The organism is Banduia mediterranea, assembly GCF_031846245.1.
Lineage (GTDB): Bacteria > Pseudomonadota > Gammaproteobacteria > Nevskiales > Nevskiaceae > Banduia > Banduia mediterranea.
Genome location: NZ_JAVRIC010000006.1, coordinates 1 through 110715, shown reverse-complemented (window position 1 = coordinate 110715; position 110715 = coordinate 1). Strand labels below are relative to the sequence as shown.

The following is a 110715-nucleotide window of genomic DNA, read 5'->3' as shown; positions in this document are numbered from 1 at the left end:
GGCAATTGTCGCCTCGTCGCCAGCGACCGGAGTGCAAGACAGCAGGCAGTGTCGCGTTCAAACTCCGCCAGCATCCGCCAGTAAGGGCGGTATCTGGGCCGCTGCCGCAAACATGAATCCATCTTTGCTGGCATTGAGACTGCGGAAATTTCCCGCCCACTCGTAAACGTTGCCAAGCCATTGACGATACCAGCCAACAAGATCGACAGTGATGACTCGCTGTGGGAGTTTGTGGACGACTACCGATTCATAGAGTTGCTCAAGCAGAATCAATTCCACCTCATCCCTTTCGTCCGGATCGGTTATCTGCAGTTTGTTGGCAAGCACGCGACCATCTGAGTCCAGTTCCGCTGAACTTTGTGCGCCGTCAGCCGCGTATCGGTTGCTCATTACCGGGCGCGCGCGTTTATCACTCAGGTCTGCGTGCCGCCCACCGTCATCGCGTCGATCTTGAGGGTGGGCTGGCCCACGCCGACCGGTACGCTCTGGCCGTCCTTGCCGCAGACGCCGATACCGGGATCGAGTGCGAGATCGTTGCCGACCATGCTGACGCGCCCCAGGGCGTCCGGGCCGTTGCCGATCAGGGTGACGCCCTTGACCGGGCGTGTGACCTTGCCGTTTTCGATCAAATAGGCCTCGCTGGCGGCGAACACGAAATTGCCGGAGGTGATGTCGACCTGACCGCCGTTGAAGCCGACGGCGTAGATCCCCTTTTCGACACTGGCGATGATGTCGGCCGGATCGGATTCCCCGGCGGTGAGATAGGTATTGGTCATGCGCGGCATCGGCAGGTGCGCGTAGGACTCGCGGCGGCCGTTACCGGTGGCCGCCATACCCATCAGGCGGGCGTTGGTCTTGTCCTGGATGTAGCCGCGCAGGATGCCTTTTTCGATCAGGACGTTGCGCTGCGTCGGCGTGCCCTCGTCATCCACGCTGAGCGAGCCGCGGCGGCCGGGAATCGAGCCTTCGTCGACCACGGTGCAAAGTTCGGACGCGACCTTCTGGCCGATCTTGCCGCTGTACGCCGAGCTGCCCTTGCGGTTGAAATCCCCTTCCAGACCATGCCCGACCGCCTCGTGCAGCAGCACGCCGGGCCAGCCGGGGCCGAGCACCACGGTCTGCGTGCCCGCAGGGGCCGCCACCGCTTCGAGCTTGACCAGGGCGACGCGCACCGATTCGCGCGCATAGTCCTCGGGGCTGCCGGATTCCAGAAACACTTCGTAGCCGTGGCGACCGCCGCCGCCGGACGAGCCTTGCTCGCGCTTGCCGCCGGATTCCACGACGACACTGACGTTGAGCCGGCACAGCGGACGCACGTCCGCAGCCAGAGTGCCATCGCTGGCGGCGATCAGGATAATTTCATAGGTGCCGGACAAGGAGGCGATGACCTGGGAGACGCGCGGGTCGGCGCTGCGCGCGGCGGCATCGCAGCGGCGCAACAGCGACAGCTTGTCTTCCACCGGCAGACTATCCAGCGGGCTCGCGCCGACGTACAGCGGCGCGACGCTGCGCGCGCTCCAGGCCTGCACGCCGCCCTGCTGGCCCTGGCGCACGATGGCGCGCGCATTGCTGGCGGCATCGATCAGGGCCGGGGCGACGATCTCGTCCGAATACGCGAACCCGGTCTTTTCGCCGGACTGGGCTCGCAGACCCACGCCACGTTCCACATGGTGATTGCCGGTGCGGATGATGCCGTCTTCCAGCACCCAGGATTCGGCGCGCATGTCCTGGAAATAGAGGTCGGCCGCGTCGATACCGGGGCGCATCAGTGCGTCCAGTGTGCGTTCGAGGTCGGCGAGATCCAGCCCGCCCGGCGCCAGCAGCGCGGAGCGGGCCCGGTCCAGGGAATTCTCAGGTGCGGTCATAGACGATTCGGCGATGGGTCAGCACCGGGAAGGTGCGACGCAGATTGAAGAGTTGTTCGCGGCGCAGTGTGGCGGTGACGATACCCACCCCTTCGGCACGCTCGGCGATGACGGTGCCCCAGGGGTCGATAATGCAGCTGTGACCGTAGGTCTTGCGCCCGCCCGGATGCTGGCCGTGCTGGTTCGGCGCGATGATGAAGCACTGGTTCTCAATGGCGCGGGCGCGCAGCAAGGGCTCCCAATGGGCTTCGCCGGTGCGCTGGGTGAAAGCCGAGGGGACCACGATGATTTCCGCCAGATCACGCGACAGGCGGCGATACAACTCGGGATAGCGCAGGTCGTAGCACACGGTCATGCCGACGCGGCCGGCCGGCGTGTCCTGCGTAACGAAGCGGATGTCGCCCTGCTCGATGGTGGCGGATTCGCGGTAGCGATCCACGCCGTCTTCGCGGGCGACCTCCACGTCGAACAGGTGCACCTTGTCATAGTGCGCCGCCAGCTTGCCTTCCGGGCTGTACATGAGGCTGGCCGCCCAGACCTTGTCCTTGCGTTCGGGGACGGCCATCGGCAACGTTCCTCCGACGATCCACAGGCCGAGGCGCCGCGCCTGCGTCGCCAGAAAGCTCTGGATGGCGCCTTCGCCCTGCGGTTCCGCAACGGAGAGTTTGTCGGTTTCCTTGGCGCCCATGAACGCGAAGTTCTCGGGCAGCACGGCGAGTACCGCCTTGGCGCGTGCCGCGTCTTCGAGCAGACCTCGCGCCTGCGCGAGGTTTTCGGCGACATCGGCACCGGTGCGCATCTGCAGCGCGGCGACTACGGGATTGGCTGTGCTCATGGGTTCTTCAGTCGGGTCCAGTTGTCTGATTTGCAAGTGGCGTTTCGGGCCAGCGCCCTCATTCTCCGCCGTCGATGCGATTCACCTGCGGATTGTCCCAGCTCCCGGTGAGGCGATAGCTGAGCTGGCTGGCCTGATCCAGCGGCTTGTCGAGCAGTTCCTGCGCCAGCAGTGCGATCACGGCCGCCGCAGGGCCACCCAGCAAGGCCGCTCCCAGCGTAACCCCGCCTGACACATCGGGAAACAAGGTTACCCGCTGATCATAGTCGCGAGCGGCCAGGCCGATATCGCCACGCATCTCGATCCGCACCGAGGGCGCTTCGATATCAAGGTCCGAAGTATGCGCCACGCCGTCGCCGAGATCGAAATTGCCGTCGATGCGATCGAAGGCCAGACCCTTGCCGACCACATCTCCGAAGTTGAGCGTGAGGCGGCGCGGCAGCGCGTAGAAACTGAACAGGCCGAGCACGCGCCCGGCGCCGGGTTCAACAGTGCGCATGCGACCGCGCTCGGCCTGCAGCGAGACCGTGCCGCGGGCCTGCGCCAGGCTCAGACCCTCGCCCGCCGAATCCCATGAGAGCTGCCCCTTGATGTTCGCCTGGCGGGCTTCGAGATTGGCCGCGTAGCCGAAAGCGGTCAGCGCGTCGGCGATCTGCGAACTCTTGATGTCAAAACCCAGGCCGGCCTGTGAAGTGTCGCCGGCACGGGTCCACTGGCCCTGCACCTGCGCCTGCAGAACCGGCGCATCGCTGCTGAACCGGTCGACCTTCTGGCCTTCCGGCAGGCGCGAGGTCTGCAAGACGACATGACCCAGGCTGATCCGGTTGAACGTGAGTGCGGCAACATCGACATCGAAGGTGGGGATCGTGGTGGGATCGAGCGGCTCGTGGTCGCGCGTGAAGTCCGGCGTCGGTGATTCGTCGACGCGCGCCTCGTCATCACTTTCGGTGCCCTCATCGGGCGTGCTGGTCACCACCAGGTGATCGAAGCGGGCCGTCATCACGCCTTGCTGATCGCTCGGATAGTTCAGGCTGCCGCTGGCCTGTTCGCTATCAAACTGCAACGCCCAGCCCTCGTCGTCGTGCAGGGCCCGTACCTGGGCATCCCGCACCCGGAAACTGCCGAAACGGATCGCAGCGACCGCCACGTCCAGTCGCGGATCGGGAATCGGCATGTCGCCATCGCCGGGTTCGTAGATCTGACCCCAGCCGCGAACATCGACGGAATCGACGCGCCCACCGACGAAGATTCCGGGCTCCGGCGTCTGTGGCGGCGCACCCCCAAACCAGATCTGCAAATAGTCCAGACGGTTCTTGGACTGCGCCAGCGTGGCCGACAGCAGATCGAAACCCGGATCTTCGCGCACGGCGGCAACGCGGCCGCGAACGCTCAGCAACTCGGCAAGCTGGGCCTCGAAAAGCACGCCTTCGCTGTCGTCCGGGCTCAGCGAGATCGTCAGTGGACCGGACTCGCCGGCGGGGCGATACAAGGGTTCCGGCAACTCGATCGTGGTGCCTTCCAGGCCGGAGCGCAGGACGAAAGGCTGGGTTTGCTCGACGCCCAGCCGGGTGCCGCCGCTCCAGTGAGAGCGACCACGAATCCTCGAACGTATCCACGGCGGCACGCGTTCCAGCAACACCGACTCGGCGCCCAGATCGAATTCGACCGACAGTTCGGTGACGCCCGGCTCGGCCGGCGCCAGCGCGGCACTCAGCGCGATGTCCATCCAACGGCCGTGCAGGTCCTGCGCGCTGACGCCCGCGTTGTCGAACCGAACCTGCCCCTGAATCCCGGTGATGTCCTCGGGCAGACCGGTGACGCGCATCCGGCCCTCGTTGATGTCGATGGTGCCGGCCACTTCGGGTTCGGCACCGGCATCCAGTGGTACCTGCAGGCCCAGGCCGACCACGGTCGGACCGGCAGCATCGGTCTTGTCGAGCAGCGCCGACAGCCGCTCGCGCAGCGGCGTGCTGTCCAGCACCTGGTAGAAGCGTGCCGCATCACCGCTGATGCGTCCGTCGATCACCAGCCGGCGTTCGGAGAAATCCTCGATACGCGCGCTCAGCTCTTCGAGCTTGAGGCCGCGCAGGCTGCCGCGATCGCTTTTCACATTCAGGCCATTGCCGCGGAACGCGAGCGTGGCCTCCAGACCGTCTGCCGTCGGCCAGTCCGGCAGAAACGCGAGCTGGCCGCCGGCCACCTGCAGGTCCAGTTGGAAGCCCTCGGGAACCCGCTTCTGGCCGATGTCCGAAAACGGCAGGTCCAGACGCAGTTCGCCGTCGACCACGCGACCGCCGCGAATCGCGCGATCCAGCCAGTCGCGCAGGCTGGCATGCCATGCGATCGGCACCAGAGACTTCATCGGAACCACGTCATCGGTCTGCAGCGAGGTACGCAGTTTCAGCCGGGGCGTGGCGCGCTTTCCAGCGCTGGCGCCCGGCAACAGCAGCTCGCCTTCGCCGGCACCGGCCGCAGTCATCAACTGCCAGCTCAGCCCGTCCAGACCGATGCGCCAGCCACCATCGGCCGTTTGCGTCCAGTCGAGGCGGCCGCTCAGGGAATCGATCGTGATCGGATCGGCGAACAGGCTGGGCCAGGCGAACTCGGCCGGCGCAGGCTGCAGCTGCAGGCGCCCGCCGCTGTCATCGCCGCTGAGACCGCCGGTGAGCCCGACGAAACGGCGCTCGCCGTCATCGACACCGGCGGCGGCCACCTCGGCGCGATAGCGATAGCGCGGCGCGCCATCGCCCAGCGACAGGTTCATGACCAAGGAACGCAGATCGCCACGCAAACCGGCCAGGCGATCGGCGCCCCTGTCCTTGTGCAGCACGGCGAACAGGGGCGCAAGGTCGTCGAGCCGTACGAAGCCGAGATCGGCACGCCACTCGGTTTGCGCCCCATTGACGCTGCGGCTGAGCCGCCCGCGCGTGACCGGCCAGGGGCCATTGGGCCCGCGCAGACGCAGGGACTGCAGGTCCAGCCCCCAGGTTTCGGGTCCTCGTTGCCACTGGCCCTCAAGGTGGATATCCGACAGTTCGGCGCCGCTGCCATCGGCGCTGCGCGTTTCCAGGGACTCGAGATCGAGCGCGGCGCTCAACTGATCGAATCCGCCCCGCTGGCTGGTGGACCCGCTGAAGCTGAGCACCGGCGCGCCGACCGCCAGGCCGGCGCCGTCCTTGATCCAAGGTCGCAGCACATCACCCAGCTGGAGGTCGCCGGCACTGGCCTCGGCGTCGAACTGCCATTGCGCCGGACGATTCAAGGCACCATCGAGATGAAGCTGGACTTGCAGATCGCGGCCGATGTCGGCCGGCATCTGCATCCGCAGCAGCAGATCGCTGGCGGTTTCGCCGATCTGCAGATCGGCTTCGCGCAGTTCGAAGCCACGCGGGCTCTGGCCGAACCACTGCTCGTTGCTGACCTCGACCACGCATCCCGCCAGGCGCACGCGCTTGAATCGCGCAAGCTCGTCGAGCAGCTTCTGCACTTCGACGCCGCCACTGCCCCGACTTTCGAGGCCGGACACGATCCAATGGCCGTCCGGCTGACGCTCCACAGCCAGTTGCAGGCCCGTAAGCGACAGATAGCGCGGTGTCACATCGCCATGCAGCAGACGCCACAGGCTGGTTCCGATCACCATCTCGCCAATGCGGACCGCCGGCTGTTCCGGATCGGCAGCGCTCATCACCACCAGGCGGTCGAGATCCAGCACCGGCGACAGCCCGCGCCAATAAAGATTCATTTCGCCGATGCGAATGTCGTAACCGGTGATCTCGCCGATCTTGCGTTCCAGGTCGTCGCGATAGCCCGGCAGCAGCAGCACCGCACCGCGGAACAGACCGGTGACGACGGCGGCGAGCACGATCAGGCCGGCGACCGTGCTGATCGTCCAGGTCCAGAGCCGGCGGCGGCTTTGCTTCACGGAGCGCTACCGGTTCCCGAACGCGGTCCGTTTTCGCACATTCCCGCGTCGTACGACATTCACAGGGGTACCACGTCAAAGTTGTCCTGCAGGTACAGGCTTTCTGCCTGCAGGCGGATCGGGCGTCCGAGGCTGGCTTCGAGCTCCGCCAGACCTACGGTCTGCTCTTCCATCAGCCGCGTCACGATCTTGGGCGCGGCGATCACCAGAAACGCCTTGGCCTCGAACTGCCGGGCCGAGCGCTGGATTTCACGGAATACCTCATGGCACACCGTTTCCACGGTCTTGACGTAGCCGCGCCCTTCGCAGGCTGGGCAGGGTTCGCACAGGATGTGCCCCAACGATTCGCGCGTGCGCTTGCGCGTCATCTCGACCAGCCCCAGCGGCGACACCGGGCACACCTGGTTGCGGGCTGGATCGCGCGCCAGTCCCTTCTCCAGTGCACGCATCACCTGAACGCGGTGATCCTCGTTCTTCATGTCGATGAAGTCGATGATGATGATGCCGCCGAGATTGCGCAGCCGCAGCTGGCGCGCGATCGCCTGGGCGGCTTCGAGATTGGTCTTGAGGATGGTCTCGTCGAGATTGCGATGTCCGGTGAAGGCTCCGGTATTGACGTCGATCGTGGTCATCGCTTCGGTCTGGTCGACCACCAGATGACCGCCGGACTTGAGTTCCACGCGCCGATCCAGTGCGCGATTGAGATCATCCTCGACACCGTACAGGTCGAAGATCGGGGCCGCACCATCGTAGTGTTCGACCAACGAGGCCGCGTCGGGCACGAACCGCTCCGCGAAGGCGCGGACACGCCCGCATTCCTCGAAACTGTCGATGCGTACGCGGTCCACGTCGGTGCCGAGCAGATCGCGCAGGATGCGCATCGACAGCGGCAGATCGCCGTGAACCAGCTCACCGGACCTGGCACTGCGCGCCTGTTCGCTGATCGACCGCCACAGCTTGACCAGAAACTGCATGTCCTGCGCCAGCGCCTCGGGCGAGGCGCCCTCGCCGACCGTCCGAACGATCACGCCGTAATCCGGCGCCAGCTCCGCGAGCAGATCGGTCATGACGCTTTTCAGGCGTTCGCGCTCGGTCTCGTCTTCGATCCGAGCGGACACGCCGACGTGCCTGTCGAACGGCAGCAGCACCAGATAGCGCGACGGCACCGAGGGCAGCGTGGTCAGCCGCGCGCCCTTGGTGCCCAACGGATCCTTGAGCACCTGCACCAGCACGTCCTGGCCTTCGTGCAGCAACTGATTCACCGGCGGCGGCGCGCGCGATTCGCCGTTTTCGCCACTGCCGGACTGCACCATGTCACCGACGTGCAGAAACGCCGTGCGAGCCAGCCCGATTTCCACGAACGCGGCCTGCATGCCCGGCAGGACACGGTTGACGCGTCCCTTGTAGATGTTGCCGACCACGCCCTGGCGCGAGGCGCGCTGCACGTAGGCTTCCTGCACGATGCCGCCATCGACCAGCGCGACGCGAGTCTCCTGGGGCCCGATGTTGACGAGGATTTCGGTACTCACGGCGAATTCGGGGGCGTAGTCGGAGGCTGAGCGGTAAGGGTCAGGGCATCCAGCAGCGCGGCGGTCTCGAACAGCGGCAGACCCACCACGCCACTGTAGCTGCCCTTGATCGAGCGTATCCAACGCGCGGCATAGCCCTGAATCGCATAGGCACCGGCCTTGCCGAGCGGTTCGCCGGTTTCGGCATAGGCCATCGCCGCTGCCTCGGAAATCGGACCGAACTCGACGGTGGTGACGGACAGCGCGGTGCGCAGCTCGCCGCCGTGCACAATCGCGACGGCGCTGCACACCTGATGCTCGCGCGCCGACAGCCGCAGCAGCATTTGCGCGGCGTGCCCGGCATCTTGCGGTTTGCCGAGAATCTCGCCGTCGACCGAGACATCGGTATCCGCCCCCAGCACCACCGATTCGGCGCCGGCACGAATGGCGCCGGCGCGCGCCTTGGCGGCGGCGACGGACACCGCGTACTCGATCGGAGGCTGGCCCGGGCGCGGCACTTCCGGAACATCCACGTCGAGAACGGCAAAGTCCACGCCGAGCTGGCGCAACAACGCCTGTCGGCGTGGCGACTTGGATGCGAGTAGGACTTTGGTCATGACGTCATCGGGCGGCGCACGGCGCGTCGCAGCGTTCACGACAGCGTAACAAGTTGCGAAGACGCGTGCCGCGTGACGCCGACCTACCCTCGCCCGCTTGCGGAAGAGCGGTGGGTGAGGGGGAACGGCCATGCCGCAGGCCGATTCATTCTGCGGAGTGCCGCTTGGCGGCATGGCCGTTACAAGCAGGACATGACTACGGCTCGCCCCAGATTTCCTCAAGGCGCTGATCGCGTCCGCAGTTCCAGCGGTAGAACTTGTAGCGAACCGGGTTTTTCTTGTAGTAATCCTGGTGATGGTCCTCCGCCTCGTAGAACGGCCCGGCCTGGCTGATCTCGGTTTCGATGCGTTCGAAACGACCACTGGCCTGCAGCGCCTTGAGACTGTCCTCGGCGATCTGCTTCTGCTCGGCGTCCTCATAGAAGATCGCGCTGCGGTACTGACGACCGTGATCGCAGAACTGCTGATCCTTGACCGTGGGGTCGATGGTCCGCCAGAAATGCTGCACCAGTTCCGAATAGCGGATTTCGTCGGGGTGATAGCTCACACGCACCGCCTCGGCGTGCCCGGTTGCACCGGCGCTCACCTGCTTGTAATCCGGATTCCTGACGTCACCGCCAATGTAACCGGACACTGCCTCGACCACGCCATCGAGCTTCTCGAAGTCCGACTCCGTGCACCAAAAGCAGCCGCCGGCAAAGATCGCGGTCGCTGTCGCCTCCTTGGCGATGCCCGGCACCGCCATCAGCGTCATTGCCAGGCTCGCCAGGGCAATGCCGGCGAAGCGGCGCGCCCGGCCCGGGCGCAGGTTCATGAGCGCAGGTCCGGCAGCGTCTCGCCGTCCGGCACGAACTGCAAGGCCAGACCGTTGTTGCAGTAACGCAGCCCGGTAGGTTTGGGGCCGTCTTCGAACACGTGACCCTGATGCCCACCACAGCGCGCGCAGTGGTATTCGGTGCGCGGCCACACCAGCCTGAAATCGCGCTTGGTGTCCACCGCATCCGGCAGCGTGTCGTAGAAGCTGGGCCAACCGGTGCCGCTTTCGAACTTGAAGCGGGCGTCGAACAGCGGCAGATAGCAGGCGGCGCAGATGAAGGTGCCGTCACGCTTTTCCTTGTTCAGCGGGCTGGTGCCGGCGCGCTCGGTGGCTTCCTTGAAAAGTACCTCGTAACGCTCGGGCTCAAGCAGCTGTTTCCACTCGGCCTTGGGTTTGTCTATGGGCGTCATGTCGCCGGTCCTCCGGGTTGCGGCTTGGGAAGTGTCGTCAGCGCGGGCCGGGGCAATACCGACGATAAAGCCCGCGCCGAGGACTCCCAGGAAATTTCTGCGATCCATGATGCGTCCTCTTCGGGTTTCAAGTACACCTACGCATTAGAACCGTATGCGGACGCAGTGTTGCGGTCCATGCGTCCGTGGTTTTGTGTCGGCGCTACCAATCGTGTGGACGACGAATCACTGCCGCCAGGCGGCGAACGCCAGACAGGTCCAGCCGGCAATCATCGCCAGACCGCCGAATGGCGTGACCGCACCGAGCACGCGAATACCGGACAGCGCAAGCGCGTAAAGACTGCCTGAGAAGACCACGATTCCGGCAATGAACAGGCAGGCCGCCACGCTCAGCAAGGTCGACGGGCGCTGTGCGGCAAACAGCCCCACGGCCAGCAGCGCGAACACATGATAGAACTGATATTCGACGCCGGTACGCCAGATTGCGAGCATGTCCGGCTCCAAGCGCGTGCGCAGGGCATGGGCGCCGAAGGCGCCGACGATGACCGCCAGCGCACCGAGCGCGGCGGCCAGCGTCAATATCGTGCGTGGACTCATGCGACCACCTTGCTTTCGCTGGAGACGACTTCGAAGCTGATCCCGGCACGCTGCAGGCGAACGATCAGCGCATCCCCCATCGCAGCGGCCGTGGTGAGCTGACCCGCGCGTTCGGGAAGCTCGTCGAACGCGAGGCACAAGGCCGATTCGGCGAGCATTTTCGAAGTTTCGCCATAACCGGGATCGCCGCCGCGCACGTCCACCACGACGCGCGTCTTCGCCGCGTCCTTGGCTTCGCCAAAAAAGCGCACGCGAAACCAGCCTTGGGCGCGCTGCTCGGGCGAAGGGCCGTCTCCGGATTTTCGCTTGGACAGCAGCCAGTCGCGGCTCGGTCCGAACTGCGCGGCGACGAACAATGCGCCCGCCCCACCGATCAGCGCAGCGACGGAGTGCAGTTTCTTGACCTGCACGAAATGCGCGTAGCGAAAGTCCGGCCCGTAGCTGTCCAGCGCACGCGCCGATCGCTTCACAATCTGCGGGTCCACGGACGGAAACGGTACCACCCAGGTATCGAGTTCGTGATTGAACTGCACGCCGCCGCCAGCATCGCCGACACGGCGTCTGGACTCGGGATCGTGCTCACGCGCCACACGCGCCTGCCGTACCTTGGAATAGTCGCGCATGCGCGAGAAGGCATGAATCGCCGAATGATAGGTGCCGCTGGAGAAGGTGCCGCCGGCGCGCACGTAGCCGCGCACCGTCAGTGGCACATCTGGCGGCAATTGCTGCACGGTGTAATAGGCGCCGAGGTCATGCGGAATGCTGTCGAATCCGCAGCAGTGCACCAGCCGCGCGCCGGACTTGAGCGCGGTGTCCTGGTAGCGCAGCCACATGGTGTCGACGAATTCCGGTTCGCCGGTAAGGTCCACATAGTCGGTCCCGGCTTCGGCGCAGGCCGCCACCAGGGTTTCGCCGTAGAGGATGTACGGGCCCACCGTGGTGATGATCACGCGCGCCGATTCGGCCAGCGCGCGCATGCCGTCCGCATCGCCGATGTCGGCATCCAGCAGCGGCAGCTCGGCGCACAAGGGATCGATCGCCGCCAGCGATTCGCGCACCGCGGCCAGCTTGGCCGGATTGCGCCCCGCCAGCGCCCAGCGCAGGTCCTTGCCGCCCTCGCGCGCCAGGTATTCGGCCGTGAGGCGGCCGGTGAATCCGGTGGCACCGAACAGGATGATGTCGTAGTCGCGGTTGGCGTTCTTCATGTTTGAGTTCCTTCAAAGCAGTCCGTCGAGGCGCGGCAGACGCAGGATGCAGTGCACCGCCTCGTCCACCGTCAGCCGGCTGGTATCGATCGAGGCCTGCGGACTCAGTGGCGCCTCGTACGGATCGTCGACGCCGGTGAAGCCCTTGATCTCGCCGCGTCGCGCGCGTCGATAGAGTCCCTTGGGGTCGCGCGCCTCGCAGACCTGCGGCGGCGTCGACATGTGAATTTCGTAGAAATGGCCCACCCGACGCACACGCTCGCGGGCGTCCTCGCGGGCGCCGCGATAAGGCGCGATCACTGCACAGATGCAGATGCCGCCGTGACGTGTGACTTCGGTGGCAACATAGCCGATCCGGCGCACATTCAGTTCGCGATCGGCGCGGGTGAAGGTCAAGCCGGACGACAGCATTTCACGCACCACATCGCCGTCGAGTATCGTCGAACTGCGTACGCATTCGCGCTCGAGATGCTTCTGCAACGCTGCCGCCACAGTGGACTTGCCGGCACCCGGCAATCCGGTCAGGAACAGGGTGAAACCCGATGCAGGCATAAATGCAGAACCGTATCAGTAGGTAGTCGACCGATTATCGCAGTGCGCGGCAATGCGTGTCGGAAGCCCCGACCCGCTCAGTTGAGAAAACCGCGCTGACCGTTCTGCACGTCCGTCACCCGCCCATTCTCCAGCGTGACCTCGCGTTGCAGGTAACTGGAGCCGAAATCGTAAAGCCAGCGCTCGCGATAAACCTGCCGCACGGTCCAGTCACGCGGGCCGCCTGGATAGGCGTGGTGATAGCGATGCTCGCGTGACGGGGCCAGCAACAGCGTCGCCGCCTGCGCATCCGGCTCGCCGCAGCGCGCGAGCAGACGGTATTTGGACACGCCCTCGACGATTTCGGCAGGTTGGCAGTTGGCGCCTCGGCGCGTCGAGAAACCGTAGCCGTCGCTGTCGATGCGGCTCAGGCGACCGTTCGAGAAATGAAGAATCCGCAGCAATTGGTTGGCGCCGAAGTTGTAGGTCCACTCCTCATCGTCGGCAACGATCCGACCCCGCACTTGATAGCTCCAGACGTCGCGATAGTCCGGCTCGCCGCAGACCGCCTCGACTTCGAGCGCACGCGCGCCAGTGGAGACGATGCGCGAGCCGCAACGCAGGCTGTCTGCGGCCATCGTCGGCGCTGGCAGCGCCACGACCAGACACAGGGCCGCCAGCCCCAGGAAATACCGGTTCGGGCATGGAATGGGAACGGCTCCCCGGGCGACATCTTGCAAGCGACCTTGAACCGGTAGACTTTCGCGAAACTTAACCGCGCTTTCGCGGTCACTGATGCATCCTCGACGAAGCACGAACATGACTCCTTTCTCGCGCCTGCTCGGCGCACTGACCATTGCCATGCTGGCGCTGCCCTGCGCGCCGGCCCTGGCAGCGCCGGTACTTCTCGACCATATCGAAGCCGAACTGGTCTCCGAGGTCAATGCGGCCCATGCTGGAGCCGAGGGCGGTTCGGAGTTCTGGGTGGCGCTGCGGCTGCGGCCCGATGCCGAATGGCACACCTACTGGCGCAACCCCGGTGACTCCGGCCTGGCAACGCGTCTGCAATGGACCTTGCCGGAGGGCGTGTCCGCCGGGGAGATTCACTGGCCCTATCCGCACCGCGAAGCGCTCGGCGAGCTGACCAACTACGGTTACAGCGGCGAAACCCTGCACCTGGTGCCGATCCGGCTGCCGGCGGACTGGCCGGCCGGCAAGCCGGTGGAACTTCAGGCCCGCGCCAGCTGGCTGGTGTGCCGCGACATCTGCATCCCCGGCGATACCGAACTGTCGCTGGAAGTGCCAACACATTCGGACGCCAATACACCCGATCCGATCTGGGCATCGTTCTTCGTGCAGTCCCGCGCTCAGTTGCCGGTCGACGTGGACTGGCCCGCCCGGTTCACGGTGAGCGGCCCTGACATCTCGGTCGCCGTGGACGGCATCACCGTCGCCGCCGACACCGAGGTCGATTTCTTTCCGTTCGCCAACGACTTGGTCAACCACGCGGCACCGCAACGCTTTGCCCGCGATGGCGGCGACACCCTGCGCTGGAGCCAGACGCTCAGCGATTATTTCGTCGAGGCGCCGCAACCGATCGAAGGCGTGCTGGTGATCCACGATGGCGAACCGGCCCACGCATATCGCATCCGTGCCACACCGGGCAGCGTTGCGCCGGTCGAGGCCGCGATCAACGGCCACAGTGCAGCAGGCGAGGCGGTGCCCGACGGCACGGACGCAAGACCGATCGATGCCAGCACCCTGGGCCTTTTCACCGGCCTGGTTTTCGCGTTTCTCGGCGGCCTGGTCCTGAACCTGATGCCCTGCGTATTCCCGGTGCTGTCGATCAAGGCGGTTTCGCTGCTCGAATCAGATGAGGATCGTGGCGGACATCTACGCCACTCGCTGGCCTATACCGGGGGCGTCCTGATCTGCTTCGCGATACTGGCCGGCGTACTGCTCGGACTGCGTGGCGGCGGTGATGCCGTCGGCTGGGGGTTTCAGCTCCAGCAACCGCTGTTCGTCGCGGCACTGGCCTACCTGTTCTTCGCAATGGCGCTGTCGTTGTCGGGCCTCGTCCACTTCGGGACGCGCTGGATGGGCGTGGGTCAGTCCCTGACCACGCGTGGCGGCCTGCGCGGCTCGTTCTTCACCGGCGTGCTGGCGGTGGTGGTGGCCAGCCCCTGCTCGGCACCCTTCATGGGCGTGGCACTGGGCTACGCCTTGACGCAGCCACCGGCGATGGCGCTGACCGTCTTCCTGGCGCTGGGCCTGGGCCTGGCCTCGCCGTTCCTGCTGATCGGACTGGTGCCGGCACTCGCGCGCCTGCTGCCGCGTCCCGGCGCATGGATGGAGTCGTTCAAGCAGTTCATGGCCTTTCCGCTGTATCTGACGGTGGTCTGGCTGCTGTGGGTTCTCGGTGGATTGACCGACCGCAGCGGCATGGCGCTGGCCGGAATCGGTTTGGTGCTGGTCGCCTTCGTCGCATGGCTGTGGCATCGGCCCGGACCGATGGCGCTGGTATTCAAACTGGCCGCGGCCGCTGGTGCCATCGCGGTGCTCGCGCATCCGCTGGTGCGCACGGTGTCGCCACCGTCCCAGGCCGGCGCCGAGCAGCACGCCGAATGGCAGGCCTATTCCCCGGAGCGGCTCAGCGCCGCCCGCGATTCCGGTCAGACCGTGTTCGTGAATTTCACCGCGGACTGGTGCATCACCTGCAAGGTCAATGAACGGGTGGCGCTGTCCAGCAGTCGCGTCAAACAGGCCTTCGCCAGCGACGCGGTGGTTTATCTCAAAGGGGACTGGACACGGTCCGATCCTCTGATCACCGAGATGCTGGAACGCTACGGCCGCAGCGGCGTGCCGCTGTACCTGCTGTTCCGCAACGGTGGCGAAGCCGAAGTGCTGCCGCAGCTGCTGAGCCCCGACATCATCATCGATTCACTGCAAGCCGGTGCAGCCTCGTCCTGAGTCCGCACATTTTTTGGAGCCGGATCATGTACAGCATCAATCAGACGCTCCGCTTAGTCCTGGCAGCCGTGATTCTGAGCGCGAGCGGCGCCGCCCAGGCCGTCGCCGATGTCGGCGCGGCCGCCCCGGATTTCTCGCTGCCGGACAGCAATGGCACGAGCCGCAGCCTTTCCGGTTTCGAAGGCCGGTATGTGGTACTGGAATGGACCAACGACGGCTGCCCGTTCGTTCGCAAACACTACGGCAGCGGCAACATTCAGTCCCTGCAGAAGGAATACACCGCCAAGGATGTCGCCTGGCTGTCGATCATCTCCTCCGCCCCCGGCGAACAAGGCCATGTCGGCGGTGCCGAGGCCAATGCGCTGACCGTGGAACGTGAGGCCGCACCGACTGCGGTGCTGCTCGATCCTGGCGGCAATGTCGGTCGCGAATACGGCGCCAAGACCACGCCACACATGTACGTCATCGATCCCAAGGGCACGCTGATCTACGCCGGCGGCATCGACAGCATCCCATCCGCCAATCCGCAGGACATCGAAAAGGCGACGCCCTACGTCAAGCTGGCGCTGGACGAGGCAATGGCCGGCAAGCCAGTCAGCCAGGCACAGACGCGACCGTATGGCTGTTCGGTAAAATACTGAGAGGATCGGCCGAACCCGAACTCCGGTAGGCAACGACGGGTCGGTGCAGGTTCAGCTGGCAGGGATAGGCTTGGAGGAGAGTCTTCCCTGCTTCGATAACGACAACCGGAGGCACAGGCATGCTCCGTTTACGGATTCCGCGTCATTACCTCGACGCACAAGGGCTGTCGCTGTTCGCGCCGGCCCGGCCGTCCGCCCGCGCCCCGAAACAGCGAGGCGCTCCCGAACTCGGGGTCAACCTGCTGATCGCGCCGACAGACGCCGCCAGTGATGATGGGCGCCCGGTGCGGCATGTCTCGGCGATGGTGACTCGCGGTGCTCAGGCCGTGACGCCGCGCTCGATCCACATCGACGCGCGCAGGCTGTCGCCGTCTCCGGGTGCCGGCTTCGAGATTCCGGCCGAGCCGCTGGCGGCGGAAATGCTCGGACAGCCGGTCACGCGCTATGGCACCGAAATGCCGTTCGCGCCGGGGCTTTATCACATGGACATTGCCATCGACGACGAAGTGGAAGCGCAGTTCGTGGCCGAGATTCGCTGAGGGTTCCAGAGCGCACCCACAAAAAACGCCGGCTTGACGCCGGCGTTTTTTTCATCCATCCAGGCGCCACAGCTTCATACTGATTGAAGCCGCAACAATCTGACGCGTTTGCGCTGCGTGCGCAGGGACTCTTCCAGATGCGCCAGACGACGGCGGACTTCGCTGTTCTCCCAGGTATCCGCGATCTGTTTGCGCGCCGCCTCGAAGCGATCGGTCTGCAGCGAACGCCATTCGCCCATGATCGCACCGAAGGCTTCGACCTCATGTTGCAACAGGGTCTGCAGCGCCTGCAGACGGGTCGGATGGTGGTTGCAGCCTTCAAGGTCCAGCCGGGCTTCGGCGAACTGTCGCTCCAGCATGGCGCGCTGTACCAGGAATTCCGGCACGCGCTTGAGGTTCCAGGCCAGCCCCAGCGTCGAACAGCCGTAGATCAGCCATTTCGTGGGATCGAACTGCCACCAGCGAATGCCGTTGCGGTAGTCCCATTGAAACAGGTGGTGATAGTTGTGATAGCCCTCGCCGAAGGTCACCAGCGAGATCAGGTCGTTGTCACGCGCCGAATTCTCGATGGTGTACGGCCGGCGGCCCCACCAGTGCGCGGCGGAATTGATGAAGAACGTGAAGTGATGGTTCAGCACGATGCGCAGCAGGCCGCCCAACAGCAGGAAGCCCCAGGCATCGCCGAAGGCGGCACCGACCAGCAGTGGCATGCCGATGTTCATGAACAGGGCCAGACCAAGGTAGTGCTTGTGCTGGAATGCGAGCAAAGGATCCTTTTCGAGATCCCGCACATTCGACAGGTCCAGCTCGGCGCTGGGATAGTCACGCAGCATCCAGCCCATGTGCGCGAACCAGAAGCCGCGCCGGATCGAATACGGATCAAGGTCGACGTGGTCCACGTTCTTGTGGTGCACGCGGTGCAGCGATGCCCAGATCAGGGTGCTGTTCTGCAGCGACATTGCTCCGAACAGCATCAGCGGCAGGCGCACCAGCCAGTGGGCTTCGTAAGCGCGGTGTGACCACAGGCGGTGATAACCGGCGGTGATCGACATACCGGTGGCGCCCATGAAAAAGGCGGCGCCGATCCAGGCGGCCAGGCTGAAATCATGTGTCAGCGCGTACCACGGCAGCAGCGTCAGCACGAGGCCATGGGTCAGGCCGAACATTATGATGGCGGGCCAGTTCAGAGGGCTGTTGGCGAAGCCCCGTACCACATCAGTCATCAGGATTCTCGATAGACACAATAGAGACAGTGCGCGATGGCAGCGCGTTGGTCATGCCGGGTGGCGCGCCCCCCCGGCCTGATTTAGGCCGATACTGGGAAGAGTAGCCGAGTCTGCGTCCCGGCAAAAGCTTCCGCATGTGACAAATGTGACAAATGCGAGAGCTGTGCGCAGCTGCGGGAGTAGAGCTCGCCTTAGAATGCGCACCATCGATTTGGTTCCCTGCGCCGGCTCGATACCGGCGCGACATCTCAGTTCGGAGTCCTACATGCGAATTCTTCATACCATGCTGCGCGTGGGCGATCTCGATCGCTCGATCGCGTTCTACCAGGATGTACTCGGCATGCAGTTGCGCAGCCGCAAGGATTTTCCGGGTGGTGAATTCACCCTGGCGTTCCTGGGCTTCGAGTCGGACCCGAACGGTGCCGAAATCGAACTGACGTATAACTGGGGTCAGCGCGATTATCAGCTTGGCGACGCCTACGGCCACATCGCCGTCTCGGTGGATGATGCAGCCACAGCCTGCGACCGGGTTCGGGCGCGCGGCGGCAAGGTCACGCGTGAAGCGGGGCCGATGAAACACGGCAGCACCGTGATCGCCTTCGTCGAGGATCCGGACGGCTACAAGATCGAGTTCATCCAGGGCGCGTAGCGCTTACAGGGCAACGAAGGTGCGCGACACGTCGCTGACGAGCCCCTGCTCCAGAAGCTGCTTGATCGCCAGTTCGACCGCGCCGTAGGTTCCCGACAACAGGCTGGTATCGCCGAGCGATTGCTCACGTACGCCCGGCAGTACCGGCAGTTCGCCCTGCGTGCGGCAGATCGCCAGTGCGCGCAATTCGGGCGCATCGATTGGAAAGGTACGAACGCCATGGACGTGATGCAGCCGTCTCAGCACCTGCTCGACCATGCGGCACTGCCGCACGGTGCCGCGAAATGCGACGAGAATGCGTGGCAAAGAGTGGCTGGTGTCGGCCACCAGCGCCTTGATCGACAGGCCGCGATGCGCGAACACCGCGGCGATCGAGTGGACCACGCCGGGCCGTTCGGCGACCTCGCACAGATACACCACATCCTGCAGCGACACGGCCTCGCTCATTTGAGCCACTCCTTGAGCTGCTGCTGAATGATGCGCGCCGAACCGAACAGATCCGAACGCTCCTGATCATTCAGTTCCAGGTCAGTGACCTGGGACCAGCCGCGCAGATCGCAGACCACGGGCACGCCGAGCACACCAGCCGGACCGTCCCAGTCGTCCTCGGCCAAGCGGACCTGAGCCGGGATCACGCTCTGCCCGCCGCCGAGCAACTGTTCGCACAATTCAGCGGTGACCGCGGCGGTAGAGATCGCGGTCTTGGCGGTGGAGATATGCGTCACCAGCGGCAACAGCACGGCGCGCAGGTCCGGCGCCATGGCTTCGGCGTAACGGAAGGCGGCCTCTACCTCGCCGGCACCGACGAGTTCCTTCAGGTGCATCTTCTCGCGCGTCAGTGCAATCGCAAAATCGCCGGGCGCACGGCCGCCGATCAGGCGCTCCCGCACCACGCCGACCTCGGCTTCGTCGTAAGCATAGATCCACAACTTGCTGAGGATCGGCACCAGCGCGTCGCCGTGCTCGCCGAGCATGTAGGCCGAGATGCGTTGACGCCGCACACCCAGATCGGCGGCGATTTCGCGGCGCAGACGCATGCTGTCCTGATAGGCGCCCATGCCGATCACGCGCGCCGCGCCGAGATGGCGCGCGAACACCTCCACCCCGAGTTCCACCGGATTGGTCACCATCACCACCAGTTCCTGACCATGGCCGCGTTGCGCCAGCACGCTGGCGTAGCTTTGCACGACCTCGGCATTGATCCGCGCAAGCTCCAGGCGACTGACCATCTGACGCCCGGAAGTCGGCGCGGTGGCGCCGGCCGTGAACAGGATGAGGTCGGCGGCGACTTCCTCGGGGGCCAGGGCGACATCGATTTCCGGCGTGATTTCGGCATAGGCGTCGTACAAATCGGCGCGCAGCCCGAACAGGGCCTGGGCCGAGGCGCCGCCACGCCGGCCGACCAGTTGCAGGCGCTGGCGCGGCGACAGCAGCTTGCGCGCCACGATCTGGACCGCCAGGGCGCGACCGACGTCGCCATTGGCGCCGATGATTGCGATATCCATTCAGATCCTTGCGAAACCGCAGCGGCGTGAAATGGCAGAGCGAGCAAGAACGGGGCCACTGCGCCGCCCACGGCGTCCACCCACATCAGGCATTTGGGGAACATCGCCGATTGATCGCGGTTTCATGCAGTGTTTGGAAAAAATCAGCTTTTGACTTCCAAGAAATTATTGTATGTGCATGATTTTACTGGAATTAAGTATGGCCCGCCGCTTGCAGTATTGCTGGCGCGGCCCCTCGCGGACCTTACCGCAAACACGGCATGCTGGCGGGCGATGATCCCGACGAACTCACGCTCGATTCCGAACGGTATGCCGCGCTGCGTACCGCGCTCGATGCTCATTTCGGTCATGACCACCTGGCACCGGGAACCCTCGACGGCGAGGATGACACGCAGTTGCAAGCCCGCATCGAGGAAATCGTCGCAGCACTCGGGCGCTCTCTCGGCCACGGTGTGGCCGATCTGGTGGTGGCCGCGCTGTTCGACACGGACGACGTGGAGGCCCGCGCCGCACATGTCGAATCGGAAGTCGAAACCCGCATCGAGTCGCGCGCCGAGCGCCTTGAACAAGGTGCCGATGCGCTGTGCGGCGAGGTGGAGGTGCTGGACCGATTGGAACAGCGGATCGGCCACTTCGACGCGCTGCGCCCGAATGGGTTTTCGATCTGAGGGCCTTGCCACTGCGTACCCATCGCCGGCGTCGACGGATACACTCGGCGCTGTGCAAAAAAGTCTGGAGGACGCATGCCCATAGCTTCCATGGAGGAGCCGATTGCCGCGCCGTCACTGGCCTTGCTGTTGCTGGAGCTGCGGGTGTTCATGGAATTGCCGCGCTTCGTCGCCACCAGCCTGTCCGTGGAGAATCTGCCACGTGGCAAAGGGCAGCCGATCATGATTGTTCCCGGCTTCGGCGCCAGCGACCTGAACACGGCACCGCTGCGCTTGGCGCTGCGACGCCTGGGCTACTCGGTATTCGGCTGGAACCAGGGCGTCAACGTGGGCATGCGCCCCCGCGTGAAGCAGGCTCTCACGGCCGAGCTGCGCGAACTGCGCGATCACTACGAGGACAAGACCACTCTGATCGGCTGGAGCCTGGGTGGCGTCTTCGCGCGCGAAATGGCCCGCCATCAGCCGGAATGCGTGCGTCGCGTCATCACCCTGGGCAGTCCCATCAACGGCGATCCGGAAGCGAACAACCTCAACACCCTGTTCCGCCTGGCCAATCTCGGCAAGCCGCTCAAGACCGATCTTGAAGGCTTTCGCCGACGCGTCGTCGCGCCACCGGTGCCATGCGTGGCCATCCACACCAAGACGGACGGCCTCGTCGCCTGGCAGTGCTCACTTGAGGAGCCGGCCGAGAACACGCGCAACATCGAGGTTCATGGCAGCCACATGGGACTGCTCTATAACGCCCAGGCCCTGGCCGCCATCGCCGGCGTGCTTGCGGAAGCCTCCTCGGACTCAGCCGAATAGTCCGTAACGCCATTGCGGCCAATCGCTCGTACCACCCTCCTGCACGTCCTTGAGCGCCGCGCAGAGTCTGGACACGCACGCGTCCTGCGCTGAAAAACGGATGCATCGCGTGGAATCCCCGATTTCATCGATGGCGACGATGCGCGCGGCCGTGCCGCAACCGAATGCCCCGCCTAGTTCGCCGCGCTGCTGCGCGATCGCCAGATCGTCAAGACTGATTTCACATTCGACGGCATCGAGTCTCGCCCGGCGCGCCATCTGCAACAGGCTGTCGCGCGTGATGCCGGCCAGAATGCAACCGTCCAGGGGCGGCGTCAGCAGACGCGAACCGATGCGCACGAACAGATTCATACTGCCGGCTTCGCCGAGCCGAGTGTGCGTCGCCGCGTCCAGCCATACGACGTCGTCATAAGCTTTCGCCTGCGCATGCATCAGGCCGGCCAGTCCGGCGGCATAGTTGGCGCCGGTCTTGGCCGCGCCCAACCCGCCGACGGCAGCGCGGATCAGATGCGGCTCCGCCCAGAGCCTGAGCCGCTTCATCGCCGGATCGGAACAGGCACTGACGACCACGCTGTAGCGGTGCCGCTGCGCGCGCCGCAGGCCCAGGAATTCCTCGTCTGCGTGAATCGTGGGCCGAAGGTACAGCGAGCCCCGTCCGTACGGCGGCAACAGCTTGCGATGCGCGTCCACGGCCATGGCGCAGCTTTCGACAAAAAGAGCTTCATCGACCGCCGGCAGTCCGAGCCGCGCGGCACTGGCCGCGAAGCGGTGCGCGTGCGCCTGCGGGCGGAACAGATGCACCCCCCCGTCGGCGCCGCGGTAGGCCTTGAGCCCTTCGAACACCGACAGCCCGTACTGCACGCCTGCGCTGGCGACCGGCACGCACAAGGCCTGGCGCGGCAGCAGGCCTGGCGCGGACCATCGCGCGCCATCGTGTTCGGCAAGCACCAGATGCGCGCCCAGATAACGGCCGAAGCCCAAATCCTCCGGCTGCGGAAGTTCGCTCGTCTCGCCAGGGTTGCCATCATTCGTCGGCGCCCCCGGCTCGGTCCCGTAAGCACTCATGATTCAGCCTCCCAACATGGGGTTTCGACGACTTCGGTATTGCCGGCGCCGGGCGCCACCATCGGCAATACCATTTCCTCGACCGCGACCGGTGCCCGTATCAGCTGCGGGCCGGGTGCACGCAGGGCAGCGATCAGGCCTTTGCGGGCGTGGGCGGCATTGGCGGCGACGCCGAGATCACAGGCGGAGACCCCGAAACCTTCGGCAATCGCGCAGAAATCGGCGGGTCGCGCGTAGTGTGCACCGGCGTGGCGGGATTCGTAGAACAGACGCTGCTGCTGGTGCACCAAGCCCAGCGCCGCGTTGTCGAGCACCACGACCTTCACGTCCAGGCCGAGTTCGGCGAGCGTGCCCAGTTCCTGGATGTTCATCAGCAGACTGCCATCGCCGGTAAAGCAGACCACCGGGGCGTCCGGCCTCGCCAGCGCGGCGCCGATCGCGGCCGGCAGGCCGAAGCCCATGGTTCCGAGCCCACCCGAGCTGAGCCAGCGATCCGCACGCGTGAACGGGTAGCTCTGCGCGACCCACATCTGGTGCTGGCCCACGTCGGTGGTGATCGCGGCCTGCGGCCCGACGACATCGGCCACCGCACGAATCAGGCCGTACGGACGCCGCACATCGTCGAGCCCCGGCAGCGGCAAGGGATAGGCACGTCGCAGTTCACCGACGCGCGCCAGCCATTCCGGGCGCAGCGCCGGCGTCACCGCTTCGGCCAACGCACGCAGGGCGACGCCGGCATCGGCGTGAATCGCCAGTTCAGGGCGTCGCAGCTTACCGAGTTCACGCGGGTCGGCGTCGATATGGATCACCCGCGCCCTGGCACAGAAACGGTCGAGCCGACCGGTCGCTCGATCATCGAAGCGGGCGCCGATCGCGATCAGCAGATCGCATTCATCCAGCACCAGATTGGTATAGCGCGCGCCGTGCATGCCGAGCATGCCCAAGGCCAGCGGATGATCCGGCGGCAGGCTGCCGAGCGCCATCAGCGTGGCGGTGGTCGGCAGCCCCGCCCGCTCGGCCAGGGCCTGCGCGGCGGCCTGGGCCCGCGCCTGGGTGACGCCGCCGCCGAGGTACAACACCGGACGCTGCGCTGCCGCGATCATTCGCACCGCATGCTCGATGGCGAGCCCATCGATGCCTGCCACCGGCTGCGGGGCAGCGGCATCCGGCCAGTCGGCAAGCTCGATCGACTCGGCCTGCACGTCCTTGGGCACGTCGAGCACCACCGGTCCCGGACGTCCGCTTTCCGCGAGACGGAACGCCTCGACCAGCAGGTCCGGCAGATCGGCGCTGTTGCGCACCTCAAAGCAGGCCTTGGTGATCGATTCGACGATGCGGCCGGTCGGCATCTCCTGGAAGGCATCCGTACCGATCAGGGCGCGCGGCACCTGCCCGGTGATGCACACCAGCGGAATCGAATCGGCCTTGGCATCGGCCAGCGCAGTGACCAGGTTGGTCATGCCCGGGCCGGAGGTGGCGAAGCACACGCCGGCCCGGCCGGAGATGCGGGCCAGGCCCTGGGCGACGAAGGCCGCCCCTTGCTCGTGCCGTGCCAGTACGTGACGCAGCCGGGAATCAGCCAGCGCGCGATACAACGGCAGTACGGTCCCACCGGGAATGCCGACGACGACGCCAGTGCCGCGCCGTTCGAGAAAGCCGATGATCAGTTCTGCGCCTGTGAGTCTCATTGCCGGTTCCTTGCGAAGAAACCGCCGGACGTTCAACCGGTACGGGCGACAACAAAAAACCCCCGCCGGCATTTGCGCCGGCGGGGGTTTTGATGAGCGTGCTCGTCCCCTAGGGCGCGTCGATAACGACGACCGCTACGAGTACGACGACGAGCTGCTGCATCGGATTCATAAATATGGTTTTTGCCTGGGTGCTGCGAAATTCTGGCGAAATCCGACCGTGGTCAGATTTCGATCACAGCGAATTCTAAGCGGGCCGCTACATTCGGACAAGTCACCCGCCGGCCCCGTCCATGCACGATTCAGTCATCGGGCGGTAGCATCACGCCATGCGGCGACAATATGCCGCCCGGACCACAGGGACTTTCGGCAGTGCAAAAACTTCTCAAGACCTTTCTCAGTGGTCTGATCGCCGTGCTGCCGATCATGATCACGATCGCCGTGGTGTTCTGGCTGGTCGGCATGATCGAATCCATGCTCGGCGAAATCCTGCGACTGATTCTGCCCACCGGCGCCTACTGGCGCGGCATGGGTCTGTTCGTGGGCCTGTTGCTGGTGCTCGCCGTCGGATTCCTGATGCGGGCGTTCTTCTTCCGTGAGTTCGTCAAATGGTTCGAACACTGGTTCGAACGCATTCCGCTGATCAAGACGGTCTATGGCGCCGTGCGCGATCTGACCGGCCTGTTCTCCAAGACCGGTCAACAGCAGTTCGACAAGGTCGTGATGGTGCAATGGCCGGGCCTGCCGATGAAGCTGCTGGGCTTCGTCACGATCGAGGATTTTTCCTCGCTGCAGTTTCCACACAGCGAGGAAGACGAAGTGGCGGTCTACATGCCGATGAGCTACCAGATCGGTGGCTATACGGCGTTCATTCCACGGCGCTGCCTGATGCGCGTCGACATGAGCTTCGAAGACGCAATGCGCTTCGTGGTCACCGCCGGCATGTCGCGATCGCCGGATTCCAGATCGAAGGCAGCACCACCCGACGAACGCGTTTGAAACGGCGCCAATTTGGCTGAACCGGTTCTGGCCTTGGCGCGCGACTTCCAGCATGCTGTCTGCATGAACGACGATATCGGTCGCATCTTCTGCATCGGACGCAACTACGCCGCGCACATCGAAGAACTCGGCAATTCGCCGGACTCCGGCTGCGTGGTGTTCATGAAACCGGTTTCGGCGCTGGTCGCGCCTGGCGAGCCGATTCGCCTGCCGCGCGGGCGCGGCGAAACCCATCACGAGGCCGAATTGGTGGTGTCGGTCACCGGCGGTGGCTTCGACGTTCCGGTAGAGTCGGCTTACGAGTGGATCGCAGGCATCACGCTGGGCCTGGACCTTACGCTGCGCGACCTGCAAAGGGAGCTGAAGAAGAGCGGCCAGCCTTGGGAACTGGCCAAGTCATTCGACGGCTCGGCCCCACTCGGCAACTTTCGCCCGTACAACAACCAGGACCTGCAGAACCTGCAGTTCGAATGCAGGGTCAATCGCGAAGTGCGCCAGCGCGGCGATACCTCGCTGATGCTGTATCCGGTATTCCGACTGATCAACATCCTGTCGCAGTCCTGGGCACTGCAGCCCGGCGATGTGATCTTCACCGGCACCCCGGCCGGCGTAGGTCCGCTCAAGCCGGGCGATACCGTCGAGCTTTCCAGCCCGCAGCTGGGCCCGTACCGCTGGACCTGCGAATAGGCCGTTATGCGGCAGCTTTCGAGCTGACCGGCGCCGGGACGGCATCGGCGACACGCGACTCGATCAGTGGTGTCCGCACCCGCCCGAGACATTCGACGTACGGATCGGCCCAGACCTCGGCCGGCGTGATGTAGTTCTTCATCGACCAAGCGAATTGATCACCGGCCCGGACGAAGCAGTACTCCGCAGCGGGCGCCCACACAGGCAGCGGGCGCCCACACAGTGTATCGAGCCACTCAGCGCAGGCTGTGACCGAATACCCGACGGCGACGCAGTGCCAGCAGGGCCGCCAGACCGGCCAGCGTGACCAGGCCGAAGGCACCGCCATCACCACCGCCGCCGTTGTCCACCGGCGGAGGCGCCGGTGCGGCTGCGACGGTCAGCGTTGTGGTCGCGGTGCTGCTGGCGCCTTCCTCGTCTGTCACGCTCAGGCTGAAACCATAGGTTCCGGCCGAGGCCGCCACGAATGTCGGCATGGCCGCCGAGGCGTCCGACAGCGTCACCTCGGGGCCATCAGTCTGAGTCCAGGCATAGACGAAGGCCTCGTCGTCGGGATCGCTCGAACCACTGCCATCCAGCGTGACGGTGTCGCCGACTTCGAAGCCCTCACCGACCACCGCAGCGACAGCCACCGGCGCGGCGTTGACGTTGAGGATCGTGACCACGACCTCATCCGCGTGCTCGCTGGTGCCGTCGCTCACCGTCAGAACAAACGTGAGCGGCGTGTCGGCCGTGACGGCCGGTGCGACAAAACTGGCGTCCTCGGAATCGGTGTCGATCAGCCCGGCGGTCGGTCCGCCGGTCTGCGTCCAGGCGTAGCTCAGTTCGTCACCGTCCGGATCGGTGCCATCACCGTCCAGCGTGATTGTCGCCTGCGTTGCCTTGTTGACAGGCCCAGCCCTGCCCGCCGCCGCTACGCTTGCGCGTTCCGGCGCCGAGAAGTCTTCGGGCGCGATCGCAGTGGGCGGCGACTCGACGTTGAGCACGGTCACGGTCATTTCACCGGTACCGCTCAGGCCACTGCGGTCAGTCGCAGTCAGCAGGAACGTCATCGGTGTGTCGAGATCGACCTGCGGTGCCACGAAGCTCGCCGTATTCGAAGCGGCACCGTCCAGCTCAACCGTGGGGCCGCCGGTTTGCGACCAGGCATAGCTGAGCCCCGCGGTTCCGTCCGGATCGGTAGCCGTTCCCGTGATCGAGATCATCGCCTGCGAACTGGCCCCGTCCGCGCGCTCCGGTGCCGAGAAGCTTTCGACCAGGACAGTCGGCGGCGTCTCCACATTGGTCACGGTCGCCGTGACCGAATCCGAGGACTGCAGGCTGCCGTCGTTCACCGTCAGCGCGAACGTCAGCTCCACATCGTCGTCGAGCTCCGGCGCCACAAAACTAGCCGTCGCCTGGTTCGCCCCGTTCAGGCTCACCGTCGGGCCAGCGGTCTGCACCCACTTGAAGCTGATCGGCTGCCCCTCGTCCAGATCATTGACCGAACCGGCCAGCGTGATCCTTGCCTGTTCGGCACTGCCGTCCGAACGTTCCGGCGCAGAGAAATCCGCCGGCGCTACGGCATACGGCGCGCGGTTCACGCAGACACCGTCATCCGGCAGCACTTCGAGGAACGGCGCTGCGGAGGCCCCGATCACGCCGACGTTGTCGACCAACCAGCCGAAGGCGCCGACACCAGCGTCAGTTAGCTGGCGGAAACGCAGCCGCACGCTGGTCGCGACCAGGGCGGTGCCGAAATCGATCTCGACATGCTCGGCCGTTTCGACGTCATTGATCTCGCCAACGAAAGCCGGTCGGCTGGGGCTGCGAAGGGTTCCATTGTAGCCGTCACCCTGGGTGACCACGGCGCCGGCATCGAATACATCGGTCCAGGCACCACCATTGACGCTGATTTCGATCACGCCACCGTCGTAGCCACGCACTGTGGTGCCACTCTGGTTGAGTTCGAAAGCGTAGTAATGATCGAACCCGATGCCGAAGCTGCCGTCTCCGACCATAATCGGTGGCGTGACCAGTGAAGCGTCGCTGGTCGTCCCGTTGTCGGGAATGTAGTACATCGCACTGCCGAAACTGTCGACGAAGTCATCCGTCAGCGTCCAGTCGCTGCCACCACCGGTGAAGATTGTGCTCCAATCGCGCTCACTCGCCGTCGGCTGTTCGAAATCGTCCAGCGTACGGGTCCGGGTCAAGTCGATATCGACCTGCATCTGGAAGCTGAGGCTGTCCGGAAGGATCGTGACACCGTCATCCGGATTCGGGTCGGCCAAGGTCAAGATGATGGTCTTGAATTCGCCGCTATCGGACGTCATCAGCTTGAGCGGCACCGAACCCGAGGTGGTCTCGCCCAATTCCGCCGGTGGGAAGCTGATCTGGTCGCCGTCGTAGAACGAAATGCCGGGGGCCGACACGGTCGCCGTGACGCCCTCGCTCAGATCGACATTGCCGTCGGTGCTCAGGGTCACCCAGAGCGTGCCGGCTTCATCCTGATCCAGCAGATCGTCGGTATCACAGTAGCCGTAGACACCGTCCTCCTCGCTCATGTCCAGGCTGGTGCCCTCAATCGCCAGCGTGTTGCCGAGCGCAATGAAACTCTCGACCACACCACTATTGGTATCGTCGCCACGATCGGGCGCCACCGCGCCGACACCCATACCACGCCTGGCGAAGGCGATTGCGAGCGTTTCGAAATCCGCCTCGGACGTGGCCGCCGCCACGGCCAGAATGCCGTCGCGCGCTTCCAGGAATGTCGGTGCGTTCGGGGTCATCTTGAGTCCGCCGATCACGTAGTCCTTCATCAGCTCCTGCGCGTCGACGTAGCTGTAGCGTCCAGAGTTGAGCAGGCCTGCGTAGCCTTCCCACAGCACGTTCGTCCAGATTTCCCCGCTGTTGTGGACCTCGGCATTACTGGCACCGTCGGCCCCGAACGCCAAGGGCGCGGTAACAGGCAATGGCACACCGTCTTCGATGTGCTTGAACGTCAGCGGGTTGTAGCTGAAATCAGTCGAATACGGGGCGCGACGGATGCCGAAGTACGGATCGTCCACCACATAGCTCGCCATGCCGTAGACGCCTGCGTAACCGAGATTGGACGGCACCGCCAGATCGGAGTCGCGCACCGTCAGAATCATCGCGCTGAAGTCGCTCCAGCCCTCGCCCATTCCGCGGCCCTGGGCGTTGCTCAGGCCGGAGGCATTGCCCACAAGTCGGTTGCTGACGTAGTGGAACCACTCATGTCCGACGATCTGGAAATCAATCGTGCCGTCGATCATGGGGCTCAGCTCGCGCACCATCAGCGCGGTTACCGGACCATCAACGAGCGCCGAGCGAATCGCGGTTCCGGCCGTCAGCGTTGTCAGCATCGCCGGTATGCGGATCGTCCGGGCCGGACCGCCGCCCATCGCGATGGGCGGCTCATCGATATTGTCCACGATCAGGGCCGCCACGGCGCCAGCGGCTTGGGCGTTCTGCACTTTCTCAGTGAACGCACACAGGCCTCGGTCGATCACCGCGATCTTGCCTTTCAACTGGGCTGCGTTGACGGCTGCCTCGCAGCCGTCGGTTTCGGTGCCCAGCGCCCCGGAATCGGGGTCCTCGCCGATGGTGTCGTCGTCGAAAACGACAAGCTGATTCTGGACCGCGAAATCCACCGGGCCGAAATTGGCGACCTGAAACGGAAACTCGCCGAGCGCAGGCGAAAGCACCTCGAACGTGCCTTTGAGCAGACCGCTCCACAGGAACATCTGCATGCGCGGATTGCCGCCGTCGGCCGGCGTCGACATGTTGGCGTTATTGGTACCCGAATAGTCCTGGCCTTCCGCCAGGATCGGATCGCCCTCGATGCCACCACGACCGTAGTTGCTGAGCTGGGCGTTTCCGGCGACTTCATCGAAGCCGTTGCCATACCACCAGTCATGCAGCCAATTGTTGACGTAGAACAGATTGACGGCGGCCCCGGCCTGCGCCTCCAAATCATCTGGGTCAGCATCGGCGATAATGGCGTAGTCGAAATCTCCGTTTTCGGTCAGCGCCGCACGAAAGTCGTTGCTGTCCGCGGTAAAGCCGTCCGGCGATGAGCGGTCGATGTAGGCGTCCACGTTGTTGCCACGGGTTTCGACCGCCGAAGGCGACAACCAGGGGTCACCACTGGCAATCGGTCCGGATTGCAGGGTCACCAGCGCAGCCTCGGCCGGAACGCGCTCCGGCTTCACATCGGGATCAGGAATCGCAAGCGGGGCGCGCTCATTTCCGAGCGGACCGTCAAACGGACGATACAGCCCATCGGTGTCCGCGAATACACGATAGGAGAAGGCTGCATCCTCCATCAGGTTCTTGCGGAACAGTACGGCACCATCGACCGCACTGATCACATAGCTGTACGCGTCCTGATTGTGGCCGTCGCCGACCTCACCGAACAGTTCCAGATACCACGCCGGAATCAGCTCGTCGTTGACCGCGTAATAGACCTTGCGAACGCGGACCGGGCGCGTGAACCGATAGTCGGCGCCGTTGGCCAATTGCGGCGTGAACAACTCGTAGCCATTGACCATGCCGCCGGAAACCGGCACGCCTGCCAACTGCAGGCGGCCATCACTGAGATCCGCCAAAGCGGGCGCGACCACATCGGCCGCCGCCATCGCAAACGCCGCAGGTGCACTCTTGGGCATCGACGCGAAATAGCCAGCCACCGCCACCGGACTGTAGTCGCCGCGCATCGCCACGGCGAGATTGCGCGCAAAGACCTCGACACCGTTGTAGCGCTGCCCGAATCGGGCGATGACTGCACCACGCCCCATATCCTGCGCATCGTTCAAAACCGCTGCATCCAACATGCTGCGGTCGACGGCCAGATCCGCCGCGACGTGACGCAGAGCATCGCGCGCCGCATATTCGGCACGGTCGGACGCCTCGATCAAACCGATGCCCGCCGGAACGCGGCTCTCCTGAGACGTGAGCCACAGAAAGCTGGCCCGCGCATTGCGCGGTTCGAAACTGGACTGATAGCCGAGACGCTTGCGCAGCTGGACACGCTCATGACGTGCCTGGGTGTGCACTGAATCGAAAGTGCCGCCGAACGTCCCCACACGAGGCGCAGTGTCTAGCCAGGCATCGTAGTTGGGCTTGGACGTTGCAGCGGACGCGGCACCAGCCGAAAACAGGACACAGGCCCCGGCTGTCAGGAATTTACGCATTCGACGCTCACTCTCGAGATTGTCATCGTTGCCCGCATGGGCGTTTCTCGACCGGCAACATCGGCGCACGCCCTACTGTGGAGCGACGCGATTTCGGTTGCTGATCCCCCAGCTCGAGTGTCGGTTCCCGGGCGGGAACCTTCCCCCTTATCAATACAATGCCGTGTAAGCACGCAATCCGTATGCCCGACGTCGCGCGCATTTGTAAGAAAATATCTCATGAACACCGGTGCGCTGGTGAAGCAAGCCGAGGCGGAAAGCGCCGCGAACCCTACCGCATGACGTGAATCACGCGCCGCGTGATGCCACCTGCCCTCGCCCGCCTGCGGGAGAGGGGGCCGTTCGCGAATGCGAGCGGTCGGTGAGGGGAACAGCCATGCCGCAGGCGATTCATTGTGCGAGGTGCCGCTCGCGGCATGGCCGTCAGACGCGCTTGAAACGCTCTTCGGCCAGCAGATCCGCGATGGCGCCGGTGGCGCCACTTTCGAGCTCGGCACGCTCGAAAATCGTGCGCAGGGTGTCGCCGATCCGGTCGAGGTGCTGTCGGACCGTATCCCAGCGATAAGCCTCGCCTTCGTAGTAGATGTCGATGATGCCGCCAGCGTTGATGACGTAGTCCGGCGCGTAAAGAACACCGCGCGCCTTCAGTTCCGCATCATGCGCAGGGCGCGCCAGCTGATTGTTGGCGGCGCCCGCGACGATGCGGGGCCTGAGCTGCGGAATCGTGGTGTCGTTGAGAATCGCGCCCAGCGCGCAAGGAGCAAACACCTCGGCATCGACGGCATGGATCTCGTCCATGCCGACCGATACCGCTCCGAATTCATCGATGCAGCGCTGCACATGCGGCGCGTGGAGGTCGGTGACGGTGAGGCGCGCCCCGGCTTCGTGCAGATGTCGCGCCAGACGATAGCCGACGTTGCCGACACCTTGGATCGCGACGTGCAGGTCTGCCAGATCGTCGCGACCGAGGCGATGGCGAACCGCCGCCTTGAGTCCGACGAATACACCGTAGGCCGTGGCCGGGGACGGATCGCCGGTACGGCCTTCGGCCTGTGCACGCGCATCGGCAAGCCCGCCGACATAACGGGTAACGCCCGCCATTTCATGGATGTCCGCGACGCTGGTGCCGGAATCCTCGGCAATGTAGTACCGCCCGGCGAGCGACTCCACGAACTGCCCCATCGCGCGCATCATCTGCGGTGTCTTGTCACGACGCGGATCACCGATGATCACGCTCTTGCCGCCGCCTTGCGGCAGATTGGCCAGCGCCGCCTTGTAGGTCATGCCACGAGACAGCCGCAGCACGTCGGTGATCGCCTCGGCCTCCGAGGCATAGGGCCACATCCGGCAGCCGCCCAGGGCCTTGCCGAGATTGCTGTTGTGAACCGCGATGATCGCAGACAAGCCGCTCCTCTCGTCGCGGTGGAAGGCCACCAGTTCATGTCCGTCGAATTCGGGATGCGTGAAGATCGCCATGTGGGTATGCCGTCGCGAAGGCTGTGCAGAAAGCCGCGCAGTTTATCCCGAACCCCTGCGTCACACCGTGTTTTCGGGCAGCTTTGACCGCGCTCGGATGCGGCGTAATGGCATAATGGACAAACCGCATCCGCAATGTCCGGGAGATTCCCCCATGTCAGACCCTGGCTCCATCGTCATCACCTCCGTCGCGCGCACGCCCATGGGCGGCATGCTCGGGGAATTGGCCCCGTTGAGCGCGCCGCAACTGGGCGCGAGCGCGATTCGAGCGGCCGTAGAACGGTCCGGATTGAAGCCGGAGGCCATCGAAGAAGTGATCTTCGGCTGCTGCCTGATCGCAGGCCTGGGACAGGCGCCCGCGCGCCAGGCTGCGCGCGGCGCCGGTCTTCCGGACAGCGCCGGCGCCACGCAGATCAGCAAGATGTGCGGTTCGGGGCTCAAGGCCGTGATGCTGTCGCATGACCTGATCAAGGCCGGCACGGCCGGGGTGATGGTGGCCGGCGGCATGGAAAGCATGAGCAACGCCCCGTATCTGCTGGCGCGTGCCCGTGCCGGCTATCGCTACGGCCACAACACCGTCTACGACCACATGGCATTGGACGGACTCGAAGACGCCTATCAGAGGCACACGCCGATGGGCGTGTTCGCCGAACGTGCCGTTGAACGCTACGAGTACACCCGCGAGGATCAGGACGCCTTCGCGATCGAGTCCCTGCGCCGCGCCCTGGCCGCCAATCAGGACGGTAGCTTCGATTTCGAGACCACCCCGGTTGAGGTGCCCGGCCGAGGCGGATCGACCACGATCCGTCACGACGAGCAACCCGGCAAGGCGCGCCCGGACAAGATCCCGCTGCTCAAGCCGGCGTTCGAAAAGGGGGGCACCGTCACCGCCGCCAATGCCAGTTCGATCTCGGACGGCGCCGCAGCCGTGGTGCTGATGAGCCAGTCGGAATCCGAAAAGCGCGGTATTGCGCCGCTCGCACGGATCGTCGGCCACGCCTCGCATGCGCGTCTGCCTTCGGAATTCACGATCGCGCCGGTGTACGCGATCAGCGCCCTGCTGGAGCGGATCGGCTGGACCGTCGGCGATGTCGACCTGTGGGAGATCAACGAGGCGTTCGCAGTGGTCACGATGGCAGCGATGAAGGAGCACGAATTGCCGCACGACATCGTCAACATCCACGGCGGCGCCTGCGCGCTGGGCCATCCGATCGGCGCCAGTGGCGCGCGCATCCTGACCACGCTGATCGGCGCGTTGCGCAAGACCGGCGGCCGCCGCGGTATCGCCTCGCTGTGCATCGGTGGCGGCGAAGCGGTCGCAGTCGCGATCGAGATGTACTGAAAAGCCTGCGCCCGTCCGAAGCCGCGCCATCGGGTACTCAGCGCGGCAGCACGATGTTCAGGGCGTCGATCAGCCGATCGACGTCGGCCGCGCTGGTGTAGTGCACGAACGACAGTCTCAGCACGCCGGGATCGGGCGCAAGACCCATCGCTTCGAGCAGACGCACCGAATAGAAGTGTCCGGCGCCGGCCATGATTCCGCGTTCGGCGAGCTTGGCGACCACATCGGCCGGCGAACCGCTGGTCACCTGAAGCGCCACGGTCGCTGCGCGCCGCGCCGCATCCGCCGGCCCGAGCAGGCGCAGTGCCGGGCGATCCTTCACCGCATCCAGCAGTTTCTGCAGCAGTGGCCGTTCGGCAGCCCTCAGCAAGGCCCGAATGCGCGGTGCGCGGTGCGCGGGGTCGGCCGAGGGATAATGGTGCGCATCCAGCGCGTCGAAATACTCGGCGACACCGGCCGCCGCCGCGACCTGCGCATGATCGGGCCCTGCCGGCACCATGCGTCTGCGAGGCTGCTGGGCGTTGAAGTAGTGGCCTTCATTGCCGAGCCAGTCCAGGAACGCCGGGCGCAGCGCCATCAGCCCCTGATGCGGACCGAAGGTCTTGTACATCGACAACAGATAGGCGTCGGCATCCAGCTCCGCAAGATCCGCAAAACCATGACCGGCATAGGACACGGCGTCGACCACGGTCCACACACCGGCAGCGCGGGCCTGCGCCACGATCGCCCGCACCGGATTGATCTCGGCCACGATGTTCGAGCAATGCGGAAACGCCAGCAGCCGCGTGCGCGGCGTGATCAGCGTCGCCAGCACCGCAGGGTCCAGGCGGCCGCTGCGCGGGTCCACGTTCCAATCGCGGACCACCACACCGTCATCAGACAGTTGCCGCCAGACACCGCCATTGGCTTCATGGTCCTGCTGGCTGACGATGATCTCGTCACCGCGTCGCAGGCGCTTGCGCGCAGCCTGAGCCAGCACGTAGGTGTTCTGCGAGGTCGACGGGCCGAAGTGCAGCCAGTCGGGCGGCACGCCGAGATACGGTGCGAGCCGTTCGTAGGCCTGATCCATCCACTGCCCCGCCTCACGGGACGCTGCGTAGCCGCCATGCGGCTGAACCTTCAAGCGCCGGTAGTACTCGCCAAGGCGATCGATCACCTGGCGGCAGGCGTAGGAGCCACCGGCATTCTCGAAGAAGGCGGAGCCTGCGAGGCTGGGTTCGGCGAACGCGGGGAATTGCGTACGCACGAATTCGATATCAAGTTCGGTCGACATGAGGATTCGGGGGCTGTTCCTTCATGGGGGCTGAAATGAAGCGTTGCGCGGGCCGCAGGCTGTACACATCGATCGGCGATGGCAAGCGCCACGATGCATGGTCGCTGGCGACGACGGCCGACTCGAAGCGCATGCCCAGCTTGCGCGCAACGGCCCGGGATGCGGTGTTTTCGCGATCGATCGCAGCGAACACAAGGGCTGGCGCAAGCGTTCGAAGGCATCGCGACAGACCGCCACGGCGGCCTCGATCGCGTAGCCACGGCGCCAGTGGGCCGGCGACACCCACCTCGCCAGATCGAGGCGCGCCACACGGTCCAAAGCTTGCATTCCGGCGACGCCGATCAGCTCGCCGGTGTCGACCTGCAGCATCGCGCCGATACAGGTTCCGGTGTGCGCAAGACTGCGTTGCTGGCGCGACAGAAAGTGCTCGCTGAGCGCCTCGCTCATCGGCTGCCCGCCGTTGATGAAGCGCATCATTTGCAGATTTTCGGATCGGAGACCAGGCGGGAAAAGCCGGCGCGATCATCCTTGCTCCAGGCACGAATCAGCAGCCGCTCGGTCCGTAATTCAAATGCATTCATGGCGGGTACACGATAGCCTGCCCGTACTCTCTGCGCCGCACCGTGCGACGGTCCGCCGGTATTCAGCTTGCCTGATCTACAGTGACCGTCGACTTCTCGATGCGATCTTGAGGAACGGACCATGAAAAAACTGATCATGGCTTTCGCCATCGTCGGTGTGGCGACCAGCGCCTTCGCCGCCAAGGTGGCCGGTGTGGACATCAAGGACACGGCCAGCGTGGACGGCACCGAACTTGTACTCAACGGTGCAGGCCTGCGCAAGAAGTACATCATCGCCGACGTCTATGTCGCAGCCCTTTACCTACCCCGGAAAACCAGCGACGCCGCAGCGGTGATCGATGCCCAGGAACCGCGCCGCGTCACGCTGGTGATGAAGCGCAGCCTCAGCGCCGACACCCTCATGGGTGCGTTTCACGAAGGGGTCGAAAAGAACCTCAGCGAGGATGAGCTGACCGCGCTGCAACCCAAGCTCGAAGAACTCGATAGCCTGTTCCGTGAGGTGGGCTCGGTGGAGGAAGGTGACGAACTCAAGCTCGATTTCGCCGCCGATGGCAGCACCGGCATTGTCTTCGAGGACCGCAAGCTTGACGCGGTTCAGGGGGCTGATCTGTCCTCCGCGCTGCTGAAGATCTGGTTGGGTGAACATCCGGTCCAGGCCGATCTGAAGAAGGCGATGCTCAAAGGCTGAACCGCAACCAACACCTGCCGCGGGGCCGCCGTTCCGACGAGCGGCCTTTTTTTTGGCCACACATGCGCATGGCACCCTTATTGCTGGCCAAGGAATGTCAAACCCCATGGAACGCAGATGGCCATACTGACGATCAGTTTCCTCGGCGTGCCGGAGTCCGAACGCTCGGCGATCGTCTCGGCCGTCAACATCGCGGCCCACGCCCTGACAGCCGAACTCGAATGGACGACCGCCGCCGCCGACATCAGCATCGTCGACGTCGTCACCGGGCATTGGCCAGAGGACGAGCGTGCGGTGATCCGCTACACCAGCAACCGCACGTGCTGCAGCGATGCCGATTTCTCGCGGCCGATCCGCCCTACAGCCCTGATGGACGCGCTCAGGGCTGCGGTCGGCCGGGCCCAGTCGCGCCTTCATGTCGAAAAATCCAAGGCCCGCCGCGACGCAGCGGCCACCGCCTGGTATCGGGGTGCTCCGGCGGAACAGAGCCGGACCGACGAAGCCAAGGCAAAGACCGCGTCCCGCCATGTGATCTACCGCGGCAACCGTCTCGGCGGGTGAATCGCCTTAACGTGAATCACGCGCGGCGTGATGCCGAGCTACCCTCGCCCGCCTGCGGGAGAGGGGGGCCGCTCGTGAATGCGAGCGGTGGGTGAGGGCAACGGCCATGCCGCAGCAGATTCATACTGCGGGGTGCCGCTTGGCGGCATGGCCGTTAGCGCGGCGTCAAAAAAGCAAACCGCTCGGCCGCCCGTGGCGCTTTCAGCGTGGCCATATCGATCACGAATCGATATTTTATGCAGCGGCCGCCCGGTAGCCGAGGCTTTCGAACAGAAAGTCCACCACCTGCATATTGCTGAAAGCCGCGAAACGGCGGTTGGGGCCGGCGTCCTGCAAGCTGTCATGCAGGATGCCGCCAAGCAGGGAGTGCGTCATCTTGGCACAGAGTTTGGGCGGCAGATCAGGGCGGATCTGGCCGCGCGCCTGTCCGCAAGTGAACAGCTGCTCGATCTCCTGATGCTTGGAATCGAACTCGTTGTCCAGAATTTCCGTGAACTCGCGCATCTCGTCCACGTATTCGCAGCGGTGATAGATGATGTCCAGCACCTTGCGCGCATGCGGATCGCGCAGCAGATCGCCGACGATGTATCGCAAGAAGTTGCGTAAAGCGCCGATCGGATCGTCCACCGCCGCTCTCTGCATCTGTTCACGATGAATCGCAATCGTCGCGTCCATGCGCCGGCACATCGCGAGCAATAGCTCGCGCTTGTTGGCGAAGTGCCAGTAGACCGCGCCGCGCGTACAACCGGCCCTGCGTGCCACCTCTTCAAGGCTGCTGCGCGACACTCCCTTTTCGCGAAAGACGTCTTCGGCCGCGTCGAGTATCGATTCGCGAGTCTGAATCGCCTCTTCTTTCGTTCGCCTGGCCATACGAGCCTACGTCCCCTCCGAGCTGAGGCGCTAATTCCGCCAAAAAACCTTTTCCGGACACGCCCCCCAGGGCCATCGGAATTTCCTGCACAACGCAAGAGATAAGCGCTGATACTCTAGTTGATTGACTTGCCTGTTTACAAACATCCGCGAATGTTTGTAAATTAGCGGCCTGGTCAATTTCCCTGCGCACGGCGTCCCATTGTTCGTCCGCGAGCTTGGCCTGTTTTGTTCCCACTTTTTCGCCCCGGACCGATCTATCGCCATGGCCACGCTTTCGCGCCTTTATTGCCTGTCATTCGCGGCCAGCCTGGGCTTGCTGCTTGCCGCCTGCGGTACGGGGGAGGAGCATGCTCCTCCCCCGCCGGCAAAAGTCGGCATCGTCACGGTGAAAGCCGGGCCGGTGCCGATCATCAACGAACTGCCGGGCCGCCTGTCGCCGACGCGCGTCGCCCAGGTGCGGGCGCGGGTGTCCGGCATCGTGCTGGAACGCAAGTTCGAAGAGGGCAGCGAGGTCAAGGCCGATCAGGTGTTGTTCCAGATCGATCCGGCGCCGCTGCGAGCCGCCTACAACAACGCCAGGGCGGCCCTGGCGCAGGCCCAGGCCGATGCCTTCCAGGCGCAGGCGCTGGCCAAGCGCTACGCAACGCTGATCGACTCCAATGCCGTCAGCCGGCAGGAATACGACGATGCGGTCGCCGCGCAGAAACAGACTCAGGCGCAAGTGGATGCGGCCCGGGCCAATCTCGACACTGCACGCATCAATCTGGACTACGCTTCGGTCAAGGCGCCCATTTCCGGCCGTATCGGCCGCGCGCTGGTCACCGAAGGCGCGCTGGTCGGCGAAGGCGAAGCCACGCTGCTGGCCACCATCCGCCAGCTCGACCCGATCTATGCGGACTTCACCCAGTCCGCCGCGGACCTCAACGACCTGCGCCGTCGCTTCGAGGCCGGCAAGATCAAGCGCGTGGGCCGCGAGGCGGCGCAGGTGCGCCTGGTCACCGACCACGGCGAGGAATACCCGCATGGCGGCAAGCTGCTGTTCTCCGATGTCAGCGTGGATCCCGATACCGCCCAGGTGTCGCTGCGCGGCCTGTTCCCCAATCCGGACGGGGAACTGCTGCCGGGCGCCTATGTTCGCGTCCGCATCGAGCAGGCGGTCTCCGAAAACGCGATCACCGTCCCGCAGCAGGCGATTCAGCGCAACAGCGCCGGCCAGGCCCTGGTGAGCCTGGTGGTGCCGGCCGGCGGCGACGGAAAACCGGGCTACAAGGCCGAGCAAATCGTGGTCGAACTCGGCAATACCGTGGGCGATCGCTGGATCGTGGAGCAAGGTCTCAAGCAGGGCGACAAGCTCATCGTCGAAGGCCTCCAGCACGCCAAGCCGGGCTCCGCAGTCGCGCCCCGGCCCTGGCAACCGGAAACCCCGATCAAACCCGGTGAATCCCCGAAAGGCGCAACACCACCCAACGCCAAGAACGACGACTCGAAGCAGTGATCGTGCACCTGCCATTCGCTGTACGGCAGCCCCCCGACACGCGCGGAAACTGAAGCCGAGAACCGACCCATGCCCAATTTTTTCATCGATCGCCCGATCTTCGCCTGGGTGGTGGCCCTGTTCATCATCCTGTTCGGCGTGCTCGCGATTCCCAAGCTGCCGGTGGCGCAGTATCCGGAAGTCGCGCCGCCGAGCATCGAGATCACCGCACTGTACCCCGGCGCCTCGGCCGAGCAGCTCGACCAGAGTGTGACCAGCCTGGTGGAACAGGAGCTCAACGGCGCGGTCGGCATGATCTACTACTCGTCCACGAGTTCGTCCTCGGGCCGCGCCGTGATCACCGCCACCTTCAAGTCGGGCACCGATCCGGACCTGGCGCAGGTCGAGGTTCAGAACCGTATCAGCCGGGTGGAATCGCGCCTGCCGCAACAGGTGCTCGAACAGGGCCTGCAGGTGGAGAAGGCCAACGCCGGCTTTCTCATGGTCGGTGCACTGTTGTCGGACAACCCGAACTACGAGTACATCGCGCTCGGCGACTATGTCACTCGCAATGTCATCAACGAGGTGCGGCGCGTTCCCGGCGTCGGCAAGGCACAGCTGTTCGCGCCGGAACGCGCGCTGCGGGTGTGGATCGACCCGGCCAGGCTGACTGGCCTGGAGCTGACGCCAGCGGATGTCTACAACGCGATTTCCGCGCAGAACGCGCAGGTTTCCGCCGGTACGCTCGGCGACAAACCGTCCACGCCGACACAGCAGATCACCGCCACCGTCACCGTCAAGGGCCAGCTTTCGACACCGGAGGAGTTCGGCAAGATCATCCTGCGCAGCACCCAGGACGGTTCGATCGTGCGGCTGCGCGATGTTGCGCGGGTAGAGGTCGGCGCCCAGACCTATCAGTTCAATTCCTGGGTCAACGGCAAGGACGCGGCGGCTTTCGGCGTGCAGCTCGCACCCGGCGCCAATGCGCTGGCCACGGCCAAGGCGGTGCGTGCCAAACTCGACGAGCTGTCGAAGTACTTCCCGCCCGGCGTCTACGCCGAGGTGCCTCACGACACCTCGCCGTTCATCGAGATCTCCATCGAAAAGGTGCTGCACACGCTGGTGGAGGCGATGGTGCTGGTATTCCTGGTGATGTACCTGTTCTTGCAGAACTTCCGCTACACGCTGATTCCGACCATCGTGGTACCGATCGCGCTGCTGGGCATGATCAGCGTGCTGATGGTGCTGGGCTTTTCGATCAACGTGCTGACCATGTTCGGCATGGTGCTGGCCATCGGCATCCTGGTGGACGACGCGATCATCGTCGTGGAAAACACCGAACGCATCATGGTCGATGGCGAGCAGACGCCGCGCGCCGCCGCGCGCAAGGCCATGCAGCAGATTACCGGCGCGGTGGTCGGCATCACCCTGGTGCTGACGGCGGTGTTCCTGCCGCTGGCCTTCATGTCCGGCTCGGTCGGCGTGATCTACCGGCAGTTCTCGGTGTCGATGGCCGTGTCCATCATGTTTTCGGGCTTTCTGGCGCTGTCGCTGACACCGGCGCTGTGCGCCACCCTGCTCAAGCCGGCGACTCACGGCAGCGACCACGTCCGCGACATCCGCCGCGGTCCGATGGGTATCGTTGACCGCTTCTTCAACGGGTTCAATCGCAGTTTCGAGCGCACCACGCTGCACTACGAGAAAGGCGTGGCGCGGGCCATCACCCGGCCGTGGCGCTTCATGGCGGTATTCGCGGTCATCGTCGCGATGACGGGCTTCCTGTTCCTGCGCCTACCGGGCTCATTTCTTCCGGTCGAGGACCAGGGAACGGTACTCGTGGATATCCAGCTGCCACCAAACGCCAGCGCCAACCGTACCGAAGCGGTATCGCGACAGGTGGAGAACTACTACCTGGGGCCACCGGAGATGCGCGAAAAGATTGCCCGGGCCCGCGCCGACGGCGACGAGGCGCGCGTCGAGGCGCTGCGCAGCCAGCTCACGCCGACCCAGCAGGCCATCGGCAGGCAAGTCATGATCAGCGGCTTCAGCTTCTCCGGCACCGGCCCCAATGCTGCGATTTCCTTCGTGAAGCTGCTCGACTGGTCGGAACGTGACGACGAGCAATCGGCGACGGCGATCGCCGCTCGCGGCATCGACGATCTGCTGATGAATTCGGAGATCAAGGGCGCCCAGGTGCTGTCGATCGTGCCGCCGGCGATTCAGGGGATGGGCACCAGCAGCGGTTTCGAGTTCCGTTTGCAGGATCGTTCCGGCCAGGGCTACGCCGCGCTCAAGCAGGCCAGCGAGACCCTGATGGCCAATGCCCAGCGCAGCGGCAAGATCAACCCGAGAACGCTGCGCGTGACCGCCCTGCCCGACTCGGCCCAGCTCGAAGTGCAGATCGATCGCGATGCGGCGAGCGCCCTGGGGGTGTCCTTCGGCGACATCAACCAGACGCTGTCCTTCGCCCTGGGCTCGGCCATCATCAACGACTTCCCCAACGAAGGCCGCATGCAGCGGGTGGTGATTCAGGCGGAATCGGACTGGCGCATGTCACCCGAGGACATCCTGCGCCTGGACGTGGGCAACAGCCGTGGCGACATGGTGCCGATGTCCGCCTTCGCCACCACGAAATGGACGTTCGGACCGGTCCTCATGACCCGCTACAACGGCTACCCGTCCATCAATATTTCCGGTGAGGGCCTGCCGGGTGTCAGCAGTGGCGAAGCCATGGACACCATGGAACGGCTCGCCGGTACGCTCAGCGTCGGCTACGGCTTCGAGTGGACCGGTCAATCGCTGCAGGAAAAGCAATCCGGCGCACAGGCACCGATGCTGCTCGGCCTGTCGGTGCTGGTCGTGTTCCTGGTGCTGGCCGCCCTCTACGAAAGCTGGGCGATCCCGTTGTCGGTGATCCTGGTGGTGCCGCTGGGCGTGCTCGGCGCGGTGGTTGCCGTGACCCTGACCGGCATGCCCAACGACGTGTTCTTCAAGGTCGGCCTGGTCACCATCATCGGCCTGTCGGCCAAGAACGCGATCCTGATCGTGGAGTTCGCCAAGGACTTGCACGCCGAAGGCCGCAGCGTGTACGACTCCACCGTGGAGGCTGCACGCCTGCGCTTCCGGCCGATCCTGATGACCTCGCTGGCCTTCGGCTTCGGTGTACTGCCGCTGGCGATCGCAAGCGGCGCCAGCTCGGCGAGCCAGCGCGCCGTCGGCGTCGGCGTGCTCGGCGGCATCATCGCCGCCACGGTACTGGCGATCTTCCTGGTGCCGGTGTTCTTCGTCGCCGTCAACAAGATCTTCGGGGCCAAGCCAAACGATCCGGATGCAAACCCGCAGCTGGCGGCACAGGAGCCCCGTTCATGAGCCCCAACGCACCCACAGTGTCGCTGCGCCGCGTGCTCGCCGCGACCGCCATCGCCCTGCTCGCGGGCTGTTCCATGGCACCGAGATACGAACGCCCGCAGGCGCCGATTGCGGGCAGCTATATCGAAACGGAGACCGCGGAATCCGGCGATGGCGCCGTCGCCGCTGCCGGCGATCGCCGTGCCTCCGAGATTCCATGGCAGCAATTCTTCGGCGACGCGCGCCTGCGTGGCCTGATGGACATCGCACTGGACAACAATCGCGATCTGCGTCAGGCGATTCTGAATGTGGAGGCGGCGCGCGCGCAGTTTCGTATTCAGCGTGCCGATCGCCTGCCCACGGTTAATGCCGATGCCCAGGGCACGCGCCAGCGCGTTCCGGACGGCACCGCGTCCAGCACCGGCGCGACTACCGGTGGCGGTGGGATCTACGAACAGTACTCGGTCGGGCTCGGCGTCTCCGCCTACGAACTCGATCTGTTCGGCCGCGTGCGCAGCCTGCGCGATGCTGCGCTGGCCGAATACCTGGCAACCGAACAGGCTCGTCGCGGCGCGCAGATTTCGCTGATCGCCGCCGTCGCCACGGCCTACCTCAACGAACGCTCGGCGGCCGAGCGGATGGACATCGTCCTCGGCACGCTGGACACGCGCGCCGAAAGCCTGCACCTGGCGCAGCTGCGCTTCGACGCCGGCGTTGGCTCCGAACTGGAACTGCGGGAGGCCCAGACGCTGCATGCCACGGCGCGCGCGCAACTCGCCGCGGCGAAGCGCGAGCAAGCTCAGGCGCGCAATTCACTGACGCTGCTGATCGGCCAGCCGATCCCCGAGGACCGTCTGCCACCGCCGTTGCCCCTGGGGCAGCAGGCGCTGATCGCGGACGTCCCTGCCGGGCTGCCGTCCGAGCTGATCGAGCGACGTCCCGACATCCTCGCCGCCGAACAGTCCCTGCGCGCGGCCAATGCCAGCATCGGTGCGGCGCGCGCCGCATTCTTCCCGCGCATCAGCCTGACCGGCAGCTACGGCACAAGCAGCAGCGAATTCGATGGACTGTTCGACTCGGGCACCGAGTCATGGTCGTTCATGCCGCAGATCACGCTGCCGATCTTCGATGCCGGCCGCAATCGCGCCAATCTCGACCTTGCGCGCCTACGCGAAAACATCGCCGTGGCGGAATACGAAAAGGCCATCCAGACGGCCTTCCGCGAGGTTGCGGACGGTCTGGCTGCACGATCCACGCTGGACGAAGAGCTGGCCGCCCAGGCCGACTTGCTCGAAGCCACGCAGCGACGCATGGAACTCAGCGAACTTCGCTACCGCAGCGGCGTCGACAGCAGCCTGCAACGCCTCGATGCGCAACGCGCACTGTTCGAGGCGCAGCAGTCGATGCTGCAAACCCGCCTGCTGCGCCTGACCAGTCTGGTCGACCTGTACCGCGCGCTCGGGGGCGGCTGGCTCGCCGACGAGCAAACCGAGGAAGCAGGCGAAGTCGCCGATCCGTCCTAGCTGCGAAGCCAGTAAAGCGCACCGAGCAGCGCCAGGCTGACGCCGCACAACCAGACCGTTCCCGGCAGGAAGTAGGGCGCCAGCATCAAGGCCACGCCGACCACCAGCGGCGGCGCCATCGCCTGCTTCTTGCCGTACAGAAACGCGGCCAGGCCGATCGAGCTGAAGACGATCGACGCGAACAGGTAGGCGGGGCTGGGCATGCGCGAGAACTCCGTGGAAGCCACTGTTCGGGTCAGCACGCGAGGTGGACGCTTGTGCTCCCCGCTGACTATCGTGGCGTCCCCATTCTGGAGAGCCCCCCGATGCGCTACAACACCCTGTCCGTGGATGTCGACGACACCGGCATCGCCACATTGCAACTGAATCGGCCCGGGCAACTCAACGCCTTCACGGTCGAGATGGCCAACGAGCTCGTCGACTTCTTCACTGGCGTCAACGCGCGCGACGATATTCGCGCGATCGTGGTCACCGGCAGCGGCCGGGCGTTTTGCGCCGGAATGGACCTGTCGGTCGAAGGCAATGTCTTCGGCCTCGATGAAACGCTGCAGCCCACGCTCGCCGACATGCGCGAGCGCCTCGACGATCCTGCCATCTTCAAGGGCGTGCGCGACACCGGCGGCCGCGTCACGCTCTCGATCTTCGATTGCAACAAGCCTGTCATTGCGGCGATCAACGGCGCGGCGGTCGGCATCGGCGCCACCATGACGCTGGCCATGGACTTCCGGCTGGCCTCGGACAAGGCCCGCATCGGCTTCGTGTTCGGCCGGCTCGGCATCGTGCCGGAAGCCTGTTCGAGCTGGTTCCTGCCGCGTATCGTCGGGCTCAGCCAGGCCCTGGAATGGACCTACAGCGCGGACATTCTCGACGCCCAGACGGCACTCGATGGCGGTCTGCTCAAGGCCGTGCTGCCGCCCGAACAACTGCTCGACGAAGCCTGCGCGCTGGCGCGTCGCATCACCCAGAACCGTTCTCCGGTCGCGGTCGCGCTGACGCGTCAGATGATGATGCGCAACTCGGCGCAGCCGCATCCGCTGGAAGCGCATCGCGTGGATTCCCTGGCAGTGTTCTACACCAGCACCCGTGACGGCAAGGAAGGCGTGCAGGCGTTTCGCGAGAAGCGACCGCCGCAATTCAGCCCGAGCACCGAGCTGCCGCCGTTCTGCGAGGAGTGGCTGGGTCGTCCGGATTGACCTGCGGGCAGACGCGCCGCGTTTGACGCGGCGGCGATGCCTGCGCGATAAGTGAATCCCCTCCAACAATAATGGCAACCGGCAAGGGAGTCTGAACATGGCAAGCTTCACTCAACGCATGCTTGGCGCGGCCAAGCTCGATGTACCCACGTTCGAAGAGGTGGAAGCCGATACCGGCGCGACCGCCCAGGCGCTGGGCGTGGTCGTGATCGTGGCCATCGCGTCCGGGATCGGCGCGCTCGCGGTCGGCGGCATCGGCCTGCTGATCATGACGGTGCTGATCTCGATTCTCGGCTGGGCGGTCTGGGCCGGCCTGGTGTGGCTGATCGGCACCAAACTGCTGCCGGAAGCCCAGACCAGCTCGGATTGGGGCGAAATCGCGCGCACCACCGGCTTCGCGCAGAGTCCGGGCGTGTTGCTGGTCCTGACCGCGATTCCATCCCTGGGCGGTCTGATCGGGCTCGTGGTCAGCATCTGGATGCTGGTGGCGATGATCGTCGGCGTGCGCCAGGCCCTGGACTACACGCAGACCTGGCGTGCCGTGGTCGTGGTGCTGATCGGCTTTGTCGTCAACATCGTGCTGCACGTCCTGCTCGGTCTCGGCTTGGCGTCCTGAGCCACCAATCCGGACCTCGCGCGACCGCCGTTCGCAGTGCTGCTGCGGTCGCGCGATGCTTTCCGACTCGTTCGCGCCCTCCCGTGTCCGACGCCACGCTCGTCATCACCCGTTCGGTCTCGGTCTCGCTGAGCGAGATCGAATGGACCGCGATCCGCGCCCAGGGCGCGGGCGGACAGCACGTCAACACCACCTCCAGCGCGGTACAGCTGCGCTTCGACATCCCGGCCTCCAGCCTGCCGGATGCGGTCAAGCAACGGCTGCTGGACCGCCCGGATCGGCGCCTGTCGCAGGACGGCGTGCTGATCATCAAGGCACAGACCGAGCGCAGCCAGGAACGCAATCGCCAGCACGCTCTGGAACGGCTGCGCCTGATCCTCGAAGCGGCCACGCGCGTTCCGCGCGTGCGCAAGGCGACGCGGCCCAGCGCCAATGCCAGGCGCAAGCGCGTGGACGAAAAAACCCGGCGCGGTCGGACCAAGCGGCTGCGCAGCAGCACGGACGATTAAACGAGCGCGGCACATCCACAGCGCCGGAAGCGAAGCCGCGTTTGCGTATGATTCGCACGACATGTCCGTACTCTCGACAGCACCCTCCGGCGCGCTCCGGCTCGGCGATCGCCTGCTTATGGAGTTGGTGTGCCTGCGCGAAGAAAACGCCGGCCATCCACCCCACACGCCCGACGCCGATGCCCGCGCGATCGCGGCCGGCGGCGACTTCGCGCAGCGGCTCGCCACCCGCGCCCAGGCCCTGCCCGGGTCGGACGCACGCCTGCGCGCGCTGCGCCGTCTGCGCCGCAGCGCGCTGGCGCTGGTCGGCATCGTCCTCACGCTCAGCGGCATCGCCGGCATCGCCGCCGCCAGCACCACGCTGGGCAGCCGCCAGCCGGTCAGTCTGCCGCTGCTGGTCTGTGTGCTGGTGGGTTTCAATCTGCTGAGCCTGCTGCTGTGGTTGGCGATACAACCCTGGTCCAGCCGCGCCGCACCGGGTCTCGGCCGACTGATCAGGCAACTGTGGACCCGCTGGGAACGACACGCCCTCGCGAGTTCCGGGCCCGCCGAGCCAGCCGACAGCAGTGCGCTGGACGCCATTCGCCTGCTGGCGGGCGGCAGCAGCGGTCGCTGGCTGCTGGGCGCCGTCGTGCATGCCGCCTGGCTTGCGTTTTCTGTGTGCGCGCTGTTGACACTGGCGGTGCTGCTCTCGGTCCGCGCCTACGAGTTAGCCTGGGAAACCACTCTGCTGAGCCCGCAGGCACTGGCGCAATGGGCGCGCTGGATGTCGCTGGGCCCGGCGCTGCTCGGTGCCACCGGCCCCGAAACCCTGCCCGTGGACGGGGCTCTGGACAGCGGTGCCCGCGAAGCCTGGGCCGTATGGCTGCTCGCCGCCCTGGTGGTCTATGGCGTGCTGCCGCGACTGCTGGCGCTGCTGGCCTGCGTGGCGCTGGCAATGCGCGCGCTGTCGAACATCGGCCGTGACCTGACGCGACCCGGCTATGCGCGCCTGCGCACACGTCTGCTGCCGGATCACGTCGGTCTCGGCGTCGTCGATCCGGCGTCGGAGCGCCCCTCGGCGCCGCGTCGGCGTGTGCCAGGCCGTGCCGCGCATGGACGAGGCCGCCTCGCACTCGGGCTCGAATGGGCGCCGGACGATGTCGATGCGATCGAGTCGCAGTGGCAGTGCCACTGGCTCGGCATGGCCGACAGCGCGGAGCAAGGCCGCCAATTGTTGGATCAACTCGCACAAGCCCGAACCGGCCGGCTGATCTTTGTGGCACGCGCCACCGCCACACCGGACCGCGGCAACGAGCGCTTCGCGGTCGAGGCGATCGACGCGGCGCAGGTTCCGGCGATTCTGGTGCTCGCGGCCTTCGAACGCCTGCAGGCACGCGGCAACGAAGCCACGCAACGCCGCCTCGACGAATGGCAGGCCTTTGCCACGCGCGCGGGCATGGATCGCGTGCTGCCCTGGTGCGCCGACGCGACAGGCGCCCTGCCCGCCTTGTCCGAGGACGGGATCAGCGCATGATCCGCAGCGATGCCCTGTCACTGGCCGTGGTCGGCCACACCAACACCGGCAAGACCTCGCTGCTGCGCACGCTGACGCGCGACAGCCGCTTCGGCGAGGTCTCGGACCGGGCCGCGACCACGCGCGACGTGCAGGGCGCGGCGCTGCTTGCCGACGGCAAGGCGCTGGTCGCGCTCTACGACACGCCGGGGCTGGAAGACGCCAGCGCGCTGTCGGACTTCCTCGACACCGTGCCGGGCCGCCATGCCGACCCGGTGGCGCGCATCGAAGTCTTTCTGGCCGGCGATCACGACCAGGGCCGTTTCGAGCAGGAAGCCAAGGTGCTGCGCCAGCTGTTGCGCAGCGAGGCGGCACTGTACGTCATCGACGCACGCGAACCGGTGCTCGCCAAGCATCGGGACGAACTGCGGGTACTGGCCGAATGTGGCCGGCCGCTGCTGCCGGTGCTCAACTTCACGGCGAGCGTGGACGCCGACCCCGGGCAATGGCGCAGCCAGCTGGCGCGCATGGGTCTGCATGTGATCGCCAGCTTCGACACCGTGCTGTTCGATTTCGAGGCCGAACATGAGATTTTCGAGAAGCTGGGCGTACTTCTGGAATCTCGCAGGTCCCAGCTGGAGCACCTCGGCGCCTCACGCGACGAGGATCGAAATGCCCTGATCCTGGCAGCAAGCCGCAGCGTCGCCGAACTGTTGGTCAATGTCGCCGGCCTGCGTCTCAGCGTGCCGTCGGACGGCGACGAACCCGCCGCCCGAGCGCGCTTGCAGGAGCGCGTGCGTGCTGCGGAACAAATTTGCGTCGACACGCTGCTGGGCCTGTTCCGCTTCGAACTGAACGCCTACGAACCGCCGCAATTGCCCTTGCAGCAGGGCCGCTGGCAGCTCGACCCCTTCGACCCCGAGGCGATGCGCATCCTCGGGGTGCGCACCGGTTCGGCGGCGGCCGCCGGCGGCATGGCGGGTCTCACCGTCGATGCCTTCACCGGCGGCCTGAGCCTGGGCGCGGCCGCCCTGATCGGAGCCGGGCTGGGCGCGGTCTGGGGCGCCTCGGGTCCGTTGGGCCGGGAAATCTCGGATCGCCTGCGCGGACATCACACGCTCGTGATCGAGGCCGGCACGCTGGCCGTGCTGGCCGGCCGGCAGACACAGCTGCTGCGCGCCCTGCTGCGCCGCGGCCACGCGGCCCAGGAGCAGCTGCGGACCGGCAGCGCCGCCGGCTGGCCGTCGCCGACGGTTGCCCGACAGGTGCTGCGTGCGCGCGCACATCCCGAATGGTCGGCGCTCAACAACGCTGCGGAAGAGGCCTTGCCGGAGGCCGTGCTCCGGCCGCTGGCGCTGGCGATCGCGCAAGCGCTGGACGGCGGCGCTGAGGCGGCATCCGAGCCCGTCGGAATTCAGTAGCAATTCAGCGCCGAAAGGCTTGAATCGAAGCATCTCGCAGCTTGATTCGCGTCCGCCCCGAAGCGGTTCGGACGCAGGGACGGCTACGCCTCATGGACCGGTATCACCCAAGGACGACGACGATGAAAACCACCTTCTTTCTGCATGCCTGTGGTCCGCAGGGCACGCTCAAGACGCTGGCGCGCTGCTTCTCGATGTCCGATGCGCGCGACAAATTGCGGCGGCACGAGGTCCCCAAGGGCGTTCGTCGCTGGATCGGCGAATACCGCTCCGGCCGGCTCGTGGCCTCGCACGAGCTCTGAGCAGCAACCGTCCACGAGCCGGCTTTCGGACCCAGGTTTCAGAATCAGTGCTGCGGGTGGCCCCCCCGGAGACCGCAGCACCGGTGGATCGGGCGAACGAGTTCCATGGGGCGCCTCCTCCGTTAGCGTGAATCACGCGCGGCGTGATGCCGACCGACCCTCGCCCGCTCGCGAATGCGAGCGGTGGTTGAGGGCTACGGCCATGCCGCAGGCGATTCATTGTGCAGGGTGCTGCTTGCGGCATGGGCGTTAGCCGTGGCGCAAGCTCGGGCCGCGCCGAATCGAGTCCAGTCGGGTGCGGCTGCGAGATCGCCAAAGCTGGCAAGGCAGCCGCCGTGCATCACAGCTTGCGTGCCGGGCTGCGAACCGGCCCTGAATATCGGCGCCGGATCATTGGATTCAGTCCAGAAACGCCGAGGCGACCAGCTCGTAAGAGCGCAGACGCGCCACCGGATCGTGCAGATTGCTGACGATCATGACTTCATCGGCTGCGCAGGCCGTCGCCATGGACTCGATCGCCGCGCGCACCTGCGGCGGCGTGCCAACGATGGTGCGCTGGCGGTACTCGGCCACGGCCTCGCGTTCGAAATCGGTATAGGCATGGGCGGCCGCTTCCTCGGGGCTCGGCAGCGGCAGGAACTCACCGCGGCGAATACGCAGCCACGCCAGGTCCATCGTCGAGGCCTGGCGCTCGGCCTCGGCTTCGGTCTCGGCGCAAACCACCGCCACGCCCAGAATCGCGTGCGGCCGCGCAAATGCCTCGGACGGCTGGAATGAGGACTTGTAGGCCTGGAACGCCGGCGCCGCCGGTGTCGGACTGAAATGGCTGGCGAAGCTGTAGCCCATGCCGGCGGCGCCGGCCATGCGCGCACTGGCGCCGCTGGAGCCCAGAATCCAGATCGGCGGCAGCGGTACGTCGTCCGGCATCGCGCGAATCTTCCTGAAAGGATGGCCCTCCGGAAATCCGCCGTGGCAATAGGCCCACATCTCGGACAGCAGCGCCGGAAACTGTTCGCCTTCGAAGGCGCGCAAGGCGCGGCTCGCGGCCGGCTCCGAGCCGGGCGCGCGGCCCAGGCCGAGGTCGATGCGGCCCGGATGCAGGCCGGCCAGCGTACGAAAGGTCTCGGCCACCTTCAGCGGCGAATGGTTCGGCAGCATGATGCCGCCGGAGCCCACGTGGATGTGGCGGGTGGCCGCAGCGACATGCGCGATCAGGATTTCCGGTGCGGCGCTGGCCACACTGGGCATGCTGTGGTGCTCGGCGAACCAGTGCCGGACGTAGCCCAGGGACTCCGCCAGACGCGCCAGATCCACCGTGCGACGCAGGGACTCGGATGCAGTGGAGCCCGACGGCACGGGCGCCAGATCGAGCACGGACAGGGGAATGGACATGGGACTCCTAGACAAGGCGATGGCCTCATTATCCGCCTTCATGGCTTCGAACCCACGTCCGGATCCGAATGGCAGATATCGTCATGGTCCGGACACGGTGGGCATGCCATTAATGGCGTCCGGGATCCTATAACCTCCGAATAACCATGTACGTGCTTTCGCCCCGCCTCCGTCACCACGGCGCAGCCGCACTTTTGCTGAGCCTGGTCGCGATGCCGGCACTCGCCCAGGACGTGCAGACCGAGGACGGTGAACCGGACTCGACGCGTCCGACCAACAATCGCGCGCCGGTGCAACTCGAAGAAATCGTCGTCACCGCGCAGAAGAAGGTCCAGAACCTCCAGGACGTTCCGGTCTCGGTCGGCGTGGTCGATACCCAGGCCATGCGCGATGCCGGCAGCTTCGACGCCGGCGATCTCGAAAACCGCGTCGCCAACGTGGAGATCGACATCGATCCGCAGGCGCCGGTGATCGGCATCCGCGGGTTCGCGACGGAAACCGACAATGTCGGATTCGATCCCTCGGTGGGCCTGTCGGTGGACTACGTGGCGCTCGGCCGACCGGAATTCGTGGCCGACGGGCTGTTCGATCTGGAACGCATCGAAGTGCTGCGTGGTAGCCAGGGCACCTTGTTCGGCAAGAACACGATCGCCGGCGTGATCAATTTTCTCAGCGCCGAACCGTCCCCGTATTTTTCGGGCGATGTGCTGGCCAGCATCGGCGATCCGGACCAGAAGCGCGTCGAGGCCGGCGTCAGCGTGCCGCTCGGAGACTGGCTGTCGGCGCGCCTGTCCGGCCTGTACTGGGACCGCGACGGCGAGGTCGACAACACCACGCTCAATCGCACCGAAGGCAATCTCGAACAGCGCGCCGGCCGCCTCAAGCTGATGGCGACGCCGGGCTCCGGCTGGACCCTCGGCCTGTCCGCGCAGTACTCGGACACCAGCGTGGATTACCCGCCGTGGCAGTTGTTCGACGCGGCGCCGGCGGCGCTGGCCTATTCGCGCGAATACGATCCGCAGACCGAGGACGATCCGCTCGATACGCAGACCGCGATGAACGTGCCGGGCTACGTCGAACGCACCTCCGACCTGTCTCGCGCCCTGATCGAATACGATCACGGCGCGGTGCTCGGCCTGCAAGGATTGACCAGCACCGCCGTGATCGGCCACGCCGCCTTCGATCTCGCCACGATCATCGACATCGACGTGAGCCCCGCCGATTTGATCATCACCGACTTCCGCAACGACTTCAGCCAGGACTCGATCGAACTGCGCACGGCCGGCGAGGCGGGCTCCCTGTTCGGCCTGGGCGGGCATGTCGAGTTCGTCACCGGCGTCTACGGCTATCGTTCGGACCTTGAAAGCCACCTCGACACGATCGCCGGTGACAACCTGGTCGGCTTTGCCCTGAGCGCCGCCGGGTTCGATGCGCTCGGACTCGGCGACATTCCCGGCACCGGCCTGATCGCCAGCCTGCTCGATGCCCTGCAACCGCTGCCGGGCATCCCGATCAACGATCAATTGCTGCGCGGCTTCGAGCAGGACAGCGAGAGCCATGCGGTGTTCGGGCAGATGACCTGGCATCTCGGCGAACGCCTGGCCACCATCGTCGGCCTGCGCTACGGCGTGGAGGACAAAGATGCGGATTTCGACGTGCAGACGGTGGGACCGGGGCTGGTCGGCCTGGTGGTCGGCGCCGATACCTTCACGACCTCCCTGAACCGACACGAAACCGACTTCTCGCCGAAGCTGGGGTTGCAGTACGAGTGGTCCGACGACTTCATGAGCTTCCTCACCTGGACGCGCGGCTTCAAGGGCGGCGGCTTCAACGCCACCGCCGAATCCGCGGACAATCTGGAATTCGAACCGGAGCGCGCCAGTTCGTTCGAAGCCGGCTTCAAGAGCCGCTGGTTCGACCGTTCGCTGACCTTCAACCTCACCGCCTACCGCACCGAAGTCGAGGACCTGCAGGTGGTCGACTTCGTGAACGTCTCCTATGAGGTCAACAACGCGGCCGAGGCGATCCTGCAAGGCGTGGAGATCGAGGCCAACTGGCGCCCGTCGATCGCCTGGTTCTCGCTGGCGACTTCCATGGCCTACGGCAAGGCCGAGTACGACAGCTATCCCAATGCGCCCGCCGCCGAGGACGGCAACGACAGCTGCGGCATTCCGGACGGAGACGGCCGCCAGGACCTGAGCGGCTGCACCCTGCCGAACGCCCCGAAGTTCACGGCCGCGCTGTCACCCTTGTTCACGCTGCCGATCGGCGAAACCTACGCGCTGCGCTGGGGCGTGGACCTGAGCTATCGCGGCGAACAGTATTCGGCCTCCGACCTCGACGCGCACAGCCGCCAGGGCGGCTACACCCTGATCGGTTCGCGCCTGGTGTTCGGCCCCAGCGACGAACGCTGGGCCATCATCGTGGCCGGCACCAACCTCAGCGACAAACGCGCCAAGGATCTGGTATTCGACAACAGCGTGTACGCGGACACCTACGTGTCCCAGCAGATTCCGCTGCGCAGCCTGGTGGCCTCATTCCGCGCCAGCTGGTAGCGACGAATGCCGCGGCTAACGCAGGAATTGGGTCCGCTTTTCAAGCTGGAAGATGGACTCGCCGATCTCTTCCAGCCTTGCTGACAACAGTGCCTGGGCGTCGTAGAGGCCGCGATTGTAGAAGTACGAACCGATTTCGGAGGTAAAGAAATCCAGCAGGAATTCGGCATCGAAGCCGCCGATCGACTGCTGCATTTCCTCCTCGAAATAGCCTTGAATCCGCGCCACGATCAAGGCCTTTTCTTCCTTGGAGAACTTGATTTCGCTCATCGGCAATGACCGCCCGCCTGCCGCTCAGTAAATCAGTTTGATGCCTGCATAGACCGTGCGTCCCGGTCCCGGCTCGTAGTAGCGGCCGAAGCTGGCGTTGATGCGCAGATTGTCGTAGTACTCGCGATCGAACAGATTGTCGACACCGGCGTAGGGCTCGATGCGCAGATCGCTCAGCGGCAGGCTAGCGGCGACACGCAGATTGCTCAGCGCCACGCCGTTTGCGCGCTGGGTATTGGCATCGTCCGCCTCGTAATGATCGTAGGCGACCACGTTGACACGCGCACTCCAGATTCCGTGCGCCCAGGCCAATTCGGCGAAGCCCTGATGACGCGGCAGGCCGGGCACGGTGTTGCCGGCGTAGTCGACACCGTCCAGCGTGTATTCGTCGAAGCGGTTGCGCGACCAGGTATAGGCAAGACTGAGCTGCCAGGCGCTCGACAGACGCCAGTCCAGCGAGGCCTCGACGCCATCGCGACTCGAACGACCGGCGTTGCGGTAATAGGTACGTCCGGACTGGCCCTCGATTTCGTAGGACAGCAGTTCGTCGTCGAGTTCGATGTTGTACAGCGCCAGCTCGTAACGGAATGCGCCGCCGCGGCCCTTGAACCCGAGTTCGCGATTGAGCGCATGCGCGGCTTGGAGATCGCGATTGAAGCCACCGCCGTCCGGGTTGGCCAGTTCATTGATCGTCGGTGATTCGAAGGAATCGCTGAGACGCAGATAGAGACGGTGCTGGCTGGCAATCGCGTACTCGAGTCCGCCCGCCAGGCTCCATTCGTGCAGCGTGCGGCTACCGCCATCATCGCCGTCCGACTCGAAACGGTCGTCGACCGCCAGCTTGAGTCGGTCGTAACGGACACCGGCACTGACGCTGAATCCGCCGCCCAGCTCGACCTCGCCTTCGCCAAACAAACCGGCGCCGTCGGCCTTCTCGCGCTGATGCAGGGTCTCGGCACCGCGCAGACCGCCCTCGCCGTTGTCATAGCGATGCCGGTCGTCGCGCTGCGCTTCCAGGTCCAGCCCCACACTCCATTGCTGCGCCAGGCCGAACCATTGGCTACGCCGCATGTATTGCGCGCCGGCACCACCGAAATCACGGTCGAACGCGCTTTGGCCACCGCTGCTGAACGGCAGGCGATTGGCGAATTCCCGCTGGCCGGCGTACAGCCAGAGCCGATAGCTGTCCTGTTCCGACAGCGGCGCATCCCAGGCGGCCGACACCCGCTGCTGCCGGATCGTCTCGCCGGCGTCGTAGAGCAGGTTATTGGGTGCGGCCTGACTGCGATCGGCCTGGACTTCACCGGCATTGAGCCCACCGGGATCGAGGCTTTCGTTGTCGATCGCGTTGAGATTGAGACGCAAGCTTCCCGCCGCTCCCTGATAGCTCAGCTTGCCGCTGAAGGCATCGGATTCGCCGCGCCCCTGCGCACGCGGGCCATCGCTGCGCAAGCGACTGTAGGCGCCCAGTCCGCTCCAGTTGCCGGCCGTGCCGCCGGCGCTGGCACGCTGGCTGCGATAGCCGAGTTCACCGCCGGACAGGTCGAGACTGGCCCCAAAATCGGGCGGCGGTTCGCGCGTCGTCAGCGCCAGCACACCGCCGGCAGCATTGCCATACAGCGTGGACGCCGGACCGCGGATGACTTCCACGCGATCGACCAGCGACAGATCGAAACCATCGAGTTCGGTCTGTCCATCCGGCAGGGTCAGCGGTACACCGTCGACCAGCACGCGGATACCGCGCACACCGAAGCTGGCGCGCGCGCCGAAGCCGCGAATCGAAAGGCGCAGGCCCTGCGAGAAGTTGTACTGGTTCTGTGCGAACACGCCGGGCACGCGCTGCAGCGATTCGGCCAGGCTCAAGGCGCGATCCGCCGTCAGGTCCGCGGCACCGACCGAGGTGATCGCGGTGCCTGCATCCAGCCAGTCACTGTCGACGCGCTGGGCGTGGACCTCCACTGGCGCCAGTTCGAGCGGTGGGGAAGCGGTCTGCGCGTAGGCCGACGAGACCGAAAGCACCACCAGCAATGCCGAACGCTCAGCGAGCGCCCGCCGCGATTTTCTGATTTCCATGAATCTCCCAGGACGCACCGAAACGTGTCATGCCCTCGACACGCATCAAGATCGCGCGGCATTACAGCGGATACCTCGACCGATGTCCATTCGCGCTTTGGGAGCGTTGCCGCGACTGGCGGCGTGATTTACCGCGCGGCGTAGGGCATCAGCAACCTCTCGCACCACGATCGCGCGCTGGTATCTCAAGCTCGGCGGCATCTACGGCGGTGCCGGCTGGCATCCGCTGCTGCGCATGACCGACCTCAACCGCCGCAAGGCGCGCGTCGATGCAGCGCATCCTCGCGCTGGCTTTCGAGCGTGTGCTCGTCGCCCATGGCGACAACATCGAGCACGACGCGCATCGCGTGATCCGCGAGGGCTTGCGCGGATTACCGAACAGCATCGAGCCAGCTCGGCGATCACGCTCGGTCTTCGAGCCGGTGAGGCCTTGCATCTGGCGGTTGCCCACAATCAGGGCGCCGAGCGTCTGTACACCCTGGACCGGCGACTGATCGCCGCCGCGCGCAAGCTCAAGTTCAGGGTGGCGAGCCCGATCTGATGCATCCCGCGAGCATGGCCCGCCCTACGGGAAAGCCCGATTGGTAGGGCGGCCCATGGTCGCCGGGATAGTTCGCGCCTCCGACTAACGGCCATGCCGCAAGCAGCACCCTGCACAATGAATCGCCTGCGGCATGGCCGTTAAGCTTGAAACCAGGCTTAGACGGGGCTTGCCGGCCGGCCGCTGAACGGCAGGCGGGACGCCGGCTACCGTTCAGGCCGCCAGTTCCTCGCGCATCAGATTGAGCAGACCACCGCACAGGATCATTGCGATCTGCCGCTCGCTGAGAGCGTGTTCGAGCGCATAGTCCTGGTCACGCGTGTGGTTGTGCAGTGTCAGACGGGTCTCACCGCTTTCGAGTGCCTCGCGCACGCCCTCTAGGTGAAGCTCGTCGCCCTGCTGCAGCGTGTCGTAGTCCTGCGGGTCTGCGAATTGCAGTGGCAGGATTCCGAAGTTGCAGAGGTTCTGCCAGTGAATGCGTGCGAAACCCTTGGCCAGCACGGCGCGCACACCAAGATAGCGCGGCGCCAGGGCCGCATGTTCGCGACTCGAACCCTGACCGTAGTTGTCGCCACCAATCAGGAACGAGGCCGCACCGCGATCCCGCGCTTCCTCGGCGCGTTTCGGGAAACTGCCGTCCACGGCGGCGAAGACGAACCGGCTGATCGCCGGGATGTTGCTGCGAAACGGCAGCACGCGGGATCCCGCCGGCATGATTTCGTCGGTCGACACGTCATCACCAAGCTTGAGCAGCGCCGGACCCCGCAGGGCATCCGGCAGGGCTTCGGCGTCCGGCAGCGGCACGATGTTCGGGCCCATTTCAAGGTCGGAACCGGCATCCTGATCCTCCGGTTCGATCACGCCCAGCGTGCTCAGGCACAGGCGTTCCGGTTCAAAGACTTTGGGATATGGCCTGTCCAGCGTCCGCGGGTCGGTGATTGTTCCGCTCAGCGCCGACGCCGCCGCCGTTTCGGGACTGCACAGGTAGACCTGGTCTTCCTCGGTACCGGACCGGCCCGGAAAATTGCGCGGCACGGTACGCAGGCTGATACGCCCCGACGCCGGCGCCTGACCCATGCCGATGCAACCGTTGCAGCCGGTCTGGTGCAGGCGCGCACCCGCGTGAATCAGGGTGTTGAGCAGACCCATTTCGGACAGATTTTCGAGAATCTGCCGGCTCGCCGGATTGATATCGAACGAGACGCGGTCGTGGACCGAGCGGCCGTCCACGATCATCGCCGCCACGGCGAGATCGCGCAGTCCCGGATTCGCGGACGAACCGATGTAGCACTGGTAGACCTCGCGGCCGGCCACCTCCGCCACCGGCACCACCTTGCCGGGGCTGCTCGGCAAGGCGATCAGCGGTTCGAGCGTGGACAGGTCGATCTCGTCGTGCTCGTCGTAGTCGGCATTCTCGTCCGCCGCCAAGGCCTCGAACTGATCTTCGCGACCCTGGCTCGCCAGAAACCGTCGTACCGCCTCGTCCGCCGGAAACACCGTGGCGGTCGCCCCGAGTTCGGCGCCCATGTTGGCGATCACATGGCGGTCCATCGCGCCGAGATGGGCCAGACCCGGTCCGTGGTACTCGATGATGCGGCCAATGCCGCCGTCCACATCGTGGCGGCGCAGCATCTCCAGAATCACGTCCTTGGCGCTAACCCAGTCCGGCAAGCGGCCACTGAGCCTCACGCCCATGATCTTCGGCATCTTCAGGTAGAACGGCCTGCCGGCCATTGCCAGCGCGACTTCGAGACCGCCGGCGCCGATCGCCAGCATGCCCATGGAACCGGCCGCACAGCTGTGGCTGTCCGAACCCAGCAGCGTACGGCCGGGTCGACCGAAACGCTCCATGTGCACGGCGTGACTGACGCCGGTGCCGGGGCGACTGAACCACACGCCGAAGCGCCGGCAGGCACTGCGCAGAAACAGATGATCATCCGGATTCTTGAAGTCGGCCTGCAGCAGGTTGTGATCGACGTACTGCGCCGAAACCTCGGTGCGCACGCGTCCCACCTTCATCGCCTCGAATTCCTGCATCACCAGTGTGCCGGTGGCATCCTGCGTCAGGGTCTGGTCGATCCTGATCGCGATGCTTTGGCCGGCATTCGTCTCACCTTCGACGAGATGGGATTCGATGAGCTTGCGGGCGAGATTGAGCTTGGACATGGAAGGCTCTCCAGGGTGCCCGCTGCATGAGACACCCGAGGCTATGAATCCGCCGTGAATTTCGCTGAGGCCTGGCGTCGGCGCGGCCGCCAGATCATCAGGGGATGTGCGAAAACGGCACCCAGCACGATGGCGAGCCCGCCGTAGAACGCCAGCCCCAATTCGTGCTGCTCACCGAACAGCAGCATCGCCAGCACGATGGCGTACAAGGGTTCCAGGTTGACCGCGAGCTGTGCGCCGAAGGCCGACAGCTGGCGCAGGGCCACCAGCGACAAGGTGAATGGCAACAGCGTGCAGCCCAGTGAGAGCACCAGCAGAAGACCGAAGTCGCGTGCGTCCGGAACGATGAACGAGGGCCCCGGCGCCAGCGGCGCCAGCAGCGTCAGAAACAGCGCGCCACCGGTCAGTTCGATCGCGGTGACGACCACGGCATCGGCCTGCATCACATAGCGTTTGTTGAGTGCGCCGAACATCGCGTCAAGCAGGGCCGAGAGCGCGCCGACCAGCACGCCCAGGCGCATGTCGGCGGTCACGCCGCCTACCAGCAGGGCCACGCCGGGCACCACGGCGATTCCGAGCAGAACCTCGCGCGCATCGAAGCGCCGCCGAGCCACCCAGGGTTCGATCAAGGCCAGGAGCACCGGCGCCAGCGCGATGCAGGTGACCCCCACCGAGGCATTGGAAAGCTTGATCGCGGCGTAGAAGGTCAGCCAGTGCAGCGACACCACCGCGCCGATGCCGGCGTAAATCGCGATCAGGCGCACAGGCATCGCCGCCAGCCCGCGCCAGACCCGTGGCCACAGCGCCAATGCCGCGACCACGATCCACATGCGCCACCACACCAGGGACAGCGCCGGCAGGCTGATCAGCTTGCCCAGGATCGCGGTGAATCCCCACAGCACGACGCAGATGTGGATCTGAAACTGTGCGCGTGCGTGGGGACTCATGTAACGGCTGCGGTCGATCAGGCGCGCAGCTTGCCGACTCTGGCCGGATTTGGGAATGATTCAGCCGACGTGACGCACCGGCCGCCCCGCGATGGCCGCGACGATCGGGATCAGGCGAACCCGCTCGACCGGCTTTGCCACGTGCCCCTGATAGCCTTCGAGCAGCGCCCTGGCGCGGTCGAGGTCGCGCACGTAGGCGGTGACGGCAATAGCCGGCACCATGCCGCCGGCCTCGGCCGTGCGAGAACGGATCTGGCGAATCAGGGCATAGCCGTCCTCGCCCGGCATGCTGATGTCGCTGAGCAGCACGCGCGGCGGTGCGGTATCGAACTGCGAAAGCGCCTCGGCCACCGAGGCCGCCAGACGTACCCGCGCGCCACTGTCTTCGAGCATGCGTTTCAGGACTGCGCGCGCGTCGGCCTCGTCGTCCACGACCAGCACGTCCAGGCCTTCAAGCAGGGTCGTCGGGCTGAGCTCGGAGCCGATGGCTTCGGCGGGCTCGGATGGCCGCGCCACCAATCCCAGTTCGTATTCGAAGGCAGTCAGGTCACGCGGCAGCACCACCCGGAAGCAGGCGCCGTGACCCAGGCCCTCACTCTCGGCGACGATGCGGCCGCCATGCAGTTCGACGATCTGCTTGGCGATCGACAGCCCCAGGCCAAGCCCCCCGTAACGGCGCGTGGTGGAACCATCGGCCTGACGGAAGCGATCGAAGATGAACGGCAGCGCCGAACGCGGAATGCCGTCGCCACTGTCTTCCACAGTGATTTCGGCCGTGGCGCTGTGGGTCACGGTTCTCACCTGCACACGACCGCCCGGCGGAGTGAACTTGATGGCGTTGCTGACCAGATTCCAGAAAACCTGCTTGAGTCGCGTGGCGTCTCCGGAAACCCAGCACACGGTCTGGTCGAAGTCGGTCTCGATCCGCAGTGCCTTGTCGTGAGCCGAGGGGTGCAGGGCTACGATGCATTCGGTCAGCAGTCGAGCCACATCAAGCTGCTCGTGCACCAGTTGCAACTTGCCGGAGATGACGCGGCTCATGTCCAGCATGTCGTTGATGATGGCGTTTTGCGCCCGGGCGTTGCGCTCGATGGTCTCCAGACCTTCGCGCAGTTCGCCCTCCGCCCCCATCCCCAGAATCTGAGCCCAGCCGGTGATGGCGTTGAGGGGCGTACGCAGCTCGTGGCTCAGCATCGCCAGAAAATCGTCCTTCATGCGACTGGCGCGCTCGGCCTCGGCACGCGCCGAACGTTCCGATTCGAGCAGGTATTCGCGCTCCTGCTCCACCCGCTTGCGCTGCGAGATGTCCATGGTGACACCATCGAACCGGGTCGGCTCGCCGTTGTCATCGCGGTAGCCGCGGCCGATGGCGCGCAGCCAGCGAAAGCGACCATCCGGCGCGACGGTCCGGTATTCGATGTCGTAATTCTCGCCTCGGTAAACCGCCGCGTTCACGGCCTCGCGCGCAGCTTCGCGGTCATCCGGATGCAGACGCGCATAGAACAGGTCGAAATCGACTTCTGCGTCCGGTGCCAGCCAGAAGTGTTCCTTGCACTTGGCGTTCCAGACGATCCGTCCCATCGGCATCGGACAGTAGAACGTGCCCAATTCCGCCGCATCCACAGCCAGTCCGAGGCGTTCCTCGCTTTTGAGGTACTCGCTCTGAATCCGCTTCTGCTCGCTGATATCGCGTGACACCACCAGCAGGTGAGCCGGCAGCGCGTCCGAGGCCGGCAACAGCGATACCGTGACGTCCCACCACGCCGGCGGCCGTTCACCAACACTGCGCAGCGCTTCGAAACCTGCGGTTTCGCCGCGACGGGCGCGCTCCAAGGCGGAGGCGGCGCATTCACGCTCCTTCGGCGCCCACAAGTGGGTCCAGTCCTGGCCCAGCAGCGCCGAGGCCTGATCCACGCCGAGCGCGCGGCAGGCTGATTGGTTGATCAGCACCAGCCGTCCCTGAAGGTCGAGCACCTTGATAGGGTCGCGATGGCCCGCGATCAGGCGATGGGCGATGGCGCTGACATAGGGTGCATCTCCGCGCACGTCGGCGGGCGACGTGGGCGACGGCGCCACATCCCCGGTCCGGTCCGACAGCTGGCCCGAGCTATCCACGCTGCGACTCACGTTTCCGCCCCCGTGGCTGCTTCTGCAACCGCATCCTGTACTGTGCTTCGGCCTCAAGGCATGCGACATTCCATGCCTGTCGGCTGACGTTAGCGAAAGTCACGGCCCGCGTCGACAAAAAAGCACGGCTGCCCGCGCCAGTGCACAATGACACTTCGTCGTACGCTGGCGCACGACAGGTGTCGCCTCCGCGCGCTCGCCCGCGTTCCAGCCTTTACCTGAACCGCCACGCCTGCACCCAATGAACAAGGAAACGCTGCCGCCGCAACCGCAACCGCCGGTGGACTACGACTGCTGCGGCGGCGGTTGTGCCGACTGCGAGCTGACGCTGTATCTGCGTCGGCTATCCGAATGGCAGCGCTTGCACGGCAATCGACCGGAACCCGCCGCATGAAGCTGATCGAAGTGGTCGCCAGCCAACGCAGCCTGCCGACCGTGCAAGCGATCGCGGACAAATACAAGGCTTACGATTTCCGTACCGGACCGATTGGTGAAGACGACATGCGCGCGATGCGCATTCTCACCCGCGACGACAAGGTGCAGGCAGTGCTCGACGCGCTGCAGTCGATCCTCGGCGCACAGCCTAGCGCGCGCGTGCTGGTGATTCCCGTCGATCTCACGATTCCGCAGCCGGACGAGGATTCCGCCACGATGGCGCGTGAAGCGCTCTATAACATGGTGGAGCGCAATGCGCGCCTCGACGGCAACTATCTGCTGCTGGTACTGCTGTCGACGATCGTGGCGGCAATCGGTCTGGTCGAGGACAGCGCCGCCGTGGTCATCGGCGCCATGGTCATCGCCCCGCTGCTGGGTCCGAACCTGGCGCTCGGTCTGGGCACCGCGCTCGGTGACCTCGAACTGATGCGCAAGGCGGTGCTGACCACCCTGGCGGGCGTGGCGCTGGCGGTGGCCCTGTCATTGCTGCTGGGTCTGCTGTGGCCATTCACGGCGGATGCGCACGAGTTGCTGTCACGCACCGACGTCGGCATGGAGTCGCTGGCCCTGGCCCTGGCTTCCGGTGCTGCGGCGGCGCTGTCGCTGACCACCGGCCTGCCCAGCGTGCTGGTGGGCGTAATGGTCGCCGTGGCGCTGTTGCCGCCGGCTGCCGCGCTGGGCCTGATGCTCGGTCACGGCGAAATCCGGCTCGCCACCGGCGCCGGGCTGTTGCTCGCGGTCAATATCGTCAGCATCAACCTGGCGTGCAAACTGGTGTTCCTGCTCAAGGGCATTCGTCCGCGCGACTGGTGGGGCAAGGAAAAGGCGAAACGCGCGATGTGGATCTATCTGCTGGTCTGGCTGTTCACGCTGCTGGTGCTCGGCGTGATCATCGTTCAGCGCGACGCATTGCCGGCGTGAATCGGGTCGTGACGCAGCGATCCACGTAGACAGGCGTACCGGTAGGTGAATTCGGCGCCGAACAGGAAGATCTGCGCCGAGTAGTAGACCCACACGATCAGCACCACGAAAGCCCCGGCCGCGCCATAGGACGAGGACACGGCGGCGCTGCCGATATACAGGCCGATCAGATACTTGCCGATCGAGAACAGCAGCGACGTCACGGCCGCGCCGGTCCAGACGTCGCCCCATGCGTTGTTCACGCTGGGCAGCAGTTTGTAGATCATGCCGAACAGCAGGGTCACGATACCGAAGGAAACAGCGAAGTTGAGCAACTGGATCGGCGCCTGCCAGCCGCCGATGCGATCCTGCCAGAATGTGCCGATCGCGGTGATGACTGCAGTCATCACCAGCGACACCGTCAGCAGGAATCCCACGCCCAGAATCACACCGAAGGACAGCATGCGCCGCCGCACATAGCCAGTGACGCCACCAATCATCGGCACCTTCCAGATACGGTCGAGATTGGCCTGCAACTCCATGAACACCGTGGTGGCACCGATCATCAGAGTCGCCACGCCGATCAGCACCGAAATCAGGCCGCGCCCGGGATCGTGCGCACTACTGAGCGCGGCCTGGATCGCGGCACCGCCGTTTTCGCCCACCAGCTCCGTAAGCTGGTCGATCAGCGCGCCGCGGGCCGCCTCCTCACCAAAGAACAGACCGGCCACGCTGATCACGATCAGCAGCAGTGGCGCCAGCGACAGCACCGTGTAGAACGCGATGGCCGCACCCATGCTGGAGGCACGGTCCTGCGACCAGCCGATCGCGGCAGCCTTGATCAGGCCGAACAGCTCACGCCCGTTCATCGATATCCGCTTGCGGCAAATGGACGATTCACTTTGCGCCGATCAAGACAATGCCGCGTCCACCTGAGAAAACGCGGCATCGTCACTTCGACCTTTACGCGACGGCAGGGCCGTACTCAATGAGGCTTGTAACCGCCGCTCGCCTCGCCCCCCAGCGCGGTCCTCGCCTGCTCGGCGGCGGCACCCGCGGCGCCGCGCAGACCCTCGGCGCTGAGACCGCGCCGGTCCAGATCGTCCATCACCGTGTCGTAGGTGTCCCGCGCGGCGGACTTGGCACGTTCGTACTGACTCTGGGCAGCATCGCGCGCGCGCGATTGCAAGGCGGCGCTGTGCGAACCCAGCAGCCGCTCCTCACTGCGCGAGCGCGGCAGGGCCAAGCCCAGCGCGGTTCCGGCCGCCAGGCCGACACCAAGCAATATCAATGGCTGTTCGTCAGTGGCGTAGGACCAGCCACGCTGTGCCCCGCGACGCGCGGCACCGGCCCATTCTCCACTGCGGTCGGCGATGCCGCTGGCGACACGAGCGGTCGAATCACGGGCCTCCCCGAGTTTCTCCCGCGCCTGGACCAGGGTTTCGCTGAGCTTCTCACCGGCTTGCTCGCCGGCCTCGTAGAGCCGTTCGTCGACATCCTTGTCGTCGATCCCGGGCGCAGCGGCGCCGTTGCTGCAGGCGTCCAGACGAACGTCCGGATAGGTGGCGTTCGAATCCTGCGCCAGACGCCCCGCGGCATCCTCGGTGGTGTCGCTGCGGCTGCGCAGTCGACTGGCGACCAGCCAGCCCAGACCGGCACCGACCAGCAGAAACGGCACCGGGTGATCCCGGACCGTGCGTCCCACGCCGCGTGCCATTTCGGGCGCACCGGAATCCTTGGCGAAGCGGACCGCGCGGTCCGCGAGCTGCCTGGGCGAGGCCTTGTCCTTCAATTCGTGCAGCGTGTCGGACAGCTTCTCACGCGTATCCTCGATCCGGCGTTCGATCTGGGCGGTATCCGATGAATTGGCCGTGTTGTAAGGGGTTTGTTTGTTCATGCTCATCTCTCCTTGACGACCGCGACATCGCGGCGCAGTTGTTCGATGGTGCGTTTCGGGGTGATACGGATCGCACGGACTTCGCGCAGACCCTTCAACAGAATCAGGACGCCAAATACCAAGGACACAGCGGCGACCAGCAGCGAACTCCAGGGCTCCGGAATGCCCGCCATGGTCAGCAGCAGGATTGCGGTGTCGAGCAGCAGCAGCACGGCGATACCGCAGAGCACCACGCCGGCCAGAATGATCGCCAGGGCGCCGCCGATCGCGGCGATCCGGTCGCTGGTTTCCGATCGGGCCAGATCGAGTTCCTGGCGAAACAGCAGACTCGCCTGGACGATCAGGTCCGACAGCAGATCAACGATGGGACGGGGCTCACGCATCACTCTAGGGCTCAGACGCGCGCGCCGGTTCCGCTCTTGAGAAACCGTGCAGCCAGGAATCCGATGGTGGCCGCTCCGATCAAGCTCGCCGTCGGATACCGCCGGACCGCTTGATTGAGCTCCGCGTAGAGTTCCATCGGCTCACGGCGACGCAGTTCGGCGGCGAGATGCTCGATACGCTGCGCCGCTTGCTGACTGTAGTCGGCCACCGCCGGAACGGAACTGCCGATATCCTCACCGGAGCGCTGTACCAGCCCGGCAACGCTATCGAGCCGTTCGGACCCACGCACGCTCTGCTCGCGGGCGAAGGTCAGAACCTGTTCCTGAGTCAGCTTCAACAGATCCCGCGCCAGGCCCCGCCACGGTGAACCGCCGCTGTCGTTGCTGGCTCCTTGCGCGTCGCCGCCCGGCGCGCCGGAATCGGTCGCAGCGCCATTGCTGGCATGGGGTGGCCTGCTGTCGGGGGCGTCTTCGGGGCTCATTCCGAACTCGGTTGCAGTGCTCATCGGGCTCTCCTCATGCAGGGAGGTGACAGTCATCAATTGCGTCCTCCTGTTCCGACAGTGGCGTATCGCCAATGCGGTGCTTCGCCTGACACTGTTGATGTCCAAGTGCGAATGCTTGGAAAGCACCCTATCGAATCAGTGGCGAACGCGGCCTGAATGACCGTTTTTGCTCGGATCCCGGCGGCCGCAGCCGGTACCATCGGACAGGATCCGAGAGATCGCCGCATCCGCTCCACTCAAGCACAAGGAAATCGATGATGCGCACCGAAAGTGATCAGGCTTGATGGGCGACAAGGCGAAGCCTCCATCCCCTGGACGCCCTTTCGCATGCCGGTGGCGATGACATGCTCGATTCGCTGAGCCCGAACCGCCTCGGTCTGGCGGTCCTGAGCCTGTTCCTGCTGTTCGCCGCGCTGTTGCTGTTGGCACGTCTGAGCGTACTTGCGCTGAATCCGCTGCTGCGCGGGCTCGACCGGATTCGTCTGGCGATCATCCGGCTGGCAGCGAATCGCGGCGGCCTCTCGGCGCGCGCACTGCTGCCGCTGCTCGACCGGGATCAGCGCGAACTTGCGGCGCTGCTGGTGGCCAGCCTGATCCTGCTGGTATGCGGCATGGCGTTCTTCGAAATCGCCGAATCCGTGGTCGAAGGCGAGACCATGCTGCACCTCGACCGCAGCGTCTGGAGCGCACTCCAGTCACTGCACAGCGAGCCCGTGGACCGTTTGATGGTGGTCCTGACAGGGCTCGGCGGCGCCATCGTCACCGTACCTCTGGCCTTGAGCATCTCGGCCTGGCTGGCGTGGCGCCGACAATGGGCGGTGATCGCCTACTGGCTCGCCGCCGCGCTGGCCGCACGGGCTTCAGTGGTATTGCTGAAATGGGCACTTTCGCGTGATCGCCCCGGCAATATCTACGAAGGTTTCGACCGCTACTCGTTTCCCAGCGGTCACGCCGCCGGCAGCGCAGTGATGTATGGATTCCTGACGGTACTGCTTGCCTGGCAACGCCCCTGGAACCTGCGCTTGCCGCTGTTCGCGGGTGCCAGCGTGCTGATCTGCATGGTCGGATTCTCGCGCCTGTACCTGGGCGTGCACTGGCTGTCCGACGTGGTGGCCGGTTACGCGCTGGGCCTGGCCTGGGTGGCGCTGTTCAGTGCCGCATTCATCCGCTTTCATGGCACGACAAGGCTCAAGGCACGGGCGCTCGCCGGCGTGGCGCTGTTGAGCGTCACGCTGGCGAGTGTCTGGAATGCGTATTTCCATCTGGATGAGACGCTGGATCGCTATCGCGAAGCACGCGCCAGCGCCACGCTCGGCGAGCTGCCGCCGCTGTCGTCCGAGGACGAAGCGGATGATGACGACGAAGCCGAGGAGGAGGACGAAGGTTGAGTGGCGCTCAGGCCAAGGCCACGCCGACCAGCGCCAGCACGAACAGTATCGGACCGGCGCCGTACAGATAGCGCCTGATCAGTGCGCGCGCCTGATCGCGACTCATCGGCTGCGCCGGCACGGCATCAAGCCGACGCGCATCCTTCGCCGCCTGCCGATGACGCACGATCTTGATCAGCAACAAGGCGCCGACGGCCAGCACCGCGGCCAGCACCGGATAGGCCACCGCCCAGTAAACCTGCTGGACACTCATGCTCGCAGACGCCGGCTTACTCGATCACGCCGCAGGCGATGCGCGAACCGCCGCCGCCCAGCTTCTCGGGGTGGTCGGAGAAGTTGTCACCGCCTTCGTGGATCATCAGCGCGTGGCCTTCAAGATCGGCCATCTCCAGGCGTGGCGCGAGCACAGGCTGTACCGCCGCGCCATCGGCCGTGACGTACAGAGCTGGCAGATCGCCGAGGTGGCCTTCGCCCCAAGGCAGGCCGTGCATGCCGGTTTCCTCGGGGTCGTAATGACTGCCGGCGGACGCGGCGGCGGTCATCTTGCCGTCCTTGCTCGCCGGCGCGCAGCTCGCCCCTTCGTGCAGGTGGAAGCCGTGCAGGCCGGGCGGCAAGCCGCCAAGCTTGGGCGTCAGCACCACACCGTATTCCGTGTCGCCGAGTGTGACGGCGCCCAGCGATTTGCCGACACCCTCGGCGCTGACGCTGTGCATCACCACGCTGGATTCGGCATGGGCGGCGCCGCACAGCATCAGGCTGGCGAGAGCGCAGGCATTGAGAATTCTGCTGTTCATGTCGCTGTCTCCGGTTGGGTTGGATGGGGACCTGGACCGTGTTTCAAGCGTCGGCGTGCGCACTCCAAGACAAGGGCGTGCGTTCGAGCAGTTGCACGCAGAAGCGTCGATCCCGATCGAACCAGCGACGCGTCGCATGCAGCTTGGCGCGTGCGGCCATACCTTCGACGTCGTCCAGCGAATACTTGGTGCTGTATTCGACCAGCATCGCCTCGCCCTTGAGGAAGCTGACGTCCTGGCCTGACACGCGCACCGCCTGATCAAAGCGGCTGATGATCCGGGTTTCGATGCGTCCGGCCTCGGGGTTGTAGCGCGCCTGGTGCTCGAAGCGATCGAGTTTGAAGTCGCCTTCGAGCTCCCGGTTGATCCGGGCCAGCAGGTTGAGCGTGAATTCGGCGGTGACGCCGGCAGCGTCGTTGTAGGCCGCCTCCATGCTGCCGATGTCCTTCTTGAGATCCAGTCCGACCAGTGCCGCGCCATACGGACCCATGCTCAGACGCATCCCGTGCAGCAAGGCGTCGGCCTCCGATGTCGCGAAATTGCCGAGGGTCGAACCGGGGAAATAGATCACGGTGCGTCGCGGCTCACGTGCGGGACGCGGCAGACACAGCGCCTGCGTGAAATCGGCGCAAACCGGTTGCATCTGCACCTGCGGAAAGTCCTCACGCAGCTGCGCCACGCTGTCGTCGAGCGCGCTTTGCGAAATCTCGATCGGGACGTAGCACACCGGATTGCGCAAGGCTTCGAGCAACAGGCGGGTCTTGAGGCCGGCGCCACTGCCGAATTCGATCAGGCGCACGTCAGGACCCAGCGCCGCGGCCATCGAAGCGGCCTGGTCGCGCATGATCTCGAGTTCGGTGCGCGTCAGATAGTACTCGGGCTGATCGCAGATCTTCTCGAACAAGGCCGAGCCTTCGGCATCATAGAAGTACTTCGACGGCAGGCGCTTGGGGCGCCCCGAAAGCCCACGAATCACTTCGCTGGCAAAGTCGTCGTCCGGCAGGCTGAACTGCCTGAAATCGGTTTCCCTGAGTCTTGTCGCTTGCACAGCTCGGTTCATGCGCAGGCTCTCCTTGTTTCCACTGCTTCTTTAGGACTAGGCATCCTTGGCGAGACGGAACCCCATGAACTGCCAGCGATCAGGGGGATAGAAAAAGTTGCGGTAGCTGGCGCGCAGATGGCCCACCGGCGTGACGCAGGAGCCGCCACGCAGCACCCATTGCCCGCACATGAACTTGCCGTTGTATTCGCCGAGCGCGCCCGGCAGCGGCTTGTAGCCGGGATAGTTGACGTAGGGGCTTGAGGTCCACTCCCAGACATCGCCGAACAACTGCAGCAGGCCTTCGTCACGTTGCGCCGGCTGGGGGTGCAAAAACCCGGCATCGGCGAAATTGGCGGCCCGCAATTGCGCATCGACATCGACGCGGGTTTCGGTCAGGTGTTCCCACTCGGACTCGCGCGGCAGGCGTGCGCCGGCCCAGCGTGCATACGCATCCGCCTCGTAATAGCTGACATGACAGACCGGCGCATACGGGTCGATCTCGCGCCGGCCGGCCAAGGTGAATTCGGTTTCCGCCTGGGCATCCCAGTACATTGGCCCGGCCCAGGCTTCGGCCTGCGCCCTGGCCCAGCCTTCGGACATCCACAGGCTTGGCGTGCGGTAGCCTCCGTCGCGAATGAAGTCGCGAAACTCGTCGTTGGTGACCGGCCGATCGGCCATTTCGTAGGGATGCAGCAGCGTGCGATGACGCGGCGTTTCGCAATCGAACGCGAATCCCTCGCCGTGATGTCCGATTTCGACGATACCCGCGCTGCCGCGCACGAAGCGCATCGGCAAGGCGTGGCCGGGCAATCCGAACGGCGCCTCACGCTGATAGGAAGGCTCCAGCGGATTGACCGAAAAGACATGCTTGATGTCGGTCAACATCAGCTCCTGGTGCTGCTGTTCGTGATGCAGCCCCAGGTTGATCAGCGCTGCCAGCTCGGGATCGGAAGCGGCCCGATCCAACACGGGCGCCATATCGTCATCGACGCGATGGCGGTATTCGATCACCTCGGCCAGTGTCGGCCGCGACAGCAGTCCGCGCTGCACGCGGTTGTGCCGAGGCCCCACCGATTCGTAGTAGGAGTTGAACAGAAACTGCCAGCCCGGCCGCAAGGGCTCGTAGCCACATTGCGAGGACAGCAGGAATTGCTCGAAGAACCAGCTGCTGTGTGCCAGATGCCACTTTGTCGGACTGACATCCGGCATCGATTGCACCACGGTGTCTTCCGCCGACAGGGGCGCAATCAATTTGAGACTGCGGTCGCGCACGAAGCGGTAGGCTTCGACGATGTCGCTTTGGGCTGTGCAGATCGTATCTAGCATTGTTCCCTATCGGCGATGCGCGACGAACATCTGAATTCAGATCGTCTTCTGGTATGGAGGCGGAACCTCGCACCACGTTAATCGGGTTCCTGGCTGGACCGCCAGTGTGCGTCGCCGATCATGAACTGCGAATGAAACCTCCGCCCTCCGATTGGAGTCCTTTGATCCAGCAAAAACAACACGCTGGCAACACCCTGGGCTGGCAACACGCTGGCGATTTCCTGCTGACAGGTTCCGACACGGCACCGGCGCTCAGAATTCTGCCGGATCGTCGTCCTGAGGCCGGGTCGGCGGATCGTCCCGCACGGGAATGCTCGGATCGTTGAGCGTGTCGCCGGCCACGCGCAGCTTCTCGAATCGCTGCGCGATGGCCTCGGCCGACTGACCCTGGCCGCGCCATCGCATGGCCTGATCCTGACGTCCGGCATCCAGCTTCCAGCCCAGGAATGATTCGATTTCGCGAAGGAATGCGTCTGCGTACTGCATCGGGTGGGGTCCCTGCTCAAGCGTGCACGGCAGTGTGCATGCCGCTGCCCGAATCACGGCTGAGCAGCCGCGGCTGGCATCGCCGCGCCCGCCGTTCAGGGCGTTGCGACTAGACTGCCGCGATCCACCACACGCAGAGAGCCCCAGATGATCCAGTTCTCGTCACCGGCCGCCGCCAAGATCGCCATGCTGCAGACCCACGCCCGCCGCCTGCTGGAAATCATCGGCAAACCCGACGCGGAACGCGGCGCACTGGCCCCGGAAGAGATTCCGGCGGCCGTATCGGCCCTGCGCGCCGCGATCGAGAGCGAGCGGCGCAAGCCGGAGGTCGAGCAGGACGAAGACAACGCCGAGAACGGCGAAGACGACGAAGACCAGCCGATACCGGTCGATCTGGCGCGGCGCGCCTGGCCGCTGATCGAAATGCTGGAGCGCTCGCAGCGCAAGAACGTGGCCGTGACCTGGGGAGTCTGAACGATGCAGCCGGCGATCGTTCGGCCAGACCCTAGGCCCGCTCGCTGGCCGCGTCGAGCGTTTCGGCGCGCGCGTAGCGCTGCGCCAGCACCGCGCACACCATCAGCTGCAACTGATGAAACAGCATCAACGGCAGCACCATCATGCCGACCTCCGGCGCCGCGAACAGTACCTTCGCCATCGGCACGCCGGTAGCCAGGCTTTTCTTCGATCCGCAGAACACGAAGCTGATCTCGTCCTCGCGACTGAAGCCCAAAATGCGCGCACCGAAGGTCGTGCTCAGCATCACCACACCCAACAGCAGTGCGCTGATTGCCAGCAGACCGAGCAGTGCCGGACCATCGACCTTGGACCACAAACCTTCGACCACCGCTGCGGAAAACGCGGTGTAAACCACCAGCAGGATCGAGCCCTGGTCAACATACCTGAGCGCCGGAGCGCGACGCCTTACCCAGCCCCCGATCCAGCGCCGCGCGACCTGTCCGGCGATGAACGGCAGCAACAACTGCACCAGGATGCTGCCGATCGCGTCGGTGGATATCGCACCCGAGCCCTGGGCCACGAACAGGCCGACCAGCAGCGGTGTGACGAACATGCCAAGGAGGTTCGACGCCGAGGCGCCACACACCGACGCCGCCACATTGCCGCGCGCCATCGCGGTGAAGGCAATCGAGGACTGCACCGTTGACGGCAGCATGCACAGGAACAGCACGCCGGTATAAAGCGTATCGCCGACCCAAGGGGCCAACAGCGGACGCGCCGCCAAGCCCAGCACGGGAAACAGTATGAAGGTGACCGACAGCGTCGTCAGATGCAGGCGCCAATGTGTGAAGCCCGCAACAACCGCTTCCCGCGACAACTTCGCGCCGTGCAGAAAGAACAACACGGCGATCGCCACATGCGTCAGCACACCGAGCATCGCCGCCACATCGCCGCGACACGGCAGCAGGCTCGCCAAGGCCACCGTGCTCAGCAAGGCGATCACGTAGGTATCGGGCAGCAGCTTTCGGAGCATCAGGGGATCGGGCAATCGACGGGACCGATATTAACGTGAATCACGCACTTCGTGATGCCCACCGACCCTCGCCCGCTTGTGGGAGAAGGGGGGAACGGCCATGCCGCAGCGGATTCATTCGGTGGGGTGCGCTTGCGGCGTGGCCGCTAATCCCGTATCGGCCTGCAAATGAAAGCGGCGACGCAGCCCGGTCGGCTCCATAGCCGCTATCATCACGGCGCCGCAATTCCCGGGAAGCCGCATGTATACCGTTTACGGAATGTCCAGCTCAGGCAACTGCCACAAGCTGCGACTGCTGCTCGATCATCTGGGCTTGCCGTTTCACTGGCAGGAAGTGGACATCACCACCGGTGCCAGTCGCCAGCCGGACTTCCTCGCACTCAATGCAAACGGCCGGGTACCGGTGCTGCAACTGGACAATGGAGAAACGCTCGCCGAATCCAACGCGATCCTCTGCTTCCTTGCCGAGGACACGCGGCTATGGCCCGGTCCGCGGTTGGCGCGCGCACGGACCCTGCAATGGCTGTTCTTCGAACAGTACAGCCATGAACCCTATATCGCGGTGGCGCGCTACATCTGCGGATTTCTTCCGCCGGATCACGAACGGCGGGCGGAACTGCCCAAACTGCACGAGCGCGGCAGGCAGGCGCTGGCGGTGATGGAACAGTACCTGAGCGGGCGTCAGTTTTTCGTCGAAGACCGCTTCGGCATCGCCGATATCGCCTTGTATGCCTATACCCATGCGGCGGCCGACGGTGGGTTCAGGCTCGAACCGTATCCCTCCATCCGGGCCTGGCTGGATCGCGTCGCCGGGCAGCGAGGCCACACCCCGATGGCCCGACCACCACGACTGTCATGATGGTACGGGCCGGACGCCGGCTGACCAGGCGCGTGGGCGGCAGAAACACGCGCGGCTGAAGCCGACCTACCCTCGCGAATGCGAGCGCTGGGTGAGAGCAGGCAGGGTGGGCAAAGCGTAGCGTGCCCACCCTGCCTGCCTAATTCAATGAGTTACGTTGTAGACAGAAGTGTGAATCTGGAAGTGAGCGTAACTTATTGAAGGATGGAGTTTTGTCGCCGTTTTATGGCGAGAACTTCAGCCTAGCGCTGCACCAGCGTCTGCTTGAAGCGCTCGAGTTCGCCGGGGCTGATGCAACCGTTGCGATCGGTATCGATCTGATCGAACTGCAAGCGATCATCCAGGCGCTGGCTGATGCGCTCACGCGCCATGCTGCCGCAACCGGACAGCGCGCTCATGCCTATGCCAATGGCCGCGACGGCAACCAGGGTTCGGCAACGGCTTGCGCCCGAAGTGAGGGTCGGGAATGTCACGGCAGTGCTCCTTCCGGGTCGAAAGCACTGGTAACGCGAGCCAAGTCCATCGCGCCGACGGTTCGCGAGGCCGGTTTCGTAAGTTTCTGTGAACTCCAAACGAACAAGGCCGCAGCGGATTCCCCGCGGCGGCCTTGTCCTGCGTGATGGACCAATGCCCGTCAGACGGACACCGGCACCGCCCGCCCTGTTTTCAGCCCAGCTTTTCCTTGATGCGCGCAGCCTTGCCGGTGCGATCACGCAGGTAATAGAGCTTGGCGCGGGCGACGGCGCCGCGGCGCTTCACGTTGATCTCGGCCAGCTGCGGGCTGTAGGTCTGGAACACACGTTCCACCCCTTCGCCATGCGACATCTTGCGTACCGTGAACGCCGAATGCAGGCCCCGGCTACGCTTGGCGATGACCACGCCCTCGAAGGCCTGGAGGCGCTCACGCTCGCCTTCCTTGACCTTGACCTTCACCTCGACGGTGTCGCCCGCGCGGAAATCCGGGACGGTCTTGGACATCTGTTCCGCTTCGATCTGCTCGATGATCTTGCTCATGGCTTCGCCTTTTACTCTTCCCGCTGCGCGATGAATTCCCGCAACAGTTGTTTCGAATCTTCGTCAAGTTCCAGGCCGTCCAACAGGTCCGGCCGCTTCAACCACGTCGCGCCAAGGGCGCGTTTGCGGCGCCAGCGCGCTATCCGCGCATGATCGCCCGACAACAATACTTCCGGAACCTCCGCCTCGCGCCATTGTTCGGGCCGCGAATAATGCGGGTGATCCAGAAGTCCCGCCGAGAACGAATCGAACTCGGCCGAATCCTCGTGCCCCAGCACTCCCGGCAACAACCGGGCGATGCCGTCGATCACGGCCATGGCCGCGATCTCGCCGCCGGACAGCACGAAGTCGCCCAGCGATACCTCCAGATCGACCTCCGCCTTCAGCAGACGCTCGTCGATCCCCTCGTAACGGCCGCAGATCATGATGATCGCAGGCTGCTCCGCGAGCCGGCGCAACAGCGCCTGGCTCAGCGGCTGGCCCTGCGGGCTCAGGCTCAGCACCTGTGCCGGACCGACTTGCGTCCTGGATTCGGCAATCGCCGCCGCCAGCGCCTCGGCCTGCATGACCATCCCGGGTCCACCGCCATAAGGGCGATCATCGACCCGTCGATGACGGTTTCCGCTGTAGTCGCGCGGATTGCGCGTACCCACTTGCAGATGCCCGCCCTCAACCGCAATTCTCGGCACACCGTAGCGCGTGATCTGTTCCACCAACTCCGGGAACAGCGTCAGCACTTCGATCTTCATCCCTGTGGCCCCGCTCAGTATTCCGGCGACCAGTCAACGATGATCCGCCCTTGCGTCACGTCGATCGACTTCACGATCGGCCCGCGCACCAGCGGTACCAGGTGCTGCCTTCCATCGCCGCGGATCACGAGTACGTCCTGCACGCCGTTCTCCAACAACGATTCGACCACCCCGAGAGGCTGGCCGTCTTCGCAAACCACTTCGAGCCCGATCAGGTCGGCCCAGTAGACCTGCCCCGGTTCGGGCTCTGGAAGCGCCGATCGCGGAACCTGGATCTCGGAACCGATCATGGCCGCCGCAGCGTCCCGATCAGCAATGCCGGCCAGACTCACGATGAAACCGGGACCGTGTTCCTGTGCTTCGTCGATCGTCCAGACCGTGCCGCCGATGTTCCAGGGCGCGTACTCGAAAATATTGTCCGCGGGCCTGGTGTATGACTGGATGCGAACCCAGCCCTTCACGCCGAACACGCCAGCGACGCGACCCAGCGTCACCTGGCGCTGTTCAGGCTCAGGCAGCGGCCGCCTCCGGCTTCGGGGCGATCTTGACCAGATACTCGACACGCTCGGACACCTGGGCGCCGTTGCCGCGCCAATGCGCGAGACGCTCCAGATCGACCAGCAGCTTCTGTTCCTGACCCGAGGCGTTCGGGTTGTAATACCCGAGGCGCTCAAGAAAACGACCGTCACGCCGGCTACGGCTGTCGGTCGCAATGATGTGGTAGTACGGACGCTTCTTGGCGCCGGTACGCGCGAGACGAATCTTGACCATAAGATTTTTCAAAAATCCACAATGCGACCGTGGGGCCGCCGAAAGGCCGCGTATTGTAGCGATTTCGAAGCAAAAGGAAAGGCTTGCGGCGAATCCGTCAGATGACCGGTGCCTGACCGCGTTCGATGCGGCCATCAGGATGCACCGCCAGCCACGGCAAACCCAGCGATTCCAGCCATTTCCGGCCGTCTTCGATACCTTTGAGCACGGCGGTCGTGGTCGCCGTGCCGGCAATCAGACACTGGCCGGCGAGCACCGAAACGCTGGCGTAACCCTGTACCGGCCAACCGTCATGCGGGTCGAGCAGATGACTGTAGCGCTGCCCGCGAAGCTCGAAACTTCGCTCGTAGTCTCCGCTGGTGGCGATCGCGCCGCGCTCCAGCGTCAGTGAGGCGATCGCGCGCGTCGCTTGCGCCGGGTCGCGAATGCCGATGCGCCATGGCCTGCCGTCGGGCTGCGGCCCCAGCAGACGGACATCGCCCCCCAGATCGACGATGCCGCTGAGGATGCCGGCCTGAAGCCCGATACCGGCGGCGCTGTCGGCGGCGTACTCCTTGCCGAAGCCGCCGAAGTCCAGCTCCATGCCGGGCAGCGGCAGGCTCAGACGGGGCCGTTGCCAGTGCAAGCGCTGCCAGCCGATGTTCGGCAGCAGCGCACTGACCGCCTCGGCGGCGGGCACGATCCGGTCCCGGAAATTCCAGACCCGGCGCAGGATGCCCGCGGTGGGATCGAACTTGCCGTCACTTTCCCGCCAGGCCGCCGCTGCATAGTCGAGCAGCGCCGCGGTTTCATCGTCGACGACAACACCACGCTCATCACCGGCCGAGCGGTTGATCCGCGACAGCGCACTGTCGTCGCGATAACGGGAGTATTTGGCCTCGATGCGCAGCACCTCGTCGCGCATCCGCTCGCAGAGCTGCCGCGCATGCGCCGCGTCCGCATGGAACACCTGGATCCGGCAGGGGCAGGCCATGGCACGAAACTCGTGCGATGCGCCGGCAAGACCCTCAGAGGCGGAAGTCAAAGCCGAGGGTCATCATCGTGAAATCGACCAGTCCGGGATTTTCGACCTGGACGTCGCCGGCGGCAGTGTCGGCGCTGGCTTCGTAGTGTTCCAACGACAACCGCAACGCCTGTTCGCCGAAGCGCCAGCTCAGGTCCAGACCCACGGTCACGGCGCCGTACGGCGACAGGCGGTAGTCGCTGGAGTAGTAACCGTCATCGCGTTCGGCCAGGAAATAGGGCTGATAGAACTTGGCCTGACTCTGGCTGTACCAGCGCAGGTGCGGCGCCAGACTCAGGCGCGTGCCGAAGTCCTTGTGCAGTGCGAAGTCCACGGTATGCGAGCGTATGCCCCAGGAATCGTCGAAGTAACGATAGTCGAGGTGCAGCGACCCCGCCCAGGCGGTGATGCGGTAGCGCAGGCGGGTGGTCCAGGCGAGTTCGTTGCGCGCATCGGGACGTGCATCGGGCCGGATCTCGCCGGCGACGTAGGCCAGCTTGTAGGGATCGGACAAATAGCCGCTGGAACGCGAAAGACTCAGACCGGTCTGAACGACGGTGACCGGATTCAGAATGTAGGTGAAGCCCAGCACCGCGTCGTAGCTGGACTTGTCCTCGGACACCGGCCGCTGCGGATAACGCGTACTGCCGCCATCGGTGGGTTCGATCCGATCGCGCGAGCTGCCGATGCCCAAAGACAGCGAACTCTGCTTGCCGGGCAGTTCGAAGTGCCCGTCGATACCCAGATTGATTGAGCTGTAGTCGTCTTCCACCGAACCGCCAAGCGACACGGCGTACTCGCGCCCCTCACCGTAGCTGCGCAGATCCAGACCCAGGCTGCCGCGCGCCTCGTCGATCGTCGCGCCGGACATGATCTGAACCGGGTCGCCGTTCTCATCGGGCTCGATGAACCACGGCGAGGCGCCGGACAGGGTTTCGTACTGACCATCGATGGTCAATCGGGATCGTTCGAGTATGGGCGTGCCGTAGCGCAGCTGCCAGATGTCGATATCGAAGCGCGACTGCTCGGGTTGAGCCGCCGGCAGATCGCCTTCGCCGTAACTGCTGTAACGCACCGACAGTTGCTGCGCCTCGTCACGGAACTGCGCCGAGGCCTGGACCGCCGGCAGGGCCAGGGCGGCGGCCGTCAGCGCGGCCAGCCGGCGCCCGCGCTCGGCTGCCATCAGTTGCAGCCGCAACCGCCGCCGGCCAGGCCGATGCGGCCGCTGGAGGCTTCCTTGCTGTCGTAAACGTGTGAGTTCAACGCGGCCTTCATCGGGTCCGGATCCCAGGCCATCGAGACTTGCGCCAGTTCTCCGCGTTGCCAGGGTTGAACGGTACTGCAAGCAGGCAGAAACACACTGCCGAGCAATATCAGGGAAATCAGTCGGCGATTCACGGCGTGTCCTTCAAGGAGTCGAGCAACAATGTACGCAGGCGCGCCTGGTCGCCGTCACGATAACCGGAATGCACCTGCGAGACGCGGCCATCCGGGGCGATCAGATACGAGGTCGGCATCGCCGGCAGCGCCCAGGATTCGGCGATGCTGCCGTCCGGGTCGCTGAGCACCGGATAGCTCACGGGATGTCGTTCCAGGAAGCGGCGCCCAAGGGCGGGGTTGCTGTCGAGATTGACGGCGAGAATCTCGAAGCGCTCGGCATCGTCGCCGCTCTTGAGTTCCTGCCGCAGTTCTTCGAGCGCCGGCAGCGACAGCTTGCAGGGGCCGCACCAGGAGGCCCAGAAATCAACCAGCACCCAGCGGCCTCGATAGTCGGCGAGCGACAGCGGCTGAGCGCCGATCAGCGCCGTGCCCGCGGCAGGTGGCGCGACGGCGCCCACCGTCGCCGCCGCCAGCGCGGACCCGCCGTGCAGTGCGCACAACATTCCCAGAATCTTCAGTACCTTCATGTGTAGAGCCCCGACAACGGGCCGCTTCCGTGGCCGGTGTATCCGAAGCTTTCTATCGGAATACCCGCCGCATTGCCGAGCGACACCAACAATTTGGAATGCGACTCGCCGTCTCCGCCGTTGGCGCTGCGGAAGTCGAGGAAGCGACCGGTTCCCAGACCGCCGCCGCGCCCCGCCAGCACGAACGGCATGTCGCGATGGTCGTGCCTTGAGGAGTGCCCCAGCTCGGAACACAGGAAGATCACGGTATCGTCCAACAGGCTGCCATTCGAGGTCTCCACGTTCTTGAGGGCGTTCACCAGATAGGCGAACTGCGCGCAGTACCAGCGCTTCCAGCCGATGAAGTTCTGGATCGAGTCCTCATTGCTGGCGTCATAGTGCGAGGAATCGTGGTGACGCTGATCGATGCCGATCTCGTCTGCGAGGCTGGTCGGACTGACGGCGTGCGAGAACTGCAGGGTGACGACGCGCGTCAAGTCGCATTGTAGCGCGAGCACCGAAAGGTCGAGCTGCAAGCGCGAAACCTCGGCGAACTGGTCGTCGCGATTCCAGTAGTTCGGATAGGTGTTGTAGCCCTCGGGCACGGCCCAGCCGCTGCGGTTCCAGTCCGGATTGGCGCAACTGCCGATCGGCTCCTCGGCCGAAGCCAGCACCCGGTTCTCCACGGCGCGCAGCGATTCCTCGTGCAATTCCAGCTTGTCGCGCTCGGTCTGGCCGAGTTGTGAGCGGATGCGCGCAAGGTCTTCCTGCGCGGCATCGAGTATCGAAAGCCGCCGACGCGCACTGATGTCGCTGACTTCGCCGGGCGTTCCGAACAAGCGCTCGAAGGCCCGCAGGGGATTGTCTTCCGGCGTGATCGGCTGCTCCTCGCCAAGATAGGACACGTAGCCGGCGCCGTTCTCGTGCGAGGACGCCACGCCAAGGTGGATCGAGGCATGCGCACTCTGCTCGCGGTAGTACTGCCCGATGAAGACGTCCAGCGAGACCTCGTTGGTGGCCGTCAGCACCTTGCGGATACCGCCTTCATGCGTGGAACCACCGGAGTACATGTTGAGACCGCGCACGAATACCAGATCGTCGCTGACCGAGGCCAGCGGCTGCGTCATCGCCGGCAGCGAAAAATCATATTCGCTACCACTCGGGTGCCAATGCGGTTGCGAGCAACCGTCCGGAATGTAGACAAAGATCACCTTGGCGGCGGCACCGCCGGACTGGGCGCGCGCGGAGCGCGCCAGCAGGCCGGCCAGCGGCGCGGTCAGACCACCGGCCAGTACACCCTTGAGCAGGCGTCGGCGGACAGGATCGTGTGTGCTCATTCGTTGTCTCCCGCGCGACGCAAAATGTATTCATCGGCAGCCACGGTATTGAACAGCAGGCTGCGCAGGCTGTAGTCGTCGTCGGCGAACTCGGCGAGCTGTTCCTCCAGCGCGCATTCGTCGGACCCGGTTTCGACGTAGCCGTGACTGTAGCGGTAGTACTGCTGCACGACACAGGCGCGCGCCGCCTCGGTCTGGCGCACGATCTCGGCCAGTTGCAGCGGACCGCTGAAGGCGTCGCTGGTACCGGTGTTGAAGCCTTCCCGGTCGACCAGTTCGCCGGAGTCGTCGATCGTCAGACCGTTCTCGGTCGTGCGATAGCCGCCGGCACCGTCATAGCGTTCCAAACCAAATCCTGTGCCGTCGATGTACTGGTGACAGGCCGCGCAGTTGGGGTCCGAAGTATGTTGCGCGAAACGCTCGCGCGTGGTCAGCGTGGGGTCAAGACCCGGCGGCGTGGTATCCACGTCCGGCGGCGGGTCGGGCAGATCCTGGCACAACAGCCGCTCGCGCACGAACACGCCGCGCTTGATCGGCGAGGATTCATTCGAATGCGCGTGCGAGGCCAGAACGGCGCCCAGGCCCAGGATACCGCCGCGGGTCGCGTCCGCCGGCTGTTGCACAAAGTTGGCGTCCGTGCTCGAACCCGGCAATCCGTAGTACTGGCGCAAGGGACCGTTGACGAACACGTAATCCGCCGAATACAGCTCGTCCAGCGTGCCATCCGTGGAATCGAAGGCGACGTGGTTCACGAACCGCGAAAGCTCCTCGACCATGGCTCGCCGTACCTCGTCGGTGAGGCCGGGGAAAATCTCCGGATCCTTGAACGAACCCAGCAGATAGCCGGTACCGAGCCACTGCGTGGCGAAATCCGCGAAGCGCTCGCGGGCACGCGGGTCGGCCAGCATGCGCTCGGTCTGGGCGAGGCGCCCTTCGGCCTCGCGCAGGGCACCCGAGTCGGCAGCCTGCAGCAGATCCTCGTCCGGCAGACTGCCCCACAGCAGATAGGACAGGCTGCTGGCGATTTCGTAGTCGCCGAGCCGGTAGCGGCCGTTTCCGATATCGACGCCGGTCTCGGAGCGGTACAGAAACTGCGGCGAACTCAGAAACGCGGCGATCGCCAGCGACATGCCTTCGTCGAACGTTGCCGACAGACTGGAATCGAACAGCTCGAGATACTGGTCGCGCTCCTGCGTCGTCAGCGGCCGGCGGAACGCGAGGCGCCCGAAACCCTCCACGAAACTGCGTGCGCAATTCGAATCCGATGCCGGGTCGCAACCGAGCAATGCGCTCTTGCGCTCGGCCACGGCGCGTTCGCCGATGTCCTCGGCGGCGACGACGTATTCGTCCACATGTCGATCGGTGACCAACGCGACCTTGGCGTTGTTGTCATAGCCCTGGATGCGCGCCTCGGTGGGGAAATTCTCGGCAAAGTTCCCGCTCAGGCCGGTCAGGTCATGCACCGTGCGTTCATACTCCCAGCGCGTCAGCAAGCGCAGCAGCCGCGGCGCGGCCGGCACCTCGCCGCAGGCGACCGGCTCGTCCTCACCGCCACCGGTATCGCCGCCGCCATCCGGCGGCGCCGTGGTGGTGCAACCCGGCGCATCCAGCCGCACATCCTGCGGCAATTCCGATATACCGTCGTGTGTTCCCTGGAACCCGAAGCTGGTGCTGCCGTTGTTGGCAATCGCGCTGTTGTAGCTTTCGGGCAGCGCGCGCACCACCGCGCCGGACTGCGACAGCACGGTGTTCCAGTCGTTGGTGATGAGCTGATTGTTGGGGAACGTGAACTCGACCGCCCAGCCGTCGACGTCCGCACCGCTGAAGTTGCGGATCGTGACGTCAGCGACAAAACCGGTGTTCCAGACGCTCTGGTAGCTGAACTCGACCGAACAGGTCGCCGCCGGTGGCTCCGGCTCGTCCGGCATGTCGGGCCCACCGGGCTCGTCCGGTTCATCGGGCGCATCGGGGTCATCCGGTTCGTCGGGGGTGTCGGGCGAGCCCGGCTCGTCCGGATCGCTGCCGCCGCCGTCAGGCGATTCGGTGGAGAAGCCATTCATGATGTAGGCCGCAACGTCCCGGCCGCAGGCTTCGTCGCAACTTGAGGGATTGCTGGAGGGCATGGTGTCGCGAATGCGCACCCACAGCGTGTCGAAGCTGGCGCAGCTCGGACAGCTCGAAGCGCTGGTCAGCGAAGGACCGACGCCCCCCTGGCCACTGGCGCCGTGGCAGCTCTGGCACTGGCTGGCGTAAAGATCCTTGCCGTTGACGAGATCATTGCCGGCATCGCCGCCGGAGTCCGCGTCAGGCGTCTCGCCACCGGTATCTTCGGCGTCGTCGTCGTTGTCGGAGCCGCCCGGCTCGTCCCCGCCGCCGGCGCCCGGTGACTGAGCGCCGTCATCGGCCTCGTCCTGGCTGCCGTCACCGGAATCCGTGCTACCCGAGTAGTCGCCACAACCGGCGGAAAGCGCCAGCATCGCCACCATCAAGCACCTGAAAATCAGACGTTCCATCGGCCCCTTCCCCAATCCGCCGTTCCCTGACGTTGTTGAATGATTCTGTCAGCAGAATGGGTGCCAGCGCATTGGTGGCCCGGAAGACCGGCAGCTTTACACGGCCGAACGGCGTCAGCGGCGCGGCATCATGCCCGGCGGCATGCGCCCCGCGAGACCGCGCATCAACTTGCCCATGCCGCCACTGGCGACCTTCTTCATCATGTCGCGCGTCTGGTCGAACTGGCGCAGCAGCCGGTTCACGTCCTGCACCTGGGTGCCGCTGCCGGCCGCGATGCGACGGCGATGCGAGGCCTTGATGTGATCGGGGAAGCGACGCTCGCGGCGCGTCATCGAATTGATGATCGCGATCGAGCGTCCGACTTCCTTCTCGGGATTGGCCTTGGCCAGCTGTGCCTGCATCTGCGCCCCGCCCGGCAGTTTCTCCAACATCGCGCCGACGCCGCCCATGTTCTGCATCTGCAACATCTGGTCGCGGAAATCCTCCAGGTCGAAACGCTTGTTCTTCTTGAGTTTCTGCGCGAGCTTTTCGGCCTTGTCGCGGTCCACCTTCTGGACCGTTTCCTCGATCAGGCTGAGCACATCGCCCTGACCGAGAATGCGCGAGGCGATACGATCCGGGTGGAACACTTCCAGCGCCGAAGATTTCTCACCGACGCCAAGAAACTTGATCGGCGCACCGGTGACGGTACGCACCGACAGCGCGGCACCGCCACGCGCATCGCCGTCCACCTTGGTCAGCACCACGCCACTCAAGGGCAGACGGTCGGCGAAGGCCTTGGCGGTATTGGCGGCGTCCTGGCCGGTCATGCTGTCGACCACGAACAGGGTTTCGGCCGGCTCGATCGCGGCATGCAGCGCGGCGATCTCCTGCATCATCGCCTCATCCACCGAGGTGCGACCTGCGGTATCGACGATCAGGACCTCGGCATAGGCCCTGCGCGCGTGATCGAGCGCCGCCCTGGCGATGTCGACCGGGTTCTGTCCGACCGCGCTCGGGAAACATTCGACGCCGATCTTCTCGGCCACGATCCGCAACTGCTCGATCGCGGCCGGACGATAGACGTCGCAGGACACCAGCATGACCTTCTTCTTGTCGACGTCCTTCAGCCGCAGCGCGAGCTTGCCGCTGGTGGTGGTCTTGCCCGAGCCCTGCAGGCCGGCCATCAGGATCACCAACGGCGGCTGCGCACGCAGGTTCAGTCCCTGGGTCTCGCCACCGAGCGTTGTGACCAGTTCCTGCTGGACGATACGCAGGAAGGCCTGCCCCGGGGTGAGACTTTGCGTGACTTCGGCACCGACCGCGCGGGCGCGCACGCGCTCCACGAAATCGCGCACCACGGGCAGCGCGACATCGGCTTCCAGCAGGGCCATGCGCAGCTCACGCGAGGCGTTCTTGACGTCGTCCTCGGTCAGGCGTCCGCTGCCGGACAGCGCGCGCAGGGTATTGCCTAAACGGGAACTCAGTGATTCAAACATGAGCGACAGTCACTCCGGAAATATTGGGCGGAAGTGTGAACACGATCGCGGCGCGGCAAAAGTGCGCGCGCCCGTCGAGGTTTTCAGGGGGTGATGATATCGCCGCGCCGCAGGTGCCGGTAACTCCAGTCCGCGAGCGCAATGCGGCATTCCTTTTCAATCCGTGCCTCGGCGCCGGGCTTATGGTGCGTCAGCAACAGCTCCGGTCGATGGCGCAGCTTGTGCAGTTCCTGGCCCAGCAGGCTCGGCGTGAAGTGGCGGGAGACGCGCCCGAGTTCCGCCTGCTCATCGGTGAAGGCGATCTCGATCATCAGGCGATCAAGCTGCGGCAAGGCATTGAGCGCATTCCACACCGAATCGTCGGCGTAGGTATCCCCGGTAAAGGCGATCGTGCCGCCCGCGTCCTGCATCACGTAACCGACCGCGGGAACCGCATGCAAGACCGGAAACGGCGTATAGCGCACGCCGTCGATATGCATGGCGTGACCGGTTTCGATCGTGTGGTAGTTGATGATTGGCGCATTGGTGGACGGCAGTTCGCCGAAATCCGGCCATATCCACCAATTGAAGATGTGCTTGCGCAAGGCGTCCAGGGTCTCGTCGAGCGCAAACACGTCCAGCGGACGATCGATCAGACCGAACAGATTGTCCGCCATGAATGCCAGGCCGCAGACGTGGTCGAGATGAGCATGCGTCAGCAGTACGCGCCGAATTCGGCGCATGCGTGACAGCGACAGATCACCGACGCCGGTACCGGCATCGACGAGCGTTTCGTCGTTCACCAGCAACGCCGTGGTTCTCAGGCCCGGCCCGATTCCCCCGCTACAGCCCAGGACCTTGATGCGCATTCCGCCGCAAGCCCTTCGAAGTGTTGAAACGATGCTAGCACAGGCTCTGCACCGAAAATCGTGCGGGGTTACGCAGCCGCTCACCGGCTGCGCCGACATGCCCGCCGCGCCCCGACGCGATGCTATCCTCGCTGGCTATGCTCCTGGCACTGACTCTGATCACCGCGGCCGCGTACCTGGCCGCCTCGGCATTGGCGCGGCTCGGCCTGCGCCATGTCGGCACGACGGCGGCCATCGCCATGGTGATTCACGCCTGGCTGTTGAACCTGCAACTGTTCCGCCACGGCCCCCTGACGATCGGCGTCACCGAAGGCGTGTCGTTGATCGCCTGGCTCAGCGCACTGCTGCTGTGGACCGCCTGTTGGCGACAGCCATTGCAAATGCTGGGGGTTCTTCTCTATCCGGTCGCCGCACTCGCCACGCTGCTGGCCACGCTGCTTCCGTCCCCGTCGCAGGTCCTGCCGATGCGCGACTGGCGGCTGGAAACCCACGTCGTGCTGTCAGTGCTCAGCGCCGGAGTAATGACGCTGGCGGCCTTGCAGTCGCTCGCGCTGGCGGCACAGGACCGCCTGCTGCATCACTACTCGTCGACCGGATGGGCAGTGCGGCTGCCCCCCTTGCAGACCATGGAACGCCTGTTGTTCGGCACCATCGCCCTCGGTTGGTGGCTGCTGAGCTGCACCTTGCTGACCGGTTTTCTGTTCGTGGAAGACCTGTTCGCCCAGCATCTGGCGCACAAGACCATTCTGTCGATCTTCGCCTGGGCCGTGTTCGGCGTTCTGCTGTTGGGGCGCATGCGCTTCGGCTGGCGCGGCCGTCGCGCCATCCGGTGGACGCTGGCGGGCTATCTGTTGCTGATCCTGGCCTACTTCGGCAGCAAGATCGTGCTTGAGCTGATCCTCGGAAAACACTGGGGATAGCGGCGGAAAACCCGATCGGATCACGCAACCGTGGAATACAAGAGAAGGCCTTTGGCAGCATGGACTTGCACTCCGTACCTGCCGCGGTTTGTATGAATGCATGGCAATCAGTGCTTGACACCGCCCCCAGTGAGTTCGTAGTTATGCAGGGCGACCTGCGGCCCGGAGCCCCGCTTCTTTGAACGACATACCGTTACCGGTTCTCTTTTCCCTGCTCGGGATCCTGCTGCTGTTGTCCGGTTTTTTCTCCGGCTCCGAAACCGCCCTGATGACGATCAATCGTTATCGGCTCGCGCATCGTGCCAGGAATGGGGAACGCGCCGCCAAACTCACCCAGAAGCTGCTCGAACGGCCGGACCGGCTGATCGGGCTGATTTTGCTCGGCAACAATCTGGTCAATATCCTCGCCGCCTCGATCGCCACGGTGATCGGCATCCGCCTGTTCGGGCAATACGGCATCGGCGTGGCCTCCGCGACCCTGACCGTAGTGGTGCTGCTGTTCGGCGAGGTCACGCCCAAGACGCTGGCCGCGCTGCACCCGGAACGCGTGGCGTTGCCGGCGTCCTATGTCTACTGGGTGCTGAAATGGCCGCTGTTCCCGATCGTCTGGGTCATCAACTTGATCGGAAACGGCATCCTCAAGGTGCTGGGCGTGTCACCGGAGGACGTGGCCCAGCACAGCCTGTCGAGCGAGGAGCTGCGTTCGGTGGTCGCCGAAGCCGGCGCCATGATCCCGCAGCGGCATCAGGCCATGCTGCTGTCGGTGCTCGATCTGGAGCGCGTCACCGTCGAGGACATCATGGTCCCGCGCAACGAAATCGTCGGCATCGACCTGGGCGATTCGGCCGAGGAAATTCGCGAACAGCTGACCACTACCGAGCATACGCGTCTGCCGCTGTTCGACGGATCGATCGACGACCTGCGCGGCATCGTTCACGTCCGCGACGCAATGACCCTTGCGGTGGAAGACCGGCTGTCCGGCCCCGCGCTGCTCCAGATCACGCGCGAGCCCTACTACGTGCCAGAAAGCACGCCGCTGAACCAGCAGCTGCTGAACTTCCAGAACCAGAAGCGGAGGCTCGGCTTCGTGGTCGACGAATACGGTGACATCCAGGGTCTGGTCACCCTGACCGACATCCTTCAGGAGATCGTCGGCGAGTTCACGCCGGACCCGTCCACTCAGATTCGCAATGTCTTCATGGACGAGGACGGAAGCTACCTCATCAATGGCAGCGTGACGCTGCGCGCGCTCAACCGCTCGCTGGGCTGGAAACTGCCGACCACGGGACCGCGCACCGTCAACGGCCTGATTCTGGAACAGCTCGAAACGATCCCCAAGACCGGGGACCTGCTGGAGCTGCGTGGCTACACCTTCGAGATCACCGAAGTCCGCGCCAATGCCGTCAAGACCGCGCGCATCCGCACGCCGCAGATGAATCGCGCCGAGACGCCCGCGCGCACACGACGCTAAATTCCGCGCGCCCTCGTTGAATAATTCCCGATATTCGCCTCAGTCTCCCGAAATTTTCATCTCACAGGACCAACCCTCGCGACGCCCCCTAAGGAATCGTCCGCAAAGTTGTCAAAGTAATTTCCTGATGATTCCTAACCAACAGACTAACGGCCATGCCGCAAGCGGCACCCCGCAGAATGAACCTGCTGCGGCACGGCCGTCACGACCGCAGGCTCAAGCATCCTGATCGGCCTGCTTCCTGGGTCGCCCCCGCCCCCTGTGCTCGAGTCGGATGCCGGCAATCTTCTCGATCTCATCGACAAATTTGCGACTCCCAGTCAGCTGGCCACGCTGCAAGGACTCGCGGATCAAGGTCCATTCCCCTGCCGGGATGGCGTCCTTCAAGTAGCGTGCATACGCCGGTCTGCGCTCAGCTTCGCTACGGGCCGGCGACAAGTAGCTGGGGTGCCGATCCAGAAGATCATCGGCTTTTTGCCCCAGCCGCTCCTGCGCGCTCGACCAGGGATAGGCCTCCGGATCGGCGACCATACGGGCACGTACCGGGTTGAGTTCAATATAGCGACAGCAGGCCAGCAAGTAGCTGTCTGCCTGAACCACACTCGACTTGTAACGGCTTTCCCAAAGCGTACCGGAACGCCCTTCCAGGCGATTGCGATAACGGGTTGCTCGCGCGGCCAGGGCTTTCATGAACGAGCCCAACGACGATGCCCCGTCGCGTGGCCCCAACAGCAGATGCACGTGATTGGTCATCAGGCAGTAGGCATAGAGCCGGATGCCGAACTGATCCTTGAGTTCGCGGATATCGCCCAGGTAGCGCTCGTAGTCCTCAGCCGCCGCGAACACCACCTGCCGGTTGTGTCCCCGCTGGACCACATGATGCGGATAGCCCTCGACGACCACCCGGCCCATTCGTGGCATGTCGCCTCCTGAGCTGCGCCGTCTGGACGGAAGTCTATGCGTTCAGGTTCAGAAAATAAATCCGTCCCCTTTTTCTTTTTTTTTCCATCTTCTACCGCCCGGTAGAGGAGCGCTCCGTCCTGGTCACGGCGTTTGCCCACCATCGACGCCGTCCTGGCTACTGGCTGAGGCGCCTTGGGCCATAAATAAATCCAATAAATCCAATAAATCCGCCCCCCCCTTTTTTTTCGTCCCTCGCTTCTGGTCGGATGTACCATACCGACATACCATTACTTTTCGTGGCCCGCATCATGGCAAGAATGACCATTCGTTCCACCTACGCGCTCGATGCCGAAACCTCCAGCGCGATCCGTAGCCTTGCCAGCCGCTGGCGTACATCACAAGCGGAAGTGATCCGACGCGCCGTTCGCCACATGGCTGAACAGAGCGCCGCCGAACCCGAGCCGCTATCGCCGCTGGCGGTGATCCACCACTATCGTCAGGCACCGCCCGTCCGATCCGCGAGCGAAACGCGGCGACTCATCGCCGACCAGCGCAAGCAGCGCCGCGCCGAAGAAACCGCAAGAACGCGTGCCGCACCCTCCTCCAAGCGCAAGCCGTAAAGCCCCGGCGCGCGATGATCCATCTGGACACCAACGCCCTGATCGCCCTGCCGCTGTGGGCACAGGGCGATCACCCGCTCATCCAGAGAGTGATACAAGGCGAACACACCGCGGCCAGCGCCATCGTTTGGTACGAGTTTCTCTGCGGACCGGTCGATCCCGATGAAATCAAATTGGCCGAAGCGTTCATCGAACGCCGGATCATTCCCGTGGACGAACACCATGCCCACTGCGCCGCCCAGCTGTTCAATGAGGCCGGTCGAAAACGCGGCTTGCGCACGGACGCCTTGATCGCCGCCACGGCGATGCTGGGCAATGCCGAACTACTCACGGTGAATCGCAAGGATTTCGACGCCTTCGTGCCGGCCGGGCTGAGGCTGATGCCGGTCTGAACCTGCGGGCCGGGGATGAGGGCGCGCGGTCTTCAATGAATCTGTCCACTTTCCTTCCCCAACGACGATATGTACATTCGTATTGTACGTTTCGGAGTTTGCAATGAAAGAAGTCAGGGTTAGTGATCTGCGGCAGCGGCTACCGGAATTTCTCGCCATGGTGGTCCGTGGAGAGCGCTTGCGCATCTCGTCCAGGGGAAAGGTGATTGCCGAAATCGGCCCGCCTTCGAAAATGGGGGACACTGCGGCAAGCGCGCGCGCGCAACTCAAGAACAGCGTTCTTCGCTATGACGCACCCATGGAACCGTCAATCGAGCCCGACGAATGGCAAATGAATCGCTGATCGTCATCGATACGCATGTACTGGTGTGGTGGCTTTCCGGCAGCACCCGGCTGAGTTCGCGGGCCAAACGCCGCCTCGCCGCCGCCTGCGAACGCAAACCCGCCGTTGCCAGCACCATCAGCGTGCTGGAAATCGTCACTGCCGAGCGTCGCGGCCGACTGGAGTTGAGCGTGCCGGTCCGGCAGTGGCTGAACAATGCGCGGGCCTTGCCCGAACTGCGCTTCGAACCCGTGACCGCGGACATCGCACAACTCGCTGGCGAATTCGACGAGACGATGCATGGCGATCCCGCCGATCGGCTGATCGCGGCGACTGCCGCCTGCTTGAACGCACCTCTGGTCACCGCCGACGAAAAGCTGCGCTCGTACAATAAAATCAAAACGCTCTGGTGATGAAAAGCGAAAACAAAGGAAAAGGCGAAATAGGAAACCGCTTTATTGTCAATCCTTGTCGGGCTCGTTCCTGGATCGCCCCGCCCCCTGTGCTCGAGCCGGATGCCGGCAATCGTCTCGATCTCATCGACAAACTTGCGACTCCCGGCCAACCGGCCACGCTGCAAGGACTCGCGGATCAAGCTCCATTCCCTCAGCCGAGAAAATAAATCAGTCCCCTTTTGGACGGACTGCTTTTGACCTATGCCGCAAGATTCTCTGCGGGAGTTACTTCCATTTCGACGCGCTTGCCGTTGCGCCGCACCTCCTCTGCGAGTTCATAGCTGGTCTGCAAATTGAGCCAGAATCGAGGGTCGTTGCCGAAGTAGCGGCCTAGGCGTAGCGCTGTATCCGGTGAGATGCCCCGCTTGCCTCCGAGGATTTCAGTGATCCGCCCGGATGGCAGATGCAGTGCCAAAGCCAGACGGTTGGCGGATAGTTCGCGTGCGGCCAGTTCACGCTTGAGAATGCGGCCAGGGTGTACGGCGATCATTGGATTCCTCAGTGATAGTCAACGATCTCGACATCCCAGGCATGCCCGTCTTCGAAGCGAAAACAAATCCGCCAGGGGCCGTTGATCGTCATGGCCCATTGGTTTTTGCGATCTCCTGTGAGCTTATGCAAGCCGACCGACTTCAATGGGCTGAGATTGCTCAGCGCTTCGGCCGCTTCGAGTGCGGCCAGTAATTCGATCGCCGCGTTCTCGTCCAGGCCCGAAAATTTCGATTTGCCTTGCTCGGCGAACTTGCGGGTTGCGGAGTTCGCCCAGGACTTGATCACGCCAAGAGCGTACTACGGAGAGCGTAGTACGCCAACACGGCTACACCTGCGTCTTGACGCGTGCGCTCAAAGGCCGGGGGCACGAACACCACCTGCCGGTTGTGCCCCCGCCGGACGACGTGATGCCGATAGCCCTCGACGACCACCCGGCCCATTCGCGGCATGTCGCCTCCTGACCTGCGCTGTCTGGACGGAAGTCCAGGCGTTCAGGTCCAGAAAATAAATCTGTCCCCTTTTTAACTCACCAACTGACACGAATTGTCACAAACTGAAAAAAGCAGAATTCCCGGCTACCGACGCCGACTCAAGAATAACGCAAGCAACTGATTTCATTACCGCCTACAGTGGTACGAGGCTTGCTGCACTCTCTCCCAGCGGATTTCAAACCGCTTCAACCAAACTTCGGGAGAGACTCAATGAAGACTCAGCAACAGGGCTTTACCCTTATCGAACTGATGATCGTTGTGGCGATCATTGGCATTTTGGCGGCGATCGCATTGCCGGCGTACCAGGACTACATCGCGCGGTCCAAGCTGTCGGAAGCTATGACGCAATTGGACGCAGCGAAAGGCTCGGTGGCGGAATACGTCGCGACCAACGGAAGCTGCCCCGCCACCACATCTGTTTCTGGGGTCAACTCACCGGCCAATGCCAAGTATGTTAAAAGTTTATCCGTCGACGCAGCGTGCCAAATTGGCGCCGAAATTCAGAACACCAGTACCGGCGTCGACACTAAGTACGTCGTGCTAACCGGAACCAAGAATTCTGATAACACAGTTACCTGGACTTGCGGCACTACGGCTGTGACTGCTGACTTCAAGTACTTACCATCTAACTGCAGAACGAGCGTAACTTTTGCGGCAGTGCCGTAACAGCCAGCGCAGCTAGCGTAACCCGGATGAAATCCGGGTTACGCTAGTCTTCAAAAGGACCGAGAAAAAGGGGACAGATTTATTTTCAGTCGGGACTTCCACCCAAGGAAAAAGGGGACAGATTTATTTTCAGTCGAAGGAAAAAGGGGACAGATTTATTTTCAGTCGGGACTTCCACCCTCCTGAATTCCATCAAGAGATTTCCGCTTCAGATTCCTTCCTCAGCTTCCCTCCCTTCCAGGCTTGCCTGGCGTGAAAAGAAAAAGGGAAAAAAGGGGACGGGAAAAAAGGGGACAGATTTATTTAAACCCGAAAATTTCCCCGCAACATGCAACATCTGGAAAGGCCGCCGCGTGCGGCCTTTCTTTTTTCTGTATCAATCAGTGTCTGGGCGCGCCAGCCTGATGCCACGTCGCCGAGTGGCATCTGCTAGGATTTCAACATGAGCAAGGTCGAAACACCAAACTTGGTGCTGGAACACCTCAGGTACATTCGAAGAAAAGGGGACAGATTTATTTTCAGTCGGGACTTCCACCCACCTGAATTCCATCAAGAGATTTCCGCTTCAGATTCATTCCTCAGCTTCCCTCCCTTCCAGGCTTGCCTGGCGCAATGACCCTATTGATTTTATTGATTTTTTAGATCGGCTAGCCGGATGCTGCTGGCCCCCGCTCCAGCCAGTTCTCCAGTTGCAATGCCTTGATGCGGCGAAACTCGCGCTCGTTGTCGGTGACCAGCACGGCGCCCGTGGCGAGCGCCTGGGCGGCAATCCAGGTGTCGTTGGCACCGATGGGGGTGCCCAGCCGCTCCAGGCTGGCGCGCACTTCCGCATAGTGGCGGATGGTTTCATGATCGATGCCCACCAGGGGCAGGCGTCCTGCAAGCTCTGCCGGGCGGCTGCGATTGCGTTCGCCGTGTGCGCTTTTCTCCGCACCGAACGCCAGCTCGCCCAGAACGATTGCAGACAGCCGCAGGCTTTCCAGCGGCAGCGATTCCAAACGGTGCCGAACCGGCGGGATTCCTTTCATGGCCGCAATGACGATGCTGGTATCCAGCAGATAAAGAGCCGCCATGGTTCAGTCGTCCAGCGGTACCACGCTCTCGGCGGGCGTGTCAGCCGGCGCCTGCAGATCGATGTCGCCGGCCTGCCAGAATTCCCGAAAGGCTTCGGCGGCCATGCGCGGCCGGTCGGGCACCAGCCGGGCAACGACCTTGCCATGGCGGGTGACGGCGATTTCCTCCCCGGCCTCGACTTCGGCCAGCAAGGCCGAGAAGCGTGATTTGGCTTCGACTACGGAGATGTTTTTCATGATGCGGACGCTAATATGACCATGTGGCCATAATGTTCTGCGGAGGCTGAGCCGTCAAGATCAGTCAGCTCGCCACTTGTCTAAAATCAAAAAATCAATGAGAAAATCAATCGTCTGACGCTATTGATTTGATTTTGATTCAGGCAATTGAGTCCGAAGGCAGGGATTTGCAATTGCAGCAATTGCACGAGCAAAGGCCGCCTCCTTCTACTTCACGAGGCAAACGGATTGGCGATCTGCAAGCCCCGGAGACGCAATCCGTCCTGCATATCCTCGCTCCATAGCTGCCCACAGCCAGCGGCAATCGCGGCGCACAGGATCAGCGCGTCGTAGTAAGCCAGTTGATGCGAGACATGCAGGTCTACCGCCGCTTCGATCAGTTCTGCGGTGACGGGTACCACTTCAAACCCGGCGTAAAACCGCAGGCGCTCTCTTACCAGTCCGGGCGGCAGGCGCAGCTTGCGCAGTGCCACGTTCGCGAACTCCTGCAACACTTGGGTGGACACCACGCCCTGGCCGCTCAAACGAGCCGCTGCAATCAGGCTCAGTGCGCGCTGCTGTTTGGCCGGCTCGTCGCCTGCGTCCGCGTAAACCAGGACGTTGGTGTCGATGAAGCTACGCACGGGCGTTGGCGTCCTCGCGGTCAAAGCGCCAGCCGTCGAGTCGGCCGGGTGTCTGTTGGGCGGAACGCTCGAAGGCCTGCACCTGCGCCTCAAGTGCTTCAATGCCCGCCAACTGCTCAAGATAGTCGCGCACGACCTGGTTCAGGCTCTTGCCCATGTTCTGCGCCGTTCTGCGTGCCTGCTCGGCAATGCGCTCGTCAATGGATAACGTGATATTCATCGTCTGCTCCGGGATGCAGGTACCAAGCGCGGATTATGTGTGCACACAATACGTGCGAACCCTGGGGGTCGCAACTCAAATCACAAATCAATCAAATCGATGGGGGTGCGCCGGGAGACCGGCAAGGACAGAAAAGACAGAAAAGGGGACAGATTTATTTTCTGGACGAACGAAGCGCTGCTTCTCGATTTGATCGAAACCGGGATTGCGCGCTACAAGGACGATAGCCACCTCTGGCTGTTCCGGCATTACCATGGGCGCGAAGACAATCAATTGTGCGCTGCGGCGGCAATCCAGGACGCTCTGGTCATCAAGACTGTGATGCACCGTTTTCAAGCGGAGTGAATTCATGAAGATCACCTATCATGAGGACGACGATATTCTCGTCCTGCATATGACGGACAAGCCCATCGTTCGCGAGGTCTCCCAAGACTGGAATACCCATATCAGCTTTGCGGCGGACGGCACGGTGGTGGAAGTGGTCGTGTTGGGTGCCCGCGCAAACGGCAGCCTGCCGCTTGAAAGGGTCGCTGCATAGAAAGGAAAAGAAGGAAAAGGGGACAGACCCCGATTCCCCCGCAACACCGCAACATCTGGAAAGGCCGCCGCGTGCGGCCTTTCTTTTTTCTGTATCAATCAGTGTCTGGGCGCGCCAGCCTGATGCCACGTCGCCGAGTGGCATCTGCTAGGATTTCAACATGAGCAAGGTCGAAACACCAAACTTGGTGCTGGAACACCTCAGGTACATTCGTTCGGTTGTGGACCGGACGGATGCGACGGTGTCGGAGTTGCGCGTACGGGTTGGGCATCTCGAAGAGCAGTACGCCTCTATGAGTCGCCGAATCGATCGTATCGACGAGCGCGTCGAGCGCATTGAGCGTCGGCTGGACCTGGTCGATACTGAGTAGGAAAAATGGGGACGGGGACAGATTTATTTTCACGCCTCCCCGCTCCGGGACCATGCCGAATGAGGCTTGAGACACCTGAACGGGTGTTGGCCTATACTCGAAGCGAATGAGTCCTTCCGATGACAGATCAAGCAAACATCGTCCTGGAGCATTTGCGCGCAATGCGCAATGAAATCGCTGATCTCAAGAAAGAGATGCTGCAGGGTTTTACCAACGTCGAGCACCGTCTCGGGCGCGTGGAGGCCACAGTAGGCGAACTCCACACTGACTACGCGGCGCTCTCCGGCCGTATCGACCAGGTTCAGGCTGATGTCCGCGTCTTGAAAAGTCGAACGGAAACGGTCGGTTAGCCTACATAACCTACGGGGGTCATAACCTACGGGGTCAGGTCTTGTTCCTTGCGCTTGATGCCGGTCATTCGTAGTGCGTCCACATTCTCAGCACCTTCACGCCCCCCTCCTCTTCAAGGACTTGGTAGACGAGACGATGCTGAATGTTGATGCGCCGCGAGTAGGTGCCCGACAGATCACCCACGAGCTGCTCGTAGCTGGGCGGATTCCTGAACGGGTCCTCGGCAAGGATGTCGAGCAGCCCCCGGGCTTTCTGCTTGAGCCCGGAAGAGGTGAGCTTCCTGGCGTCCTTCCTGGCCTGCTTGGTGTAGGCCAGCTGCCACGTCACCAGTCCAACTCTCGATCACATTCATCGAGGGGTGTCGCCATTCCTTCCTGAATGGATTCGCGCATACCGGGGACGCCGAGCAGATATAGGGTTTCCTGAACCGCCTTCCAATCCGATTCGGACAGCAGCACGGCATTGTTGCGCTTGCCCGTGATGTGGACCGGCTCATGCGAAACGGCTGCTTCGTCGATCAGCCGGTAGAGGTTCGCACGGGCTTCGCTGGCGGTAAGCGTGCTCATCTCAAGCTCCCAAGAATTCAGAATATAACGTACGCTTTTGCGTACGAAAGTGCAAGTCAAGCAAAGGAAAAAGAAAAAAGGAAAAAGGGGACGGATTTATTTTCAGTTCCCTGTCAGCCGCCACCGCCCGGACCCGGTGCTATAGTCAAGCCCCATGACTTAGTCCGCTCGGAGGTCAACCATGGCGGTGATCGTCAATGTCCATCAGGCCAAAACGCAGTTCTCGCGTTTGCTGGAGCAGGCACATGCCGGGCAAGAGATCATTCTGGCCAAGGCAGGCAAGCCTTACGCCCGACTCGTGCCGCTGGCGCCACCCGACGGAAAGCGCCGGCCCGGCAGGCTGGCCGGGAAAGTGGGCGATGCTTTCTTTGATCCTCTCCCGGACGAGGAACTCAAGGCCTGGGAACCGGAAACGTGAGTTTGTTGTTGGACACACATGCTTTGCTGTGGTGGTTCACCGACGATCCGCGATTGCCCGCCAAGGTCCGCGACGTCATTGCGGACGAAACACGTCCCATATACGTGAGTGCGGTCTGTGCGCTGGAGATCGCGGTGAAGCACCGCTTGGGCAAACTGGATGAAGCGGCCGAGGCTGTCAGCCGTTTTGACGAGCTGGTGGCCGCCGACGGCTTTCAGCATCTGCCGATCACGCATTTTCATTGCCTCAAGGCTGGCGGCTATGCCGCACCACACCGCGACCCATTTGACCGCCTCCTTGCTGCCCAAAGCGAGTTGGAGGCGTTGACGCTGGTGACACGCGATCCGGCTTTGGCGCAGTTCGGAATCCGGACGTTCTGGTAGTCCGAACAAGAGGGCAGCTTTATTTTCTGCCGCATACGCCACAGCAAAACCACGGCCCCTCACGTCGTGACGGTTACCCCGCCGGCCTGATCGCCCGTACTGCAAACACCGCCTCCGGGCGGTGTTTCTTATTCTGGCACCTGCCGTCTTGCCCCCCGTCTCCCCGGACTTCGTCCGGGCTTGCAGCGGCACGAATCGACTCACGAACGCTTCCACGCACTCGGCCAAATCGGCGTCCTGGTCCAAGGCTCTGGCGCGTTCCGGCGTAAAAGGCTGTGCAAAAGAGCGTGCATCCGATTCAGTCAAATGTCGGCGGGCCGACCTGCCCTCGCCCGCTTGCGGGTGAGGGCAACGGCCGTGCCGCAGCAGATTCATTCTGCGGGGTGGCGCTCGCGGCATGGCCGTTAGCAGCGCATCCTTGCGATGCGGCAGCATGTGGGCTCGCGGACCGGGGCCATAGCCGAACGCCTCCGATTCGCGTAGCTTTTCGCAGTCTCGGCACAGGGGGCATTGCAGACTTCACATGGCGATCAATCCACAAAGCATCGGCGGCGGCAGCCACATGGGCGGCCTTGCGCGGCGTTTGGTGGCGGACAAGCTGCTCACCGAGGACGCCGCGAAGGATCTTCATCAGAAGGCGCTGAAAGCGAACACGCCTTTCGTCTCCCTTTTGGTCGAACAGAAGCGGGTCAAGGCTTCGGACATCGCCTGGCGCGGCAGCCAGGAGTTCGGCGCACCGCTGGCGGATTTGTCCGTGTTGCGGATCGATCAGGATCTGGTCAACGAAGTCGGCGAAAAACTGGTTCGCCGCCATCGTGCGCTCCCGCTGTTCAAGCGCGGCAAGCGCCTGTTCCTGGCGGTGGCGGATCCGACCAACCTGTCCGCGCTGGACGAGATCAAGTTCGCGACCGGCTTGCAGACCGAAGCCGTGGTGGTGGAGGACGACAAGCTCGGCAAGGCGCTGGACGTGGCGGTCAACGCCGCCGAGGCGGCGTCCATGGATATGGGCGATTCCGATCTGGAATCGCTGGATATTTCGGAAGGCACCGAAGATCGCAAGGAAGACGAGGTTACGCGCGCGGATTCGGAAGAAGCGCCGATCATCCGCTACGTCAACAAGGTGTTGATCGATGCGATCAATCGCGGCGCCTCGGACATCCATTTCGAGCCTTATGAAAGGAAGTACCGGATTCGATACCGCATCGATGGACAGCTCAAGGAAGTGGCAAATCCGCCGGTGCAGATGGGCGGGCGGCTGGCGGCACGCCTGAAGGTCCTGTCGCGCCTGGACCTGGCGGAGCGTCGCATCCCGCAGGACGGGCGCATCAAGCTCAAGCTCTCGGCCAACAAGTCCATCGATTTTCGCCTGAGCACCTGCCCCACGCTGTGGGGCGAGAAAATCGTGATGCGTATCCTCGATGCCAGCAGCGCGATGCTGGGCATCGACGTACTCGGCTACGAACCCGAGCAGAAAGCCTTGTACCTCAAGGCGCTGGAGCGCCCGCAAGGCATGATTCTGGTGACCGGCCCCACGGGTTCTGGCAAGACGGTGTCGCTGTATACCGGCCTGAACATTCTCAACACGGAGAACTGCAATATTTCCACGGCCGAGGACCCGGCCGAAATCAATCTGCCCGGCATCAATCAGGTCAATGTGAACCCCAAGGTGGGCCTGACGTTCGCAGCGGCTTTGAGATCGTTCCTGCGCCAGGATCCGGACGTGATCATGGTCGGCGAAATTCGTGATCTGGAAACGGCGGAGATTGCCATCAAGGCGGCGCAGACGGGTCACTTGGTGCTGTCGACGCTGCACACCAATGACGCGCCGCAGACGCTGACGCGCCTGCTCAACATGGGCGTGCCGGCCTACAACATTGCTTCTTCGGTCACATTGATCATCGCGCAGCGCCTGGCGCGCAAACTCTGCAATGTGTGCCGCCGGCCCGCACAGATTCCGGAAGCGGAGTTGCTGCGTGAAGGCCTGAGCGAGGAACAGATTCGGGCTCCCGGTTTTACACTGTTTGAAGCCGTGGGCTGCGACCAGTGCACGGACGGTTACAAGGGCCGCATGGGCATCTACCAAGTCATGCCGGTGACCGAGGCCATCGGCCGCATCATCATGGAAGGCGGCAATGCCATCGAGATTGCCGACCAAGCCGACAAGGAAGGCGTGGCCGATCTGCGCAAGTCCGCGCTTCGCAAGGTTTGCGCGGGTATCATGGACCTCAAGGAAGCCAACCGCGTAACCGTGGATTGAGCGCCTTCAAGCCGGGTGCAGACGCGTATCGGAACAGCGACTGAATGATCGAATTCCTGAGTGACGGCGGGGGCCTTTACTGATGGCGACAGCGGCAGTCAAAGAACATGAATTCGCCTGGGAAGGCACGGACCGCAAGGGCGAGCGCGTCAAGGGCAAGACGCAGGCGGCGAACGAGAACCTCGTCAAGCTTCAGTTGCGCAAGCAGGGCATCAATCCAATCCGGGTGCGCAAGCAGCTGGCCTTGTTCGGCAAGCGCAAGAAGGCGATCACTCCGCAGGATATTGCGATTTTCGCGCGCCAGATGGCCACGATGATGGCGGCCGGTCTGCCGCTGGTGCAGGCGCTGGAGATCGTCGGGCGCGGCCACGAAAACCCGAGCATGGGCGAGCTGATTCTCGACATCAAAGGGGGTATCGAAAGCGGCAACTCATTCGCTGAAAGCCTCGCCAAGCATCCGGTCTACTTCGATGACCTGTTCGTCAATCTGGTGGACGCGGGCGAGAAATCCGGCACGCTGGAAACCCTGCTCGACAAGGTAGCCCTCTACAAGGAGAAGACCGAGGCGATCAAGAAGAAGGTCAAGAAGGCCTTGACCTATCCGGCGGCTGTGATCGTCGTCGCCTTCGTCGTCACCGGCATTCTTCTGTACTTCGTCGTGCCGCAGTTCCAGAGCCTGTTCCAGGGCTTCGGCGCGGACCTGCCGGCATTCACGCAGTTCGTGGTGGGGCTGTCCGAATTCGTGCAGGCCTACGGTGTCTACATGGTGGTCGGCATCGGCATCGCGTTCATGGCGTTTTTCTATTTCAAGAAACGCTCGCGCAAGATGCGTAATTTTCTGGACCGCCTGTCTCTGCGCCTGCCGATCATCGGCACGATCCTCTACAAGTCCGCGGTCGCGCGCTATCACCGCACGCTTTCGACCATGTTCGCGGCCGGCGTTCCACTGGTCGAAGCCATGGATTCGGTCGGCCGGGCCTCCGGCAATATCGTGTTCGAACAGGCAATCCGCCAGGTGCGCGATCAGATTTCGTCCGGTACACAGCTGAACTGGTCCATGCAACAGACCGGTCTGTTTCCGCCGATGGCCGTGCAGATGGTGGGCATCGGCGAAGAATCCGGCTCGCTGGATGCAATGTGCGCCAAGGTGGCCGAATACTATGAAGCCGAGGTCGATTCGCTGGTCGATTCGCTGTCCAGCCTGCTGGAGCCCTTGATCATGTCGATCCTCGGCGTGCTGGTGGGTGGCCTCGTCGTCGCCATGTATCTGCCGATCTTCAAACTGGGCCAAGCGATCTAGTGGCCCTGATCGAACTACTGAGCAACAGCCCGGCTCTGTTGCTGGCCGCCTGTGCAATTCTGGGGCTGCTCGTCGGCAGCTTTCTGAACGTGGTGATCCTGCGCCTGCCGCGCATGATGGAAGCCGGCTGGAAACAGGAAGCCAGCGCCATTCTCGGGCTCGCACCGACCAAAGCCGATCCGATCTCGCTGATGCACCCAGCCTCGTCCTGCCCCGGCTGCGGCGCCAGAATCCGCGCCTGGCAGAACATTCCGGTTGTGAGTTGGCTGCTGTTGCGAGGCCGCTGCGCGAAATGCGGCACGTCCATTTCGATTCAGTATCCGCTGGTGGAACTGGCTGCCGGCCTGCTCGCCGCCGGATGCGCCTGGACGTTCGGATGGGGCCTGCCGCTGCTCGGCGCCTTGATCCTGGCCTGGAGCCTGCTCGCACTGGCGGTGATCGACTGGCGCACCCAGCTGCTGCCGGATGGCATGACACTGCCGCTGCTCTGGCTGGGTCTGCTGCTCAACGTGGGTGAAACCTATGTCCCGCTGTCCGAAGCCGTGATCGGCGCCGCCGCCGGCTACCTCTTGCTTTGGCTGGTATTCCACGCCTTTCGTCTCGTCACCGGCAAGGAAGGAATGGGCTACGGCGACTTCAAGCTGCTTGGCGCCCTTGGCGCCTGGTTTGGCTGGACCGCGCTGCCCAGTTTGATCCTGTTGTCCTCCGTGGTCGGCGCGCTCGTCGGCATCGCCTTGATGGTCTTCAAACGCCACGATCGCAACATTCCGATCGCCTTCGGCCCCTACATCGCCGGCGCCGGCCTGGTGATGCTGTTGTTCGGGAACATTCTGATGCCGGTCATGCCCTAGACCGAATATGACACTCTGCATTGGACTGACCGGCGGCATCGCCAGTGGAAAATCTACCGTGGAGCACCAGTTCCGCGCGCTCGGCGTTCCCGTGCTGGATGCCGACCAGGTCGCGCGAGACGTGGTGGCTGTCGGCACTCCGGCGCTCGCACAAATCCGGGAAGCCTTCGGGCCGGAAATCCTTGAGATCGATGGCCAACTGAACCGTGCCGCGCTACGCAAACTCGTATTCAGCGACGAGGCCGCGCGACGCCGCCTGGAAAGCATCACCCATCCCGAAATCCGGGACGCGATGCGGGCCTGGAAGGATGCTGTCACCGTGCCCTACTGCATGATCTCGATTCCGCTGCTCGCCGAGGGCGGCAAGAACCCGATGATCGATCGTGTTCTGGTTGTGGACACGCCAGCAGAAGTGCAGTTGCAACGGCTGATTCAGCGCGACGGCATTGACGAAAACCTCGCCAGGCGAATGATCGCCGCCCAGGCTTCGCGCGAAGCGCGACTGGCGATTGCCGATGACGTGCTGATCAACGACGGCGCGATCGCATCTCTGCTGCCCGAAGTCGAAGCCCTGCACGCGCGCTATCTCGCGATGGCGGCTTCGCCCCAGCAGCCTGGGCGGTAGAAACCGATACGGCAAAGATTGTCCATTAACGTGAATCACGCACGGCGTGATGCCGACCGATCCTCGCCCGCTTGCGGGAGAGGGGCGGACCGCTCGCGAATGCGAGCGGTGGCTGAGGGCAACGGCCATGCCGCAGGCGATTCATTCCGCGGGGTGTCGCTTGGCGGCATGGCCGTCAGGGTTCTGCCCCGAGCACGGACACTTTCGAGAAAGCCGATACGCACCGGTCCCGTTGCCCGAGCCCAGGTCCGGCTTGCGGACACCGGACAGAGTCTGACGGTCGAGCGGCCTCACCATCATCACGACGCACCGCAGTTCCAGACCGGCGCGTCACTGCGCCTGCGGCTGATGCAGTCCAGCGTCTATCCGGGCGAGGCTCAAGTGCGGCCAGGCCGTCACTCGCGGCGCCGGGCCTGATCGGCCGCGAACGGATGCGCGGCCGCCTCGGCTGAACCAGGGCGGCCGAGTTCACGCCGGCACCCGAATCGGCCACACTGTGGCGCCCCCGGCAACTCAGGAACAAGGCCATGCATGCACGGATGCTCGCAATCGCCGCAGGCACAGTCCTCGCAATGTCTATGAATCATCAGGCGTTGGCGCAGGACCGTCTCGACGCCAAGGCCCTGGCCGCCTGCGCCAACAAGGCGCAACAACTGCAGCTCGGCTCCGGCGAACTGCATCAGCGCCTGGACATGCTGGCGAGCCGGCGCCGCACGCTGCTCGCCGGTTCCGAGGCCATCGGGGACGGGGCTTCGCCCGAACTGACGGCCGCCCGCCGCCAACACGACCACACGGTCGTCGCGTTCAACGCCGACATCGCCACGGTGCGCAGGGACATCCAGGCCCTCAATCAGGTCAAGGCCGAGTACGATCGCGATTGCTCCGGACGCCCGTACCGGCGCGCCGATCTGGACGCGATGCCGGCGTCGGCACGCGAGGCCATGCGTGGCGGGCTCGCCAACGTCCAGGTGCCCTACCTCGACCCGGCGCTGCAGCCGCTTCCCTGAGCCTCGCCGGACAAGCCGCGGAGCCGTTACGGCATTGTTCAGCCGCCGAGCAGTTTGCTCGCGCGATGATGGTCGCGATCATCATTCAACCGGCAAGCGAGGAGCGGGACATGAATCTGCAGAACAAGACCGAGTGGGTACGCCTGGGGACAGGCATCAAGGCGATGGTCCAGCGCCTGTCCGATGGCGCGCGTGAGACCGTGAGTGATTCGTTCAGAGGACGCCAGGTCGGCGACAGTGAAGACTTCCTGTCGCTGGGTCGCCTGTTCCGGGAGGCGCCACTGTGCCTGCCGGCGCGAACGACTACTCGCCAGCGACGCTGATCACCACGGCGCCTCAGCCAGAGAAAAGGCCATCCTTACTCGGATGGCCTTTTTCTTTGAACTGTTTGTAGTGGTCGGGGCGACAGGATTCGAACCTGCTACCCCCTGCCCCCCAGGAAGGTTTTTCTGACATCAATAGCGATCAACACAGATCAGAGAATACCAAAATACCATTGCTATTACTGCACTTTCATCCGTTCTGATCGCTATTGACGGTCAGCAACAATCAGCGCAAAGTGTTCCCCTGATGTTCCCCCAGGCGATTTGCACAGGGGGAACAGGCGGCGGTCATGCGACCACCGAACATGCAAGCTACGGGTAGAACAGGAAGCGCTCAGCAATGGCTAGGGGAACAGCTGGGGGAACACTGCAAGGCAAGCTGAAGGACCTTCAGCTGCGCAATGCAACGGCTGAACAATCCGAATTGCTGCTGAGCGACGGCGGCAATCTGTTTCTCCGCGTCCGGCCGAACGGCGGGAAAGACTGGCTGTTCATCTACATGTTCGAAGGCCGCCGCCGCAAATTGGGGCTTGGCCCTTACCCTGCACGCGATCTCGGCTCAGCGAGGCAAGTCGCCTATGAATACCGCGAGCAAATCGCGAAAGGCGTAGACCCGGCTGACGCGCGAGAACTGGCAAAAATTGAAGCACAAGCAGACCTCGCGGCCGCCAAGGCGAAAGCCGCCGAGAATGCAGCGCGGCCGACAGTAAGCAAACTGCTGGAGCTTTGGGCCGAAGACGAGCTTTCGAAACGCAAGGACAAGGGTGAAGAATCACTTCGTGCCCTTCGCAAAGACCTGTTGCCGATGCTGGGGGACCGCTTCGCCGCTGAGGTCAAACGGCGCGACGTGATGATGGTTCTGGACAGCATCCGGAGACGTGGGGCGAATCGCCTGGCCAATCGGACCCTGAAAGACGTTCGCCAGATGTTCGGCTGGGCACTCGTGCGCGAAATAGTCGAGGGTGATCCGACCTCGCGAATCGAGAAGAAAGACGTGGGCGGCAAAGAGGTCGAGCGCGAGCGCGTGCTCTCACTCGCCGAGATTCGCGCACTCGCCGCCGCCCTCCCCGAATCCGGGCTGTCTAGGCCGGCCACAGCGGCGCTGTGGATCATGTTGTCCACCTGTGCCCGCGTCGGCGAACTGTCGCGCGCCCGATGGCCTGATGTGGACCTCGACGCACGGACGTGGCGAATCCCGGCAGAGAACTCGAAGAACGGCCGACCGCACCTGATTCACCTTTCCGAGTTTGCCGTCGAACACTTCACAACAATGCTTGAACGACGGATCAGGCGGGAACACGAGGGGGCACCCGCAGAATCGAGCGTGTGGGTGTTCCCTGCCCGTTTCACCAGCATTCATGTCTGCCCCAAGACATTCCAGAAGCAGTTCAGCGACCGCCAGCGCGATGATGCCCCCATGAGCCGGAGAAGCGCGAAAACCGGCACATTGAAGCTTCCCGGTGGCGAGTGGCGGGCGCACGACCTGCGACGCACCGGCGCAACGATGATGGGCGACTTGGGCATCCGTCCCGACGTCATCGATCGCTGCTTGAATCACGTCGATGCGAAGCTGGTGACGCGCACGTATCAACGACAGGAATTACTACCAGAGCGGGCGGAGGCATTCCGCCAGCTTGGCGAACGCCTGGAACTTCTGACGCGCCCCAGCGGCGGCAATGTCGTCACCCTGCACAACCGGCCAGCGGACGCCGCCGGCTAGGCCCCGGAGACTACGACCATGACCACCCGAGACTTTCTAAAGCTGCCGATTGCCGACCAGTTCCATCACCTTGCGATTCTGAATCGCGACGCCTACGACAAGCGCGACCTCTGGCGCCGTGGCCTGTCTCGCGCCGCCGGCACCGAGGCAAAGAAGCTGACGCGCGAAGCCGAGCGGCTGAAATCGGCGCTACGCACAAAGGCCGCAGAACAGGCGCGCAGAGAACACCGCGATGGTAGCCTTTAAGCTACAATGTCGATTGTCAAAGTCAGCGAATACCAGACGGCCGAGGGCAAAAGCCCGTTCGCCGATTGGATGCGCCGACTACGCGACCGCAGCGCCCGCCAGCGCGTTACCGCGCGGATTGTCCGCATGCAGGCCGGCAACCGCGGCGACTGGAAGCCGGTCGGTGCCGGAGTGTTCGAGCTTCGCATCGACCACGGCCCCGGCTACCGCGTCTATTGCGGACAGGACGGCGAAACGCTGGTGCTACTGCTCTGCGGCGGCGACAAGCGCACTCAAGCTCAGGACATCAAGAACGCTCATGACTACTGGAACGACTACCAAGCACGCCGCTAGCACAGAGTTCCGTGCGGCGAACTATCTGCAGGCGGAAGACGTACCCGGCTTTCTCGCCGAAGCACTGCACGACGGCGACCACCGCGTGCTACCGCCGGCGCTGCGAGCCGCCGCCGACGTGATCGGAATGTCCGAGCTGGCAAAGATGACCGGCCTGAGCCGCGAAACGCTGTACCGCACGCTATCGGAGAAGGGAAACCCACGGCTGGACACGCTGGCCGCGATTCTCTCGGCGTTCGGGCTGCGCCTGGCCGTGGCTCCGATACCCCGGCGGAAGCGCGCAACACCAAGCCGGGCGAAGAAGGCGGCGGCCGGCGCATGAACTGATTGTTGGACCCCAAGCCTTGCGGGGATGAGTAGGGCAAACGGCGGAGCCGAGTGTTGTCGCACCCGGCCCGCCTGACCAAAACGACCTAAATAGGAGGTCATCATGGCTACAACCGATGTTAACCATTTGATGCAGGAAGCGGCGGACGATTTGGAATGCCACTGCTACCCGTTCGCCATCGCGGTGAGCGGAATTTTCAGCGCCATCAGGGTCATGAACGACGTCAACGATATCAAGAAGGTCGCAGACCACGGCTGTTATCTAGCCGAAACGATCGCGAACGATGTCGACGTGGCTGTCCATAGGATCCTGGAGGCCCGGAACGCGTTGCTCGAAGCGAAGGAGGGAAACCATGGCTGACTCCGACGTCGATGTCGCGCGAAAGGACATCCAAGCGGCCCGGACGGAGCTCTTCAGCGTGGCGGGGAACGGCAATGGCCACAATTGATGCTGACGAAGTGGCCGCACTGCTTTCCACTTGGGCTGGCGACATGTCCACACACGACGCGGTTCTGCTTGCGTGCTGGCACTTTGACAAAGCGAATGGCCTATGCGGAGTCCCTGGAACCCAGCGGATATCGCCGACGCGTCAGCGTTGGCTGGAGAACTCGTTTGCGGTCTACGAAGAGAGACTGAGGGCAGATGATCCGACCGCTGCATCTGCGCGAAATCAGCTGATAGCAGAGTTAGGAGTCAGCCAACACCGGCGCCGAGTAGATAGTGTCGGCGCAAGAATCTACTACGAGATCGTGGGGGACGCACTGTGCACCGAGAGCTGATAGTCATCACCACGCCGAACGACCCCCGCCTTGTAATGGAGGCCGTCTCTGGCCCCTGCTGGCTTGAGCAATGGTTCGACGGGCCAGAGCTGCTTTGCGTTCGGCCGACAGCAACAGAGGAAGACCTCGCGCATGCAGCTACCCGTTTCGGGGTCGAACTCGACGTGCTCAAACGAGCCAGAGGCTCAAGGTGAAGCTTGCGCCCCGTCCACCGCGGCGGGGCGCTACTTCGAAACAATGAAGACAAGGCCATTTCCAGACTGGGCGCCGCCCGAATGCTGCAGCTTCTTCTTGAAGCAGCAGTCCGCGGGCAGCGAGACGAAAAAGACGCTGTTGATCAGGGCCCAGCGGCTACTGCGTGATGAGAATATGCGCCCCGTCTGGAATAGCATCAAAGACCACGCAAGCAAAATCGCGTATCCGCATGAGGCGTCGACCACGGAGTTCTTTCGGTCGGCGATCGTAGGGCTTCGTGGACCACGGACCACACATGCCAGCGCGGCGCTGGATGCCGCAGAGCGGCTACAGCGAGCGCTATATAGTCGGCCGCGCCTCGATCCCATCTTCGTCTACTGGCGTCGTGAGGCGCCCAACCTCGACGTATTCCGCGCGACGTTGGACGAGCTCGTTGCGGAGCTTACTGCAAGGATATCTGAGCGAGATCACGCATGGACAAACCCGGGCAATATTGAGCTTGGCAGGGACTACAACAACCGCGCAGTTGTGAACTTCTTTGTTAAATACTTGACAGACGAATGTCGAAAGCTGTTCGGCAGACCATGTCGCTCCTGGGTCGCGGTTACTGCAAGCGCAGCCTTCGACTTACATCCGCCACTCGTTCCGCGCCAAGTCAATCGAGTCGCTCCATGACAAATTTGCGGATCAAAGTGTCATTTCGTGTAGGACCCTAGATCGTCGACATTGCACTTGCTGATAGCGCGTCAAAGACGCGCATCCCAGATCAAGCGGCAACTGGCCGCGCTGAACGAGGACAAGTGCATGACCGATGATGTGATGGAACCCTTCCGCGTCTGGCTCCGCGAGATCGGCGTCCGATCCCCGAATACCGGTTACGCGATGATTGCTCGCGGCGAAATCCCTGAGCCGATTCGACGCAATAGCCGCCTGTACATGATGCGCTCGTGGCGCCTGGAGTACCTGGATCGCATGACGGCAGCGCGCTCGCGCCGTACGCCCTCAGAGAGGGCGCAAGCATGATCGCCGTCCGCGCGCCCAACGGAGTCGACCAGGCCCGCCAGCGCGTCCGAGATGCGGTAACGGCAACCGTGCCAAATTCCGGCACAGCCGCGGCCGTCCTGGTCGCCGTCGAGATGCTGGAACGTGAGGCCACCCGGGCCGAGCGCGAGCGGATACTGCGCCAGGTGCAGGCCCGCAGCGGTGGTGGTCTGGGGCTGGCGCATGGAACTACCCCACGCAAGAAAAATTGTGCTTCTGGCATTGGCTGACTGCCAGAACGACCAATCCGGACGATGTGATCCTTCGGTGTCAACTCTCACGACCATGTGTGGCATGACGGATCGGGGAGTCCAAAAACAGATCAAGGCGCTCGTTTCAGACGGCTTACTTAAGCGCGATTACCGGCCCGGAACGTCACCCAGCTATACGCTCAAACCTCCGAACGACGTTCACCCAACCCCCGAACGACGTTCACCCAAACCCTTAAAGAACCCAGAACTGAACCCAAGAGAGACTCGAGCGAAAAAATCAGAAGTCACATTCTCTGAGTTCGAGCAACGCTGCATAGATAACGGTGAAGACGCAATGCCGGCCGATCACGCGGTGTTCCGTTATGCGTCTCGCATCAACCTTTCCGTGGAGTTCCTTCATCTCGCTTGGCTCGTATTCTACGGGAGGTTCAGAGACAGCCCGAAGCGTTACCGCGACTGGCGAGCGACGTTCAAGAACTACGTCGAGCGTGGATGGTTGGGCCTCTGGTACATCGACAAGCAGACCGGCGAGTATCTTCTGACGACAGCAGGAATGCAGGCCGCACGCGAGCATGGCGTTGGAATGCCGCGTGAACCAGAGTCGGCGCTGAGCGTCGGCAAGTACGAGCGATGACCGACGAAGAGTACGAGCGCCTTGCCGAGCGCACGATCCGCGACCTTGGGGAACGGAGTATCAAGGTCACGCCCGACGGACGCGTCAGCGCGCATGACGCCGCCGAGCTCGTCGGCCGAAGCTATTCCCGCCTGAAGGCTTGGCGGGTGGAAGGGACCGGTCCTCGCTGGTTCGATGTTGGCGGCCGAGTCCACTATTCCATCGACGATCTGCTTCGGTGGATTTACTACGGCGAGCATGCAAGCTGAGCCTAAACGGGCCTAAACGGGCCTAAACGGGACTGGTGACGAAGCGCCTCCAAGGGGATGCTGGAGCCCTCCAACAGCCCAACGTCATGACCAGACCAACTCTCAGATTCTCCTCGGCATTCGGCAAGTTCAAGAAGGTGTTCGGCAAGCCGTCCCCACAGAGCGAGGCAACGGCGAGCCAGCTCGACAAGACCGAGCGGACGATCATCATCCAGGCGATCGATGCGGCCGGCCTCAAGCCCGATCTCATCCTGGCGCTGCTGGCGCCCGAGGCCGGCGTCCGGGCCGCAACGGTGGCGCACCGAATCGAGCACGCGCGTGCCGTCGCTGACCTTTGCGTCGCCGCCCAGCTCGGCGACGCCGCGCCCCGCTACGTCATCCACGAGACGCACATTGAGCAGGTCCGCCATGAACTTGAGGAAGCGGTGGCCGACCACGGTCCCGAGCTGAGCACCACCCTGCCGCAGTCGCGCGACGAGATGGGCGTGCGCCAGCGGCGCGCGCGGCTCGATCCGAAGAACGTCTACGCCAAGAGGTAGTCATGGAAGCCCAGAAGACAGCCGAACTGTCGCCGCGCGTGATCGCCGCATTCGACAAGTACCTGCAGCTCGACCTGCGCGCAAGTTCGATCAACGCTGCAGTCCGAGAGATCCACGAAGACCTCAACCACTACCGGATCGAGCTGCGCAAAGCGGAAGAAGCACTCGCCGAGTTAAGCGAGAAGCCGAACTTCGATTCGGTCCGGTCGATGATCGAATATCCGAAGCACTTCGGATGGCAGATGGCCGGCGTCCGCAAAGGCGAATACGACGCGCAAATCGCACGGGAGAAGCAACGCCTGACCGATAAGCATGCCGCTGGGCGGGCTGCCGTACAGCGGAGCATCCAGATTATTCGGCGTCGAATGGACGTTCTGCAGGCCGAGCTCGAACGCGTGTCTCCGGAAGCGAACTCCGCTCGATCCGTCTGCACAAAGCTCAAAAGCCACCTCATCGAATCAGGAGTGCTGACCCGTGAAGATCTCATCTAAGGTTTCAGCCGCACCGAACGCGTCGCGCGATTTTCACGACGCCATCAATCGGCACCGACGGCGGCTCGTCGAGATTGCGGCCGAGCACGGCAAGATCGCCGACGCACATTGCTCGAAGGACGAGGCCTTCCTACGCATCGACGACTATGTCGATAGCCTGGTGAGCCGTGCGAACGCCGACTCGCTGCTGCACAAGTTTACGTATCCGGCGCTCGCCAACCCGGAACTTGGGGACAAGTTTCGAAACGACCCGCTGCAGCTCGCTGCTTGGCTCGATCCGGAATCGATTCGAACGAAGCTGCGCGATGAAGTTGAGCGGTTGTACAAGTCCGACAGCTTCGCGCTCACGGTCAATGATCGCCAGCGGCAGGAGGCCGCACTTGATGCAGAGCGCCGCAAGATCGAGATCGCCGAGGAGCGCTTAATCATCGCCGCGGAGCAAGCCGGAATCGTGATCAGCCGCCGGCCCGACGCGGATCCCGAAGCGCTGCTTGCGGTACTTGAGGACGAGTAATGGACCGCGCCGCTGCCTCGGCCGGTGATCCTCGTAGCTGGCGCAGCCCGCTCGCTGCAGCACCGGCGAAGGCCGCGGCGACGATCCCGCCGACGAACATCAGCATCGCGGCGAGGCCGACCAGCAGCACAAGATTGACGAGTCGACCTGCGCCTGCATCTGCCTGGTCGCCGAGCAGCACCATCCCCAGCACGTACGCACATGCCAGCCAGAGCGGCCAGGCGGCGCGGTAGCGACTTTCTCTCTTCGGATTACGCATGGCGAATCGAACCACTGATGCGGAAGTGCGCGTCGGCGCAGACCTGTCCGACGCGGAATCCAATCTTAACCGTTTCGAGGCCGAGTTCGAGAAGACCCTCAAGGGTCTGAACGACAAGGCGGACATCGGCGCCATTCGGCAGATCGCGTCCGATCTCGACGCCAACCGGGTCTCCGTCGAACAACTCGACCCTCGTGTGGCAGAGCTGGTCGAAAGCTATCGCGGCCTGCGCGATATCGCCAAGGCACGCGATACGCTGCAGTTGCTGCCGCACGCCAAACTCGAAGGCGAAGCCAAGAGCCTGCGTGCCGCCTATGACACGCTGAAATCCAGCGGCAAGCTGACCAGCACCGAACTGGCCCAGGCCAACCTCAAGCTGCAGCAAGGCCTGATCGAGCTTGAGCGGCGGACCAACGGTTGGAAGGATGCAGTCGTCTCCGCCAAGGGCGAGCTGCTCACGTCCGCCGCCGCCTTTGCGCCGATCGGCTATGCGATCAAGCAGGCAGTGGAT

Annotated in this window: 124 protein-coding genes and 1 pseudogene (1 of these 125 only partly in view); 61 read left to right on the top strand and 64 right to left on the bottom strand. The window is 64.2% G+C overall.

All coding sequences use genetic code 11. The features are described from left to right. On the top strand, positions 1-84 hold the 3' end of the coding sequence (locus RM530_RS06240) for a hypothetical protein (RefSeq protein WP_311364359.1). It extends 423 nt beyond the left edge of the window; only the last 84 of its 507 coding nucleotides appear in the window; its start codon lies off the left edge, out of view; its stop codon occupies positions 82-84. Here the strand turns inward: RM530_RS06240 and RM530_RS06235 are convergent. From RM530_RS06235 to RM530_RS06180, 12 genes are all read right to left on the bottom strand, one after another. Further along, positions 58-390 (bottom strand): hypothetical protein, encoded by a 333-nt coding sequence (locus RM530_RS06235; protein ID WP_311364358.1) that lies wholly within the window; start codon positions 388-390, stop codon positions 58-60. The genes RM530_RS06240 and RM530_RS06235 overlap by 27 nt on opposite strands. 23 nt (positions 391-413) lie before the next feature. Further along, entirely contained in the window at positions 414-1865 is a 1452-nt protein-coding gene (gene tldD, locus RM530_RS06230; RefSeq protein ID WP_311364357.1) for a metalloprotease TldD, read from the bottom strand. Then, positions 1852-2700, bottom strand: a complete 849-nt coding sequence (locus RM530_RS06225) for a carbon-nitrogen hydrolase family protein (RefSeq protein WP_311364356.1) — start codon at positions 2698-2700, stop codon at positions 1852-1854. The genes tldD and RM530_RS06225 overlap by 14 nt, the downstream gene beginning before the upstream one ends. Before the next feature lie 58 nt (positions 2701-2758). Continuing rightward, positions 2759-6622: a YhdP family protein gene (locus RM530_RS06220; protein WP_311364355.1), complete on the bottom strand. Its 3864-nt coding sequence runs from the start codon at positions 6620-6622 to the stop codon at positions 2759-2761. A gap of 59 nt (positions 6623-6681) precedes the next feature. Then, on the bottom strand, positions 6682-8151 hold the full coding sequence (gene rng, locus RM530_RS06215) for a ribonuclease G (RefSeq protein WP_311364354.1): 1470 nt from the start codon (positions 8149-8151) through the stop codon (positions 6682-6684). Then, on the bottom strand, positions 8148-8747 hold the full coding sequence (locus RM530_RS06210) for a Maf family protein (RefSeq protein WP_311364353.1): 600 nt from the start codon (positions 8745-8747) through the stop codon (positions 8148-8150). The genes rng and RM530_RS06210 overlap by 4 nt, the downstream gene beginning before the upstream one ends. Before the next feature lie 196 nt (positions 8748-8943). Continuing rightward, positions 8944-9561, bottom strand: coding sequence for a peptide-methionine (S)-S-oxide reductase MsrA (gene msrA / locus RM530_RS06205; protein ID WP_311364352.1), 618 nt, complete (start codon positions 9559-9561; stop codon positions 8944-8946). After that, positions 9558-10082 carry a peptide-methionine (R)-S-oxide reductase MsrB gene (gene msrB, locus RM530_RS06200; protein ID WP_432276078.1) on the bottom strand — a complete coding sequence of 175 codons (525 nt, stop codon included), beginning with the start codon at positions 10080-10082 and terminating at the stop codon, positions 9558-9560. Before msrB ends, msrA begins: the two co-directional genes overlap by 4 nt. A gap of 117 nt (positions 10083-10199) precedes the next feature. Continuing rightward, positions 10200-10571 (bottom strand): DUF423 domain-containing protein, encoded by a 372-nt coding sequence (locus tag RM530_RS06195; protein WP_311364350.1) that lies wholly within the window; start codon positions 10569-10571, stop codon positions 10200-10202. Continuing rightward, a complete protein-coding gene (locus RM530_RS06190) occupies positions 10568-11776 on the bottom strand; it encodes a saccharopine dehydrogenase family protein (protein WP_311364349.1) in 1209 nt (402 codons plus the stop codon). The genes RM530_RS06195 and RM530_RS06190 overlap by 4 nt, the downstream gene beginning before the upstream one ends. Before the next feature lie 12 nt (positions 11777-11788). Beyond that, entirely contained in the window at positions 11789-12328 is a 540-nt protein-coding gene (cysC, locus tag RM530_RS06185) for an adenylyl-sulfate kinase (protein ID WP_311364348.1), read from the bottom strand. Positions 12329-12405: 77 nt separating this feature from the next. Continuing rightward, positions 12406-12945: a DUF2845 domain-containing protein gene (locus tag RM530_RS06180; protein WP_311364347.1), complete on the bottom strand. Its 540-nt coding sequence runs from the start codon at positions 12943-12945 to the stop codon at positions 12406-12408. Between the two features lie 181 nt (positions 12946-13126). Here RM530_RS06180 and RM530_RS06175 point away from each other — a divergent pair, with 181 nt between their 5' ends. The 3 genes from RM530_RS06175 (at position 13127) to RM530_RS06165 (ending at position 16457) form a co-directional block, all read left to right on the top strand. Then, the gene (locus RM530_RS06175; protein ID WP_311364346.1) at positions 13127-15277 is read left to right on the top strand and encodes a protein-disulfide reductase DsbD family protein; all 2151 of its coding nucleotides are present in this window, start codon (positions 13127-13129) and stop codon (positions 15275-15277) included. A gap of 26 nt (positions 15278-15303) precedes the next feature. After that, positions 15304-15918 (top strand): thioredoxin family protein, encoded by a 615-nt coding sequence (locus tag RM530_RS06170; protein ID WP_311364345.1) that lies wholly within the window; start codon positions 15304-15306, stop codon positions 15916-15918. 119 nt (positions 15919-16037) lie between these two features. After that, positions 16038-16457, top strand: coding sequence for a hypothetical protein (locus RM530_RS06165; protein ID WP_311364344.1), 420 nt, complete (start codon positions 16038-16040; stop codon positions 16455-16457). Positions 16458-16531: 74 nt separating this feature from the next. Here RM530_RS06165 and RM530_RS06160 read toward each other — a convergent pair whose 3' ends face one another. After that, positions 16532-17680, bottom strand: coding sequence for an acyl-CoA desaturase (locus tag RM530_RS06160; RefSeq protein WP_311364343.1), 1149 nt, complete (start codon positions 17678-17680; stop codon positions 16532-16534). A 268-nt stretch (positions 17681-17948) separates the two neighbouring features. Between RM530_RS06160 and gloA the strand changes: the two genes are divergently transcribed. Further along, a complete protein-coding gene (gene gloA / locus RM530_RS06155) occupies positions 17949-18332 on the top strand; it encodes a lactoylglutathione lyase (RefSeq protein WP_311364342.1) in 384 nt (127 codons plus the stop codon). 3 nt (positions 18333-18335) lie between these two features. Here gloA and RM530_RS06150 read toward each other — a convergent pair whose 3' ends face one another. Next, positions 18336-18779, bottom strand: coding sequence for an ACT domain-containing protein (locus RM530_RS06150; protein ID WP_311364341.1), 444 nt, complete (start codon positions 18777-18779; stop codon positions 18336-18338). Further along, on the bottom strand, positions 18776-19837 hold the full coding sequence (locus RM530_RS06145) for a lactate/malate family dehydrogenase (RefSeq protein ID WP_311364340.1): 1062 nt from the start codon (positions 19835-19837) through the stop codon (positions 18776-18778). Before RM530_RS06145 ends, RM530_RS06150 begins: the two co-directional genes overlap by 4 nt. 260 nt (positions 19838-20097) lie before the next feature. On the opposite strand from RM530_RS06145, the gene RM530_RS06140 reads away from it, so the two are divergent. Both RM530_RS06140 and RM530_RS06135 read left to right on the top strand, forming a co-directional pair. Next, a complete protein-coding gene (locus RM530_RS06140; RefSeq protein WP_311364339.1) occupies positions 20098-20505 on the top strand; it encodes a DUF2884 family protein in 408 nt (135 codons plus the stop codon). Positions 20506-20580: 75 nt separating this feature from the next. Beyond that, positions 20581-21309 (top strand): alpha/beta hydrolase, encoded by a 729-nt coding sequence (locus RM530_RS06135; RefSeq protein ID WP_311364338.1) that lies wholly within the window; start codon positions 20581-20583, stop codon positions 21307-21309. Here RM530_RS06135 and RM530_RS06130 read toward each other — a convergent pair. Together RM530_RS06130 and ilvB are read right to left on the bottom strand one after the other, a co-directional pair. Beyond that, on the bottom strand, positions 21298-22374 hold the full coding sequence (locus RM530_RS06130; RefSeq protein ID WP_311364337.1) for an aminotransferase class IV: 1077 nt from the start codon (positions 22372-22374) through the stop codon (positions 21298-21300). The genes RM530_RS06135 and RM530_RS06130 overlap by 12 nt on opposite strands. Further along, on the bottom strand, positions 22371-24062 hold the full coding sequence (gene ilvB / locus RM530_RS06125) for a biosynthetic-type acetolactate synthase large subunit (RefSeq protein ID WP_311364336.1): 1692 nt from the start codon (positions 24060-24062) through the stop codon (positions 22371-22373). The genes RM530_RS06130 and ilvB overlap by 4 nt, the downstream gene beginning before the upstream one ends. A 372-nt stretch (positions 24063-24434) precedes the next feature. On the opposite strand from ilvB, the gene RM530_RS06120 reads away from it, so the two are divergent. Together RM530_RS06120 and RM530_RS06115 are read left to right on the top strand one after the other, a co-directional pair. Further along, positions 24435-25061: a DUF502 domain-containing protein gene (locus RM530_RS06120; RefSeq protein ID WP_311364335.1), complete on the top strand. Its 627-nt coding sequence runs from the start codon at positions 24435-24437 to the stop codon at positions 25059-25061. 12 nt (positions 25062-25073) lie between these two features. Continuing rightward, positions 25074-25748 (top strand): fumarylacetoacetate hydrolase family protein, encoded by a 675-nt coding sequence (locus RM530_RS06115; protein WP_311364334.1) that lies wholly within the window; start codon positions 25074-25076, stop codon positions 25746-25748. 4 nt (positions 25749-25752) lie between these two features. On the opposite strand, the gene RM530_RS06110 is transcribed toward RM530_RS06115, so the two are convergent. From RM530_RS06110 to RM530_RS06100, 3 genes are all read right to left on the bottom strand, one after another. Beyond that, positions 25753-25890, bottom strand: a complete 138-nt coding sequence (locus RM530_RS06110; protein WP_311364333.1) for a hypothetical protein — start codon at positions 25888-25890, stop codon at positions 25753-25755. A 94-nt stretch (positions 25891-25984) separates the two neighbouring features. Then, on the bottom strand, positions 25985-30940 hold the full coding sequence (locus tag RM530_RS06105; RefSeq protein WP_311364332.1) for a M36 family metallopeptidase: 4956 nt from the start codon (positions 30938-30940) through the stop codon (positions 25985-25987). A 423-nt stretch (positions 30941-31363) separates the two neighbouring features. Next, the gene (locus RM530_RS06100; protein ID WP_311364331.1) at positions 31364-32416 is read right to left on the bottom strand and encodes a Glu/Leu/Phe/Val dehydrogenase dimerization domain-containing protein; all 1053 of its coding nucleotides are present in this window, start codon (positions 32414-32416) and stop codon (positions 31364-31366) included. Between the two features lie 154 nt (positions 32417-32570). On the opposite strand from RM530_RS06100, the gene RM530_RS06095 reads away from it, so the two are divergent. Further along, on the top strand, positions 32571-33758 hold the full coding sequence (locus RM530_RS06095) for an acetyl-CoA C-acyltransferase (RefSeq protein WP_311364330.1): 1188 nt from the start codon (positions 32571-32573) through the stop codon (positions 33756-33758). Between the two features lie 37 nt (positions 33759-33795). On the opposite strand, the gene RM530_RS06090 is transcribed toward RM530_RS06095, so the two are convergent. Genes RM530_RS06090 through RM530_RS06080 form a run of 3 tightly spaced genes read right to left on the bottom strand, consistent with a single transcriptional unit; the run spans position 33796 to position 35750 of the window. Further along, a complete protein-coding gene (locus RM530_RS06090; RefSeq protein ID WP_311364329.1) occupies positions 33796-35031 on the bottom strand; it encodes an aminotransferase class V-fold PLP-dependent enzyme in 1236 nt (411 codons plus the stop codon). Positions 35032-35052: 21 nt separating this feature from the next. Beyond that, on the bottom strand, positions 35053-35508 hold the full coding sequence (locus RM530_RS06085) for a GNAT family N-acetyltransferase (protein WP_311364328.1): 456 nt from the start codon (positions 35506-35508) through the stop codon (positions 35053-35055). Beyond that, positions 35505-35750 carry a hypothetical protein gene (locus tag RM530_RS06080; protein WP_311364327.1) on the bottom strand — a complete coding sequence of 82 codons (246 nt, stop codon included), beginning with the start codon at positions 35748-35750 and terminating at the stop codon, positions 35505-35507. Before RM530_RS06080 ends, RM530_RS06085 begins: the two co-directional genes overlap by 4 nt. On the opposite strand from RM530_RS06080, the gene RM530_RS06075 reads away from it, so the two are divergent. Continuing rightward, the gene (locus RM530_RS06075; RefSeq protein WP_311364326.1) at positions 35734-36300 is read left to right on the top strand and encodes a chalcone isomerase family protein; all 567 of its coding nucleotides are present in this window, start codon (positions 35734-35736) and stop codon (positions 36298-36300) included. The genes RM530_RS06080 and RM530_RS06075 overlap by 17 nt on opposite strands. Positions 36301-36417: 117 nt before the next feature. Continuing rightward, the gene (locus tag RM530_RS06070; protein WP_311364325.1) at positions 36418-36861 is read left to right on the top strand and encodes a hypothetical protein; all 444 of its coding nucleotides are present in this window, start codon (positions 36418-36420) and stop codon (positions 36859-36861) included. Positions 36862-37095: 234 nt separating this feature from the next. Here RM530_RS06070 and RM530_RS06065 read toward each other — a convergent pair whose 3' ends face one another. Further along, positions 37096-37731: a TetR family transcriptional regulator gene (locus RM530_RS06065; RefSeq protein WP_311364324.1), complete on the bottom strand. Its 636-nt coding sequence runs from the start codon at positions 37729-37731 to the stop codon at positions 37096-37098. Between the two features lie 265 nt (positions 37732-37996). Between RM530_RS06065 and RM530_RS06060 the strand changes: the two genes are divergently transcribed. From RM530_RS06060 to RM530_RS06050, 3 genes are all read left to right on the top strand, one after another. Next, complete coding sequence (locus RM530_RS06060; RefSeq protein ID WP_311364323.1) at positions 37997-39229, top strand: efflux RND transporter periplasmic adaptor subunit; 1233 nt, start codon at positions 37997-37999, stop codon at positions 39227-39229. A 69-nt stretch (positions 39230-39298) separates the two neighbouring features. Next, positions 39299-42577 (top strand): efflux RND transporter permease subunit, encoded by a 3279-nt coding sequence (locus tag RM530_RS06055; protein ID WP_311364322.1) that lies wholly within the window; start codon positions 39299-39301, stop codon positions 42575-42577. Continuing rightward, positions 42574-44079 carry an efflux transporter outer membrane subunit gene (locus RM530_RS06050; protein WP_311364321.1) on the top strand — a complete coding sequence of 502 codons (1506 nt, stop codon included), beginning with the start codon at positions 42574-42576 and terminating at the stop codon, positions 44077-44079. Before RM530_RS06055 ends, RM530_RS06050 begins: the two co-directional genes overlap by 4 nt. Here RM530_RS06050 and RM530_RS06045 read toward each other — a convergent pair. Continuing rightward, entirely contained in the window at positions 44076-44282 is a 207-nt protein-coding gene (locus RM530_RS06045) for a hypothetical protein (RefSeq protein WP_311364320.1), read from the bottom strand. The genes RM530_RS06050 and RM530_RS06045 overlap by 4 nt on opposite strands. 102 nt (positions 44283-44384) lie before the next feature. Between RM530_RS06045 and RM530_RS06040 the strand changes: the two genes are divergently transcribed. From RM530_RS06040 to RM530_RS06015, 6 genes are all read left to right on the top strand, one after another. Continuing rightward, complete coding sequence (locus tag RM530_RS06040) at positions 44385-45272, top strand: crotonase/enoyl-CoA hydratase family protein (protein WP_311364319.1); 888 nt, start codon at positions 44385-44387, stop codon at positions 45270-45272. Positions 45273-45369: 97 nt separating this feature from the next. Then, a complete protein-coding gene (locus tag RM530_RS06035; RefSeq protein WP_311364318.1) occupies positions 45370-45888 on the top strand; it encodes a YIP1 family protein in 519 nt (172 codons plus the stop codon). Between the two features lie 83 nt (positions 45889-45971). After that, positions 45972-46397: an alternative ribosome rescue aminoacyl-tRNA hydrolase ArfB gene (arfB, locus tag RM530_RS06030; protein WP_311364317.1), complete on the top strand. Its 426-nt coding sequence runs from the start codon at positions 45972-45974 to the stop codon at positions 46395-46397. 61 nt (positions 46398-46458) lie between these two features. Beyond that, entirely contained in the window at positions 46459-47913 is a 1455-nt protein-coding gene (locus RM530_RS06025; protein WP_311364316.1) for a DUF2868 domain-containing protein, read from the top strand. Continuing rightward, positions 47910-49313 (top strand): GTPase/DUF3482 domain-containing protein, encoded by a 1404-nt coding sequence (locus tag RM530_RS06020; protein ID WP_311364315.1) that lies wholly within the window; start codon positions 47910-47912, stop codon positions 49311-49313. Before RM530_RS06025 ends, RM530_RS06020 begins: the two co-directional genes overlap by 4 nt. 122 nt (positions 49314-49435) lie before the next feature. Beyond that, positions 49436-49615 (top strand): hypothetical protein, encoded by a 180-nt coding sequence (locus RM530_RS06015; RefSeq protein WP_311364314.1) that lies wholly within the window; start codon positions 49436-49438, stop codon positions 49613-49615. Between the two features lie 399 nt (positions 49616-50014). Here the strand turns inward: RM530_RS06015 and RM530_RS06010 are convergent, their stop codons facing one another. Then, the gene (locus RM530_RS06010; protein WP_311364313.1) at positions 50015-51007 is read right to left on the bottom strand and encodes an LLM class flavin-dependent oxidoreductase; all 993 of its coding nucleotides are present in this window, start codon (positions 51005-51007) and stop codon (positions 50015-50017) included. Positions 51008-51201: 194 nt separating this feature from the next. Between RM530_RS06010 and RM530_RS06005 the strand changes: the two genes are divergently transcribed. Beyond that, a complete protein-coding gene (locus tag RM530_RS06005) occupies positions 51202-53562 on the top strand; it encodes a TonB-dependent receptor (protein ID WP_311364312.1) in 2361 nt (786 codons plus the stop codon). 15 nt (positions 53563-53577) lie between these two features. On the opposite strand, the gene RM530_RS06000 is transcribed toward RM530_RS06005, so the two are convergent. The 5 genes from RM530_RS06000 to RM530_RS05980 form a co-directional block, all read right to left on the bottom strand. Then, entirely contained in the window at positions 53578-53832 is a 255-nt protein-coding gene (locus tag RM530_RS06000) for a DUF2164 domain-containing protein (RefSeq protein ID WP_311364311.1), read from the bottom strand. 24 nt (positions 53833-53856) lie between these two features. Beyond that, complete coding sequence (locus tag RM530_RS05995; protein WP_311364310.1) at positions 53857-55905, bottom strand: TonB-dependent receptor family protein; 2049 nt, start codon at positions 55903-55905, stop codon at positions 53857-53859. Positions 55906-56659: 754 nt separating this feature from the next. Beyond that, positions 56660-58612, bottom strand: coding sequence for an aconitate hydratase (locus RM530_RS05990; protein ID WP_311364309.1), 1953 nt, complete (start codon positions 58610-58612; stop codon positions 56660-56662). A 41-nt stretch (positions 58613-58653) separates the two neighbouring features. Next, positions 58654-59559 (bottom strand): DMT family transporter, encoded by a 906-nt coding sequence (locus RM530_RS05985; RefSeq protein ID WP_311364308.1) that lies wholly within the window; start codon positions 59557-59559, stop codon positions 58654-58656. Positions 59560-59619: 60 nt separating this feature from the next. Continuing rightward, the gene (locus RM530_RS05980) at positions 59620-61674 is read right to left on the bottom strand and encodes a hybrid sensor histidine kinase/response regulator (RefSeq protein WP_311364307.1); all 2055 of its coding nucleotides are present in this window, start codon (positions 61672-61674) and stop codon (positions 59620-59622) included. A 253-nt stretch (positions 61675-61927) separates the two neighbouring features. Between RM530_RS05980 and RM530_RS05975 the strand changes: the two genes are divergently transcribed. Both RM530_RS05975 and RM530_RS05970 read left to right on the top strand, forming a co-directional pair. Next, complete coding sequence (locus RM530_RS05975) at positions 61928-62080, top strand: oxidoreductase-like domain-containing protein (protein WP_311364306.1); 153 nt, start codon at positions 61928-61930, stop codon at positions 62078-62080. Beyond that, complete coding sequence (locus tag RM530_RS05970; RefSeq protein WP_311364305.1) at positions 62077-63042, top strand: TIGR00341 family protein; 966 nt, start codon at positions 62077-62079, stop codon at positions 63040-63042. Before RM530_RS05975 ends, RM530_RS05970 begins: the two co-directional genes overlap by 4 nt. Here RM530_RS05970 and RM530_RS05965 read toward each other — a convergent pair. From RM530_RS05965 to RM530_RS05950, 4 genes are all read right to left on the bottom strand, one after another. Further along, positions 63018-63890 (bottom strand): YihY/virulence factor BrkB family protein, encoded by an 873-nt coding sequence (locus RM530_RS05965; protein ID WP_311364304.1) that lies wholly within the window; start codon positions 63888-63890, stop codon positions 63018-63020. The two genes, RM530_RS05970 and RM530_RS05965, sit on opposite strands and share 25 nt — an antisense overlap. 116 nt (positions 63891-64006) lie before the next feature. Further along, entirely contained in the window at positions 64007-64918 is a 912-nt protein-coding gene (locus RM530_RS05960) for a DUF3618 domain-containing protein (protein WP_311364303.1), read from the bottom strand. A 2-nt stretch (positions 64919-64920) separates the two neighbouring features. Further along, positions 64921-65301, bottom strand: coding sequence for a phage holin family protein (locus RM530_RS05955; protein WP_311364302.1), 381 nt, complete (start codon positions 65299-65301; stop codon positions 64921-64923). A gap of 11 nt (positions 65302-65312) precedes the next feature. Then, positions 65313-65807 (bottom strand): hypothetical protein, encoded by a 495-nt coding sequence (locus RM530_RS05950; RefSeq protein ID WP_311364301.1) that lies wholly within the window; start codon positions 65805-65807, stop codon positions 65313-65315. Positions 65808-66151: 344 nt separating this feature from the next. On the opposite strand from RM530_RS05950, the gene RM530_RS05945 reads away from it, so the two are divergent. Beyond that, on the top strand, positions 66152-67195 hold the full coding sequence (locus tag RM530_RS05945; protein WP_311364300.1) for a phosphatase PAP2 family protein: 1044 nt from the start codon (positions 66152-66154) through the stop codon (positions 67193-67195). Between the two features lie 7 nt (positions 67196-67202). Here the strand turns inward: RM530_RS05945 and RM530_RS05940 are convergent, their stop codons facing one another. From RM530_RS05940 to RM530_RS05920, 5 genes are all read right to left on the bottom strand, one after another. Beyond that, the gene (locus RM530_RS05940) at positions 67203-67448 is read right to left on the bottom strand and encodes a hypothetical protein (protein ID WP_311364299.1); all 246 of its coding nucleotides are present in this window, start codon (positions 67446-67448) and stop codon (positions 67203-67205) included. A gap of 16 nt (positions 67449-67464) precedes the next feature. Further along, positions 67465-67989 (bottom strand): superoxide dismutase [Cu-Zn] SodC, encoded by a 525-nt coding sequence (sodC, locus tag RM530_RS05935; RefSeq protein ID WP_311364298.1) that lies wholly within the window; start codon positions 67987-67989, stop codon positions 67465-67467. Between the two features lie 43 nt (positions 67990-68032). Then, the gene (gene egtD, locus RM530_RS05930) at positions 68033-69049 is read right to left on the bottom strand and encodes an L-histidine N(alpha)-methyltransferase (RefSeq protein WP_311364297.1); all 1017 of its coding nucleotides are present in this window, start codon (positions 69047-69049) and stop codon (positions 68033-68035) included. A 36-nt stretch (positions 69050-69085) separates the two neighbouring features. Beyond that, positions 69086-70357, bottom strand: a complete 1272-nt coding sequence (gene egtB, locus RM530_RS05925; protein ID WP_311364296.1) for an ergothioneine biosynthesis protein EgtB — start codon at positions 70355-70357, stop codon at positions 69086-69088. Between the two features lie 252 nt (positions 70358-70609). Further along, a complete protein-coding gene (locus tag RM530_RS05920) occupies positions 70610-70843 on the bottom strand; it encodes a hypothetical protein (RefSeq protein WP_311364295.1) in 234 nt (77 codons plus the stop codon). Between the two features lie 147 nt (positions 70844-70990). Between RM530_RS05920 and RM530_RS05915 the strand changes: the two genes are divergently transcribed. Continuing rightward, the gene (locus RM530_RS05915) at positions 70991-71317 is read left to right on the top strand and encodes a DUF1840 domain-containing protein (RefSeq protein WP_311364294.1); all 327 of its coding nucleotides are present in this window, start codon (positions 70991-70993) and stop codon (positions 71315-71317) included. A gap of 31 nt (positions 71318-71348) precedes the next feature. Here RM530_RS05915 and RM530_RS05910 read toward each other — a convergent pair whose 3' ends face one another. After that, positions 71349-72332, bottom strand: coding sequence for a bile acid:sodium symporter family protein (locus RM530_RS05910; protein WP_311364293.1), 984 nt, complete (start codon positions 72330-72332; stop codon positions 71349-71351). A 241-nt stretch (positions 72333-72573) separates the two neighbouring features. Here RM530_RS05910 and RM530_RS05905 point away from each other — a divergent pair, with 241 nt between their 5' ends. After that, positions 72574-73191: a glutathione S-transferase family protein gene (locus RM530_RS05905; RefSeq protein ID WP_311364292.1), complete on the top strand. Its 618-nt coding sequence runs from the start codon at positions 72574-72576 to the stop codon at positions 73189-73191. A gap of 242 nt (positions 73192-73433) precedes the next feature. On the opposite strand, the gene RM530_RS05900 is transcribed toward RM530_RS05905, so the two are convergent. The 13 genes from RM530_RS05900 to RM530_RS05840 all read right to left on the bottom strand — a co-directional run bounded on the left by RM530_RS05900 (position 73434) and on the right by RM530_RS05840 (position 84791). Beyond that, positions 73434-73589: a hypothetical protein gene (locus RM530_RS05900; protein WP_311364291.1), complete on the bottom strand. Its 156-nt coding sequence runs from the start codon at positions 73587-73589 to the stop codon at positions 73434-73436. A gap of 268 nt (positions 73590-73857) precedes the next feature. Further along, positions 73858-74205, bottom strand: coding sequence for a 50S ribosomal protein L19 (gene rplS / locus RM530_RS05895; RefSeq protein WP_311364290.1), 348 nt, complete (start codon positions 74203-74205; stop codon positions 73858-73860). Between the two features lie 11 nt (positions 74206-74216). Beyond that, positions 74217-74954, bottom strand: a complete 738-nt coding sequence (gene trmD / locus RM530_RS05890; protein WP_311364289.1) for a tRNA (guanosine(37)-N1)-methyltransferase TrmD — start codon at positions 74952-74954, stop codon at positions 74217-74219. 14 nt (positions 74955-74968) lie between these two features. Beyond that, on the bottom strand, positions 74969-75448 hold the full coding sequence (gene rimM / locus RM530_RS05885; RefSeq protein WP_311364288.1) for a ribosome maturation factor RimM: 480 nt from the start codon (positions 75446-75448) through the stop codon (positions 74969-74971). Between the two features lie 16 nt (positions 75449-75464). Then, complete coding sequence (gene rpsP / locus RM530_RS05880; protein WP_311364287.1) at positions 75465-75725, bottom strand: 30S ribosomal protein S16; 261 nt, start codon at positions 75723-75725, stop codon at positions 75465-75467. Positions 75726-75822: 97 nt separating this feature from the next. Beyond that, complete coding sequence (locus RM530_RS05875; RefSeq protein WP_311364286.1) at positions 75823-76698, bottom strand: FAD:protein FMN transferase; 876 nt, start codon at positions 76696-76698, stop codon at positions 75823-75825. A gap of 34 nt (positions 76699-76732) precedes the next feature. Beyond that, positions 76733-77911, bottom strand: a complete 1179-nt coding sequence (locus tag RM530_RS05870; RefSeq protein WP_311364285.1) for a DUF3570 domain-containing protein — start codon at positions 77909-77911, stop codon at positions 76733-76735. After that, the gene (locus tag RM530_RS05865) at positions 77911-78126 is read right to left on the bottom strand and encodes a DUF4266 domain-containing protein (RefSeq protein ID WP_311364284.1); all 216 of its coding nucleotides are present in this window, start codon (positions 78124-78126) and stop codon (positions 77911-77913) included. Before RM530_RS05865 ends, RM530_RS05870 begins: the two co-directional genes overlap by 1 nt. Further along, on the bottom strand, positions 78123-78635 hold the full coding sequence (locus tag RM530_RS05860) for a TlpA family protein disulfide reductase (protein ID WP_311364283.1): 513 nt from the start codon (positions 78633-78635) through the stop codon (positions 78123-78125). The genes RM530_RS05865 and RM530_RS05860 overlap by 4 nt, the downstream gene beginning before the upstream one ends. Continuing rightward, the gene (locus RM530_RS05855; RefSeq protein WP_311364282.1) at positions 78632-79951 is read right to left on the bottom strand and encodes a DUF1552 domain-containing protein; all 1320 of its coding nucleotides are present in this window, start codon (positions 79949-79951) and stop codon (positions 78632-78634) included. Before RM530_RS05855 ends, RM530_RS05860 begins: the two co-directional genes overlap by 4 nt. Beyond that, a complete protein-coding gene (locus RM530_RS05850) occupies positions 79948-82464 on the bottom strand; it encodes a DUF1592 domain-containing protein (RefSeq protein ID WP_311364281.1) in 2517 nt (838 codons plus the stop codon). The genes RM530_RS05855 and RM530_RS05850 overlap by 4 nt, the downstream gene beginning before the upstream one ends. Positions 82465-82578: 114 nt before the next feature. Continuing rightward, on the bottom strand, positions 82579-83943 hold the full coding sequence (ffh, locus tag RM530_RS05845; protein ID WP_311364280.1) for a signal recognition particle protein: 1365 nt from the start codon (positions 83941-83943) through the stop codon (positions 82579-82581). An 83-nt stretch (positions 83944-84026) separates the two neighbouring features. After that, positions 84027-84791 carry an MBL fold metallo-hydrolase gene (locus tag RM530_RS05840; protein ID WP_311364279.1) on the bottom strand — a complete coding sequence of 255 codons (765 nt, stop codon included), beginning with the start codon at positions 84789-84791 and terminating at the stop codon, positions 84027-84029. A gap of 137 nt (positions 84792-84928) precedes the next feature. On the opposite strand from RM530_RS05840, the gene RM530_RS05835 reads away from it, so the two are divergent. Both RM530_RS05835 and RM530_RS05830 read left to right on the top strand, forming a co-directional pair. Next, on the top strand, positions 84929-85711 hold the full coding sequence (locus RM530_RS05835; protein WP_311364278.1) for a cytochrome C assembly family protein: 783 nt from the start codon (positions 84929-84931) through the stop codon (positions 85709-85711). 178 nt (positions 85712-85889) lie between these two features. Continuing rightward, positions 85890-87182 (top strand): HlyC/CorC family transporter, encoded by a 1293-nt coding sequence (locus RM530_RS05830; RefSeq protein ID WP_311364277.1) that lies wholly within the window; start codon positions 85890-85892, stop codon positions 87180-87182. Positions 87183-87398: 216 nt separating this feature from the next. On the opposite strand, the gene RM530_RS05825 is transcribed toward RM530_RS05830, so the two are convergent. Beyond that, complete coding sequence (locus tag RM530_RS05825) at positions 87399-88103, bottom strand: transposase (protein ID WP_311364276.1); 705 nt, start codon at positions 88101-88103, stop codon at positions 87399-87401. A 248-nt stretch (positions 88104-88351) separates the two neighbouring features. Between RM530_RS05825 and RM530_RS05820 the strand changes: the two genes are divergently transcribed. The 4 genes from RM530_RS05820 (at position 88352) to RM530_RS05805 (ending at position 89832) form a co-directional block, all read left to right on the top strand. Next, the gene (locus tag RM530_RS05820; RefSeq protein WP_311364275.1) at positions 88352-88705 is read left to right on the top strand and encodes a ribbon-helix-helix domain-containing protein; all 354 of its coding nucleotides are present in this window, start codon (positions 88352-88354) and stop codon (positions 88703-88705) included. Positions 88706-88719: 14 nt separating this feature from the next. Further along, positions 88720-89097: a PIN domain-containing protein gene (locus RM530_RS05815; protein WP_311364274.1), complete on the top strand. Its 378-nt coding sequence runs from the start codon at positions 88720-88722 to the stop codon at positions 89095-89097. A 103-nt stretch (positions 89098-89200) separates the two neighbouring features. Further along, positions 89201-89440, top strand: coding sequence for a type II toxin-antitoxin system Phd/YefM family antitoxin (locus RM530_RS05810; protein WP_311364273.1), 240 nt, complete (start codon positions 89201-89203; stop codon positions 89438-89440). Then, complete coding sequence (locus tag RM530_RS05805; RefSeq protein WP_311364272.1) at positions 89422-89832, top strand: type II toxin-antitoxin system VapC family toxin; 411 nt, start codon at positions 89422-89424, stop codon at positions 89830-89832. Before RM530_RS05810 ends, RM530_RS05805 begins: the two co-directional genes overlap by 19 nt. 241 nt (positions 89833-90073) lie before the next feature. Here RM530_RS05805 and RM530_RS05800 read toward each other — a convergent pair whose 3' ends face one another. Beyond that, positions 90074-90364: a HigA family addiction module antitoxin gene (locus tag RM530_RS05800; RefSeq protein ID WP_311364271.1), complete on the bottom strand. Its 291-nt coding sequence runs from the start codon at positions 90362-90364 to the stop codon at positions 90074-90076. 8 nt (positions 90365-90372) lie between these two features. Beyond that, entirely contained in the window at positions 90373-90651 is a 279-nt protein-coding gene (locus tag RM530_RS05795; protein ID WP_311364270.1) for a type II toxin-antitoxin system RelE/ParE family toxin, read from the bottom strand. A gap of 416 nt (positions 90652-91067) precedes the next feature. Here RM530_RS05795 and RM530_RS05790 point away from each other — a divergent pair, with 416 nt between their 5' ends. Both RM530_RS05790 and RM530_RS05785 read left to right on the top strand, forming a co-directional pair. Next, entirely contained in the window at positions 91068-91523 is a 456-nt protein-coding gene (locus RM530_RS05790; protein ID WP_311364269.1) for a pilin, read from the top strand. Positions 91524-91965: 442 nt separating this feature from the next. Continuing rightward, on the top strand, positions 91966-92139 hold the full coding sequence (locus tag RM530_RS05785) for a hypothetical protein (RefSeq protein ID WP_311364268.1): 174 nt from the start codon (positions 91966-91968) through the stop codon (positions 92137-92139). A gap of 31 nt (positions 92140-92170) precedes the next feature. Here the strand turns inward: RM530_RS05785 and RM530_RS05780 are convergent, their stop codons facing one another. The 4 genes from RM530_RS05780 to RM530_RS05765 all read right to left on the bottom strand — a co-directional run bounded on the left by RM530_RS05780 (position 92171) and on the right by RM530_RS05765 (position 93676). Then, on the bottom strand, positions 92171-92596 hold the full coding sequence (locus RM530_RS05780) for a PIN domain-containing protein (RefSeq protein ID WP_311364267.1): 426 nt from the start codon (positions 92594-92596) through the stop codon (positions 92171-92173). A 3-nt stretch (positions 92597-92599) separates the two neighbouring features. Next, on the bottom strand, positions 92600-92833 hold the full coding sequence (locus RM530_RS05775) for a type II toxin-antitoxin system Phd/YefM family antitoxin (protein WP_311364266.1): 234 nt from the start codon (positions 92831-92833) through the stop codon (positions 92600-92602). Positions 92834-93045: 212 nt separating this feature from the next. After that, positions 93046-93456, bottom strand: coding sequence for a PIN domain-containing protein (locus tag RM530_RS05770; protein ID WP_311364265.1), 411 nt, complete (start codon positions 93454-93456; stop codon positions 93046-93048). After that, positions 93449-93676 carry a DUF6364 family protein gene (locus RM530_RS05765; protein ID WP_311364264.1) on the bottom strand — a complete coding sequence of 76 codons (228 nt, stop codon included), beginning with the start codon at positions 93674-93676 and terminating at the stop codon, positions 93449-93451. Before RM530_RS05765 ends, RM530_RS05770 begins: the two co-directional genes overlap by 8 nt. A 99-nt stretch (positions 93677-93775) precedes the next feature. On the opposite strand from RM530_RS05765, the gene RM530_RS05760 reads away from it, so the two are divergent. The 4 genes from RM530_RS05760 (at position 93776) to RM530_RS05745 (ending at position 94934) form a co-directional block, all read left to right on the top strand. Next, positions 93776-94021 (top strand): hypothetical protein, encoded by a 246-nt coding sequence (locus tag RM530_RS05760; protein ID WP_311364263.1) that lies wholly within the window; start codon positions 93776-93778, stop codon positions 94019-94021. Between the two features lie 4 nt (positions 94022-94025). Beyond that, the gene (locus tag RM530_RS05755) at positions 94026-94214 is read left to right on the top strand and encodes a DUF2283 domain-containing protein (RefSeq protein WP_311364262.1); all 189 of its coding nucleotides are present in this window, start codon (positions 94026-94028) and stop codon (positions 94212-94214) included. A 160-nt stretch (positions 94215-94374) separates the two neighbouring features. Next, the gene (locus tag RM530_RS05750; RefSeq protein ID WP_311364261.1) at positions 94375-94584 is read left to right on the top strand and encodes a hypothetical protein; all 210 of its coding nucleotides are present in this window, start codon (positions 94375-94377) and stop codon (positions 94582-94584) included. A 119-nt stretch (positions 94585-94703) separates the two neighbouring features. Then, the gene (locus RM530_RS05745; protein WP_311364260.1) at positions 94704-94934 is read left to right on the top strand and encodes a hypothetical protein; all 231 of its coding nucleotides are present in this window, start codon (positions 94704-94706) and stop codon (positions 94932-94934) included. Between the two features lie 64 nt (positions 94935-94998). On the opposite strand, the gene RM530_RS05740 is transcribed toward RM530_RS05745, so the two are convergent. Then, complete coding sequence (locus RM530_RS05740) at positions 94999-95262, bottom strand: Txe/YoeB family addiction module toxin (protein ID WP_311364259.1); 264 nt, start codon at positions 95260-95262, stop codon at positions 94999-95001. Beyond that, complete coding sequence (locus tag RM530_RS05735) at positions 95259-95501, bottom strand: type II toxin-antitoxin system Phd/YefM family antitoxin (protein WP_311364258.1); 243 nt, start codon at positions 95499-95501, stop codon at positions 95259-95261. Before RM530_RS05735 ends, RM530_RS05740 begins: the two co-directional genes overlap by 4 nt. A 181-nt stretch (positions 95502-95682) precedes the next feature. Here RM530_RS05735 and RM530_RS05730 point away from each other — a divergent pair, with 181 nt between their 5' ends. The 21 genes and pseudogenes from RM530_RS05730 to RM530_RS05635 all read left to right on the top strand — a co-directional run bounded on the left by RM530_RS05730 (position 95683) and on the right by RM530_RS05635 (position 109945). Next, complete coding sequence (locus tag RM530_RS05730) at positions 95683-95919, top strand: type II toxin-antitoxin system Phd/YefM family antitoxin (protein ID WP_311364257.1); 237 nt, start codon at positions 95683-95685, stop codon at positions 95917-95919. Beyond that, positions 95916-96302 (top strand): type II toxin-antitoxin system VapC family toxin, encoded by a 387-nt coding sequence (locus RM530_RS05725; RefSeq protein ID WP_311364256.1) that lies wholly within the window; start codon positions 95916-95918, stop codon positions 96300-96302. The genes RM530_RS05730 and RM530_RS05725 overlap by 4 nt, the downstream gene beginning before the upstream one ends. 523 nt (positions 96303-96825) lie before the next feature. Continuing rightward, a complete protein-coding gene (pilB, locus tag RM530_RS05720) occupies positions 96826-98559 on the top strand; it encodes a type IV-A pilus assembly ATPase PilB (protein WP_311364255.1) in 1734 nt (577 codons plus the stop codon). Between the two features lie 82 nt (positions 98560-98641). Beyond that, complete coding sequence (locus RM530_RS05715; protein WP_311364254.1) at positions 98642-99859, top strand: type II secretion system F family protein; 1218 nt, start codon at positions 98642-98644, stop codon at positions 99857-99859. Next, complete coding sequence (locus RM530_RS05710) at positions 99859-100710, top strand: prepilin peptidase (RefSeq protein WP_311364253.1); 852 nt, start codon at positions 99859-99861, stop codon at positions 100708-100710. Before RM530_RS05715 ends, RM530_RS05710 begins: the two co-directional genes overlap by 1 nt. A 7-nt stretch (positions 100711-100717) precedes the next feature. Beyond that, the gene (gene coaE / locus RM530_RS05705; protein WP_311364252.1) at positions 100718-101335 is read left to right on the top strand and encodes a dephospho-CoA kinase; all 618 of its coding nucleotides are present in this window, start codon (positions 100718-100720) and stop codon (positions 101333-101335) included. A 572-nt stretch (positions 101336-101907) separates the two neighbouring features. Next, positions 101908-102342 carry a hypothetical protein gene (locus RM530_RS05700; protein ID WP_311364251.1) on the top strand — a complete coding sequence of 145 codons (435 nt, stop codon included), beginning with the start codon at positions 101908-101910 and terminating at the stop codon, positions 102340-102342. Positions 102343-102452: 110 nt separating this feature from the next. Next, positions 102453-102665: a hypothetical protein gene (locus tag RM530_RS05695; protein WP_311364250.1), complete on the top strand. Its 213-nt coding sequence runs from the start codon at positions 102453-102455 to the stop codon at positions 102663-102665. Positions 102666-103005: 340 nt separating this feature from the next. Beyond that, positions 103006-104385 carry a tyrosine-type recombinase/integrase gene (locus tag RM530_RS05690; protein WP_311364249.1) on the top strand — a complete coding sequence of 460 codons (1380 nt, stop codon included), beginning with the start codon at positions 103006-103008 and terminating at the stop codon, positions 104383-104385. A gap of 18 nt (positions 104386-104403) precedes the next feature. After that, complete coding sequence (locus RM530_RS05685; RefSeq protein ID WP_311364248.1) at positions 104404-104631, top strand: hypothetical protein; 228 nt, start codon at positions 104404-104406, stop codon at positions 104629-104631. A 6-nt stretch (positions 104632-104637) separates the two neighbouring features. Further along, positions 104638-104964 (top strand): type II toxin-antitoxin system RelE/ParE family toxin, encoded by a 327-nt coding sequence (locus RM530_RS05680; RefSeq protein WP_311364247.1) that lies wholly within the window; start codon positions 104638-104640, stop codon positions 104962-104964. After that, entirely contained in the window at positions 104930-105286 is a 357-nt protein-coding gene (locus RM530_RS05675) for an addiction module antidote protein (protein ID WP_311364246.1), read from the top strand. The genes RM530_RS05680 and RM530_RS05675 overlap by 35 nt, the downstream gene beginning before the upstream one ends. Positions 105287-105394: 108 nt before the next feature. Continuing rightward, complete coding sequence (locus RM530_RS05670; protein ID WP_311364245.1) at positions 105395-105652, top strand: hypothetical protein; 258 nt, start codon at positions 105395-105397, stop codon at positions 105650-105652. A gap of 1346 nt (positions 105653-106998) precedes the next feature. After that, complete coding sequence (locus tag RM530_RS05665; RefSeq protein WP_311364244.1) at positions 106999-107289, top strand: hypothetical protein; 291 nt, start codon at positions 106999-107001, stop codon at positions 107287-107289. Next, positions 107286-107537 carry a hypothetical protein gene (locus RM530_RS05660; protein ID WP_311364243.1) on the top strand — a complete coding sequence of 84 codons (252 nt, stop codon included), beginning with the start codon at positions 107286-107288 and terminating at the stop codon, positions 107535-107537. Before RM530_RS05665 ends, RM530_RS05660 begins: the two co-directional genes overlap by 4 nt. Continuing rightward, positions 107491-107598, top strand: a pseudogene (locus RM530_RS18950) (helix-turn-helix domain-containing protein); the annotation flags it as partial. The gene RM530_RS05660 and the pseudogene RM530_RS18950, both read left to right, overlap by 47 nt. Positions 107599-107601: 3 nt before the next feature. Further along, positions 107602-108153: a hypothetical protein gene (locus RM530_RS05655; protein WP_311364242.1), complete on the top strand. Its 552-nt coding sequence runs from the start codon at positions 107602-107604 to the stop codon at positions 108151-108153. After that, positions 108150-108401, top strand: a complete 252-nt coding sequence (locus RM530_RS05650; RefSeq protein ID WP_311364241.1) for a hypothetical protein — start codon at positions 108150-108152, stop codon at positions 108399-108401. Before RM530_RS05655 ends, RM530_RS05650 begins: the two co-directional genes overlap by 4 nt. A gap of 86 nt (positions 108402-108487) precedes the next feature. After that, positions 108488-108940 (top strand): hypothetical protein, encoded by a 453-nt coding sequence (locus RM530_RS05645; protein WP_311364240.1) that lies wholly within the window; start codon positions 108488-108490, stop codon positions 108938-108940. 2 nt (positions 108941-108942) lie between these two features. Further along, a complete protein-coding gene (locus tag RM530_RS05640; RefSeq protein ID WP_311364239.1) occupies positions 108943-109431 on the top strand; it encodes a hypothetical protein in 489 nt (162 codons plus the stop codon). Next, the gene (locus RM530_RS05635; RefSeq protein ID WP_311364238.1) at positions 109415-109945 is read left to right on the top strand and encodes a hypothetical protein; all 531 of its coding nucleotides are present in this window, start codon (positions 109415-109417) and stop codon (positions 109943-109945) included. Before RM530_RS05640 ends, RM530_RS05635 begins: the two co-directional genes overlap by 17 nt. Here the strand turns inward: RM530_RS05635 and RM530_RS05630 are convergent. Next, positions 109887-110204 carry a hypothetical protein gene (locus tag RM530_RS05630; protein WP_311364237.1) on the bottom strand — a complete coding sequence of 106 codons (318 nt, stop codon included), beginning with the start codon at positions 110202-110204 and terminating at the stop codon, positions 109887-109889. The two genes, RM530_RS05635 and RM530_RS05630, sit on opposite strands and share 59 nt — an antisense overlap. Here RM530_RS05630 and RM530_RS05625 point away from each other — a divergent pair. After that, positions 110203-110715 (top strand): hypothetical protein (locus tag RM530_RS05625; protein WP_311364236.1); only part of this gene is annotated, 513 nt, incomplete at its 3' end. The two genes, RM530_RS05630 and RM530_RS05625, sit on opposite strands and share 2 nt — an antisense overlap.

Bases quoted from the DNA above. Each gene is read 5' to 3' on its own strand.
- RM530_RS06235 (WP_311364358.1), bottom strand. From the start codon at position 390: ATGAGCAACCGATACGCGGCTGACGGCGCACAAAGTTCAGCGGAACTG.
- tldD (WP_311364357.1), bottom strand. From the start codon at position 1,865: ATGACCGCACCTGAGAATTCCCTGGACCGGGCCCGCTCCGCGCTGCTG.
- RM530_RS06225 (WP_311364356.1), bottom strand. From the start codon at position 2,700: ATGAGCACAGCCAATCCCGTAGTCGCCGCGCTGCAGATGCGCACCGGT.
- RM530_RS06210 (WP_311364353.1), bottom strand. From the start codon at position 8,747: ATGACCAAAGTCCTACTCGCATCCAAGTCGCCACGCCGACAGGCGTTG.
- msrA (WP_311364352.1), bottom strand. From the start codon at position 9,561: ATGAACCTGCGCCCGGGCCGGGCGCGCCGCTTCGCCGGCATTGCCCTG.
- msrB (WP_432276078.1), bottom strand. From the start codon at position 10,082: ATGGATCGCAGAAATTTCCTGGGAGTCCTCGGCGCGGGCTTTATCGTC.
- RM530_RS06195 (WP_311364350.1), bottom strand. From the start codon at position 10,571: ATGAGTCCACGCACGATATTGACGCTGGCCGCCGCGCTCGGTGCGCTG.
- RM530_RS06190 (WP_311364349.1), bottom strand. From the start codon at position 11,776: ATGAAGAACGCCAACCGCGACTACGACATCATCCTGTTCGGTGCCACC.
- cysC (WP_311364348.1), bottom strand. From the start codon at position 12,328: ATGCCTGCATCGGGTTTCACCCTGTTCCTGACCGGATTGCCGGGTGCC.
- RM530_RS06180 (WP_311364347.1), bottom strand. From the start codon at position 12,945: ATGGCCGCAGACAGCCTGCGTTGCGGCTCGCGCATCGTCTCCACTGGC.
- RM530_RS06175 (WP_311364346.1), top strand. From the start codon at position 13,127: ATGACTCCTTTCTCGCGCCTGCTCGGCGCACTGACCATTGCCATGCTG.
- RM530_RS06170 (WP_311364345.1), top strand. From the start codon at position 15,304: ATGTACAGCATCAATCAGACGCTCCGCTTAGTCCTGGCAGCCGTGATT.
- RM530_RS06165 (WP_311364344.1), top strand. From the start codon at position 16,038: ATGCTCCGTTTACGGATTCCGCGTCATTACCTCGACGCACAAGGGCTG.
- RM530_RS06160 (WP_311364343.1), bottom strand. From the start codon at position 17,680: ATGACTGATGTGGTACGGGGCTTCGCCAACAGCCCTCTGAACTGGCCC.
- gloA (WP_311364342.1), top strand. From the start codon at position 17,949: ATGCGAATTCTTCATACCATGCTGCGCGTGGGCGATCTCGATCGCTCG.
- RM530_RS06150 (WP_311364341.1), bottom strand. From the start codon at position 18,779: ATGAGCGAGGCCGTGTCGCTGCAGGATGTGGTGTATCTGTGCGAGGTC.
- RM530_RS06145 (WP_311364340.1), bottom strand. From the start codon at position 19,837: ATGGATATCGCAATCATCGGCGCCAATGGCGACGTCGGTCGCGCCCTG.
- RM530_RS06140 (WP_311364339.1), top strand. From the start codon at position 20,098: ATGCTGGCGGGCGATGATCCCGACGAACTCACGCTCGATTCCGAACGG.
- RM530_RS06135 (WP_311364338.1), top strand. From the start codon at position 20,581: ATGCCCATAGCTTCCATGGAGGAGCCGATTGCCGCGCCGTCACTGGCC.
- RM530_RS06130 (WP_311364337.1), bottom strand. From the start codon at position 22,374: ATGAGTGCTTACGGGACCGAGCCGGGGGCGCCGACGAATGATGGCAAC.
- ilvB (WP_311364336.1), bottom strand. From the start codon at position 24,062: ATGAGACTCACAGGCGCAGAACTGATCATCGGCTTTCTCGAACGGCGC.
- RM530_RS06110 (WP_311364333.1), bottom strand. From the start codon at position 25,890: ATGAAGAACTACATCACGCCGGCCGAGGTCTGGGCCGATCCGTACGTC.
- RM530_RS06105 (WP_311364332.1), bottom strand. From the start codon at position 30,940: ATGCGTAAATTCCTGACAGCCGGGGCCTGTGTCCTGTTTTCGGCTGGT.
- RM530_RS06100 (WP_311364331.1), bottom strand. From the start codon at position 32,416: ATGGCGATCTTCACGCATCCCGAATTCGACGGACATGAACTGGTGGCC.
- RM530_RS06095 (WP_311364330.1), top strand. From the start codon at position 32,571: ATGTCAGACCCTGGCTCCATCGTCATCACCTCCGTCGCGCGCACGCCC.
- RM530_RS06090 (WP_311364329.1), bottom strand. From the start codon at position 35,031: ATGTCGACCGAACTTGATATCGAATTCGTGCGTACGCAATTCCCCGCG.
- RM530_RS06085 (WP_311364328.1), bottom strand. From the start codon at position 35,508: ATGATGCGCTTCATCAACGGCGGGCAGCCGATGAGCGAGGCGCTCAGC.
- RM530_RS06075 (WP_311364326.1), top strand. From the start codon at position 35,734: ATGAAAAAACTGATCATGGCTTTCGCCATCGTCGGTGTGGCGACCAGC.
- RM530_RS06080 (WP_311364327.1), bottom strand. From the start codon at position 35,750: ATGATCAGTTTTTTCATGGTCCGTTCCTCAAGATCGCATCGAGAAGTC.
- RM530_RS06070 (WP_311364325.1), top strand. From the start codon at position 36,418: ATGGCCATACTGACGATCAGTTTCCTCGGCGTGCCGGAGTCCGAACGC.
- RM530_RS06065 (WP_311364324.1), bottom strand. From the start codon at position 37,731: ATGGCCAGGCGAACGAAAGAAGAGGCGATTCAGACTCGCGAATCGATA.
- RM530_RS06060 (WP_311364323.1), top strand. From the start codon at position 37,997: ATGGCCACGCTTTCGCGCCTTTATTGCCTGTCATTCGCGGCCAGCCTG.
- RM530_RS06055 (WP_311364322.1), top strand. From the start codon at position 39,299: ATGCCCAATTTTTTCATCGATCGCCCGATCTTCGCCTGGGTGGTGGCC.
- RM530_RS06050 (WP_311364321.1), top strand. From the start codon at position 42,574: ATGAGCCCCAACGCACCCACAGTGTCGCTGCGCCGCGTGCTCGCCGCG.
- RM530_RS06045 (WP_311364320.1), bottom strand. From the start codon at position 44,282: ATGCCCAGCCCCGCCTACCTGTTCGCGTCGATCGTCTTCAGCTCGATC.
- RM530_RS06040 (WP_311364319.1), top strand. From the start codon at position 44,385: ATGCGCTACAACACCCTGTCCGTGGATGTCGACGACACCGGCATCGCC.
- RM530_RS06035 (WP_311364318.1), top strand. From the start codon at position 45,370: ATGGCAAGCTTCACTCAACGCATGCTTGGCGCGGCCAAGCTCGATGTA.
- RM530_RS06025 (WP_311364316.1), top strand. From the start codon at position 46,459: ATGTCCGTACTCTCGACAGCACCCTCCGGCGCGCTCCGGCTCGGCGAT.
- RM530_RS06020 (WP_311364315.1), top strand. From the start codon at position 47,910: ATGATCCGCAGCGATGCCCTGTCACTGGCCGTGGTCGGCCACACCAAC.
- RM530_RS06015 (WP_311364314.1), top strand. From the start codon at position 49,436: ATGAAAACCACCTTCTTTCTGCATGCCTGTGGTCCGCAGGGCACGCTC.
- RM530_RS06010 (WP_311364313.1), bottom strand. From the start codon at position 51,007: ATGTCCATTCCCCTGTCCGTGCTCGATCTGGCGCCCGTGCCGTCGGGC.
- RM530_RS06000 (WP_311364311.1), bottom strand. From the start codon at position 53,832: ATGAGCGAAATCAAGTTCTCCAAGGAAGAAAAGGCCTTGATCGTGGCG.
- RM530_RS05995 (WP_311364310.1), bottom strand. From the start codon at position 55,905: ATGGAAATCAGAAAATCGCGGCGGGCGCTCGCTGAGCGTTCGGCATTG.
- RM530_RS05990 (WP_311364309.1), bottom strand. From the start codon at position 58,612: ATGTCCAAGCTCAATCTCGCCCGCAAGCTCATCGAATCCCATCTCGTC.
- RM530_RS05985 (WP_311364308.1), bottom strand. From the start codon at position 59,559: ATGAGTCCCCACGCACGCGCACAGTTTCAGATCCACATCTGCGTCGTG.
- RM530_RS05975 (WP_311364306.1), top strand. From the start codon at position 61,928: ATGAACAAGGAAACGCTGCCGCCGCAACCGCAACCGCCGGTGGACTAC.
- RM530_RS05970 (WP_311364305.1), top strand. From the start codon at position 62,077: ATGAAGCTGATCGAAGTGGTCGCCAGCCAACGCAGCCTGCCGACCGTG.
- RM530_RS05965 (WP_311364304.1), bottom strand. From the start codon at position 63,890: ATGAACGGGCGTGAGCTGTTCGGCCTGATCAAGGCTGCCGCGATCGGC.
- RM530_RS05960 (WP_311364303.1), bottom strand. From the start codon at position 64,918: ATGAACAAACAAACCCCTTACAACACGGCCAATTCATCGGATACCGCC.
- RM530_RS05955 (WP_311364302.1), bottom strand. From the start codon at position 65,301: ATGCGTGAGCCCCGTCCCATCGTTGATCTGCTGTCGGACCTGATCGTC.
- RM530_RS05950 (WP_311364301.1), bottom strand. From the start codon at position 65,807: ATGAGCACTGCAACCGAGTTCGGAATGAGCCCCGAAGACGCCCCCGAC.
- RM530_RS05945 (WP_311364300.1), top strand. From the start codon at position 66,152: ATGCTCGATTCGCTGAGCCCGAACCGCCTCGGTCTGGCGGTCCTGAGC.
- RM530_RS05940 (WP_311364299.1), bottom strand. From the start codon at position 67,448: ATGAGTGTCCAGCAGGTTTACTGGGCGGTGGCCTATCCGGTGCTGGCC.
- sodC (WP_311364298.1), bottom strand. From the start codon at position 67,989: ATGAACAGCAGAATTCTCAATGCCTGCGCTCTCGCCAGCCTGATGCTG.
- egtD (WP_311364297.1), bottom strand. From the start codon at position 69,049: ATGAACCGAGCTGTGCAAGCGACAAGACTCAGGGAAACCGATTTCAGG.
- egtB (WP_311364296.1), bottom strand. From the start codon at position 70,357: ATGCTAGATACGATCTGCACAGCCCAAAGCGACATCGTCGAAGCCTAC.
- RM530_RS05920 (WP_311364295.1), bottom strand. From the start codon at position 70,843: ATGCAGTACGCAGACGCATTCCTTCGCGAAATCGAATCATTCCTGGGC.
- RM530_RS05915 (WP_311364294.1), top strand. From the start codon at position 70,991: ATGATCCAGTTCTCGTCACCGGCCGCCGCCAAGATCGCCATGCTGCAG.
- RM530_RS05910 (WP_311364293.1), bottom strand. From the start codon at position 72,332: ATGCTCCGAAAGCTGCTGCCCGATACCTACGTGATCGCCTTGCTGAGC.
- RM530_RS05905 (WP_311364292.1), top strand. From the start codon at position 72,574: ATGTATACCGTTTACGGAATGTCCAGCTCAGGCAACTGCCACAAGCTG.
- RM530_RS05900 (WP_311364291.1), bottom strand. From the start codon at position 73,589: ATGAGCGCGCTGTCCGGTTGCGGCAGCATGGCGCGTGAGCGCATCAGC.
- rplS (WP_311364290.1), bottom strand. From the start codon at position 74,205: ATGAGCAAGATCATCGAGCAGATCGAAGCGGAACAGATGTCCAAGACC.
- trmD (WP_311364289.1), bottom strand. From the start codon at position 74,954: ATGAAGATCGAAGTGCTGACGCTGTTCCCGGAGTTGGTGGAACAGATC.
- rpsP (WP_311364287.1), bottom strand. From the start codon at position 75,725: ATGGTCAAGATTCGTCTCGCGCGTACCGGCGCCAAGAAGCGTCCGTAC.
- RM530_RS05875 (WP_311364286.1), bottom strand. From the start codon at position 76,698: ATGGCCTGCCCCTGCCGGATCCAGGTGTTCCATGCGGACGCGGCGCAT.
- RM530_RS05870 (WP_311364285.1), bottom strand. From the start codon at position 77,911: ATGGCAGCCGAGCGCGGGCGCCGGCTGGCCGCGCTGACGGCCGCCGCC.
- RM530_RS05860 (WP_311364283.1), bottom strand. From the start codon at position 78,635: ATGAAGGTACTGAAGATTCTGGGAATGTTGTGCGCACTGCACGGCGGG.
- RM530_RS05855 (WP_311364282.1), bottom strand. From the start codon at position 79,951: ATGAGCACACACGATCCTGTCCGCCGACGCCTGCTCAAGGGTGTACTG.
- RM530_RS05850 (WP_311364281.1), bottom strand. From the start codon at position 82,464: ATGGAACGTCTGATTTTCAGGTGCTTGATGGTGGCGATGCTGGCGCTT.
- ffh (WP_311364280.1), bottom strand. From the start codon at position 83,943: ATGTTTGAATCACTGAGTTCCCGTTTAGGCAATACCCTGCGCGCGCTG.
- RM530_RS05840 (WP_311364279.1), bottom strand. From the start codon at position 84,791: ATGCGCATCAAGGTCCTGGGCTGTAGCGGGGGAATCGGGCCGGGCCTG.
- RM530_RS05835 (WP_311364278.1), top strand. From the start codon at position 84,929: ATGCTCCTGGCACTGACTCTGATCACCGCGGCCGCGTACCTGGCCGCC.
- RM530_RS05825 (WP_311364276.1), bottom strand. From the start codon at position 88,103: ATGCCACGAATGGGCCGGGTGGTCGTCGAGGGCTATCCGCATCATGTG.
- RM530_RS05820 (WP_311364275.1), top strand. From the start codon at position 88,352: ATGTACCATACCGACATACCATTACTTTTCGTGGCCCGCATCATGGCA.
- RM530_RS05815 (WP_311364274.1), top strand. From the start codon at position 88,720: ATGATCCATCTGGACACCAACGCCCTGATCGCCCTGCCGCTGTGGGCA.
- RM530_RS05810 (WP_311364273.1), top strand. From the start codon at position 89,201: ATGAAAGAAGTCAGGGTTAGTGATCTGCGGCAGCGGCTACCGGAATTT.
- RM530_RS05805 (WP_311364272.1), top strand. From the start codon at position 89,422: ATGGCAAATGAATCGCTGATCGTCATCGATACGCATGTACTGGTGTGG.
- RM530_RS05800 (WP_311364271.1), bottom strand. From the start codon at position 90,364: ATGATCGCCGTACACCCTGGCCGCATTCTCAAGCGTGAACTGGCCGCA.
- RM530_RS05790 (WP_311364269.1), top strand. From the start codon at position 91,068: ATGAAGACTCAGCAACAGGGCTTTACCCTTATCGAACTGATGATCGTT.
- RM530_RS05785 (WP_311364268.1), top strand. From the start codon at position 91,966: ATGAGCAAGGTCGAAACACCAAACTTGGTGCTGGAACACCTCAGGTAC.
- RM530_RS05780 (WP_311364267.1), bottom strand. From the start codon at position 92,596: ATGGCGGCTCTTTATCTGCTGGATACCAGCATCGTCATTGCGGCCATG.
- RM530_RS05775 (WP_311364266.1), bottom strand. From the start codon at position 92,833: ATGAAAAACATCTCCGTAGTCGAAGCCAAATCACGCTTCTCGGCCTTG.
- RM530_RS05765 (WP_311364264.1), bottom strand. From the start codon at position 93,676: ATGAATATCACGTTATCCATTGACGAGCGCATTGCCGAGCAGGCACGC.
- RM530_RS05760 (WP_311364263.1), top strand. From the start codon at position 93,776: ATGGGGGTGCGCCGGGAGACCGGCAAGGACAGAAAAGACAGAAAAGGG.
- RM530_RS05755 (WP_311364262.1), top strand. From the start codon at position 94,026: ATGAAGATCACCTATCATGAGGACGACGATATTCTCGTCCTGCATATG.
- RM530_RS05750 (WP_311364261.1), top strand. From the start codon at position 94,375: ATGAGCAAGGTCGAAACACCAAACTTGGTGCTGGAACACCTCAGGTAC.
- RM530_RS05745 (WP_311364260.1), top strand. From the start codon at position 94,704: ATGACAGATCAAGCAAACATCGTCCTGGAGCATTTGCGCGCAATGCGC.
- RM530_RS05735 (WP_311364258.1), bottom strand. From the start codon at position 95,501: ATGAGCACGCTTACCGCCAGCGAAGCCCGTGCGAACCTCTACCGGCTG.
- RM530_RS05730 (WP_311364257.1), top strand. From the start codon at position 95,683: ATGGCGGTGATCGTCAATGTCCATCAGGCCAAAACGCAGTTCTCGCGT.
- pilB (WP_311364255.1), top strand. From the start codon at position 96,826: ATGGCGATCAATCCACAAAGCATCGGCGGCGGCAGCCACATGGGCGGC.
- RM530_RS05715 (WP_311364254.1), top strand. From the start codon at position 98,642: ATGGCGACAGCGGCAGTCAAAGAACATGAATTCGCCTGGGAAGGCACG.
- coaE (WP_311364252.1), top strand. From the start codon at position 100,718: ATGACACTCTGCATTGGACTGACCGGCGGCATCGCCAGTGGAAAATCT.
- RM530_RS05700 (WP_311364251.1), top strand. From the start codon at position 101,908: ATGTCTATGAATCATCAGGCGTTGGCGCAGGACCGTCTCGACGCCAAG.
- RM530_RS05695 (WP_311364250.1), top strand. From the start codon at position 102,453: ATGAATCTGCAGAACAAGACCGAGTGGGTACGCCTGGGGACAGGCATC.
- RM530_RS05690 (WP_311364249.1), top strand. From the start codon at position 103,006: ATGGCTAGGGGAACAGCTGGGGGAACACTGCAAGGCAAGCTGAAGGAC.
- RM530_RS05685 (WP_311364248.1), top strand. From the start codon at position 104,404: ATGACCACCCGAGACTTTCTAAAGCTGCCGATTGCCGACCAGTTCCAT.
- RM530_RS05680 (WP_311364247.1), top strand. From the start codon at position 104,638: ATGTCGATTGTCAAAGTCAGCGAATACCAGACGGCCGAGGGCAAAAGC.
- RM530_RS05675 (WP_311364246.1), top strand. From the start codon at position 104,930: ATGACTACTGGAACGACTACCAAGCACGCCGCTAGCACAGAGTTCCGT.
- RM530_RS05670 (WP_311364245.1), top strand. From the start codon at position 105,395: ATGGCTACAACCGATGTTAACCATTTGATGCAGGAAGCGGCGGACGAT.
- RM530_RS05660 (WP_311364243.1), top strand. From the start codon at position 107,286: ATGATCGCCGTCCGCGCGCCCAACGGAGTCGACCAGGCCCGCCAGCGC.
- RM530_RS05655 (WP_311364242.1), top strand. From the start codon at position 107,602: ATGACGGATCGGGGAGTCCAAAAACAGATCAAGGCGCTCGTTTCAGAC.
- RM530_RS05650 (WP_311364241.1), top strand. From the start codon at position 108,150: ATGACCGACGAAGAGTACGAGCGCCTTGCCGAGCGCACGATCCGCGAC.
- RM530_RS05645 (WP_311364240.1), top strand. From the start codon at position 108,488: ATGACCAGACCAACTCTCAGATTCTCCTCGGCATTCGGCAAGTTCAAG.
- RM530_RS05640 (WP_311364239.1), top strand. From the start codon at position 108,943: ATGGAAGCCCAGAAGACAGCCGAACTGTCGCCGCGCGTGATCGCCGCA.
- RM530_RS05630 (WP_311364237.1), bottom strand. From the start codon at position 110,204: ATGCGTAATCCGAAGAGAGAAAGTCGCTACCGCGCCGCCTGGCCGCTC.